The sequence below is a fragment of the Pseudoalteromonas agarivorans genome (assembly GCF_024518735.1).
Lineage (GTDB): Bacteria > Pseudomonadota > Gammaproteobacteria > Enterobacterales > Alteromonadaceae > Pseudoalteromonas > Pseudoalteromonas atlantica.
This window is the reverse complement of record NZ_JANIGJ010000011.1, coordinates 1-115,343: the sequence shown is the minus strand read 5'-3', so window position 1 is coordinate 115,343 and position 115,343 is coordinate 1. Positions and strand designations below refer to the sequence as shown.

At 41.6% G+C, this 115,343-nt stretch carries 96 protein-coding genes and 1 pseudogene (1 of these 97 running past the window's edge); 65 read left to right on the top strand and 32 right to left on the bottom strand.

The window, feature by feature from the left end; translation table 11 throughout:
- Positions 1 to 44 carry the 3' end of a DNA helicase Rep gene (gene rep, locus NQT65_RS17310; RefSeq protein ID WP_004589303.1) on the top strand. It extends 1,975 nt beyond the left edge of the window, so only the last 44 of its 2,019 coding nucleotides appear in the window; the start codon falls outside the window, past its left edge; its stop codon occupies positions 42 to 44.
- Here the strand turns inward: rep and NQT65_RS17305 are convergent.
- The 3 genes from NQT65_RS17305 to elbB all read right to left on the bottom strand — a co-directional run bounded on the left by NQT65_RS17305 (position 37) and on the right by elbB (position 4,039).
- Positions 37 to 2,610, bottom strand: coding sequence for a diguanylate cyclase domain-containing protein (locus tag NQT65_RS17305; protein ID WP_256851652.1), 2,574 nt, complete (start codon positions 2,608 to 2,610; stop codon positions 37 to 39). The genes rep and NQT65_RS17305 overlap by 8 nt on opposite strands.
- Positions 2,611 to 2,792: 182 nt before the next feature.
- A complete protein-coding gene (locus tag NQT65_RS17300) occupies positions 2,793 to 3,188 on the bottom strand; it encodes a c-type cytochrome (RefSeq protein ID WP_004589305.1) in 396 nt (131 codons plus the stop codon).
- 203 nt (positions 3,189 to 3,391) lie between these two features.
- Complete coding sequence (gene elbB / locus NQT65_RS17295) at positions 3,392 to 4,039, bottom strand: isoprenoid biosynthesis glyoxalase ElbB (RefSeq protein ID WP_029773398.1); 648 nt, start codon at positions 4,037 to 4,039, stop codon at positions 3,392 to 3,394.
- A 524-nt stretch (positions 4,040 to 4,563) separates the two neighbouring features.
- On the opposite strand from elbB, the gene polA reads away from it, so the two are divergent.
- From polA to NQT65_RS17280, 3 genes are all read left to right on the top strand, one after another.
- Positions 4,564 to 7,293: a DNA polymerase I gene (polA, locus tag NQT65_RS17290; protein WP_126005620.1), complete on the top strand. Its 2,730-nt coding sequence runs from the start codon at positions 4,564 to 4,566 to the stop codon at positions 7,291 to 7,293.
- Between the two features lie 707 nt (positions 7,294 to 8,000).
- Positions 8,001 to 8,588, top strand: coding sequence for a YceI family protein (locus tag NQT65_RS17285; RefSeq protein ID WP_256851651.1), 588 nt, complete (start codon positions 8,001 to 8,003; stop codon positions 8,586 to 8,588).
- A complete protein-coding gene (locus NQT65_RS17280; protein WP_256851650.1) occupies positions 8,585 to 9,103 on the top strand; it encodes a DUF1285 domain-containing protein in 519 nt (172 codons plus the stop codon). The genes NQT65_RS17285 and NQT65_RS17280 overlap by 4 nt, the downstream gene beginning before the upstream one ends.
- A gap of 9 nt (positions 9,104 to 9,112) precedes the next feature.
- Here NQT65_RS17280 and yihA read toward each other — a convergent pair whose 3' ends face one another.
- A complete protein-coding gene (gene yihA, locus NQT65_RS17275) occupies positions 9,113 to 9,772 on the bottom strand; it encodes a ribosome biogenesis GTP-binding protein YihA/YsxC (protein ID WP_004589310.1) in 660 nt (219 codons plus the stop codon).
- Between the two features lie 280 nt (positions 9,773 to 10,052).
- On the opposite strand from yihA, the gene NQT65_RS17270 reads away from it, so the two are divergent.
- From NQT65_RS17270 to NQT65_RS17260, 3 genes are all read left to right on the top strand, one after another.
- Positions 10,053 to 10,685 carry a c-type cytochrome gene (locus tag NQT65_RS17270; RefSeq protein ID WP_004589311.1) on the top strand — a complete coding sequence of 211 codons (633 nt, stop codon included), beginning with the start codon at positions 10,053 to 10,055 and terminating at the stop codon, positions 10,683 to 10,685.
- A gap of 741 nt (positions 10,686 to 11,426) precedes the next feature.
- Positions 11,427 to 12,026, top strand: a complete 600-nt coding sequence (yihI, locus tag NQT65_RS17265; RefSeq protein WP_138685342.1) for a Der GTPase-activating protein YihI — start codon at positions 11,427 to 11,429, stop codon at positions 12,024 to 12,026.
- A 12-nt stretch (positions 12,027 to 12,038) separates the two neighbouring features.
- Entirely contained in the window at positions 12,039 to 12,554 is a 516-nt protein-coding gene (locus tag NQT65_RS17260; RefSeq protein ID WP_004589313.1) for a DUF2489 domain-containing protein, read from the top strand.
- Positions 12,555 to 12,662: 108 nt separating this feature from the next.
- On the opposite strand, the gene hemN is transcribed toward NQT65_RS17260, so the two are convergent.
- Entirely contained in the window at positions 12,663 to 14,036 is a 1,374-nt protein-coding gene (hemN, locus tag NQT65_RS17255) for an oxygen-independent coproporphyrinogen III oxidase (protein ID WP_256851649.1), read from the bottom strand.
- Between the two features lie 112 nt (positions 14,037 to 14,148).
- Positions 14,149 to 14,682 carry a ribosome biogenesis factor YjgA gene (gene yjgA / locus NQT65_RS17250; RefSeq protein WP_004589315.1) on the bottom strand — a complete coding sequence of 178 codons (534 nt, stop codon included), beginning with the start codon at positions 14,680 to 14,682 and terminating at the stop codon, positions 14,149 to 14,151.
- Between the two features lie 144 nt (positions 14,683 to 14,826).
- On the opposite strand from yjgA, the gene pmbA reads away from it, so the two are divergent.
- From pmbA to NQT65_RS17235, 3 genes are all read left to right on the top strand, one after another.
- Positions 14,827 to 16,176 (top strand): metalloprotease PmbA, encoded by a 1,350-nt coding sequence (gene pmbA, locus NQT65_RS17245; protein ID WP_004589316.1) that lies wholly within the window; start codon positions 14,827 to 14,829, stop codon positions 16,174 to 16,176.
- A 117-nt stretch (positions 16,177 to 16,293) separates the two neighbouring features.
- Entirely contained in the window at positions 16,294 to 16,776 is a 483-nt protein-coding gene (locus tag NQT65_RS17240; RefSeq protein WP_004589317.1) for a DciA family protein, read from the top strand.
- A gap of 250 nt (positions 16,777 to 17,026) precedes the next feature.
- Positions 17,027 to 19,102 carry a M13 family metallopeptidase gene (locus NQT65_RS17235; protein WP_138577683.1) on the top strand — a complete coding sequence of 692 codons (2,076 nt, stop codon included), beginning with the start codon at positions 17,027 to 17,029 and terminating at the stop codon, positions 19,100 to 19,102.
- 154 nt (positions 19,103 to 19,256) lie between these two features.
- Here the strand turns inward: NQT65_RS17235 and NQT65_RS17230 are convergent, their stop codons facing one another.
- The 4 genes from NQT65_RS17230 to NQT65_RS17215 all read right to left on the bottom strand — a co-directional run bounded on the left by NQT65_RS17230 (position 19,257) and on the right by NQT65_RS17215 (position 25,956).
- Entirely contained in the window at positions 19,257 to 20,324 is a 1,068-nt protein-coding gene (locus NQT65_RS17230) for a phosphotransferase enzyme family protein (RefSeq protein WP_256851648.1), read from the bottom strand.
- Positions 20,325 to 20,329: 5 nt separating this feature from the next.
- Positions 20,330 to 20,728, bottom strand: coding sequence for an 8-oxo-dGTP diphosphatase MutT (gene mutT / locus NQT65_RS17225; RefSeq protein ID WP_004589320.1), 399 nt, complete (start codon positions 20,726 to 20,728; stop codon positions 20,330 to 20,332).
- Between the two features lie 60 nt (positions 20,729 to 20,788).
- On the bottom strand, positions 20,789 to 23,497 hold the full coding sequence (secA, locus tag NQT65_RS17220; protein WP_256851647.1) for a preprotein translocase subunit SecA: 2,709 nt from the start codon (positions 23,495 to 23,497) through the stop codon (positions 20,789 to 20,791).
- 431 nt (positions 23,498 to 23,928) lie between these two features.
- A complete protein-coding gene (locus NQT65_RS17215) occupies positions 23,929 to 25,956 on the bottom strand; it encodes a methyl-accepting chemotaxis protein (RefSeq protein WP_029773386.1) in 2,028 nt (675 codons plus the stop codon).
- A 116-nt stretch (positions 25,957 to 26,072) separates the two neighbouring features.
- On the opposite strand from NQT65_RS17215, the gene NQT65_RS17210 reads away from it, so the two are divergent.
- On the top strand, positions 26,073 to 26,843 hold the full coding sequence (locus NQT65_RS17210) for a Rossmann-fold NAD(P)-binding domain-containing protein (protein ID WP_256851646.1): 771 nt from the start codon (positions 26,073 to 26,075) through the stop codon (positions 26,841 to 26,843).
- Here NQT65_RS17210 and hutH read toward each other — a convergent pair.
- From hutH to hutC, 3 genes are all read right to left on the bottom strand, one after another.
- Entirely contained in the window at positions 26,821 to 28,374 is a 1,554-nt protein-coding gene (hutH, locus tag NQT65_RS17205) for a histidine ammonia-lyase (protein WP_256851645.1), read from the bottom strand. The two genes, NQT65_RS17210 and hutH, sit on opposite strands and share 23 nt — an antisense overlap.
- A 2-nt stretch (positions 28,375 to 28,376) precedes the next feature.
- Positions 28,377 to 30,050: a urocanate hydratase gene (gene hutU / locus NQT65_RS17200; RefSeq protein WP_256851644.1), complete on the bottom strand. Its 1,674-nt coding sequence runs from the start codon at positions 30,048 to 30,050 to the stop codon at positions 28,377 to 28,379.
- A gap of 67 nt (positions 30,051 to 30,117) precedes the next feature.
- Positions 30,118 to 30,825, bottom strand: a complete 708-nt coding sequence (hutC, locus tag NQT65_RS17195; protein WP_256851643.1) for a histidine utilization transcriptional repressor HutC — start codon at positions 30,823 to 30,825, stop codon at positions 30,118 to 30,120.
- A 111-nt stretch (positions 30,826 to 30,936) separates the two neighbouring features.
- On the opposite strand from hutC, the gene hutI reads away from it, so the two are divergent.
- Both hutI and NQT65_RS17185 read left to right on the top strand, forming a co-directional pair.
- Positions 30,937 to 32,184 carry an imidazolonepropionase gene (hutI, locus tag NQT65_RS17190; RefSeq protein ID WP_256851642.1) on the top strand — a complete coding sequence of 416 codons (1,248 nt, stop codon included), beginning with the start codon at positions 30,937 to 30,939 and terminating at the stop codon, positions 32,182 to 32,184.
- A gap of 122 nt (positions 32,185 to 32,306) precedes the next feature.
- Complete coding sequence (locus NQT65_RS17185) at positions 32,307 to 33,971, top strand: GGDEF domain-containing phosphodiesterase (protein WP_138685405.1); 1,665 nt, start codon at positions 32,307 to 32,309, stop codon at positions 33,969 to 33,971.
- Between the two features lie 202 nt (positions 33,972 to 34,173).
- On the opposite strand, the gene NQT65_RS17180 is transcribed toward NQT65_RS17185, so the two are convergent.
- Together NQT65_RS17180 and rraA are read right to left on the bottom strand one after the other, a co-directional pair.
- Positions 34,174 to 35,220, bottom strand: a complete 1,047-nt coding sequence (locus NQT65_RS17180; RefSeq protein ID WP_256851660.1) for a formimidoylglutamase — start codon at positions 35,218 to 35,220, stop codon at positions 34,174 to 34,176.
- 77 nt (positions 35,221 to 35,297) lie between these two features.
- Positions 35,298 to 35,795 (bottom strand): ribonuclease E activity regulator RraA, encoded by a 498-nt coding sequence (gene rraA, locus NQT65_RS17175; RefSeq protein WP_004589330.1) that lies wholly within the window; start codon positions 35,793 to 35,795, stop codon positions 35,298 to 35,300.
- A 202-nt stretch (positions 35,796 to 35,997) separates the two neighbouring features.
- On the opposite strand from rraA, the gene NQT65_RS17170 reads away from it, so the two are divergent.
- From NQT65_RS17170 to NQT65_RS17160, 3 genes are all read left to right on the top strand, one after another.
- Positions 35,998 to 36,537 (top strand): phosphatase PAP2 family protein, encoded by a 540-nt coding sequence (locus NQT65_RS17170; RefSeq protein WP_024031314.1) that lies wholly within the window; start codon positions 35,998 to 36,000, stop codon positions 36,535 to 36,537.
- Entirely contained in the window at positions 36,534 to 37,571 is a 1,038-nt protein-coding gene (locus NQT65_RS17165) for an MJ1255/VC2487 family glycosyltransferase (RefSeq protein WP_256851641.1), read from the top strand. Before NQT65_RS17170 ends, NQT65_RS17165 begins: the two co-directional genes overlap by 4 nt.
- Before the next feature lie 89 nt (positions 37,572 to 37,660).
- Positions 37,661 to 39,541 carry a methyl-accepting chemotaxis protein gene (locus NQT65_RS17160; RefSeq protein WP_256851640.1) on the top strand — a complete coding sequence of 627 codons (1,881 nt, stop codon included), beginning with the start codon at positions 37,661 to 37,663 and terminating at the stop codon, positions 39,539 to 39,541.
- Positions 39,542 to 39,572: 31 nt separating this feature from the next.
- On the opposite strand, the gene NQT65_RS17155 is transcribed toward NQT65_RS17160, so the two are convergent.
- From NQT65_RS17155 to priA, 5 genes are all read right to left on the bottom strand, one after another.
- Positions 39,573 to 39,947 carry a gamma-butyrobetaine hydroxylase family protein gene (locus NQT65_RS17155; RefSeq protein ID WP_256851639.1) on the bottom strand — a complete coding sequence of 125 codons (375 nt, stop codon included), beginning with the start codon at positions 39,945 to 39,947 and terminating at the stop codon, positions 39,573 to 39,575.
- 62 nt (positions 39,948 to 40,009) lie between these two features.
- Positions 40,010 to 41,338, bottom strand: coding sequence for an ATP-dependent protease ATPase subunit HslU (gene hslU, locus NQT65_RS17150; RefSeq protein ID WP_004589335.1), 1,329 nt, complete (start codon positions 41,336 to 41,338; stop codon positions 40,010 to 40,012).
- Between the two features lie 11 nt (positions 41,339 to 41,349).
- Positions 41,350 to 41,868, bottom strand: coding sequence for an ATP-dependent protease subunit HslV (gene hslV, locus NQT65_RS17145; protein WP_004589336.1), 519 nt, complete (start codon positions 41,866 to 41,868; stop codon positions 41,350 to 41,352).
- 79 nt (positions 41,869 to 41,947) lie between these two features.
- On the bottom strand, positions 41,948 to 42,475 hold the full coding sequence (locus NQT65_RS17140) for an SPOR domain-containing protein (protein ID WP_004589337.1): 528 nt from the start codon (positions 42,473 to 42,475) through the stop codon (positions 41,948 to 41,950).
- Between the two features lie 11 nt (positions 42,476 to 42,486).
- Complete coding sequence (priA, locus tag NQT65_RS17135; protein WP_256851638.1) at positions 42,487 to 44,673, bottom strand: primosomal protein N'; 2,187 nt, start codon at positions 44,671 to 44,673, stop codon at positions 42,487 to 42,489.
- Between the two features lie 232 nt (positions 44,674 to 44,905).
- Between priA and rpmE the strand changes: the two genes are divergently transcribed.
- Together rpmE and NQT65_RS17125 are read left to right on the top strand one after the other, a co-directional pair.
- Positions 44,906 to 45,121, top strand: coding sequence for a 50S ribosomal protein L31 (rpmE, locus tag NQT65_RS17130; protein ID WP_004589339.1), 216 nt, complete (start codon positions 44,906 to 44,908; stop codon positions 45,119 to 45,121).
- Between the two features lie 520 nt (positions 45,122 to 45,641).
- Entirely contained in the window at positions 45,642 to 46,883 is a 1,242-nt protein-coding gene (locus tag NQT65_RS17125) for a malic enzyme-like NAD(P)-binding protein (protein ID WP_029771819.1), read from the top strand.
- A gap of 61 nt (positions 46,884 to 46,944) precedes the next feature.
- Here the strand turns inward: NQT65_RS17125 and metJ are convergent, their stop codons facing one another.
- Positions 46,945 to 47,265: a met regulon transcriptional regulator MetJ gene (gene metJ, locus NQT65_RS17120; RefSeq protein ID WP_004589341.1), complete on the bottom strand. Its 321-nt coding sequence runs from the start codon at positions 47,263 to 47,265 to the stop codon at positions 46,945 to 46,947.
- A 268-nt stretch (positions 47,266 to 47,533) separates the two neighbouring features.
- On the opposite strand from metJ, the gene metB reads away from it, so the two are divergent.
- Both metB and metL read left to right on the top strand, forming a co-directional pair.
- Positions 47,534 to 48,781, top strand: a complete 1,248-nt coding sequence (gene metB / locus NQT65_RS17115) for a cystathionine gamma-synthase (protein WP_096041057.1) — start codon at positions 47,534 to 47,536, stop codon at positions 48,779 to 48,781.
- 6 nt (positions 48,782 to 48,787) lie between these two features.
- Positions 48,788 to 51,133, top strand: coding sequence for a bifunctional aspartate kinase/homoserine dehydrogenase II (metL, locus tag NQT65_RS17110; RefSeq protein ID WP_256851637.1), 2,346 nt, complete (start codon positions 48,788 to 48,790; stop codon positions 51,131 to 51,133).
- 54 nt (positions 51,134 to 51,187) lie between these two features.
- Here metL and NQT65_RS17105 read toward each other — a convergent pair whose 3' ends face one another.
- Positions 51,188 to 53,704, bottom strand: coding sequence for a penicillin-binding protein 1A (locus NQT65_RS17105; protein ID WP_256851636.1), 2,517 nt, complete (start codon positions 53,702 to 53,704; stop codon positions 51,188 to 51,190).
- A 131-nt stretch (positions 53,705 to 53,835) separates the two neighbouring features.
- Between NQT65_RS17105 and NQT65_RS17100 the strand changes: the two genes are divergently transcribed.
- From NQT65_RS17100 to NQT65_RS17060, 9 genes are all read left to right on the top strand, one after another.
- The gene (locus tag NQT65_RS17100) at positions 53,836 to 54,915 is read left to right on the top strand and encodes a pilus assembly protein PilM (protein WP_004589345.1); all 1,080 of its coding nucleotides are present in this window, start codon (positions 53,836 to 53,838) and stop codon (positions 54,913 to 54,915) included.
- Complete coding sequence (locus NQT65_RS17095; RefSeq protein ID WP_024032531.1) at positions 54,903 to 55,475, top strand: PilN domain-containing protein; 573 nt, start codon at positions 54,903 to 54,905, stop codon at positions 55,473 to 55,475. The genes NQT65_RS17100 and NQT65_RS17095 overlap by 13 nt, the downstream gene beginning before the upstream one ends.
- Complete coding sequence (locus NQT65_RS17090; RefSeq protein WP_004589347.1) at positions 55,465 to 56,070, top strand: type IV pilus inner membrane component PilO; 606 nt, start codon at positions 55,465 to 55,467, stop codon at positions 56,068 to 56,070. The genes NQT65_RS17095 and NQT65_RS17090 overlap by 11 nt, the downstream gene beginning before the upstream one ends.
- Positions 56,067 to 56,603, top strand: a complete 537-nt coding sequence (locus NQT65_RS17085) for a pilus assembly protein PilP (protein WP_024032530.1) — start codon at positions 56,067 to 56,069, stop codon at positions 56,601 to 56,603. The genes NQT65_RS17090 and NQT65_RS17085 overlap by 4 nt, the downstream gene beginning before the upstream one ends.
- On the top strand, positions 56,590 to 58,680 hold the full coding sequence (locus NQT65_RS17080) for a type IV pilus secretin PilQ (protein WP_138685358.1): 2,091 nt from the start codon (positions 56,590 to 56,592) through the stop codon (positions 58,678 to 58,680). The genes NQT65_RS17085 and NQT65_RS17080 overlap by 14 nt, the downstream gene beginning before the upstream one ends.
- Positions 58,681 to 58,864: 184 nt before the next feature.
- Complete coding sequence (aroK, locus tag NQT65_RS17075; RefSeq protein ID WP_004589350.1) at positions 58,865 to 59,383, top strand: shikimate kinase AroK; 519 nt, start codon at positions 58,865 to 58,867, stop codon at positions 59,381 to 59,383.
- Positions 59,384 to 59,411: 28 nt separating this feature from the next.
- Complete coding sequence (gene aroB, locus NQT65_RS17070; protein ID WP_024032528.1) at positions 59,412 to 60,482, top strand: 3-dehydroquinate synthase; 1,071 nt, start codon at positions 59,412 to 59,414, stop codon at positions 60,480 to 60,482.
- Positions 60,482 to 61,861 carry an AAA family ATPase gene (locus NQT65_RS17065; RefSeq protein ID WP_256851635.1) on the top strand — a complete coding sequence of 460 codons (1,380 nt, stop codon included), beginning with the start codon at positions 60,482 to 60,484 and terminating at the stop codon, positions 61,859 to 61,861. Before aroB ends, NQT65_RS17065 begins: the two co-directional genes overlap by 1 nt.
- Positions 61,862 to 61,914: 53 nt before the next feature.
- Entirely contained in the window at positions 61,915 to 62,781 is an 867-nt protein-coding gene (locus NQT65_RS17060) for a Dam family site-specific DNA-(adenine-N6)-methyltransferase (protein WP_256846167.1), read from the top strand.
- Here the strand turns inward: NQT65_RS17060 and NQT65_RS17055 are convergent.
- Together NQT65_RS17055 and NQT65_RS17050 are read right to left on the bottom strand one after the other, a co-directional pair.
- A complete protein-coding gene (locus NQT65_RS17055) occupies positions 62,729 to 62,914 on the bottom strand; it encodes a DUF2970 domain-containing protein (RefSeq protein ID WP_024032525.1) in 186 nt (61 codons plus the stop codon). The two genes, NQT65_RS17060 and NQT65_RS17055, sit on opposite strands and share 53 nt — an antisense overlap.
- A gap of 3 nt (positions 62,915 to 62,917) precedes the next feature.
- On the bottom strand, positions 62,918 to 63,214 hold the full coding sequence (locus NQT65_RS17050; protein ID WP_029771857.1) for a hypothetical protein: 297 nt from the start codon (positions 63,212 to 63,214) through the stop codon (positions 62,918 to 62,920).
- A gap of 427 nt (positions 63,215 to 63,641) precedes the next feature.
- Here NQT65_RS17050 and rpe point away from each other — a divergent pair, with 427 nt between their 5' ends.
- From rpe to trpS, 3 genes are read left to right on the top strand one after another with little or no spacing between them, the layout of a single operon-like run.
- Positions 63,642 to 64,325, top strand: coding sequence for a ribulose-phosphate 3-epimerase (rpe, locus tag NQT65_RS17045; RefSeq protein ID WP_029771856.1), 684 nt, complete (start codon positions 63,642 to 63,644; stop codon positions 64,323 to 64,325).
- On the top strand, positions 64,325 to 64,990 hold the full coding sequence (locus NQT65_RS17040) for a phosphoglycolate phosphatase (protein ID WP_256851634.1): 666 nt from the start codon (positions 64,325 to 64,327) through the stop codon (positions 64,988 to 64,990). The genes rpe and NQT65_RS17040 overlap by 1 nt, the downstream gene beginning before the upstream one ends.
- A gap of 36 nt (positions 64,991 to 65,026) precedes the next feature.
- The gene (gene trpS, locus NQT65_RS17035) at positions 65,027 to 66,031 is read left to right on the top strand and encodes a tryptophan--tRNA ligase (protein ID WP_256851633.1); all 1,005 of its coding nucleotides are present in this window, start codon (positions 65,027 to 65,029) and stop codon (positions 66,029 to 66,031) included.
- Positions 66,032 to 66,118: 87 nt separating this feature from the next.
- On the opposite strand, the gene uvrA is transcribed toward trpS, so the two are convergent.
- A complete protein-coding gene (uvrA, locus tag NQT65_RS17030) occupies positions 66,119 to 68,938 on the bottom strand; it encodes an excinuclease ABC subunit UvrA (RefSeq protein ID WP_126008706.1) in 2,820 nt (939 codons plus the stop codon).
- Positions 68,939 to 69,101: 163 nt separating this feature from the next.
- On the opposite strand from uvrA, the gene NQT65_RS17025 reads away from it, so the two are divergent.
- Complete coding sequence (locus tag NQT65_RS17025) at positions 69,102 to 70,469, top strand: MFS transporter (protein WP_024032520.1); 1,368 nt, start codon at positions 69,102 to 69,104, stop codon at positions 70,467 to 70,469.
- Between the two features lie 20 nt (positions 70,470 to 70,489).
- A complete protein-coding gene (gene ssb / locus NQT65_RS17020; protein WP_256851632.1) occupies positions 70,490 to 71,194 on the top strand; it encodes a single-stranded DNA-binding protein in 705 nt (234 codons plus the stop codon).
- Between the two features lie 121 nt (positions 71,195 to 71,315).
- On the opposite strand, the gene NQT65_RS17015 is transcribed toward ssb, so the two are convergent.
- From NQT65_RS17015 to NQT65_RS17000, 4 genes and pseudogenes are all read right to left on the bottom strand, one after another.
- Positions 71,316 to 71,726, bottom strand: coding sequence for a hypothetical protein (locus tag NQT65_RS17015; RefSeq protein WP_029773082.1), 411 nt, complete (start codon positions 71,724 to 71,726; stop codon positions 71,316 to 71,318).
- A gap of 64 nt (positions 71,727 to 71,790) precedes the next feature.
- Positions 71,791 to 72,325 (bottom strand): annotated as a pseudogene (locus tag NQT65_RS17010) (redoxin domain-containing protein).
- Between the two features lie 11 nt (positions 72,326 to 72,336).
- A complete protein-coding gene (locus NQT65_RS17005; RefSeq protein WP_256851631.1) occupies positions 72,337 to 73,476 on the bottom strand; it encodes an MFS transporter in 1,140 nt (379 codons plus the stop codon).
- Positions 73,477 to 73,545: 69 nt separating this feature from the next.
- Complete coding sequence (locus NQT65_RS17000) at positions 73,546 to 74,718, bottom strand: MFS transporter (protein WP_256851630.1); 1,173 nt, start codon at positions 74,716 to 74,718, stop codon at positions 73,546 to 73,548.
- Between the two features lie 138 nt (positions 74,719 to 74,856).
- Between NQT65_RS17000 and NQT65_RS16995 the strand changes: the two genes are divergently transcribed.
- From NQT65_RS16995 to NQT65_RS16970, 6 genes are all read left to right on the top strand, one after another.
- Entirely contained in the window at positions 74,857 to 75,768 is a 912-nt protein-coding gene (locus tag NQT65_RS16995; protein WP_256851629.1) for a LysR family transcriptional regulator, read from the top strand.
- Between the two features lie 170 nt (positions 75,769 to 75,938).
- On the top strand, positions 75,939 to 78,665 hold the full coding sequence (locus tag NQT65_RS16990; protein WP_256851628.1) for a response regulator: 2,727 nt from the start codon (positions 75,939 to 75,941) through the stop codon (positions 78,663 to 78,665).
- A gap of 169 nt (positions 78,666 to 78,834) precedes the next feature.
- Entirely contained in the window at positions 78,835 to 79,557 is a 723-nt protein-coding gene (arsH, locus tag NQT65_RS16985; RefSeq protein WP_024032512.1) for an arsenical resistance protein ArsH, read from the top strand.
- A 9-nt stretch (positions 79,558 to 79,566) separates the two neighbouring features.
- Positions 79,567 to 80,583 carry an ACR3 family arsenite efflux transporter gene (gene arsB / locus NQT65_RS16980; protein ID WP_256851627.1) on the top strand — a complete coding sequence of 339 codons (1,017 nt, stop codon included), beginning with the start codon at positions 79,567 to 79,569 and terminating at the stop codon, positions 80,581 to 80,583.
- 9 nt (positions 80,584 to 80,592) lie between these two features.
- Positions 80,593 to 81,009: an arsenate reductase (glutaredoxin) gene (gene arsC / locus NQT65_RS16975; RefSeq protein WP_256851626.1), complete on the top strand. Its 417-nt coding sequence runs from the start codon at positions 80,593 to 80,595 to the stop codon at positions 81,007 to 81,009.
- 145 nt (positions 81,010 to 81,154) lie between these two features.
- Positions 81,155 to 82,828, top strand: a complete 1,674-nt coding sequence (locus NQT65_RS16970) for an EAL domain-containing protein (protein ID WP_256851625.1) — start codon at positions 81,155 to 81,157, stop codon at positions 82,826 to 82,828.
- 138 nt (positions 82,829 to 82,966) lie between these two features.
- Here the strand turns inward: NQT65_RS16970 and NQT65_RS16965 are convergent, their stop codons facing one another.
- A complete protein-coding gene (locus NQT65_RS16965; protein WP_138685373.1) occupies positions 82,967 to 83,875 on the bottom strand; it encodes a 1-aminocyclopropane-1-carboxylate deaminase/D-cysteine desulfhydrase in 909 nt (302 codons plus the stop codon).
- 77 nt (positions 83,876 to 83,952) lie between these two features.
- On the opposite strand from NQT65_RS16965, the gene NQT65_RS16960 reads away from it, so the two are divergent.
- The 25 genes from NQT65_RS16960 (at position 83,953) to tldD (ending at position 113,212) form a co-directional block, all read left to right on the top strand.
- Positions 83,953 to 84,885 carry a hypothetical protein gene (locus NQT65_RS16960; protein WP_054982911.1) on the top strand — a complete coding sequence of 311 codons (933 nt, stop codon included), beginning with the start codon at positions 83,953 to 83,955 and terminating at the stop codon, positions 84,883 to 84,885.
- A complete protein-coding gene (locus NQT65_RS16955; protein ID WP_256851624.1) occupies positions 84,882 to 85,481 on the top strand; it encodes a PilN domain-containing protein in 600 nt (199 codons plus the stop codon). Before NQT65_RS16960 ends, NQT65_RS16955 begins: the two co-directional genes overlap by 4 nt.
- A complete protein-coding gene (locus NQT65_RS16950) occupies positions 85,478 to 86,158 on the top strand; it encodes a hypothetical protein (protein WP_024032505.1) in 681 nt (226 codons plus the stop codon). Before NQT65_RS16955 ends, NQT65_RS16950 begins: the two co-directional genes overlap by 4 nt.
- Positions 86,136 to 86,459 carry a hypothetical protein gene (locus NQT65_RS16945; protein ID WP_064386227.1) on the top strand — a complete coding sequence of 108 codons (324 nt, stop codon included), beginning with the start codon at positions 86,136 to 86,138 and terminating at the stop codon, positions 86,457 to 86,459. Before NQT65_RS16950 ends, NQT65_RS16945 begins: the two co-directional genes overlap by 23 nt.
- Positions 86,443 to 88,101, top strand: a complete 1,659-nt coding sequence (gene mshL, locus NQT65_RS16940; protein WP_256851623.1) for a pilus (MSHA type) biogenesis protein MshL — start codon at positions 86,443 to 86,445, stop codon at positions 88,099 to 88,101. Before NQT65_RS16945 ends, mshL begins: the two co-directional genes overlap by 17 nt.
- A 2-nt stretch (positions 88,102 to 88,103) precedes the next feature.
- On the top strand, positions 88,104 to 89,006 hold the full coding sequence (locus tag NQT65_RS16935) for an ExeA family protein (protein WP_126005692.1): 903 nt from the start codon (positions 88,104 to 88,106) through the stop codon (positions 89,004 to 89,006).
- Positions 89,003 to 90,193: a tetratricopeptide repeat protein gene (locus NQT65_RS16930; RefSeq protein WP_256851622.1), complete on the top strand. Its 1,191-nt coding sequence runs from the start codon at positions 89,003 to 89,005 to the stop codon at positions 90,191 to 90,193. The genes NQT65_RS16935 and NQT65_RS16930 overlap by 4 nt, the downstream gene beginning before the upstream one ends.
- Positions 90,190 to 91,917: a GspE/PulE family protein gene (locus tag NQT65_RS16925; protein ID WP_256851621.1), complete on the top strand. Its 1,728-nt coding sequence runs from the start codon at positions 90,190 to 90,192 to the stop codon at positions 91,915 to 91,917. The genes NQT65_RS16930 and NQT65_RS16925 overlap by 4 nt, the downstream gene beginning before the upstream one ends.
- A complete protein-coding gene (locus NQT65_RS16920; protein ID WP_096041080.1) occupies positions 91,904 to 93,121 on the top strand; it encodes a type II secretion system F family protein in 1,218 nt (405 codons plus the stop codon). Before NQT65_RS16925 ends, NQT65_RS16920 begins: the two co-directional genes overlap by 14 nt.
- A 5-nt stretch (positions 93,122 to 93,126) precedes the next feature.
- Complete coding sequence (locus tag NQT65_RS16915) at positions 93,127 to 93,711, top strand: agglutinin biogenesis protein MshB (RefSeq protein WP_126005698.1); 585 nt, start codon at positions 93,127 to 93,129, stop codon at positions 93,709 to 93,711.
- Between the two features lie 22 nt (positions 93,712 to 93,733).
- The gene (locus NQT65_RS16910) at positions 93,734 to 94,261 is read left to right on the top strand and encodes a prepilin-type N-terminal cleavage/methylation domain-containing protein (protein WP_126005700.1); all 528 of its coding nucleotides are present in this window, start codon (positions 93,734 to 93,736) and stop codon (positions 94,259 to 94,261) included.
- Positions 94,262 to 94,270: 9 nt separating this feature from the next.
- Positions 94,271 to 94,762: a type IV pilin protein gene (locus NQT65_RS16905; RefSeq protein ID WP_121636902.1), complete on the top strand. Its 492-nt coding sequence runs from the start codon at positions 94,271 to 94,273 to the stop codon at positions 94,760 to 94,762.
- Positions 94,749 to 95,291, top strand: a complete 543-nt coding sequence (locus NQT65_RS16900; protein ID WP_256851620.1) for a type IV pilus modification PilV family protein — start codon at positions 94,749 to 94,751, stop codon at positions 95,289 to 95,291. The genes NQT65_RS16905 and NQT65_RS16900 overlap by 14 nt, the downstream gene beginning before the upstream one ends.
- Entirely contained in the window at positions 95,291 to 96,130 is an 840-nt protein-coding gene (locus tag NQT65_RS16895; protein ID WP_256851619.1) for a PulJ/GspJ family protein, read from the top strand. The genes NQT65_RS16900 and NQT65_RS16895 overlap by 1 nt, the downstream gene beginning before the upstream one ends.
- A complete protein-coding gene (locus NQT65_RS16890) occupies positions 96,120 to 96,605 on the top strand; it encodes an agglutinin biogenesis protein MshP (protein ID WP_256851618.1) in 486 nt (161 codons plus the stop codon). The genes NQT65_RS16895 and NQT65_RS16890 overlap by 11 nt, the downstream gene beginning before the upstream one ends.
- A 56-nt stretch (positions 96,606 to 96,661) precedes the next feature.
- On the top strand, positions 96,662 to 100,342 hold the full coding sequence (locus NQT65_RS16885) for an H-type lectin domain-containing protein (RefSeq protein WP_256851617.1): 3,681 nt from the start codon (positions 96,662 to 96,664) through the stop codon (positions 100,340 to 100,342).
- Positions 100,343 to 100,518: 176 nt separating this feature from the next.
- Positions 100,519 to 102,558, top strand: coding sequence for an SUMF1/EgtB/PvdO family nonheme iron enzyme (locus NQT65_RS16880; RefSeq protein ID WP_004585755.1), 2,040 nt, complete (start codon positions 100,519 to 100,521; stop codon positions 102,556 to 102,558).
- Between the two features lie 136 nt (positions 102,559 to 102,694).
- Positions 102,695 to 103,738, top strand: a complete 1,044-nt coding sequence (locus NQT65_RS16875) for a rod shape-determining protein (RefSeq protein ID WP_002958401.1) — start codon at positions 102,695 to 102,697, stop codon at positions 103,736 to 103,738.
- Positions 103,738 to 104,580: a rod shape-determining protein MreC gene (gene mreC, locus NQT65_RS16870; RefSeq protein WP_024032490.1), complete on the top strand. Its 843-nt coding sequence runs from the start codon at positions 103,738 to 103,740 to the stop codon at positions 104,578 to 104,580. Before NQT65_RS16875 ends, mreC begins: the two co-directional genes overlap by 1 nt.
- The gene (gene mreD, locus NQT65_RS16865) at positions 104,573 to 105,052 is read left to right on the top strand and encodes a rod shape-determining protein MreD (RefSeq protein WP_004585757.1); all 480 of its coding nucleotides are present in this window, start codon (positions 104,573 to 104,575) and stop codon (positions 105,050 to 105,052) included. Before mreC ends, mreD begins: the two co-directional genes overlap by 8 nt.
- Complete coding sequence (locus NQT65_RS16860) at positions 105,052 to 105,621, top strand: Maf family protein (protein ID WP_256851616.1); 570 nt, start codon at positions 105,052 to 105,054, stop codon at positions 105,619 to 105,621. Before mreD ends, NQT65_RS16860 begins: the two co-directional genes overlap by 1 nt.
- A gap of 1 nt (position 105,622) precedes the next feature.
- The gene (gene rng / locus NQT65_RS16855) at positions 105,623 to 107,095 is read left to right on the top strand and encodes a ribonuclease G (protein WP_004585759.1); all 1,473 of its coding nucleotides are present in this window, start codon (positions 105,623 to 105,625) and stop codon (positions 107,093 to 107,095) included.
- Complete coding sequence (locus NQT65_RS16850; RefSeq protein ID WP_256851615.1) at positions 107,095 to 110,952, top strand: YhdP family protein; 3,858 nt, start codon at positions 107,095 to 107,097, stop codon at positions 110,950 to 110,952. Before rng ends, NQT65_RS16850 begins: the two co-directional genes overlap by 1 nt.
- Complete coding sequence (locus NQT65_RS16845) at positions 110,949 to 111,776, top strand: carbon-nitrogen hydrolase family protein (RefSeq protein ID WP_256851614.1); 828 nt, start codon at positions 110,949 to 110,951, stop codon at positions 111,774 to 111,776. The genes NQT65_RS16850 and NQT65_RS16845 overlap by 4 nt, the downstream gene beginning before the upstream one ends.
- The gene (tldD, locus tag NQT65_RS16840) at positions 111,773 to 113,212 is read left to right on the top strand and encodes a metalloprotease TldD (protein WP_024032486.1); all 1,440 of its coding nucleotides are present in this window, start codon (positions 111,773 to 111,775) and stop codon (positions 113,210 to 113,212) included. The genes NQT65_RS16845 and tldD overlap by 4 nt, the downstream gene beginning before the upstream one ends.
- A gap of 50 nt (positions 113,213 to 113,262) precedes the next feature.
- Here the strand turns inward: tldD and NQT65_RS16835 are convergent, their stop codons facing one another.
- Together NQT65_RS16835 and NQT65_RS16830 are read right to left on the bottom strand one after the other, a co-directional pair.
- Complete coding sequence (locus NQT65_RS16835) at positions 113,263 to 114,099, bottom strand: mechanosensitive ion channel family protein (RefSeq protein ID WP_055254579.1); 837 nt, start codon at positions 114,097 to 114,099, stop codon at positions 113,263 to 113,265.
- Between the two features lie 209 nt (positions 114,100 to 114,308).
- The gene (locus NQT65_RS16830; protein WP_249326125.1) at positions 114,309 to 114,884 is read right to left on the bottom strand and encodes a hypothetical protein; all 576 of its coding nucleotides are present in this window, start codon (positions 114,882 to 114,884) and stop codon (positions 114,309 to 114,311) included.
- Positions 114,885 to 115,343: the final 459 nt, after the last annotated feature.

Sequence of the window (115,343 nt, the reverse complement as noted above, 5' to 3'; positions counted from 1 at the left end):
CACGGGTCGCTAACTTAAGGGCAATGCTGAAAAAACCTAGTTAATAGACTGCGCAGCGTTGTTATTAGCCGCTACTAGCTCCGATAAGCCTTGCTGCTTAGCAACAAATAAGTTTAGTCCGTATTTATCAAGCAAGGCTCTAAAGTTGAGTATAGAAGGGCCTTTGGCAATGACTTTTATGCCTTTTAGCTGAGTGATTGCCAGTACACCTTGTAATTGTAAGTTAAAGCTTTCTTGTTGCAGTACGCGTTTACTAAAGGTTGAGCTAAGTAGTACATAATCGAAGGTAATGTCGGTCAGTGCATTTAGCTCACAGCGGTCTTTTGCAAAGTTATTTAAGCCAATGCTGTAGCCAAGCTGCGAGAGCTTTTTAAGGTTTTCTAGCTGAGTTGCACAGGCGTAACGTATTTCTTGGTCGTCAAACAATAAACACAGTTGGCTTTGCCCTTGCAGCTTACTTAATACCTCAGTAAATAAATTGAATTCAAGCGCTTCTAACAGTAACCCTGAGCATGGCAATAATACCATGGCTACATTTGCCGCTAAGGCATGGGCATAGGCGTGTTGTAATAGTTCTAATTCAACTTGTAGGTGTTGCTCTTTATCGGTTGCAAACTTTTTCAGCACTTCAAAACTGGTATAGCCTAATACAGGGTGTTCACCAAAGGCTTCAAACAGTGACTCTGATTGCTGTTGTTCATCAAGGTTTATAATATCTGCACTTCTAAAACTCATCGGGAGTGAATCAAGATGGTGCTGTGCTGGAGATTCTGCACTTGTTAGTGTTTGCGTTAATAACGGGTGGAACAGCTCATAGCGGTCGCGGCCCGCATTTTTAGCATAATACATAGCAGCATCGGCATCGCGAATAATTTCATCGGTATGCTGATAACTTGAATTTGAGTACGTTATACCAATACTTGCACCACTTTGAATGCAGGTACCTTTACTGCAAAATGGCTTTTTCATTATATTAATAATGCGATCAGCTACATCTTCTGCTTGTTGTAGCTCTGTTAAGTGGGTAAGCAAAATTACAAATTCATCACCACCAAGGCGAGCGAGTAAATCGTGTTCGCGAATGCAATGCGAAAATAAATCAGCCACACTTATTAAAAATTGATCGCCGGCATGGTGACCTAGTTGATCGTTTATATCTTTAAACTTATCTAAATCAATAAATAACACAGCAAAGTGATGATCAGGAAAACGATGGTAATGCTGCAGTGTTTTTTCTAACTGGGTTAAAAACAAGCTGCGATTAGGGAGGCCCGTTAGTGAGTCGTGATGCGCATCATGATAAAGCTGTTGCTCTACTTTTTTGCGCTCATCAATTTGCATTTGTAAATGTAGGTTAGCTTGCTGCAGCGCTTTTGTTTTTTCGTTAACTCGATACTCTAACTCTTGGTGGCTAGATTTAAGTGCTTGTGTGGCTAACTTTGTTTGTAAAACCGTGGCAATTTGGTGTGATACAAAAGTAATAAGCTCGCAGTCGTCTTTGCTAAAAATATGATTGTTATTATACGCTTGGCATGCAATTAAGCCGATAACCCCTTGCGATGTTTTAAGCGGTGCACCTAGCCAGCTGGTGGCCATTTGCTCCTCTGGTACTGGCTTATTTCGTTGTACATCACCACTTTCTAATAGCTCTTTGGCTCTACTAGGGTGTATAAGTTGGGTTTGCTCGCTGCTAATAACCAGTTCGCTATAACCTTTTGCAAACGGCCTCGGCTCGGTGTTGTCTTTAAATTCATCCACACAGTACGGGAAGCTAATCCAACCAGTCTCTTTGTTATAAAGTGCAATGTATAAGTTTTCTGCGTATGTAATGGTTTTTATTATTTGATGAATTTTTATATAGGCATCATCTAAGTTTTGCGCTTGCGTTGCCAACTCCGATATTTTAAACAAAATTTGTTGGCGTTGTAGTGCGCGTTTCCGTTGTTCAATTTCTAGGTTTAGCGCATCATTACTTTGTGTGAGCGCGCGGGTACGAATTTTTACTTCAGATTCGAGCAGCTCTCTTTTTTTAACTCGCTCTATGGCTGTGGCTAAGTATAAAGACATTACTTCGAGTAAATGCACTTGCTGGTTGCTGTAATCTTGGTGTTTATCGTAACTTTGCGCAGCAAGTACGCCAATAATGTTTTGCTCTTGATAAATAGGGACACCAACCCAGTACTCAGCAGGTGAGCCTAGTGCTTTAAATAAGCCGTTTTGTGCAGCGCTTTGCATCTCTTGTTTGGTAAAGCAGGTGGTTTTGCCAAGCTTATAAACGTAGCCTGTAGCGCCTTCTTCAAAACTATTATCTTGATTGAGGGCGACTGATATACCATCTTTTTCATCACAAAAATAAGAAAGTTCCAGGGCATGAGTATATTGATTAGCAAGCACCACGTAAAAGCTTTTACTAGGTAGGTATGCTTGTAAAATGTCATGGATAGCGGGGTAAAGTAAGGTTAATTCGGCAACAGAGCTTGCTTGCTCTGATAGCTGGATCAGGGCATTTTGTAAGTGATGAGATTGCTTATACTTTTCTAATAGCGCTTTAAGACGTTTATTTTGGTGCGCTAGTTTACTCGGTGCCGCGGGCTTATCTTCCGATGACATGAATCATATTATTTTATTATTGTATGTTTATTAAACGTATAATTTCACTTTTAGTTGCGATCGTCAAGTAACTAATGCCCTAAAACAGCAACTAAAAAGATTATTTTAGGAATAAAAAAAGGCCTATTATAAAAATAGGCCTTTTTAAATTAATCACCCTATTTATCAGGGGTTTAATTAAATTATTTAGATGTCATGAAATCAATAGCTGCGCTAATCTCATCATCAGAACAATCCATACATGTTCCTTTTGGCGGCATCGCATTAAAACCGTTGATAGCGTGATCAAGCAGTACATCTTTACCTTTAGCGATACGCGGTGCCCAGTCATCAGCTGATTTAGGTGCACCTAGTGCGCCAGTACCGTGACAGGCAAAACATGCGCCTTGGTACACTTGCTCACCAGAGCGAGGGCCAGTAGGAGCTGCGGCTGCAGCAGCTTTCTCGCCTTCAAGATAAACAGCGCCAACTGGTGCTAAACGTTTTTTAATCGCATCTTCAGTCATAGAGTTATCATATGGCTGTGCGTATGCGGTGGTTGCTAGCACTAATAATGCTGCAGCTGATAGTTTTTTCATTTTGCCTTGCTCACTTCGATTTGAACGTGATCAATCACGATTATAGATGACGGAAATTAAACCGATTATACCTTTGTGTAACAATTTATAAAACGCCCACTGGTGTTTTTATCGATAAAACTGGCTAATTTTTGCGTTAACGCAATAAAATTGCATGTTTCAGTTAACAAACATTTATAATCGGTGGCTTAGTAAATCACTATTTAAGCTAATGCTAGTACGTTTTTAACCAGTTTTTCGATCCCCGCATCGGCATCTAAAATAGACTGCGCCAGCATATAAGCAGGGGTGGTAACGAGTTTATTGTCCTCATCAATCACAATATCATCAACCGCACAGGCTGCGTGAGTAGAGCCTAGCTGGGTTAAAGCGCTTGCGGTCTGTTCATCATTACCTATGGTTAAAGTAGCATTGGGATATATAAACGGAATTAAAGCCGGCGCAATACACATGTAGCCAGCGGCTTTTTGTGCATTAGCAAATTGTTTACAGGCCTCTAATACTAAGTCGTTTATCTGCGCATCAGCGCCTTTAACGGCAAAATCACATAAGTTTTTAGCGGCGCCAAATCCCCCTGGTACTATTAACGCATCAAATTCAGATGCCTTTAATTCGCTTAATGATTTTATATCACCACGGGCAATGCGTGCTGCCTCAGTGAGTACATTACGGTTGCTTGGCATTTCTTCACCGGTGAGGTGATTAATAGTGTGAAGTTGTTCTATATCAGGAGCAAAACATTGATATGCAGCACCGTTTTTAGCTATGTGCAGCAGTGTTAATACTGCTTCGTTTATTTCACTGCCATCGTACACACCACAGCCGGCTAATATTACAGCTATCTTTTTCATGCTTTTGTGCTCCTTAAGTATTTTAAATAAGTCGTTTGGATGAAGTTTAACACGGGCCAAAACACACACTAAAATAATTTTTCAGTTTAAAAAGTATTCGCAGTGCAAGTTGTATTGCGGTTTATGCCATTTTTGCCAGTGCGCTTGTAAAAAAAATTATAAAGGATCGCTATGATCTTTGATCCATTATGCTAGAATACTCCTCCGGTTATTTAAATGGATACAAATAACTAAAGTGACTAACAGCGGATGTATCAGTTAGAAAACCTTTTTCCACATTGGTTTTAAAATAATAAAAAAAGAACCTCGTATTATCTTTTTTAAACAAAACAAGCAGTTATTTATTTTTCTAAGCATTTTATTATGCATTGGAGGAATAGCTCGTGGCTGTTATCTACAAAGTTATCCACAGGTTGCTCCGCAATAATTATGGCTACTAAGCGTAATTCACTGTCGTTTTATTCACAACCTTATGGCATGCTTGTAATAATATTACTTTTTTGTATTTAGGATCCAAATTCACCATGGCTCAGATCCCCGAAAACCCGCTAATTTTAGTTGATGGCTCTTCATATTTATTTCGTGCTTATCATTCTCCACCGCATTTAACCAACTCTAAAGGTGAAGCAACTGGCGCTATTTATGGCGTGGTAAACATGCTTAAAAGTTTGATCAAACAATATGATCCGAGCCACATGGTGGTGGTGTTTGATGCCAAAGGCAAAACGTTCAGAAACGACATGTATAGCGAGTATAAAGCTAACCGTCCGCCTATGCCTGACGATTTACGAACGCAAATAGCGCCACTGCACAGTATTATTAAAGCGATGGGCTTTCCGCTAATTAGTATTGAAGGGGTTGAAGCAGATGATGTTATTGGTACGTTTTCACGAATAGCGACTGAGCAAAAGCGCCATGTATTGGTTTCTACTGGCGATAAAGACATGGCTCAGCTAGTTAACGAGCATGTTACGCTAATAAATACCATGACCGACAGCATTTCAGATCCTCAAACCGTTGTTGAAAAATTTGGCGTGGGTCCTGAGCTAATCATCGACTATTTAGCGCTAATGGGTGATAAGGTTGACAACATCCCAGGTGTTGAAGGCTGTGGACCTAAAACAGCTGTTAAATGGCTACAAAAATATGGATCGCTTCAAGGTGTAATTGATAATGCTGGCGATATTAAAGGCAAGATTGGTGAGAAGCTTGCAAATGCCCTTGATCATTTACCACTTAGTTATGAACTTGCCACCATTAAATGTGATGTTGAGGTAGAGTCAGACCTAGATACCTTTAAAGTACAAGAGCCAAATAAAGATGAGCTTATTGCACTGTATGGTGAGTGTGAGTTCCGCCGTTGGTTAGCTGAGCTGCTTGATAACCCAAAAGATGCAGAAAAAGCGCTCCCTACTGAGGCAAATGAACTGCCAAAAGTAGAAGATGCACATTACGAAACTATCTTAACCGAATCACAATTTGATACGCTTATTGAGCAGCTAAATAGCGCTGAGTTATTTGCCTTTGATACCGAAACAACCAGCCTTGATTACATGCAAGCGCAGTTAGTAGGTATGAGCTTTGCTGTAAAAGCAGGCGAAGCTGCTTACTTACCAATTGCACACGACTACCCGGGTGCACCAGAGCAATTAAGCCTTGAATATGTAATGCAAAAGCTTGGGCCAATCCTCGCCGATGCTAACAAAGCTAAAGTAGGGCAAAACCTAAAATACGACAAGAGCGTACTGGCTAATGCAGGCTATGAGCTCAATGGCATTAAGTTTGATACTATGCTTGAGTCGTACGTATTTAATAGCGTGGGCACTCGCCATGACATGGATTCATTAGCGCTTAAATACTTAGGCCATAAAAACATTAGCTTTGAAGATATAGCCGGCAAAGGGAAAAAGCAGCTTACCTTTAATCAAATTGAGCTTGAGCAAGCTGCGCCTTATGCAGCAGAAGATGCCGATATTACACTGCGTTTACACCAAGTACTTTGGCCAAAATTAGAAGCTGATGAGAAGTTAAAGTCAGTATTTGAAACAATAGAAATGCCATTAGTGAATGTTATTTCTGATATTGAACGTACTGGCGTAGCAATTGATAGCAATATGCTGGCGGCACACAGCCAGCGTTTAGGCGAGCGTTTACTTGAGCTTGAAAAAGAAGCGTTTGAGATAGCTGGCGAACCATTTAACCTAAGCTCGCCAAAGCAGCTGCAAGTACTTTTATTTGAAAAACTTGAGCTGCCAGTCATTAAAAAAACACCTAAGGGCGCGCCTTCAACGGCTGAAGAAGTGCTACAAGAACTTGCCCATGACTACCCATTACCTAAGGTGATTATTGAGCACCGTGGTTTATCTAAGCTTAAATCAACCTACACTGATAAATTACCATTGATGGTTAATGAGAAAACACAGCGCGTGCATACTTCTTATCATCAAGCTGTTACGGCCACAGGGCGTTTGAGTTCTACCGATCCTAACTTACAAAATATCCCTATTCGTTCTGAAGAAGGACGTCGTATACGTGAGGCATTTGTAGCGGCAAAAGGCTATAAAATTGTGGCTGCCGATTACAGTCAAATTGAGCTGCGTATTATGGCGCATTTATCGCAAGACAAAGGGCTACTAAATGCCTTTGCTAATGGGTTAGATGTACACAGCGCAACCGCTGCTGAGGTATTTGGGGTTGAGCTAGAGGATGTAACCACAGATATGCGTCGTAAAGCTAAAGCAGTAAACTTTGGGTTAATTTACGGCATGTCAGCCTTTGGTTTAGCGCGTCAGCTTGATGTACCACGCCACGAAGCGCAGCACTACATAGATAAATACTTTGAGCGTTTCCCTGGGGTACTTGAGTACATGGAAACAACCCGCGAAAAAGCGGCTGAGAACGGGTATGTAGAAACTATTTTTGGGCGTCGTTTACACTTACCAGAAATTAATGCACGTAATGGAGCTCGCCGTAAAGGCGCCGAACGCGCAGCAATCAATGCACCGATGCAAGGTACAGCCGCTGATATTATTAAAAAAGCAATGTTGAGCGTGCATAGCTGGGTTAATCAACAAGCTCCCAATACCATTAAGTTACTTATGCAAGTACACGATGAATTGGTGTTTGAGATTAAAACCGATTGTGCGCAAGCATATACAAAGCAGATTTGTGAGCTAATGTCGCAAGCAGCTAGCTTAGATGTCCCTTTAATTGTAGAAGCTGACGAAGGTGAAAACTGGGAACAAGCCCACTAACCTAAAACATGCTTACATTTCAAAAGCGCCGCAAGGCGCTTTTTTATTGCCTCTAAATAACTCACTCAATTAAGCGAATCGATATAAGTATTTCTACGCGTAAACAAAGTTTAGTTAAAAGTAGGTTAATTTAAGCAACTATTTGTATTAAATAGTTATATGTTCGTCAATTCGAACTGTTTTGGCGGAATATCATTGTATTTTTATGCGCGCTTTTGCTAAAGTGCGCGCGTCCTCATCCTGTAGGACATCCTGTTGATGATGCATCTGAAAAGGTGCAACAAATTGATAGCTTCTCCCCAGTTTGCTATATCGGCCTGCTTGTTTTAAGCAGGCTGCTTTTTCTTCCTCATTAGATTGCCCTTTAAAGCTAAATAGCACCTCAAAGCGCTTTTTTACTATTCACACTTTATGCTCATTTATACTTATTATTTTTTGTGCCATACCTTGCGCGCCCTCAAACGGGTATCTGTATAAAGCAGTTATAAAAACGTAGGTAAGTAAAGCTATCTCACGCAATTATTAGCGTGGATGTAGCGGTATGCACATAAAAAGCATCAGTTATAGGCTGCTATATCGTTATTAATTTTTTAATAACAGTACGGGCTAAGTAATTTAGCACCGTCTTTAATTTGAGGTGGTTTGCCCCTATCTCAGGTGATAGTATCGAAAGCGTTATTATTCTCATTTTATTTTAGGAGTGCGTTATGTTTAAAACGTTAGCCATTATCGGTTTATCGTTATCAAGTGTTGCTTTGTCTAATGCCGCTCATGCAGATTGGCAGCTAGTCAATGACAAGAGCCAATTAAGTTTTGTTTCTATCAAAAAAGACTCGATTGCTGAGGCACATCATTTTACTAACCTAGAAGGAACACTTTCAGACAGTGGTGCTTTTAGTGTAAATATAGACTTAACCTCTGCAGAAACACTGATCCCTATTCGCAATGAACGTTTAACTCAATTCGTATTTGAAGCGGCTAAGTTTCCTCATGCAGTTTTAACCGCGGATTTAAAAAAGCAATTAAGTAATATTAAAAAACCGGGCCAGCATGTATTAAAAGAGGTTGATGCGCAGCTTGATTTTCATGGTAATAAAAAGCCATTAAAAATAAATGTACTTGTTAGCAGTGCCGAAAATGGCGATATAAGCGTGTCGTCGTTTACGCCTGTGATTGTAAATAGCCAAGACTTTGGTGTGACCGAAGGCGTTAAAAAGCTACAGCAATTAGCTGGTTTACCTGCAGTTGCTACAGCCGTACCAGTTACTTTTGCGCTAACACTTAAAAAACAGTGATCTCGTTAACGGCGCTTAGTAAGCAATTAAGCGAGCCTAGCAAACCGTTTGATAGTTGGCAGCCTACCCAGTGTGGTGAGCTGCCGATTATGATTAACGAGCATGGGCAGTGGTTTTACGATGGCAGCGAAATTACTCGCCCCGCGATGGTAAAACTGTTTGCCAGTGTTTTATGCAAAGAAGGTGAGCAGTTTTATTTAAAAACACCCATCGAAAAAATAGCGATAGAGGTGCAAGATGCGCCTTTCGTTATCGTAAGCTGGCATATTGAAAGCTCAGCGCAAGGGCAGGTTATGTGTTGTGTAGATAATTTAGCACGGCAATGGTTAATCAGTGCTGAGCAGCCTCTTTATATAAAAAACTATAAAAATGCAGCGGTGCCATATTTGCAATTACCTTATGGGTGTAGCGCGCGGGTATCACGAAGTGTGTTTTATCAGTGGGCTGAAATAGCCGACGCAGATGAGCGCGGCTATTTTATCAAATCAGCAGGGGGAAAGTTTTATCTTTCGTAGGTGCTTATTTTAAGCGTCTGAGCTGTCTTCATCACTCTGCGGTGGTGCAACAGCCACAATTGGCCCTAAATACCACTCATCTAGCTTTTTAGCGACTTCCGGTAAACCAGTTCCCTTAAGTGATGAAAAAGCGTGTACAGTGATATCACCGTCTAGTTCACTTAATTCACGGCGTACTTGCAGTACTTGTGCTTTACGTGCACCTTGCTTGAGCTTATCGGCTTTAGTTAAAAGCGCCAATACCGGGATTTCGCTGCCAATAGCCCAGTTAATTAAATCTTTGTCTAAATCTTTTAATGGGTGGCGAATATCCATTAATATAACAATACCTTTTAAACTTTGACGTTTTTGTAGGTACTCACCCAGTGACTTTTGCCACTTCTTTTTCATTTCAATAGGTACTTTAGCAAAACCATAACCGGGTAAGTCGATTAAGCGCATATCGTCTACTTCACCTAACTCGAAGGTGTTGATTAACTGCGTACGACCTGGCGTTTTACTGGTACGAGCAAGTTTTTGATCTGTCAGTGCATTAAGAGCACTTGACTTACCTGCATTAGAGCGACCTGCAAACGCGACTTCAATTCCCGTATCAGCAGGTAATTTAGTGATGTCTGGCGCGCTTGTTACAAAAGACGCAGTATTATATTTGATACGAGATTTGAGCACAGGCTCTCCTAAAAACGTAAAAGTTAATCTTATTGAGCTAAATTCACTCAGGGCGCGTATTTTATACTATAAAGGATGTATTAAAAAGCGTATTTAAACACCTAAAAACTCTATAAATGGCACTATTAAAGCTGCTTAAAGGTTAATCTAGGTCAAAACCCTATAAATTATAAGCTTAATATGAGTAGAAAACGTGCCAGAGAATTTTTTATCGTGTAGAATACATGAATTACAACATCCATATTGTAGATGATACAGGGTCGGAAACAGAGAATTCACCATGAAAAAAATAGCACTATCTTTAACAATATTGCTTGGTGCGTTGTCAGCAAGCAACGCAACAGCATTTGATGGCGATGTAAACGCAGGTAAAGAAAAATCAGCAACGTGTGCGGCTTGTCACGGCCCAGACGGTAATGCACCGGTTAATATTTACCCTAAACTTGCAGGCCAGCACCCAGATTACATCCTTAAACAACTTAAGGATTTAAAATTAGGTATGACTTCAGGCGGTAAAGAAGGCCGTATGGATCCTGTAATGAGCGCGATGGCTATGCCACTTAGCGAACAAGACATGAAAGACCTATCTGCTTATTTTTCTTCATTGAACATGACTGAAGGCGCCACCCCTAAAGACGTGGTTGAAGTTGGTCAAATGCTTTACAAAGCAGGCGATGCTGAACGTGGTATTCCAGCTTGTGCGGCGTGTCATGGTCCGCGAGGCAATGGTTCGTCTCTTGCTAAGTTTCCTAAAATTTCTTTTCAGCACCCAGAGTACATTAAAGCTCAGCTAGAGAAGTTTCGTGATGGAACCCGTAAAAACGACCATAACGGTATGATGCAAGATATAGCGAAAAAGCTAACTGATAAAGATATTGAAGTACTATCTCAATACTTAGGTGGCTTACACTAAAGTCGTATTTATTTAGTATTAGCTAGTGTAATACTATGTAATATGATTAAAAAGCAGCTTGCGCTGCTTTTTTTGTGTCCACATTTTAACGATATCACCCTTTAGTTTGTGAGATATTTGCCATGCTCTTTTGTAAGAAATAACTTATTTTAAAAATATTTTTACAGTTAAGTTTTTGTTTATAATAAGCTTTTTGTTTTTTACATGTGCTCTGTGTAAGAAAAATTATATAAACCAGTTGTAACAAAAATATTAACGGGTAAATTAACCACTGTCGCAAAACAACAATAACAACATGGATTATGCTAAAGGAAAATGGCGCGACACGACTGAATAGCACATTGAAGGTGCTACAAAAGGAAATAACAAGAAAGCGTCAGGATGACCGTAAATAATAAAATCTCAAGGAAGTTTAATAATAAAAACAAAATGGAATGTAACAAGGAAGGTTAAAATAATAACAATACGGACTGATAATAATAAAAATAATAAAGACTAAAAAAAGTCGAAGGGAGAAGTGTCCAGATAATGGCGCTCAGATTAGTAGGCGGTAGAGATGTTTTCTCTACCGCCTTTTTATTTGTCCTGTTACAATACCCACCGTTTAGCAATAAGCTAATGCGCTAATTCAACGAGCAACCCAAGCTTTAATGCGCAAATCGAATTCTTCTGGCTAGGCCAGCACTGCGATGCTCATGTTATGTGCCTCGCTCAAAACCTCTTAAGTGAGATGATCAAGATATGAGTAGAAAGAAAAAATCACGCAAAATTCCTTCAAACGGCCCTGTTCGTTTAAGCCAAGATAAGCTTAAAGAAATGCGTGCGTTAAAAGAGCAACGAGTTAAAAAGCCAAAGGGTGCTAAGCCTGGTTCTCGTAATGCACCTGAGCTATTAGATAGCGATACTAAAAAAGCAAACTCAGCGCCAAAAGATAAGCGCGTCGGCAGTAAAAAAGCCGTGCCTTTAGTGGCTAGTGCACCACAGCCGCAAGTAGAAATGAAGCGTAACTTAAAGCCAACAGTTGAGCTTAAAAAGGTGACAGAGCCAGAGCTTACGCCTGAGCAAGAGCTAGAAGCGCTTGAAAACGATGAGCGTTTACTTAAGCTCGTTGAGCGCCATGAGCAAGGTGAAATGCTGACGGGTAAAGATGCGAAGTACTTTAATAGCCGTATTGCTCGCCACCAAGTACTTTGTAAGTTACTAGGTATCGAAGATGAAGACGAAGACGATTTTGAAGATGATTTTGAAGATAACTTCGAAAGCGACGGTAACTCAGATTTCGATAAGTACCTTTCAGATGATTTAGCCAATGAGTGGCTAGATGATGATGACGACAAATAGTAAGGGCGCTTAATGAGTACCGCAGTGATTGTAGCCTTGTTTGTAGGTGCTGTTATTATTGCTGGCTTAGCATTTTATGCAGGTCAGTTGCTCTATAAGCTTAACGCGCAAAAAAAGTTAATTGCGCAAAAGCAAGCAGAGCAACAGCAAAAGCTTAAGCAGTCGCGCTTAAAGCGTAACGCTAAACTTGCAGATAGCATTCATCTAATTGCTCGCGCAATGGCTGAAGAGCAATGTGAGTACTCTGAAGGCTGTTTACGGATTTGGGTTTTAATGTCTCAGTACGCTTTTGAAGATGAGCGAGATTTAACGCTAGCGTACCCAGGCATTTATAAAATGTATAACGTTGTGAAAGAAATGCCGACTCACGATGCACGCAAAAAATACTCTAAAAAAGAGATTTTTAAGCAAGATACAGCACGTTGGCGAGCTGAAGAAAACTTTAGTGATGAGATTAAAGCCGATTGCGACAAAATCATTGTTGAGTTTAAAGCTGCGCCGGGCAGCGAAAACATCGTATTTAATTAAACCCGATAGAAAATACCAAAAAGCAGACTCAGGTCTGCTTTTTTTATGCCTGCTTATCGACACACTTTTACCACCTCAAACGTGATAAGCGAATTGGTATAGCACTAATTAAATCACACGTGAGAAACGGGTTTTACTTATTTGCTTTTGTAAGTGAGCATCAAAGCACATACATATAATACGAATAAATAGATTACCGCGAGGCGTGACGCGTATTACCTTATCGTTTATATGCACCATGTCATCGTCTATTAAAGGCTTTAGCGCCAACAGCGCATCCGCAAAATACTCATTAAAATGTATAGAATGCTTTTTCGCAAATGCGTGTGTATCTAATTCAAACTGGCAAATAAGTGATTTAATAGCCTCTGCGCGTATTACATCATCGTGCGTTAAATGCATTCCTTTATGTATAGCACTGCCGGCTTGCGTTTCTATTTCGTGATAATAATGCTTAAGCACTTTTTGGTTTTGTAAAATGGCGGTGCCAATTTGCGAAATAGACGAGACCCCTAAACCTAATAAGTCGCAATTACCGTGAGTGGTATAGCCCTGAAAGTTGCGATGTAACTGCCCTTTATTTTGCGCGACTGCAAGTTCGTTGTCGGCTTTTGCAAAATGATCCATACCAATAAACTGATAGCCTGCAGAGGTCATTTGCGCCAAGGTGTTTTTAAACATGGTTAGCTTGTCGTGGGCACTGGGTAAGTCAGCCTCTTTTATTTTACGTTGCGCTGCAAAGCGCTCTGGTAAATGTGCGTAATTAAATACAGAGACTCTATCTGGGCTTAAGGCAATTAATTGCGCTATTGTTTTTTCAAAGCTTTGGGGTGTTTGTTTAGGTAGGCCATAAATCATATCTGCATTTATAGACTTAAAGCCAAGCTCGCGGGCTTGAGTTATCAGTGCTTTAACGGTATCGACTTGCTGTGTGCGGTTAACCGCTTGTTGTACTTCATCGTTAAAATCTTGAATACCAAAGGATACGCGGTTAAAGCCTAAAACCCGTAAGTGTATAAGCATATCTTTAGCAAGGGAGCGTGGGTCTATTTCAATGCCTCGCTCAGTGTTGCGGGTAAAGTGAAAGTGCTGCTCTAATAAGTTAATTAAGCGCGTCATTTGCTTTACAGTTAAAAAGGTTGGCGTACCACCCCCTAAATGCAATTGCTCCACTGTGAAGTGTTTAAATAAAGTGGCATGCGCTGCTATTTCTTTTGTTAAGTAATCTAAATATACATCGGCTTTAGACTGATGGCGTGTGATCACCTTGTTACATCCGCAGTAATAGCAAAGCTCACTGCAAAATGGGATATGAATATATAAAGAAAGTGAGCGACTAGAGGATGATTTTATAGCGCTAACAAGGTCTTGTTGCTGATACCCCTCGCTTAAAGATAAAGCGGTAGGGTAGGAGGTATAGCGCGGCCCTGACACGTTATACTTATTTATAAGAGTTTGATCCCATTTTGGAAGCTTTATCATAACGCGCACCTTATGTATTAATGAGGTGTTGAGTATAAAAAGCTTTTAAGGGTGGGGTTTTGATCTACAACAAAAAAGGTGCCTAAGCACCTTTTTAAAATAGTATTTTTTGTTAATACGTTATGTTGTGGGCATCTTTTAAGTATTGAAACAATTCTTTATAACCCTTGCCTGGCTTTTCAGCTTTAACTTCTTTAGCGGCGTTGCGTACCAATTGGCGCATTTTTTGGCGCTCAAGGGTTGGGTATTGCTCAATAGTTTCGTTAATTAAATCATCGCCTTGCTCAATTAAGTCGGTACGTAATTGCTCAATTTTTTTAATTAAAACCTCAGCTTGGTTATTTTTATTAAGCATTACGTCAATAATGGCTTTAATTTCTTCAACGTTTTCTACTGTGCGTAGCGTTTTAGCAATGTAATTTAAGTGGCGGCGGTACGCATCGCTTTTATTACTGATTTTATCAGCAACTACCATGGCTGCTTTCAAATCGTCATTGAGTGGTAAGCGTTCGCGTTGCTTTTTCCCCATTTTAGCAATTTCAGAACCTAACTGATGAAACTCTTGCGCGTCGCGCTTTAGTTCACTTTTTGATACGTAAATAATTTCTTCTTCAATTTCAGCAGGCTTGCCTTTTTTCTTCGCCATGGGGTGCTCTTAAGTAAAAATAACTTTTGCCATTATACGCGATTCTTTTAGTGATTAATATTAGCTGATGTGGTGCAGTGAGTGTGTTAGCATTTAAAGATAAGAAATGCGTGCAATATTGCCTTAAGGCTCAGGACTTAATTTATGAAAAGCCAACAACACGATCCAATTTATTCTCAAATCTCTCAAGTAAAAGATGCCGTAGCTGAAGTGCTCGAGCATGCTAAAAAATTGGGTGCCACTGCCGCAGAAGCTGCTATGTCTAGTACATCGGGTTTATCGGTAAGCACACGCATGGGTGAAGTAGAAACCATAGAGTTTAACCAAGATGGTGGTTTAGGTATCAGTGTTTATGTAGGGAATAATAAAGGCTCGGCGTCTACTGCTGATCTAAACCCAAAAACACTGCGCACGGTAGTAGAAAAAGCCATTGATATTGCCAAATTTACCTCAGACGACCCTTTTAATGGTATTGCCGATAAAGAATTACTCGAGTTTGCCCCTAAGGACCTTGATTTATATCACCCGTGGGATGTAAGCCCTGAGCAAGGTATTGAGCTATGTCACGCTGCAGAGCAAGCCGCTTTAAATGCTGATGAGCGTATTGTTAATTCAGATGGTGCAAGTTTTTCATCGCACCAAGGCTTACGTGTGTATGGCAATAGCCATGGTTTAATTGCTGGTTTTCCACGTACGCGCCACAGCATTAGCACTATGGTAATAGGCAAAGAAGGCGAGCACATGCAGCGCGACTCTGCTTATACTGTTGCGCGCGATCAGGGCGGACTTAACGACGCCGCTGCGGTAGGCCTAGAAGCCGCCACCGAAACATTGGCTAAACTAAATAGCCAAAAGCTGGGTACTATGAAAGTCCCTGTTATTTTTAGAGCCGATATTGCCAACTCATTGTTTGGCCATTTAGTGTCGGCAATTGGCGGCGGGGCGCTTTATCGTAAATCGAGCTTTTTACTCGACAGCCTAGGCACCCAGGTATTTAGTAAGAACGTTAATATTGCTGAGCGTCCTCACATATTAAAAGGATTAGCGTCGTCGCCTTTTGATAGCGAAGGGGTAAAAACGATTGACCGTGAAATTATTCAAGGCGGTGAGCTGCAAACGTACTTATTAGCAAGTTATGCAGCGCGTAAACTAAATATGGCTCCAACAGGCCATGCAGGCGGTATTCATAACTGGTTAGTTGAGCAAACGCACAACGATTTATCGGCTTTATTAAAAACCATGGGAACAGGCTTATTAGTTACCGAGCTGATGGGGCAAGGCGTAAACACCGTTACGGGTGACTACTCGCGTGGAGCAGCTGGTTTTTGGGTAGAAAACGGTGAAATTCAGTACCCTGTTAGTGAAATTACCATTGCCGGAAATTTAAAAGACATGTTTAAAGGTATTTCGGCCATAGGGGGGGATATTGAGCGCAGAGGCGGCATTCAAACCGGCTCAGTACTTATAGAGCAAATGCAAATAGCAGGCGCTTAATAGCAATTAGCAATAATACTTAATTAAGCGAATTGGTATAATATAAAAGCACATATTTAAGCCGAGCATTTAAACGCTTGGCTTAAACGTGCTTTATTTAAATTTTTGAGGTGTTGAATGGCTAAAGATAGGTACGCACCAAAACCCCTGACTGACATTATGGCCGGCCTTAATAATCGCTTATCGGCCTATGCAGGTAAAAGCCAAGCGCTTGATAAGCAACAGGTGTTGCTCAAAGAGTTTTTAGGCCCAAAGCTTGCTGAAAAATGCCGTGTGAGTAATTACCGCGATGGCACGTTGATGATTGAAGCTGTATCGGCGGCAATTGCCCTTAAACTTAATTATTTGAAAATGGATATGCAGTCGCATTTTAGAGCGGCAGGCATGGCAGAGCTCGGACAAATTAAAATTGTTGCAAACCCTCAAGCAACAGCGCGCTTAAGCCCAACTGCAGATAAACCCGGCCCCGCAGGTAAAGCACCTGGCAATTCAAGAAAAATGAGCCAGCAAACTTCAGATTACCTTAATGCCATTGCCGCATCAGCGCCCCCTTCGCTGAAAGAAAAGCTAGAGCGCCTTGCTCGCCATGGTAAAAAATAACTCCCAAAAGCGCGACTATGGTTGTTGGTAGGGCTATTTTGTTACCTCGTCTCATAGAAAATACTTTGTTACATATTCTATTTTATTGTTTCTTTAATGGGGTTTATCATACAAATTCGGCGTGTTGTTTTAACCGCCTAAATATTAATTTCATTAAGTGAAAGCATCGCAGGGCGCTTTTATTTTTTCTCTGGCATGCAATAGTTTAATGAAATAGATATTTTATTCTTTACTAACAAACGGAATAATTATGAAAAAAGTAACTATTACCGCTGCAAGTATCGCACTTGCACTGGGCCTAGTAGGTTGCGGTGAAAAACAACAAGAAACGCAAGTGGCCGACACCGCTGCCGTTACAGCACCTGCAGAAAAAACGCTTGAGCTAGGTGTAAACCTTGCCAATATGGATGAGTCGGTTCGTGCACAAGATGACTTTTATTACCATGTGAATGGACAGTGGCTTGCTAAAACAGAGATCCCTGGCGATAAGTCGAACTACGGCTCGTTTACACAGTTATACGACGAGTCGCAAAAAGCGATGAAAACAGCGCTTGAAAGTGCCGCTAATAATAGCAGTGCTAAAAAAGGCAGCGATGAGTACAAAATTGGCGCTTTTTACAAAAGCTACATGGATAAAGATACACGTGATGAGTTAGGTATTACACCTTTACAACCTTCACTTAATACCATTGATAGCCTTGATTCAAAAGCTGATCTTGCTCCTTTAATGGCTAAAATTCAGCAGCAAGGTGCTAGCTTACCATTTGGCTGGTTTGTAAATAACGATGCTAAAAATTCAAGTGAATACGCGTTGTACTTATCGCAATCTGGACTTGGCTTACCTGATCGTGACTATTACTTAAAAGATGATGAAAAATTTACTAAAATTCGCGCATCTTACGAGCAATACATAACCGATATTTTAGCTAAATCAGGCGTTGAAAATGCCGCTGATGCCGCGAAAAACGTTATCGCATTTGAAAGCGCTTTAGCTGAGGCGCAATGGAGTAGAGTACAAAGCCGTGATGCAACTAAGTCATACAATAAAATGACCGTAGCTGAGGCAAACAAGCTAACAGGCGACTTTGATTTAGCTGCATTTTTCAAAAGTGCTGGGGTAGATACCTCAGACATTATTGTACGTCAGCCAAGCTACTTAGAAGGGTTTGCTGATGTGTACAAAGAAACAGATTTAGCAACGTGGAAAAACTACTTAAAGTTTCATTTTGTAAGTGGTTACGCGCAGTTACTGAGCACTGACTTAGTTGATCTTAAATTTGATTTTTACAGCACCACATTACGCGGCGTAAAAGAGCAAGCGCCACTTTGGAAAAAAGCGGTTGATGCATCTAACAGCGTACTTGGCGAAATTTTAGGTAAAGTATACGTAAAAGATAACTTCCCGCCAGAAGCAAAAGCACGCATGGAAGAGCTGGTAGATAACGTTATTAAAGGTTACGGCGTTGCTATTGAAAACCTTGAGTGGATGAGCCCTGAAACCAAGCTTGCAGCCCAAGAAAAGCTAAACAAATTTACCCCAAAAATTGGCTACCCAGATAAGTGGAAAGACTACTCACAGCTGAGCATTAACCCTGATGAATTAGTGGGTAACTACATACGTTACAGCCAGTGGGCTTATAGCGACATGATTGCTAAATTAGGCAAGCCAGTGGACCGCTCTGAGTGGCACATGACGCCGCAAACAGTGAATGCTTACTACAATCCAGTAAATAACGAAATTGTATTCCCAGCTGCTATTTTACAGCCACCGTTCTTTAATTTAGAAGCCGATGACGCTGTAAACTACGGTGCAATTGGCGCAGTAATTGGCCACGAGCTAGGCCACGGTTTTGACGACCAAGGAGCTAAATACGATGGTGACGGTAACTTACGTAATTGGTGGAGTGAGTCTGACCTTAAACAGTTTGAAGAGCGTACCGGCGCGTTAGTAGCGCAATACAACGAATATAAACCGTTTGAAGATGCGGGTGTTAACGGCGAGCTTACGCTTGGCGAAAACATTGGCGACCTAGGTGGTTTAACGGTGGCTTATAAGGCGTATCAATTATCGTTAGGTGAGAACAAAGCGCCTGTTATTGATGGCTACACCGGCGATCAGCGTTTCTTTATGGGTTGGTCACAAATTTGGCGTCGTAAGTACCGCGATGAAGAGCTACGTAACCGCTTAATGACAGACCCGCATTCACCAAGTCACTACCGTGTTATCGGTATCTTGTCGAACATGCCTGAATTTTACCAAGCGTTTGACGTAAAAGAAGGCGACAAAATGTATATCAAACCAGAAGACCGCGTAAAAATTTGGTAATTGATAGCCTGTTAGTTAACTTGAATCTGGTTAAGAGATAAATTACCCAGCTTTTAGGTTAGAAAATAAAAGCCAGTAAGTGTTTAGCTTGCTGGCTTTTTTATATTTAAATACTGAGTACTAATACCAATGCGCAATAATACTTAATTTAGGGTTACTGCATGAGTGTTTTATGCATCCAGCTTTGATTGCTTAAAATATTTTTATACAAAGCCAGCTGGTTTTGCGCACGTTCTAAATTATGTTCTGCATGGGTGGTTTTAAAGTACACGTCGTTATTTAAGTAATCAGTTAAAAACCGCACACTGAGCATTAGCGGCATAACTTTAGCGCCAAGTAGCAAACTTGCTTGTTCTTTGTTGCTAATAGACGATTTAAGGGGGGCAAGGTAGCCTTTAACAAGCGCAGTAAATACCTCTTTGCGAATAACCACTTTATCCAGATTAATTGAATCCTCTGCCTCAGCGCAGCAAAATGTGCGCACCATGTCTCCAAAGTCATATAATAAAAAGCCTGCCATACACGTATCCAAATCGATAACTGCTTTAGCTTTATATGTATTGCTGCAATACAGCATATTATTTATTTTAGTGTCGTTGTGGCACACTCGGGTGGGCAAATCGGCTGTTACGTCAGCGAGTTCTTTTACTAAATGCTGTTGTGCAATGCAGTAGTCAATGTCGTTTTTACACTGCTGGAGCCGCTCTTTAGTGGCGGTGCTAATAGATGTATTAAGTTGCTCAAAGCGCATAGCTAAGTTATGAAAGTCAGTAATAACAGGGTAGAGACTTGATGCGTCAAAATCGAGCAAGGCATGTGTAAAGGTGCCAAATGCAAATGCGGCTTGCTGTGCGTGATGGGGCTCTGTAACCACATCTTCGCTAATACTTTGGCTAATAAAATTAAGCACGCGATAGTACGCGTTGTTAATTGTAATAAGGTATTCACCTTGGCAAGTACTTATATGCTTAACAATGTCGAGCGGGTAAGTATTTGCTTGTTGTTTAGCGCTTAGGTGCTGCTCAATTAACTGGGCGTTATTGACCAGTTGTGCTGGGTTTTTAAATACATGAGTATTGAGCTTTTGAACAACAAATTGCTGCGCAGCATTAGTTAACAGCCACGTGGTGTTTATATGTCCGCTGCCTAAAGAGCTCACCTGAGTAAGCTCAGGGTTTAGCGCTAATAGCTCACTTAATTTATTTTGTATTGCTGTATTCATGTGCTTTAGGCGTATCGCGCTTGTATTTTTTCGATAATCTCAGCGTTAGCAGCAGGGAACTCATAGTTACTAAGCTCATTAATAGCGACCCATTCACTTGGTTGCCCTTCGGCGCCATGTGCTTCACCGCTAAAGTTACTCACAACGTGAATATCAAGTTTTACACATTTATCGCCATAGTCATGTTCAATCACCATAAGTTGGCTAGAGCTATGAATGGTAATGCCAACTTCTTCACTTAGCTCACGCTTAAGTGCAGCAAATACGCTCTCGCCAGCTTCTACTTTCCCGCCTGGAAATTCCCATAAGCCACCTTGATGTTGCTCATCAGCACGCTTGCAGATAAAGATGGCGTTATTTTTTTTTATTACGCCTACCGCTACATTTACAATTTTTGTTGTCATGTTTTTTCTCCATAAAAAAAGCGACGCTAGCGTCGCTTTTTAATTACATACAATGCGTCGTTACTTTAATTTACCACAACATTGCTTAAACTTTTGTCCTGAGCCACACGGACACGGATCGTTACGGCCAACTTTAGGCGCTGTTCTTGCCATTACAGTTGCGCTTTGAGGTGCTTCACCGCCTACATGTTCAGCTTCTTCGTGTTGGTACTCGCGAGGGGCACTTTCACTTTTACGGTGTTGCTCTTCTACTTTTTCAACATCTTCTTCGGCACGAACTTGTACTTTACTTAAAATGCCCACTACATCAACTTTTAAGTTTTCAAGCATTTCGGTGAATAGCTCAAACGACTCGCGCTTGTATTCTTGCTTAGGATTCTTTTGTGCATAGCCACGTAAGTGAATACCTTGGCGTAAATGATCCATTGCAGCAAGGTGATCTTTCCAGTGCTGATCAAGACTTTGAAGCATAATCGCTTTTTCAAACTGACGTAGTACAGAGTCGCCAACTTGCTCTTCTTTTTGCTTGTAAGCTTGCTCAACCGCTTGCTCAATACGCTCACGAAGTTTTTCTTCGTATAGTTTATTGTCATCAGCTAACCACTGCGTGATAGGCAGCTCAATCAGGAAGTCTTGTTTTAAGCGCTCTTCAAGGCCTGGGATATCCCACATTTCAGCAAGGCTTTGTGGTGCAATGTATTGATCAATAACACCGGCAAGTACGTCACCACGGATTGCTGTAATGGTTTCTGAAATATCGCCTTCTTCAAGCAGCTCGTTACGTTGAGAGTAAACAACACGACGTTGATCGTTTGCTACATCATCGTACTCAAGCAATTGTTTACGTACATCAAAGTTACGTGCTTCTACTTTACGCTGAGCGTTTTCAATTGCACGGTTAACCCAAGGGTGCTCAATGGCTTCGCCGCGTTGCATGCCTAGTTTACGCATCATGTTAGTCATGCGCTCGCCGGCAAATATACGCATTAGCGCATCATCCATCGATAAGTAAAAACGGCTAGAGCCGGCATCACCCTGACGACCAGCACGGCCACGTAATTGGTTATCTATACGGCGCGATTCATGACGCTCAGTACCAATAATGTGTAAACCGCCAGCGTCAATTACTGCATCGTGGCGAATTTTCCACGCCGCTTTAATTTCAGCAATTTGCTCATCTGATGGGTTTTCTAGTTTTTCAACTTCGCTGTTCCAGTTACCACCAAGCACAATATCGGTACCGCGACCGGCCATGTTGGTTGCAATTGTTACAGTACCTGGTAAACCAGCATCCGATACGATGTCAGCTTCTTGCGCGTGGAATTTAGCATTAAGTACGTTGTGCTTAATTTTTTCTTTGCGTAAAAACTGCGATAAATACTCAGAGCTTTCAATCGAAATAGTACCTACAAGCACAGGCTGTCCGCGCTCTTGGCAATCTTTAATATCGGCTAAAATAGCTTCGTATTTTTCTTCTTGTGTTAGGTAAACTAAATCGGCGCGATCATCACGGATCATCGGCTTATTAGTTGGCATAACAACCGTGTCTAGGCCGTAAATAGATTGAAACTCAAATGCCTCAGTATCGGCTGTACCTGTCATACCGGCTAAGGTTTCGTATAAACGGAAGTAGTTTTGGAACGTGATTGAAGCCAGTGTTTGGTTTTCGTTTTGAATTTTTACACCTTCTTTAGCTTCAACAGCTTGGTGTAAACCTTCAGACCAACGACGACCTTCCATTGAGCGTCCTGTGTGCTCATCGATAATAATGACTTCGTTTTCTTTAACAACGTAATCAACATCTTTTTGATAAAGCTTGTGGGCACGAAGTGCGGCATACACATGGCTCAGTAAGGTAATGCTACCGGCTGAGTAAAGCGAGTCGCCTTCTTCAATCAAGCCACGTTCAGTAAGTAGGTCTTCTACTTTAATTTGACCGCGCTCAGTTAAATGAACTTGCTTAGACTTTTCGTCGATTGTGTAATCGCCATCACCTTCAATGCCTTCTTCGTCTTCTTTTTCTTGAAGTTCTAAAAGCGGTACAATTTTATTGATTTCGATGTATAGCTCAGAGCTATCTTCAGCTGGGCCTGAGATAATAAGTGGTGTACGCGCTTCATCAATTAAGATTGAATCCACTTCATCCACTACCGCATAAAACAGTGGGCGTTGTACACGCTCATCAATGCTAAATGCCATGTTGTCACGTAGGTAGTCAAAACCAAACTCGTTATTAGTACCGTAAGTAATATCGGCACTGTAAGCTTGTTTTTTCTGTTGTGGCATCATGCCTGGTACGTTACAGCCCACAGTTAGGCCTAAGAACTCAAATAACTCGCGGTTTGTTTCAGCATCACGTTTAGCAAGGTAGTCGTTCACGGTAATTACGTGCACGCCTTTGCCTGTTAAGCCATTTAAGTAGGCTGGAAGTGTGGCTGTGAGGGTTTTACCTTCACCGGTACGCATTTCTGCAATACGACCTTGATGTAAAACCATGCCGCCTAATAGCTGTACGTCAAAGTGACGCATGCCATTTACACGCTTTGACGCTTCGCGTACCACAGCAAATGCTTCTGGTAGAATGTCGTCAAGGCTTTGTCCGTTATCGTAACGTTCTCTAAACTCAGCTGTCTTAGCTCTTAAATCTTCATCAGAAAGCGCTTCTAATTGCGTTTCTAGCGCATTAATTAGCGCGACCGTCTTTCTTAGGTTTTTAATAGTGCGGTCATTGCGACTACCAAAAATCTTGGTAAATAAATTAGATATCATGATAAAACCGTTACAATGTATTCTTTGTTAACCGAGTGTCGGCTAACCCATTTTTTACAATTGGTAATTAATATGTACTTTTACATAACCTGTAGAACATATTAATTAGCAATTTTGTATTAAAGAGCCTCAAAGCACTGTTTAATACGTGTGCTACTATACCAGACTCTGCCAAACAACAAACTATCTCAACTAAAAGATGTGTATTAAAAACAGAAAAATTTGATCTGATGCGTAAAAACCACTTTAACTGATTTAATTACGCTAAAAAATAGCAGCAAGTTGTGAAGATATGGTGTTAAAAAATTTAAAAACAAGAGTGCTAGGGCATGCGGGCCTTGGGTGATTGAAATTCATTCAATCCACAAAGCTCAACACGCCCTAGGTGGGTAAATTTTATACTTAGTTACCCACCTTATTACGCTGTGTATTTAAAGCTTAAACTGATTAACCGTTTTGTTTAAGGCAACAGCAAGGTCGCTTAAATCGCGCGCTTCATCTGCTAAAATGTGTGCGTGATCAGCTGTGCTGTTTACTAAGCCATTAATTGCTGCAAGGCTGGTATTAATGTCCTCTGCGACAACGGTTTGTTGCTCAGTTGAAGTGGCAATTTGGTGGCTTTGGTCTTGCACTTTAGTTACCGACTGAGCAATGTTTTGTAATGAACTTAGCACTTCTTTTGTTTGCGATACTGAGCCTTCAGTTTGCTCTTGCCCTTGTAGCATCATTACCGACGCTTGTTGGGCAATTTGCTGTAAGCGAGAAATCATATTACGAATATCGTCTGTTGATTCTTGCGTACGGCTTGCCAGTGAACGTACTTCATCAGCAACTACCGCAAAACCACGGCCATGCTCACCTGCACGCGCAGCTTCAATGGCGGCATTTAGAGCAAGTAAGTTAGTTTGATCGGCAATGGAGTTAATTACATCCACTAATGCACCAATGTTATTACTTTCTTGCTCAAGCCCTGCTACCACTTTAGACGCTTCACCTATGTGTAGCGCAAGTTCGGTCATCACACGTTGTGCTTGAGTTGAGCGGTCAGCCCCTTCGGCAGTAATGGCTTGTACTTCTTCGGCGGCGCTGTTGGTATGCTGCGCGTTACGCGATATTTCAAGTACAGTGCTGGCCATTTCGGTCACGGCGGCACTTACGCTGTCTACTTGTTGTTTTTCTTGCTGTATTTCGGTGTTGGTTTGAGCAGACACGTTTTTAAGTTGCGCTGCGGCATTGGTCAACTGCTCAGCTTGTGCGGCTGTTTCTAACATCATGGCGCGCAGCTTATCGATGAATGTATTCATGTGATTGGCAAGCTGGCCGACCTCATCCTGGCTGGTAATATTAATCTTTTGGGTTAAATCGCCTTCGCCCGATGCAATATCACGCATTATGTTAGTTAAGGTGGTAATAGGCTGCGAGATCATGTGGGTTGCCCATAATATCATCGCTAGAATGATCACTAAAATAATCACCACTGCGGTGGTTGTGGTGGTAACCGCCTCATTAACGGGGGCTTCAATCATGCTGGTTGGGATCAGTATACCTACATACCAATCTAGGTAAGGTTGCTCTAGTTGTAAGCGATGATACACCACATAATACTCTTCTCCTTTTAAGGTCACCAATTGGCTGCCTTCGAGGTTATTACGCATTTGTGCGTTAAGCTCTGTAAAGCCTGAAGTATTATTAAACTGGCTTTCAAGGCCATCTAGCCCTTCTTTACCTTTAGGGCCTTCGTCGGTGTTAGACAGCTTATGGCCGGTAGCATTTGAAAAGTGTACAACCTTTTGATTGCCATCGAGTAAAAAGCCATAGCCTTGGCCGTTAAAGCGAATACCTTCAACCATATCGTTGATTTTATTAAGCTGTAAATCAACGCCGCCCATACCAATAAGTTTACGCTGTGCGTTGTATACCGGCTGTTGTACAACTGCTGAGGCAACCCCAGTGGTTAAATCGACCGATATAGGGCCTACGTAAAGTTTATTAATTTGCAGGGCTTCTTGCCACCAACCACGTTTATAGGCGTAGTAAGGTTGGCCATTGTAATGGCTGGTACGCTCGTTTTCTTTAAAGTATTCACCGGTGGTTGCTGATGCGAAAAACGCCGACAGTACATTTTCGTCATTTGAGCTAATGCGTACAAAGTCTTGATTAACTTCGTTGTAGCCGGGGGCGTTTTTAATCGGCTGGTCGCGAGTATCCCAATTTTCAAAAAAATTAACTAAATGCGGGTTATTAACAAACGTAGAAACCAGCTTGCCATACTTTGCAAAGTAGCTTTGCATTGAAAGTTGTTCGCTTTGTAGGTAGCTTTGAGCTTCGCGCTCAATGTTTACTCTGGAAAGGTTAGCGATGTGATTTACAAAAAATGTTGAAGCAATAATTAGCAAAATGGTGATGGTGCCACCAATCAATAATAATATTTTCTTCCGTAATGATAAATTATTTAGCATAAGTGCACGTATTATTGTTTTTTAGTAGGTTGTATCTAATCATATCTTACTTTAAATCTCTATGAAGTTAGATAAAAAGCACTAATTATGCGTTTAAAATGAAGGGTTATGCAAAAATGGAAACAAAAGCTAATAAATTAGTAGTATTAGGCGCAGGCTGGTTGGGTCATACTTTGTGCCTACAAGCTAAACAGGCGGGTTGGCAGGTACAAGGTACGCATAGAAGTGATGAGCACACAGACGATTTTCAGCGTCAATTTGTCTTGATTGATGGGCAACTAATACACCAAATAGATTTACACGATGCTTACTGGGTGTGTGCAATCCCCCCACGAAGCAGACACAGTGAAAGTAACTACCCAGAAACACTAAGCGCTGCACTTTCACTTTCTAAACAATTAAATGCAAAGGGCTTTATTTTGTGCTCATCTACCGGTGTGTACGACCAAGAGCCAGGTATTTACACTGAAAGCAGTGAAATAAGTTGTACCAATGAGCGACAAATAAAACTGTACGATAGCGAAGAAATGGTGCTTGAGCAAGATGGTAAAGTACTGCGTTTAGCAGGGTTATTAGGACCTAACCGCGAGCCAGGGCGTTTTGTTGCTGGGAAAGAATTAAATTCATCGAGCCAGCAGGTGGTTAATATGGTGCATCAACAAGATGTGATAAACGCCATTTTTGCGGTAATAGAAAACTATAATTCGGCGCAAAATATTTATAACGTGGTAAATCCATCGCACCCAACTAAAGCGAATTATTATGCACAAAAGTGTGCAGAGCATGGCGGCGAAATGCCAACCTTTACCAGTAATGAAAGTGCTGAGCGCAAAGTACTTGGCTCAGCAATTGAGGCGTTAGGTTTTAGCTATCAGCATGGAATTTAAAATGCGATGGTAGTGGGTTGTGGTGAATAAAGTCGCACAATGCCCCTTGTGCTAAAAGCGTATTGGTTGCCTCTATATCGGGGGCAAAGTAGCGGTCTTTATCGTAGTAACTTACATGCTCGCGCAGCAGAGCTTTTGCTTTTTCTACTTGCGGTGAAGGTTTAAGTGGGGCTCTAAACTCAAGCCCTTGAGCAGCTCCAAGCCATTCAATTGCTAATACCTCGCGGGTGTTATTGGCCATTTCCTTTAAGCGCCTTGCTGCAAAGGTTGCCATAGAGACATGATCTTCTTGATTTGCTGATGTTGGCAGGCTGTCTACCGAGGCGGGATGCGCAAGCGATTTGTTCTCGGAGGCAAGCGCAGCCGCGGTTACTTGGGCAATCATAAAACCTGAGTTAACTCCGCCGTTTTCAACTAAAAAAGGTGGCAGTGTAGAGAGGTTTGAATCAATAAGTAGCGCGATTCTTCGCTCTGCCAGCGCGCCTATTTCGGCAATCGCAATGGCTAAGTTATCAGCTGCCATGGCAACGGGCTCTGCATGAAAGTTACCACCGGATATAATATCGCCCACATCGGCAAATACCAGCGGGTTATCGGTAACGCCGTTTGATTCACATAACAACACCTCTGCGGCGTGGCGTATTTGTGTTAAACACGCGCCGAGTACCTGAGGTTGGCAGCGAAGGCAGTAAGGGTCTTGCACTTTTTCGCAGTTTACGTGAGATTGGCTAATTTGTGATTCAGTACTAAGTAGCTCTCTAAATACACTGGCCGTATCAATTTGCCCGCGTTGCCCCCGTATTTCGTGAATGCGTGCATCAAAGGGCGCACGGCTACCCATTGCGGCTTCTATGCTGATAGAGCCTATAACACAGCTTTGTGCATATAAATCTTCTGCTTTGAAAAGCCCTTGTAACGCAAACGCGGTAGAGGCTTGTGTACCATTTAACAGTGCCAGCCCTTCTTTTGCGCCTAATGTAAGAGGTGAAAGGTTGGCAATTTTTAGCCCTTGCTCTGCACTTATAATTTCACCTTTGTGGCGCATGTTGCCTTCACCTAATAGTGGAAGGCACATATGAGCAAGAGGTGCTAAATCGCCCGAAGCACCCACAGACCCTTTTTGTGGTACGCACGGGTACACTTCACTGCACAGTAGTTGCATAAAAAATGCGATCACCTCTAGGCGTATCCCTGAGTAGCCCCGAGACAAAGAGTTTACTTTTAAGGTCATCATTAGTCTTACAGTGCTGTCGTCCATGAACTCCCCAATACCGGCAGCATGCGAAAGCACAATACTGCGCTGCAGTAGCTCAAGCTCGTCATCTGCTATTTTTGTATTGGCTAATAAGCCAAAGCCGGTGTTAATACCGTACACCGTTTGGCGTTTGTTTATTACGTTTTGAACAGTTTGTGCACTGGCCGCTATTTGTGTACTGGCGCCATCGACTAAGTTAAGTGTGACAGCAGAGTCATTAATTTTTCTTAGGGTGCTTAAATCTAACTGCCCTGGTGTGAGAGTGTGTGAAATCATGACTATTCCTTGTTTAGCATAGGGAGATCTAGGTGGTGCTCTTGCGCGCAATTTTTAGCGATGTCGTAGCCTGCATCAGCATGGCGCATAACGCCGGTAGCAGGGTCGTTCCAAAGCACACGAGCAATGCGTTGCGCGGCTTGTTCACTACCATCAGCAACAATAACCACGCCTGCGTGCTGGCTAAAGCCCATGCCCACTCCGCCGCCATGGTGCAGCGACACCCACGTTGCGCCACCCGCAGTATTAAGCAAAGCATTAAGTAACGGCCAATCAGAAACGGCGTCTGAGCCATCTTGCATACTTTCGGTTTCGCGGTTGGGGCTTGCTACAGAGCCAGAGTCGAGATGATCACGACCAATTACAACCGGCGCTTTAAGCTCGCCATTTTTAACCATGTCGTTAAAGGCCAGTGCAAGGCGGGCTCGGTTTTTTAAACCAACCCAGCATATGCGCGCTGGCAAACCCTGAAATTGAATGCGCTCACGCGCCATATCAAGCCAGTTATGTAAGTGGGTATCTTCTGCGATAAGCTCTTTCACTTTTGCATCGGTTTTATAAATGTCTTCGGGGTCGCCCGAAAGCGCAACCCATCTAAATGGGCCAATTCCTTCACAAAATAGCGGACGGATATAAGCAGGCACAAAGCCCGGAAAATCAAACGCGTTGGTAACGCCTTCTTCAAATGCCATTTGGCGAATGTTATTGCCATAGTCGGTAGTGGCAGCTCCGGCTTTTTGAAGTGCTAGCATGGCGTTTACTTGCACTGCCATAGATTGCTTAGCGGCTTTAACCACTGTCTGTGGGTTTTGTTCACGCATTTTTGCTGCGTGTTGCATGCTCCAACCTTGCGGTAGGTAGCCGTTGAGTGGGTCGTGCGCTGAGGTTTGGTCGGTCACTATATCAGGGGTAATATTGCTGTTTGCCAGTGCAGTAAAAATATCGGCAGCATTACCTAATAAGCCTACCGATAATGCCTTACCTTTAATGCAAGCATCGGTAACTAGCTCAAGCGCGTGCTCAAGTGTCGTGGCTTTTACATCAACGTAGCCGGTTTTAATTCGAAAATCGATACGGGTTTCGTCGCATTCCACAACTAATGCGCTAAAGCCTGCCATCGTCGCGGCGAGTGGTTGTGCGCCTCCCATACCGCCAAGGCCTGCTGTTAAAACCCATTTACCTTTTGCATTACCGCCAAAGTGTTGCTTTGCCATTGCTACAAAGGTTTCGTAAGTGCCTTGCACTATGCCTTGTGAGCCAATATAAATCCAAGAGCCCGCGGTCATTTGCCCATACATCATTAAGCCTTTTTTATCGAGCTCATTGAAGTGCTCCCAATTTGCCCAATGTGGCACCAAGTTAGAATTAGCAATGAGAACGCGCGGCGCGTTTCCGTGGGTTTTAAATACGCCCACGGGCTTACCCGATTGCACAAGCAGGGTTTCGTCGTTTTCGAGCCTATCAAGGGTTTCAATTATTTTATCAAAGCTTGGCCAGTCTCTTGCCGCACGGCCAATACCGCCATATACCACTAACGCGTGAGGGTGCTCTGCCACATCAGGGTCTAAATTGTTCATTAACATGCGTTTAGCGGCTTCTGTTTGCCAACTTTTAGCGCTAATTTTATCGCCATGAGGCGCGCGGATTTCTCGCTGTGTGTCGAGCCGGTTGTTCATGAATTTCTCCTGTTGTATATACAAGGTGGTCAGCTACAAAAAAACGCCCTTGAGCGTTACGTTGTTATTATTTTTTAAATGTTAAGTGCCCGCCCAAACGGTATTTACTGCCCGGTGATACTAAGCGAGCAAAGCTTACTATGCCTTTTGTAGACCAAGTACGACGAATAACCTGTAAGCAGGGTTCTTCGTTATACAGGTTAAGCCATTGGCACATTTGCGAGTTGGGCATAACCGCTTCTACTGTGTGGCGCGCTTGTGTGAGCGGCGCTACGCTCGATAAGTATTCATGCGGGGTGAGGGCGCTAAAGTCTTGTTGTAAATAACCCGCGGCTAAAGCTGGGTTTACAAATCGCTCTTCAACTTGCAGTGGTTTGTCGTTCTCATTGTGTACAAGCACACTGCGATACACCACGCTATCTACTTCAACGCCAAGCGCAATGGCTATGGGTGCTACCGCATTGATTGATTCAAGCATTTGCACACTACAGCTGTATTGCCCGTTACGTTCTTTTACTTCATCGGCTATGTTTTTAATTTCAAGTAGTGACGACTGCGATTTAAAACTGGCTACAAACGTACCTAACCCTTGGCTGCGCGTTAAAATACCGGCATCTGTTAATTCGCTCAGTGCACGTCGTGCGGTCATACGGCTTACAGAAAATTGGCTGCTAAGCTCGTTTTCTGAGGGGACACGTTGGTTTTCTTGCCATGCGCCATTTTTTATTTTATCGACAATAAATTGTTTTATTTGTGCAAATTTAGGTGTGGTCATTACTATTATTAGCTGTACTTAAAATAAACTATTAAATAAAGATGGCATAATTATCTTGTATATACAAGGTGTATTGTTAGACTGTATTTTAAGCACGTTAGGGAGCTAAGTATGCAAAATAAAACAACGGGTTACGCCTTAGAAGATCTCGACTTATTATTAACTGATGCCAACATAGCAACCATGGATAGCACAATAGATGCACCTTATGGGGCTATAGAAAATGCGGCACTGGCGATTAAAAACGGCGAAATTGTATGGTTAGGTGAGCAATCAAACTTACCCAGTTTTGATGCCTTTGCTACTCCTACATTAAGTATTAAAGGGCAATGGTTAACGCCTGGGCTTATTGATTGCCATACACATTTAATATTTGCAGGCTCCCGAGCTGAGGAATTTGAGCAGCGCTTACAAGGTGTAAGCTATGAACAAATAGCTGCACAAGGTGGCGGTATAGCCAGTACCGTTAAGGCCACTCGCGCGGCAGATCATGAGCAGTTATTTGTTGATGCAAAAGATCGCTTAAACACTTTACTTGCCGAGGGCGTAACGACTGCTGAGATAAAGTCGGGATACGGGCTTGATGTTGAAAACGAAATAAAAATTTTAGAAGTGGCGCGTTTGCTTAATGAGCATCATCCTATTGATATTAAAACCACGTTTTTAGGTGCACATGCGCTACCCCCTGAATACAAAGGCCGTGCAGATGAATACATAGATTTAGTATGTACGCAGATGCTTGAGCAGGTAGTAGCTAATAACCTTGCCGATGCTGTGGATGTATTTTGTGAAAATGTAGGCTTTAGTCTTGCACAAACAAAACAAGTGTTTGATGCAGCTACAAAACATAACTTGCCGGTAAAATGCCATGCTGAGCAGCTTTCTAATCAGCAGGGCGCACAGCTGGTGGCTGAGTATAAAGGCCTTTCAGCTGATCATATTGAGTACCTTGATGAAAACGGCGTAAAAGCCATGGCAGAGGTTGGCACTGTGGCTGTTTTATTACCTGGGGCTTTTTATTTTTTACGAGAAACACAGCTTCCTCCCATCGATTTGCTGCAAAAATACAATGTGCCTATTGCTATTGCCAGTGACTTTAACCCAGGCACCTCGCCTTTATGTTCTGTGCATTTAATGATGAACATGGCATGTACTTTATTTAGGCTCACCCCTGAGCAGGCCCTTGCGGGAGTAACCCGCAATGCAGCGCAGGCACTAGGTTTAAAAGACAGAGGCGTGCTAAAGGTTGGAGCAAGGGCTGATATTGCGCACTGGCAAATAAGTCACCCTGCACAATTAAGTTACCAATTTGGCGTAAATAAACTGTTAAATCTATGGATTTTGGGTAGAATTAATTAGTTTGTATTATTTTTGTCCATATTTAACATGCTTTTATTAAATTTTATTGCTAATGGAGTGGCGTAAGCTTGAGTATTTTGACTGACAGTAACTTTCCAATATTTTTTAGCGGCGCGCTGTTAATGGCGATGGTCGCTACGTTATTTGCGGTTAAAAATACCAGTATTAAATTTAGTTACTTATGTACAGGCGCTGTCGGTTTAGCCATTTTAAGCAGCGGGGCTGCTTGGTTAGCAATATTGCTCGCTTTTGGTTTTTGCTTTCATTTATGGCAAGCGTTTGAGCGTAATAGTTGGAGCATGATTATCACAAGCGCCGTTTCAGGGTTGCTATTTGTGGTGTTGTTTTCAGCGCATTTACTCATGGACGTGCCCCTATTTTGGGTGGTGGTGGCTATTATTCTGCTAGCGGTTGTAGGGCTAATGAGCGAGGAAGAAGAGCCCAAAGTTGAAGATTCGCATAACATTAATGAGCCTGAACCGTACCAAGATGACTCTCCTCTTGCTGCATTTGCAGATAAACAGCAGTTACGCCAGGGTTATTACAGCTGGAGTAAAGAAAAACAGCTAGAAGCAGCACTGGTGATTATTCGTCTAGAAGGGTTTGAGCAAGTTAATCAGCACATAGGCAGAGATTTTGGTGATTTGTTGTTGGCACAATCGGCCAACAGAATAAAAGACTTACTAAATAACGACAATGTGATTGACTTAGGTGGCCAAGAAAAATTGGCGCATTTAGGCGGTCTTAACTTTGCCTTTATTTGCAGCTTAGCTGTGCACAAACATAGCCATGAACACATCATTGAGCAAATTATTGGCGCAACACTTAAACCGTTTAACGTTGCTAATTGTACCGTAGAGGTAAAAGCAAGGGCGAGTTACGTTAATTGCGATGAGCAAGACGCTAACTTTGATAACTTAGTATCGTGTGCATACTTAGCCCTTGATAGTCAGCCTAAAAAAGCTGTGGTTGTGTACCATCAACAAATGATGGTTGAGCAACTTGAGCAGCAAGCCCGTTTAAAAGAGCTGGCTAATATTGATTTTGTAAGCGAGCTTGAACTTTATTTTCAGCCTATTATTCGCAATGACGACGGCCAAATTGAGTTTTTAGAACTTCTGTTGCGTTGGCAGCACCCTCAACAAGGTATCTTATCTGCCCACCGGTTTATTGATGATATTCATATTGCGGGTTTAGCTTACCCACTGGCTAAGTTTGTTATAGAGCGGGCCGCAGAGCTTGCCATGGCACTTCGCATAGAGGGGATTGCTATACCGCTGAGCATTAACTTATTTGGCCCCGAAATGCTTAACGAAGAGTTTGTTGAGTTTGTAGATAGCGTGGTGAGTGAGCACAACTTACAACACGGAGATTTAATTGTTGAATGCCCGCTGCATATATTCACAGATTTAGATAATAAGGGCCGTGCGATGATTGCCCGATTAAATAATATAGGTTTAAAGATATGCGTTGATGGGCTAGGCGATAACCCCATTGTTCTTTCTAAGCTGCCAAATCTAGCTGTTGAATACATTAAGGTGGCACCATCGCTTACTGCAGATTTTAGCAATCAAAATAATATTCGCAGCCTAGTAGGCGGTATGGTTGAAATGCATAACCAACAAAATACCAAGGTTATTTTTGAGGGCGTTGAAACCTTAGACCAATTAAAATTTGTAAAAAGTTTAAAAGCGCACGCAGCACAAGGTTATTATTTTGGCCACCCGTTAAGCAGCATTGGCTTAATGAGTTGGCTAAAGCAGTGGCAGGCTCACCAGACACAATAAGTTATGCCAAGCTGCAATAATTATTTTGTAAGGGAAATTCAGCAATTCGCTGCGATAGAATTACTCACTTATAAGCGTATAGCGTGCAAAAGTGAGTTATACACCTGCCAATAGTAAGCTCAATTAACTCACCATTTTTAGCTAAGTCAGTAACGTAATTCAGCGGCCTTAAAAATACAGCGGTTAATTAAGCTAATTACAATTAACGCGTTTTTGCATGTAAGTAGGCATTAACTAATGCACTAATAATTTGCCCACAGCTTTGCATACCTGCTGTTAACCCAGCGGGGTGATTTAGCGGTGCAGCTTCACACAAATGTAGGTAGCGGGCAGTGCTGTGTTTTGCTGTTAAATACACATAATGCTCAGCATCACTAACGCTAAAGCCGCAGCATGTATACGCGCTGGCCGGTAAAAATGAAATGCTGTCTAAGTCGAGTTCAATACCAAGTGGCGCTTTATTAAACGCTGCTAAGGCGTGCTGTACGGCGTCGGTTAGTGATATTTCTCGGCGTACATTAATAGCTTGATAGCTGTGATAACTACATTGTTTTTGTGCGATTAAGTCAAAAATGGCTTGGTTATTTTTTTGCTCATGCAGGCCAATAATATGATATTGCTGCAATGCATTTTTCTTCAAGGCATAGCTAAAGCCATTGCCGCTGTGGCGACCTTCGCAAGGCCGTAAATCTGCATGGGGATCAAAATTTATAGCGTTAACTGAAGCCCCACTATGTTTGCTTAAAGCACTGAGTATGCCAAAGCTATTATTGTGCCCACCGCCAATAATAATAGGCACAAGGCCCGCATTAAATATAAGCGTTAATACCACCTCTACTCGCTCATCTATCGTTGCGCATAGTTTGCGTAATTGAGCCAGCTCTTCAGCATGCTGGTTATTTAAGCCTTGCGCTTGCACCATTACATCATCAACGTCAATTTCGCCTAACAGCAATACCTGCTGGGTCGCGTTAAACGGGTTAACTGGTTGGTTCAAAAAGTATTGTAAAAAAGCGGGCCAAGCTTGATGTGAGCCGCCATTGCCTAAATTAGCGCGAGGGCCTATATCTTCACATATACCAATTAATACGTAGCGAATACCAAATTGCGCTGCATCGTTAAGGGCTTGTTGTACATTTACATGGGTGTCTAATAGGGCAACAGACTGCCAGTTTTTTGTTTCGTTAACGCGTGTGGAGCAGTAGGGTTTAACGGCGTTTTCATCATACACTTTTAAGGTAGGGTGCACTGTGTTGAATCCGTATTGAGCAGCAAAAATTATTCGTGGTGGCGTAAGCAGTGCTCTGTTGAGCACTGCTTGTTACTTTATTCTTCGATAACTTCTAGTTCAAGTTCTTCTGCTGATAATACAATGCCAGTACTATCTGCATAGATAAAATCGTCATCAAAAAACGACACACCAGCAAAGTTAACGCCAATGCCATCTTCACCAGCGCCTTCGCTGTCGGCGGCAACAGGAATTGATGCAATCGCTTGAATACCTAAATCAATTTCTTCTAACTCATCTACATGACGCACAGCACCAAATACAATAATGCCGTTCCAGTTGTTATCAAGCGCAAGCTCTGCAAGTTCAATGTCGATAAGGGCGCGTCGTGTTGAGCCACCACCATCGATAAGTAGTACTTGATCAGTACCGTCTTGTGAGAGTATTTCACGGATCAGTTCATTATTTTCAAAACATTTAACCGTTTTAATTCGGCCGCCAAACGTGTGTCGACCACCAAAGTTGATGAACATCGGTTCAAGCACGTCAACCACATCGGCAAAAAAGTCACATAAGTCAGAAGTGCTGTAATCCATTATTTTATCCTCAAAGGGTACATAAGTTACCCTCAGTATACCCTCCTTATATGCAATAACAACGACTTAATAGCAGTAAATTTATTCAAAAAATGCCGAAATTAGAAATGGCAACAATAGTGTCTTAAAAGCGTCACTCAATTGTTATTTTCTGCCACTAAGCTTTAACTATGGTTAGATATTGTGCAGCTAAGGGTAAATAATGAACGACAATAACGTGCTTAAAAAAATGGCTCAAATGGATGAACAACTCTTTTTAACTCTGTTTAATTATAATTCACCCAAATGGCTGAAAACGGCTGCGCTTGGTTTATCTAAAAGTGGTAATGGTGGTTTATATTTACTTATGTGTGGCGCCATTTGGTGGCTAAGTACCAATGAGCAGCATCAGTTATTGCCAATATCAGTGTTACTGGGGTTTGCAATTGAAAGGCCTATTTATTTTTTAGCAAAACGTAGCTTTGGCCGAATCCGCCCCTGTGATTGCTTAGTCAGTAATGCGTATATTGTGCCTAGTGACAAATTTAGTTTGCCTTCGGGACACAGTGCAGCAGCATTTTTAGTTGCGGTAATATTGAGTCACTTTTTTGCAGAGTATGCGTGGCTTTGGTTTAGTTGGGCATCGGGGGTGGCGGTTTCTCGCGTAGTATTGGGCGTACATTTTCCGGCAGATATAATAATAGGCGCCGTTATTGGCAGTTCATGCGGTTTATTTGCGCTAGCTTTGGTGGTGCCTGTATGAAGATATTATACGGCATACAAGGCACAGGTAATGGTCACATTACGCGCGCCCGTGTTATGGCAAGTTGCTTTAAAAAGTTAGGTATAGATGTAGATTACGTTTTTTCAGGGCGCCCTGAAAAAGACTACTTTGATATGCAGGACTTTGCTGATTACAAAACGTTTCGGGGGTTATCGTTTAGCACTAAAAACGGCCAAGTAAAAAGCTATCAAACATTAAAAAATGCCCGAGTGTGTAAGTTAGTTAACGATATAAAATCATTTAATGTAAAAAAATACGATTTTGTCTTAAATGACTTTGAGCCTATTTCAGCTTGGGCTGCAAAGCGCGCAGGCGTGCCTGTAGTTGGTATTAGTCACCAAGCGGCTTTTTTATCTAATAGTGTGCCTATGTTTGGCCGTGGTTTATTTAGAAAGTCTCTTATTAAGCACTACGCGCCAGCAAGCACCTATTTAGGCGTACATTGGCAGCCCTTTGCAGATAATATTATACCGCCCTTTATTGCAAACCATAACCATGGCAATCCTGTCGCCGTTATGAATAAAGTGCTGGTGTATTTACCCTTTGAAAACCTCGACAACATTATTGATTATTTAAAGGACTTCCCAGAAAAAGAGTTTTACTGTTACCACCCGCACGCGCAGGATAAATCCCTTGGGCATATTCATTTGCGCACTCCTTCACGAGCGGGGTTTTTAAACGACTTAGCAAATACCAGTGGCGTAATTGGTAATGCAGGCTTTGAGCTGGCAAGTGAGGCCTTAAAGCTTGGGAAAAAATTATTACTTAAACCTCTTGATGGTCAGTTTGAACAAGATGCAAATGCACAAACATTGCGGGCGATGAAAATGGCCCATGTAATGAACTATTTAAACCCGCAAGCGCTGGATGATTGGAATAGTGCCCCGCAAAACAAACAAATTAATTTTCCCAGTGATCCTGCCCCTTTGGTTAAATGGCTACTTAATAAACAGTGGCATGACACTCACTCATTGCATAAAGATTTATGGGGTAATGTTAATCTAAAAGCATGAGTTATATGTATAAAAAGTTAATAAAAAGTTCAATATAAAGCGCCAGAACGTACTACACTATTAGTGCATATTAAATATAGGTGTTTTCAATGAATTTTTTACAAAACTTAACCATTAAAAGGCGTTTGCAACTTAATGCAGTGGTAGTCGGTCTGGCAATGGTCATTTTGTTGTGTGTGATAATTTATGAGTCACGCGTAACACTCAATCTGAATAAAACAATTCAGCTTGCAGAAGAGCTCAACGTACATGCACTAGAGCTTAGAAAGCATGAAAAAAACTTTCTTTTTTACAAGCAGCAGGAAGCACTTACATCATTTGATAAGGATTTTAAACAGCTAAGCACTAAAATCAAAAAGCTGCAGGAGGTAATGCAACAGCAGGGCATTACCACAGCGCAAATTGAGCATTTTCATACGCTTATTACTAACTACAACAACAATTTTTCAGAGGTTGTTAGGTTACAGCAACAGATAGGTTTAAACCCTAAAGATGGGTTATATGGCAAGCTCAGAAATGCAGTGCACGAAGTTGAGGTGCTATTAAAAGAGCAAGATAATTTTGAGCTTTTATCGGCAATGCTACAGCTGCGACGCGCTGAGAAAGATTTTATGCTGCGCTTTGATGCAAAATACTTAACTCGCTTTAACGAACTTATTAGTACGTTTAAACAAAAAATTACCCAAGCTGATTTACAAAGTAGTTATAAGTCGCAAATAAACCCTTTAATAGATACGTATCAAAGCGCTTTTCAAAATCTTGTAAAGGCACAAACGCAATTAGGGCTAGATTTAGACTCAGGTGCACTAGGCGTTATGCGTATTAACGTAGAAAAAAGCGATCAGGTTGTTGGTCAAATTGTTGAGTCAACTAAGCTGGAAGTTGAGAAAAGCGTTGACCAAGCGCAGTTTATCGCCATCGTTGTATTTGTTATTTCGGGGATTATAGTGTTGGCGTTGGTGTACTTTACTAGCCACTCAATTATTGTGCCTATTGAGCGGGTGTATCACACCATAAACGACATACGCCGTAATAACGATTTAAGCGTAATGATAGAGCAAACAGGTAATGATGAAGTTACCATTATGACCTCGGACTTTAATAGTTTAATAGGCGATTTTAAAAACCTCATAAACGAAGTAAATACCGCGCTTAATACGTTAAATGTGGCAACAGAGCACTTATCTGAAAGTACCTCTGCAACAAGTTCAGGCATGCAAGAGCAGTTACACGAAGCGGATATGGTTGCCACTGCGGCTACGCAAATGCAGGCAACGATTCAAGATATTTCTCATAATACCGAAGCTGCCGCTAAAAAAGCAGAGTCAACCAACTTAAGCGCGCAGCAAGGGCGTAATGAAGTAGACTCTACGGTTAAGCACATACGCGATTTATCTTCGTCGTTAGGTAACGCATCAAGTGTGGTATCGCAACTTGAAAAAGACGGTGAAACCATAGGCTCTGTGCTCGATGTGATCAGAGGCATTGCAGAGCAAACCAATTTACTCGCATTGAATGCTGCGATAGAAGCCGCTCGTGCTGGTGAGCAAGGGCGAGGCTTTGCTGTTGTGGCGGATGAAGTACGCTCGCTTGCGCAACGTACACAAGAGTCTACCAGTGAAATTGAAGGCATTATTAATACGCTTCAGCAGCGCACGCAAGAGGTAGTAAGTATTATGCATCAATGTCGCTCGCAAGGTGATGAAAGTGCTTCACAAGCTATTAAAGCGGGTGATTTACTCGGCGCTATTACCGAAGATGTGCAAACCATAATGGAGATGAGCACTCAAATTGCCGTTGCTATTGATGAGCAAAGTCAGGTGGCATCAGAGGTGAACAAAAATGTAGTACGCATTAGAGACATTGCCCAAGATGCCTCAGAGCATGCAGTTAATAATGCGCAAACCAGTGAAGAAGTCTCTGAACAAGCACGCGTATTATTTGCCGCTATTGATAAATTTAAAGTGTAATACAGTGTAGCGTTTAAAAAGCCAATAAGGTTTAGGGAACAAACTTTATTGGTACGCTATCTTTGTTTTGTTCGTGCTCGCCAAGACGCGCTTGGTATTTATCCCACAAGGTTTCGTGCTGCGCTTGTAGTGTTTCAAAGTAGCTCCAGCTAAATAGCCCGCTGTTATGACCATCATCAAAGTCTAATCTCAGTGCGTAATGCCCCACCGGTACAATCTTTTTTATTCCAACATGTTGTTTATTAAGTACCAACTTCATTGGCTCTGCACCATGACCTTGCACTTCGGCCGAGGGAGAGTGAACGCGTAAAAACTCGCAGCTAAATACAGCCATACTGTCATCATCAAAGTAAACATCTAGGTTTTTACTCACGCTATGATAATGCACTTTTGTTACGTGTTTCATTTTATATGTCCCATTAAAAAGCCCCCAATATGGAGGCTTTTAGTATAGTATTTTTGCCTACCTTATAAAATAAAGCGGCTTAAATCTTCATCTTCAACTAATGCGCCTAAATGTTTTTCTACATAAGCGGCATCAATAGTAAGGGTAGAGCCTGCTTGTTCAGACGCATCGTATGAAATTTCTTCCATTAGCTTTTCCATTACCGTATGTAAGCGACGAGCACCAATGTTTTCGGTTTTCTCGTTTACCTGCCAAGCGGCTTTAGCAATGCGCTCTATTGCATCATCGTTAAACTCAACATTTACTTGCTCAGTTTTAAGCAATTCACGTTGCTGCTCAGTAAGTGAAGCATGTGGCTCGGTAAGAATTCGTTTAAAGTCATTAGCACTTAGTGCTTCAAGCTCTACACGAATAGGTAAACGACCTTGTAGCTCAGGGATCATGTCTGATGGTTTAGCCATTTGGAACGCACCTGATGCAATAAATAGCATGTGGTCGGTTTTCACCATACCGTGCTTAGTATTAACGGTTGAGCCTTCAATTAGTGGAAGTAGGTCGCGTTGTACACCTTCACGGCTAACATCTGGGCCTGACGAATCGCCACGCTTACAAATTTTGTCTATTTCATCTATAAACACAATGCCGTTTTGCTCTACTGCAAAAATAGCCTGCTCTTTTAGCTCTTCAGGATTAACTAATTTAGCGGCTTCTTCTTCGGTTAATAACTTAAAGGCTTCTTTAATTTTTAACTTACGCTTAGTACGTTTGTCGCCACCCATGTTTTGGAACATGCTTTGCAGCTGGTTGGTCATATCTTCCATACCAGGAGGCGCCATAATCTCTACATTTGGCTGTGCTTGCGCTAGATCTATTTCTATTTCTTTATCATCAAGCTGACCTTCGCGTAATTTTTTACGGAATGTTTGACGAGTAGATGAGTTGTCATCGCGCTGTGTTTCACCGTATTGATCTTTAGCCGGTGGTAAAAGTGCATCTAAAATACGCTCTTCTGCTGCTTCTTCTGCGCGGTGTTTAAACTTTTTAGTTTGTTGCTCGCGGGTCATTTTAATTGATACATCAACTAAATCGCGAATGATAGTCTCTACTTCTTTACCAACATAACCCACTTCAGTAAATTTAGTCGCCTCTACTTTAATAAAAGGCGCATTAGCGAGTTTAGCTAAACGGCGGGCAATTTCAGTTTTACCGACACCGGTTGGGCCAATCATTAAAATGTTTTTCGGGGTTACTTCGCTGCGTAAGTCATCGTTTAGTTGCATACGGCGCCAGCGATTACGCAGGGCAATAGCCACGGCTTTTTTAGCATTAGCTTGACCAATAATATGCTGATCTAACTCGTGTACAATTTCTCTTGGGGTCATAGCAGACATAATGGGTCCTATTATAATTCTTCGATTGTTTGGAAGTTGTTGGTAAATACACAGATGTTGCCAGCAATGGTCAGGCTTTTTTCTACGATATCGCGAGCGCTTAAATCGGTGTTTTCTAATAGGGCAGTGGCTGCTGATTGAGCAAAGTTACCACCGCTACCAATGGCAATTAAATCGTTTTCTGGCTGCACTACATCACCATTACCGGTGATAATTAGTGAAGCAGTTTCATCTGCAACCGCAAGGAGTGCCTCAAGCTTGCGTAAAGCTCTGTCGCTACGCCAGTCTTTGGCCATTTCTACAGCGGCTTTAGTGAGGTTACCTTGGTGCATTTCTAGTTTGCTTTCAAAGCGTTCGAAAAGGGTAAAGGCATCAGCAGTACCGCCGGCAAAACCAGCAATTACTTTGCCATTATAAAGGCGTCGAACTTTACGGGCGTTGCCCTTCATTACGGTATTACCAAGTGAAACTTGGCCGTCGCCACCAATTACTACTTTATTGTCGCGGCGTACACTTACGATAGTGGTCATGTTATTCCTCATCATCAAGCTGCGGGGGCAGCTTGTAAAAAACGATTATGATGAGGTTATATGGGTGAATGGACTAATTTCAAGTCCAGCCCCAAATTCCGCAGCTAACAACATGCACTCGTTTGAGTTTGTTTTTGTCGCTTTCGGCTTGGCGCTTTGTTTTATAAGGGCCTAAACGCACTTTATACCAAACACCATTAGTACCTGTGGTCTTTTTAATTTCAGAAATTAAGCCCGCAAAGGCAATTTTAGCTTTGAGGGTTTCGGCTTGTGCGTGTGTTCTAAACGACCCACACTGCATAACATAGGGGCCTTTTTGCTCAATTTCTCTTACTTCAACTTGGATCTCGTGCTCTTTAATTTCTTCAATGAACTTAGGAGCGCGAGGTTTAGCTATTTCTACTTTTTCAGCTGTTTTAGGGTGCGCCTGCTGCTCAACAAGCTCAGGGTCGGCGTTATTTTTAATAAACCATAAGCCGTAAGCAAAGCCGCCTACAAGCAAAACAGTAATAACAACTAAAAGTATAGGAAATGGTTTTTTAGCAGGGGCTTGCTTGGTGTTTTTTCTACCCGCTGGTTTTTTATTAATATAATCGTGCTGTGCCATTTGGCTTTAACCTAAATCATGTCTATAGGGTCAACATCAAGGCTCCAGCGCACTTTTTGTGCAAGTTTGCTGGTGCTTAAATAGTCGACCATTTGCGCAAGATACTGATGCAATACTTTGCGGTCTTGCGCTTGAATATGCAATTGAAACCGGTACATACCCGCCACTCTTTCTAGTGGGGCAGGGATTGGACCGAGCAATTGTATACCAGATACACCGTTAACAGGAACCAAATCCGTCAAAAAATCGACAACGAGCTTAATACTGTGCCCTTGTGCTCTAACTATAGCCATATTGGTAATGGGTGGAAGATCGGCATCATCACGCTCACTTAAAGCAAAACGGGCAAAATCTTGGTAGCCATTATTTACTAAGTCTTGCAATAAAGGGTGTTCAGGAAAGTGGGTTTGCAGTAATACTTGGCCTGGCTCACCAGAGCGACCCGCGCGCCCAGCAACTTGAGTTACCAGCTGGGCTAAATGCTCTGTGGCTCTAAAATCGCATGAGTACAAGCCACTATCTACATCTAATATAAGCACTAAGCTAACATCGGCAAAATGATGACCTTTAGCCAACATTTGTGTGCCCACTAAAATACGCGCCCCGCCTTTGTTTATCTCCTCTAAGGCTTTTTCTAAGCTCCCTTTACGGCGGGTTGAATCGCGGTCGATGCGGGTTACGGGTGTATCGGGGAATTCACTCGATAAAAATTCTTCAATTTGTTCGGTGCCTTTACCGTTTGGAAAAATTTGTGTGCTACCGCAATCAGGACACTGGTGAGGTACTGGGTGTTGCTCTCCACAGTGGTGGCAAATCATTTGGCCAATGGCTTTATGAAAAGTTGCGCTGGTGCTGCAGCGATTACACTCACTCAGCCACCCGCATTCGTGACAAATTAGTGTAGGAGAAAAGCCACGACGATTTAAAAACACCATAACTTGCTTACCACGGTTTAAATGTTGGCGCATAGTGGCAAGACTTGCGTGTGCAATACCCGCTTGGTCGGGCTGGCCTTTCATATCGAGCAACATAAACTGATTATCGGTCGCAGTTTGTGCACGCTCTGTAAGGCTTAAAAGTTGGTATTTGTTGTTTATAGCTTTGTGCAGTGTTTCGAGCGCAGGGGTGGCACTGCCTAAAATAAGCGGTATTTTGTGCTGAAATGCCCGATAAGCGGCTAAATCGCGTGCGTGGTAGCGTAAGGTATCTTGCTGTTTAAATGATGAGTCATGCTCTTCATCAACCACTATCATTCCTAACTTTAAAAAAGGTAGAAAAATACTCGAACGGGTACCTATTACTATTGCGCAGCTGCCTTTTTCGCAAAAACGCCATGTTTGCAAGCGTTCGTTATCGGTTAGGGCTGAGTGCCATAGCATAATTGGCGTATCGGGAAAGCGACGACGAAATCGGTTAACAGTTTGTGGCGTTAAGCCTATTTCAGGCACCAATACTAAGGCTTGCTCGCCACGTTTAAGGACTTCTTCTAGGCATTGTAAATACACTTCGGTTTTACCACTGCCTGTTACACCTTCTAATAAAAAGCTCTTAAAGCCAACACTTTGATTTATTGTAGTGCATGCTACGGCTTGCTCTTTATTAAGTACTGGCTTGGTGCCGACTGTGGGCGCAACGCTTTGCCATTGATTATCATGCTCAATGCTTTGGGTTATAAGCTCTTTATCTATTAGGGCATCTATTGTTTTTTTACTAAAGCCGAGCGCTTTTAGCTCGGTTACCGACGACTTACCCGATTGTGCGAGTTGCTTTAGTAAATTTAACTGAGTTTTTGCTTTTAATGATGGAACCTTTGCGCCTTTTTCGGTAAGGCTAACCATGTTAATGCTAGTTTTATCTGGGTTTTCACCTTGGCGAAGTGCACCTGGCAGTGCAATGTGTATGGTTTCGCCGAGCGGATAGCAATAATAGCGTGCAGTAAAGCTAAGCAGTTCTAAATGCTGTGATGATAAAATAGGGGTTTGGTCAATAACCTCAGTAACCGCTTTAATTTTGTTCTCTGGCACGTCGGTATGTGTTTTAAGAGCAAGAACAACCGCTACTTTCTTTTGATTGCCAAAGGGTACTAAAACACGCATCCCTGGCATAATAGGCGCCGAGGGCGAGATGAGTTGTTCATCTATTTTATAATCAAAGGTGCGTGGTAACGGAACTTTAATAGCAACTTCAACAAAACGCATAACAACTCATGTGATAAAGGGTAATAGCTTAATGTACTAAAAATAAGGCTAAAAACCTACATACAAATGGATGCGGTAGCGCTGGTTGGTTACTTTTTTGGCAAAAAGCGTAATTAAAGCTTGTGCGGGGCAAGCTAGTTGGATAAAATCCGCGGCCTATAAATTTGTTTTAACGACGTATGGTGCCAGACTTCGGGTTTGGAGAGCGATGCGGCCTTAACTAGAGGTTCCTATGAAAGAAGGTATTCACCCTAAGTACGAAGCAATTTCTGCAACATGTTCATGCGGAAACAAATTCGAAACTCGTTCTACTCTTTGTAAAGACATTCACCTAGACGTATGTTCTGCGTGTCACCCGTTTTACACTGGTAAGCAAAAGATTTTAGACACTGGCGGCCGTGTTGATCGCTTCAACAAGCGCTTCGGTGCACTTAGCAGCAAGAAGTAATTATTGCTGTTTAGTAAAAAAAGCACCTTCGGGTGCTTTTTTTGTGCCTAAAATTCATCACTTTTACTGAAAAACCACCGATTATTGCCGTACTACGTGTGCATAACTATTTCCTGTTCTTATTCTGAATATGCATAAACCTTTGCAGACAAACTCACAATTCTTCTCTATATTTTTTATACGTTAATTTTTAACCAAGCTGCTAAAAGTGCTTATCGTGGCGATATTTGTTTTTAACGGTGATAAACGCGCCATATTGGTGCATTTTACTCTTTTAATATTCTGCTATTTTACAAAAATATTGGCAGGGCAAAATGAACCTCAAAAAGCACTTTTTGAATGAATTTTTATTTGTTTAATATTGATAACTTTTAGCGAAGTTGCTGATAAATCACTTAAAATTAACGGATATAGCATATAACAGGATAGACCTGATATTGCTTGGAATTTAAAAATAATAAGAGTATCTTAGCCCCATACTCCCTCTCACTTAACTTAAATTGCAGGATACCATCGCGTTATGTCAGATTTTCGTGAACAAGCATTACACTACCACTCTCACCCCGTTCCAGGCAAAATCAGCATTGAGCTAACAAAACCGGCCGAAACGGTGCAAGATTTAGCATTAGCATACAGCCCCGGTGTTGCAGAGCCTGTGCGCGAAATTGCAGCAGACCCAGCCAATGCATATAAATATACCGGTAAAGGTAATATGGTTGCGGTGATCAGTAATGGTACGGCAATTTTAGGTTTGGGTAATTTAGGGCCATTAGCCTCTAAACCTGTTATGGAAGGTAAGGCGCTTTTATTTAAACGTTTTGCTGGCCTAGATTCTATTGATATTGAAGTTAAGCATCGCACCACCGAAGACTTTATAAATACAGTGGCTAATATTGCCGATACGTTTGGTGGTATTAACTTAGAAGATATTAAAGCGCCAGAGTGTTTTGAAATTGAAAAAGCACTTATTGAGCGTTGCAGTATTCCGGTTTTTCATGATGACCAACACGGTACCGCTATTGTAACTGCGGCAGGTATGCTTAACGCTTTAGAAGTGCAGGGCAAATCAATAGAAGATGCCATTATTGTATGTTTAGGTGCAGGCGCTGCAGCGGTTGCTTGTATGGAGCTGTTAATTAAGTGTGGTGCACTGCGCGAACATATTTATATGCTAGACCGCAAAGGGGTTATTCATACTCGCCGCGATGACTTAAACGAATACAAACAGCTTTTTGCTAACAATACAGATAAGCGTACTCTACAAGATGTAATTGCTGATGCTGATGTGTTTGTAGGTGTATCGGGTCCTAACTTACTTGCACCTGAAGATCTAAAACTAATGGCCGATAAGCCAGTGGTGTTTGCATGTTCAAACCCAGATCCTGAAATTGCACCTGAGCTTGCGCACAGTGCACGTAAAGACTTAATTATGGCAACGGGGCGTTCTGATTTCCCTAACCAAGTTAATAATGTTTTATGTTTCCCGTTTATTTTCCGTGGTGCACTTGATGTACGTGCAAGCGCAATTAACGATGAAATGAAAATAGCCGCTGTTGAAGCTATTCGTAGTATTGCTAAAGAGCCAGTGCCTGAGCAAGTATTAAAAGCAGCGGGTGTAGAAAAGCTCGAATTTGGTGCAGACTACATTATTCCTAAACCGATGGACCCGCGTTTATTACCACGTATAGCCAAGGCGGTTGCTATTGCTGCTGTTGAATCGGGCGTGGCACAAATTGACTTACCGGAAAATTATATGGCGTAATCTATAGCGCTTAAACAAAAAAACCTCAGCATGCTGAGGTTTTTTTGTTTAAAAAGACGTTTTATTCTTCGTCTAAAATAGGCACTTCTAAACCCATTTCTTGCATTATTTTTTTAACTTCTTCAGGTACTTTTTCTGCGTTATCTTTACGTAGGTCATCATCATTAGGTAATGGCTGGCCTGTAAAGGCATGCAAAAACGCTTCGCATAGTAACTCGCTGTTTGTTGCATGACGCAGGTTGTTTATTTGACGACGTGTACGCTCATCAGTTAATACTTTTAATACATTTAGCGGGATCGAAACGGTGATCTTTTTAACTTGCTCTGATTTTTTCCCGTGTTCTGCGTATGGGTGAATATACTCACCATTCCATTTAGCCATAAGATGTATCGTTGCCTCAGATTATTAATTTCTCACACGGCGTAAAAAGCGTGTAAATATGCGTGAAATTCTATCGTTTTAAAAAAGATAGTCAAATAATAGATAGCAATCTATCTTAATAAGCTGGCTGTAATAGTAAATACAGCTTTCTTGAAGTTTTACGCGCCTGTTATTTTTAGCCATCTAGAGCTTTAAAAGCTTTGACTTATTATAATGGATAACTTACTCTTTTAGACGTCTAAACATCCAAATTAATCAGGTGACGAATATGAGCGAAAAAAACAAAGCAACCATTGCTGTACGAAATGGGGTTGATGCCGATAAACATCATGGCGCCGTTGTACCGCCAATTTATTTATCGACGACTTATTCGTTTGCCGATTTTGATACTAAGCGCGCATACGACTATGGACGCAGTGGTAATCCTAATCGCGATATTTTAGCTGACACTCTAGCAGAGCTTGAAGGTGGCGCACGCGGAATTATTACTGCTACGGGCATGGCAGCAGTGCACTTAGCCACACAGTTATTAAATAACGATGATACATTGGTTATTCCTCACGATTGTTATGGCGGCAGCTACCGTTTATTTACGTCGTTAGAAAAGCGCGGCTTGCTTAAACTTAAAGTGCTTGATTTAACTAAACCAGAAAGCTTAGAACAAATTTTAACCATTAAACCTAAATTAATTTGGATAGAAACACCAAGCAACCCTGTGCTGCGCCTAACGGATATTAAAGCCGTGACGGATATAGCAAAACAGTGCGGTGCATTAGTGGCCGCCGATAACACCTTTTTATCACCGGCATTACAAAACCCCATTAAGTTTGGCGTAGATATTGTTGTGCACTCAACCACTAAATATATAAACGGCCATTCTGATGTTGTAGGCGGTGCAGTTGTTGCTGCAACACAAGAGCTTGGTGATGAGCTTGCTTGGTGGGCCAATAACATTGGTATTACCGGCGCACCATTTGATAGCTATTTAACGTTACGTGGTTTACGTACTTTAAATGTGCGTTTAAAACAGCACCAAGAAAATGCCCTGGCAATTGCTAAATACCTAGAAAGCTCTGAGTATGTTAGCCAAGTTTACTACCCAGGCCTTGAATCGCATCCTCAACATACGCTTGCTAAAGCCCAACAGCTTGGGTTTGGTGGTATGGTTAGTTTTGATATTAAAGGCGATGTGAATGATGCTGCGGCGTTTTTAACAAGCCTTAAAGAATTTAGCTTAGCAGAATCGTTAGGTGGGGTTGAGAGTTTAATTTGTCATCCTGCGACCATGACTCACGCAGGTATGGAAGCTCAAGCACGTTTAGAGGCGGGTGTGGGCGATACGCTAATTCGTATTTCGGTCGGTATTGAAGATATAGAAGACCTACTGGCTGATTTTGAACGTGTATTTAACTTAGTTAAACCTGGTCAAAATAAAAATGTAGGGCGTGTTGGCAAAGCTGCAGGCAATGCCAATGGTGATGTAAAGCAGCAGGCTGCTCATCCAGCTTTGTGGTGATTGAGTATGGTAAAAAGTGTACATAAATTTGGCGGCTCGAGCTTAAGCTCGGGCGAGCGCTATCAAAGTGTGGCAAAAATAATTATTGGCCACACACAGCCTGGCGATTGCGTGGTTGTATCTGCTGCGGGTAAAACCACCGATACATTGGTATCGCTGTGGCAAAGTTATCAACAACAAGATAAGCAAGCCGTTGCTGATATTTTGCTGCAATTGAGTAATCACCAAACAGCATTAATTGAAGAGTTATTAAAAGCCGATGCTAAACACACGGCTTTAGCTGTGTTAGCGCAAGAGCTAAGTGATGTAGCGGAGCAAGCCAGCAAGCAGCAGTTGCAAGAGGCGGCCTTACTGGCGCATGGTGAGCTGTGGTCTGCGCGATTATTGGCAGCCTATTTAACGCAATTAAACATTCAAGCGTGTGCTCATGATGCTAGAGCGCTGTTTAGTGTAACAAGCGGGGAGCTTTTGCATGCGCAAAACAAACAGCAATGCAGCCAAGTTATTGATGCAAATAAAATTAACGTAGTAACAGGGTTTATCGCAGCAAGTGCTGATGGTAAAACAGTTACGCTTGGGCGCAATGGCAGTGATTACAGCGCCACCTTATTAGCCAATTATTGCGATGCACAAAATGTATGTATTTGGACTGATACGCCAGGGGTATTTAGTGCCGACCCACGTAAAGTTGAAAAGGCGATTAAGTACAACAAGGTGTGCCGTGAACAAGCTAACTTATTAGCTCGATTGGGTAACCCGGTTTTACATGCTAAAACGCTTTCGCCTTTAAAAAACAGTAATATTAAACTGGCTGTACGTAGTAGTTTTGATGTGCAAACTGCCCCTACCGATATTGTAAAACAAGGCAAAGCTAAGCAAAAACGTTTTATTACTACATTACAAAACGTTGATTTACTACTCGTTGAAGGCCTTAACGCGGGAGAAGTGGCGCATGTTAGCCAGCTTATTCAGCACAGCCTTCATCATTTTATACACAACGGCGATACATACTTAGTTGTGCCCGCGGGTGCAACGCATCAAGTAGTGAGTTATTTCGCTGGGCGAGCAAATATAAGCGAGTCTAATTTAAATGGCTGCGCGGTGGTTGCGCCTACGCAAGATGTTTACACATTAAGTACATTAGCGGCTGAGGTTTTAAATCAGCAAAGTATTCACCCTCGTTTTATTCATCAAGATACAGGCTATACATTGCTGTTAACAGATCAGTTAATAGAAAGCGATGTACTTAGTTTATTGCACGAAAAATTAATTAATAAAGGTCAAGAAGTTGCTCTGGTTGTGGCTGGCTTAGGTAATGTAGGCGATGAATTTTTAAGCCAGCTAGATGCTCAATTTAAGCGTTTGTCGGGCGATTATAGTATTAAGCTAGTTGGGTTAATTCGCTCGCAACATATGCTATTTAATGCCTCGGGTATTACACTCGGACAGTGGAAAAAACAATGGCAGCATAATGCCGTTGCTTATGAGCAGGCGGATTTATTAAGTGCATTAAACGAACTTGATTACGAGCACAAAGTTGTTGTTGATATAACGGCAAGCGAGCAATTTAGCCAATTATACACCGACTTTGTAGAGCGAGACTGCCATTTAATAAGTGCTAACAAGTACGCAGGCACTGCTGCATCTAATTGGTATAACGCGCTGCGCCAAAGTATTAGCGAGCGTAACTTGCATTGGCGCTACAACACCAGTGTTGGGGCAGGATTGCCAATTAACTTTGCGTTGGCCGATTTACAAAATAGTGGCGATAAAATTACCCGTATTGAAGGTGTTTTCTCGGGCACACTCTCGTGGCTATGCAGTAAGTACGATGGCAGTGTGGCATTTTCTGACCTTGTTCTTGAAGCGCAAAAAATGGGCTTTACAGAGCCTGATCCTCGCGAGGATTTATCGGGCCGCGATATGCAACGTAAATTGCTGATACTTGCGCGCGAGCTTGGCATTGAATTAGATTTAAATGATATAAGCTTACAAGCATTAATGCCTGATGAGCTAGCCCAAGGTTCATGGGATGACTTTTTAGCGAATAAAGATAAGCTAAATGCCTTTATTAAACACCATGCCGATGCGGCAAATGCGCAAGATGCTGTACTTAGGTATACCGGTTTATTGGCATTAGAGCAGGGTAAAGTATCGGCGAAGGTAGGTATAACTTACGCGCCTAAAGGGGACGCCTTAGCTAACTTAACACCAGGCGATAATATCTTTGTTATTAATAGCCAGTGGTACAACGAAAACGCCTTAGTAATACAAGGCCCTGGGGCAGGCAAAGAAGTGACCGCCGCGGGAGTGCACTCTGATTTATATTGGTTAGTTAAAAACCTAAAATAGCGCAGCAAATATTAATAGTAAAACGGCAGCTTGTGTAAGCTGCCGTTTTTGTTTTTAGAATAGCTCTTCTTCTGTTTTTGTATCTTCTTCAAAAATATCAGTTGGCTGAGACAGCACATATTTTGTAGGCGCAGTGCCTTTTTCAAAATATTCAAAGCGACTGGTGTAGTCGTTTTTATGACTTAACAAACCTGTTTTTAAATCGATACGAATTGAAACTAGCCCTTCAGGAGGCTCTATTGGCGCTTCTGGTGTGCCCTCAAGCGCCACTTTCATAAAATCAACCCAGGCAGGCTGTGCCGTTTTGGCGCCCGATTCAGCGCCAGAGATTTGGCTGCTATCTAGGTTGTTATTATAGGTGGAGCGCCCTAACGAGTTACCTGGGTTGTCAAAACCAACCCATACAGACGTTACTACATTGCGGTTAAAGCCGCTAAACCAAGTATCAACAGAGTCATTGGTTGTGCCTGTTTTACCCGATAGATCGCGTCTATCTAATGCTTGCGCACGCCAGCCTGTCCCGCTCCAGCCTGTTTTATGGGTCCAGCTACCGCCACCCCATACTGCGCTGTGCATTGCTTCAGCAATTAAAAAAGCATTTTGCTTTGAAATAACACGCGGTGCACAACGTGCTTGCGTGGCTGTATCATCTGTTATGTCGGTATCTAGGTTATTGTTGGCAAAGCTATCCATTGCTTGAGAGACGGGTAATAGCTCGTCTTCATCGCAAGCAAGAGCCGGGTTTGCTTTAAATAGTACATTGCCATAGGCATCTTGAATTTCAGATATAAAGTAAGGTTCAATTAAGTGACCGCCATTAGCAAATGCGCTCATGCCGCGAGCAAGCTCTAATGGCGTGATTGATGCACTCCCTAATGCTAACGATTCACTGCGGTTAATATCAGCATCTTTAAAACCAAACTTAAGCAAGTGATCGGCGGTGCGTTGTAACCCTACACCGCGAAGTAAGCGCACAGAAATAACGTTTTTAGATTGTGCAAGTGCACGGCGAATACGTATAGGGCCATTATAAACTGCTGGGCTGTTTTTTGGTCGCCACGCTACACCTAAACTTTTATCCCACTGGTTTATTGGCGCATCGTTTAAAATAGAGGCTAATGTATAGCCATTTTCGAGCGCAGCAGAATAAATAAAGGGTTTAATATTAGAGCCAACTTGGCGTTTAGCTTGTACCGCTCGGTTGTATTGGCTTTGCTCAAAACTGTAACCGCCTACTATAGCTTTAATACGACCATCTTGTGGGTCGAGTGAAACAAGTGCACTGGCAGCTTCTGGTATTTGGCTTAGTAGGTAAGTGTCGTCGTTATTTTTACGCAGCCATATTTGCATGCCAGGGGTAAGAATGTCAGTAGCAGCTTTAGGGGCAAAACTTTGGCGGTAGCGAGTAATGTATTTGCGCGCCCATTTTAAATTATCCCAATCAAGTGTGGTGCGCTGGCCATTTTTTAAAATAACGTCAGCGGTTTTCTCTGCCACATTTAACACCACGCCAGCATGCAAATCAGCTATTTCTTTAACAGGTTTTAGCTTTTCTATAATTTGCTGCTCACTTAAGGCGGGCTGTGTTTCTGGATCCCATAACACGTCTACAGGCCCACGAAAGCCATGACGCATATCGTAGTTATGTAAATTATTAACTAAAGCTGCTTGCGCAGCCTTTTGAACTTTAGACTCCACTGAGGTAAATATCTTAAAGCCAGAGTTATATGCTTTTTCTACACCGTAGCGCTCAACCATCTCAGCACGAACCATCTCAGAGATATAAGGGGCGTAAAGGTCTATCTCAGCACCGTGAAAATAAGCAGTGATAGGCTGGTTAGCCGCCTCGTTGTATTGCTGTTGCGTAATATAGTTTTCAGTAAGCAAGCGACCAAGCACTACATTACGGCGTGCTTTAGCTCTAATTGGGTTACGAATTGGGTTAAGCGCCGAAGGGGCTTTAGGTAAGCCGGCAATCATTGCCATTTGTGCAAGAGTGAGGTCTTTTAGCTCTTTACCATAGTAAACTTGAGCAGCAGCACCAATACCAAATGCACGATTACCTAGTTCTATTTTATTAAGATACAGCTCAAGAATTTCGTCTTTTGTTAATACACTTTCAATATGTAGAGCTATAAAAATCTCTTTAACTTTACGAATATACGCTTTTTCTCGTGTTAAAAAGAAGTTACGAGCAAGCTGCATAGTAATGGTACTCGCGCCTTGTTTTTTCTCACCTGTTGAAATTAACACAATAGCAGAACGGACAATACCAATAGGGTCTATACCAATATGGTCATAAAAACGGTTGTCTTCTGTTGCTAAAAAAGCATCAATTAAAGGCTGGGGAATTTCGTCTATAGTGACGGGGATGCGGCGTTTTTCACCAAATTGATTAATTAAGAGTCCATCTTTTGTAAAGACTTGCATAGGGGTTTGTAATTGCACGTCTTTTAAAACTTGCACACTGGGGATATCAGGTTTAACGTAATAATAAAGGCTGATTAAAGTGATCAGACCAAATAACGTGCAAATGATAAAAAATTGTAATGTTCGTTTTAATAAAATCACTTATATTTCCCTAAATGGACTCCCAATTGCGAGTTTAGACTGCTAGTATATATTGATTAAAAAATGAATAATATTTTTTACTAAAAAAATTATAACTTGTTTATTATTAAAACAAAGGTCAAGTTGCAAACATGCTAAGTCAACTATTTCAAAAGCCATCCACTGCGATGGTCGGAATTGATATCGGATCGCACTCTATCAAAGCAGTGCTTTTAAGTGAAATTGAAACGGGATTTCGACTAGAAGCACTTGCAATTGAACCTATGCCAAAAGGCGCAATGAGCGAGCGCTCTATTCAGGATATTGAAGCAATTGGTAACATAATTACAAAATTAAAAAGAAAACTACCAAAATCTTTAAAATCAGCGGCAGTGGCTGTATCAGGGCAAACCGTTATCACTAAAGTTATTTTTATGGATGTTTCATTAAGTGACGCTGAATTAGAGTCGCAAATTGAAATAGAAGCTGACAGCTTAATACCTTACCCCCTTGATGAAGTGAGCTTAGATTTTGAAAAGCTCTCTACCAACGAAGCCGACCCGAGTAAAATGAATGTGTTGTTATCTGCTGCACGTACAGAAAGTGTTGAAGCCCGTGTGGGCGCACTTGAGGCGGCAAACTTAACCGCTAAAGTGGTTGATGTTGAAAGCTATGCGTTAAGTAGAGCAATGGATGTGTATTATCAGCAATTGCCAAGTGACGCCTTTAACAAGTGTGTTGCGGTGGTAGATATTGGCGCTGTTTTAATGTTGGTGAGTGTTGTTCAAGCAGGTGAAACAATTTATACCCGTGACCAAGTGTTTGGTGGCGACCAATACACTAACAGCATTGTGTCTTACTATAACAAAGGCTTTGATGAGGCTGAAATAGGAAAAACAACGGGTGACTTACCCCCTAATTATACTTTTGAAGTGCTGGCACCGTTTCAAACATCATTATTGCAACAAGTGCGCCGTGCGGTACAAATGTTTTTAACAACCACAGGTAAAGATCAAGTAGATTATATTGTGCTAACTGGCGGTACATCGATGATTGACGGTTTAGATAGGTTGTTAATTGAAGAGCTCGGTATTCATGCTGTGGTTGCTGAACCATTTGCAAATATGGAAGTTTCGCCAAAAGTAGACAGAAATGTAATGCAGCGAAATAGAACGCAGTTTGCAATTGCTACTGGTTTGGCATTAAGGAGCTTTTCATCATGCCACATATAAATCTACTGCCGTGGCGAGAGCTACAGCGTGAAGAATCAAAAAAGAAATTTATAACAATTTTAGTTGCGGTTGTTATAGGCTGTTTTGCAAGTATGTACTTACTTAGCTCTTTTTACGCGGGTTTAAAAGATGGCCAAAATTTAAAAAATAATTATTTAAGTTCAGAAATAAGCATGCTTGATAAAAAAATCAGTGAAATTAGAAATCTTGATAAGCGAAAAGAAAATTTACAACAACGTATGCGATTAATTGAAGAGCTACAAAGCAGCCGTAATTTAGGTACTCAAATTATGGATGAAGTAGCTAAAATTGTTCCTCAAGGCGTGTATTTAACTAAGCTTGAGCGCCGCGGCAGTCAAATACATGTGCTAGGGCGCAGTGAATCAAACAATCGTTTATCTACTATGCTGCGTCAGGTGCAAGGCTCATATTTATTAGAAAGACCTACCATGCAAGGCATTGTGGCAGGCGATCAAACATCACGGTTACTCAGTGATTTTAATATGGAGTTTTACGTAAAACCATTTGATGAAATTGGTGAGGTAAGTGATGAACCTTGATTTAAAAGCCTTAAATGAAATAGATTGGAATGAAATTGAGCTCGACAACATTGGCGAGTGGCCCGTTGCGGTAAAAGCAATTTGTTGCTTATTTATAGCCGGTTTAGTGTTGTTTTTTAGTTACAGCCTATTGGTATCTGATGAAATAGACAGCTATCACAGCGCGGTAGCTAAAGAAGTAGAGCTGCGCAGTACCTACAGAACAAAGTATGCCGTAGCCAGTAAGCTTGATATATACCGCCAGCAAATGGTTGAAATGGAAGATAAGTTTTCACAACTACTAAAGCGATTACCTACCTCAAATGAAACCCCAGGCCTGTTAGACGATTTATCTTATGTAGGTACTACTAGCGGTTTAACATTTTTGAAAATTGGCTGGTTACCTGAAGTCGAAAAAGAGTTTTATACTGAGCTGCCAATTAAAATTGAAGTAATAGGCACTTACCATGAATTTGGAGAATTTGTAGGAAAAGTAGCCCAATTACCACGAATTGTAAGTTTACATGACTTTTCGATTGTATCATCTGGCGAAAAGCAACTAACATTCAGTGTGGTAGCAAAAACATATCGTTATGAAGAAGGGGTTAAAAAGTGAGATTAGTCCCTTTATTATCATTGTCTGTTTTATTGTTGGCAGGTTGTAACGACGATACGTCGGAGCAAAAAGAATTTATTGACCAAGTTAAGGCCAGCACCACGCCTAAAGTTGAGGAAATACCTGAATTAACGCAGTTTGAACATTTTGAATATAATGCATCGCAGTTACGTAGTCCTTTTGTGGCTCCGCAGCCTGAAATTATTCAAAATAAGCTAACGCAAATTAAAAATTGTTTACACCCTGACCCTGATAGAGTGAGAGAGCCACTAGAAAAGTATCCGCTCGATAACCTATCAATGAAAGGTACATTAGGCTCTAACGGGCAAATGTGGGCACTGATCACCGCAGCGGATGAAACGCTGCATAGGGTAACGGTAAATAATTACTTAGGGACGTATGACGGTAAAGTTAAGTCTGTAAGTAGTGATTATGTAGAACTAGTTGAATTAATCCCTGATGGGTCGGGTTGTTGGAAAGAGCGGCTGACTAAATTGGAAATGTTAGAGGCGGCAAATAATGGCGCAAATTAATAATAAAAAAGGTAAAACACACATGCATAAGGATGTACTTTGGCATCATCGTTTTCAAACGGTGTTATTTGTCATATTGGCTCTTTTTGTTGCAAAAACAGCCAGTGCAGCGCCGCTACTTTATGATGTACGTTATAACCCCTTGCTAAAAGGCGAGACAGAGTTACAACTTGTATTTGACGAAGAGCTAACACAACAACCTAAAATTCAAGTACACAACACACCAGCGCGCATAGAAATGCTATTTGATGGTGCAGAACTAGAACAGGGTCTTGAAAATGTGCCGGTCGATCACGCAGGTATTAACAGTGTAAGCAGCGTACTGACAGAGCAAGGCTTAAAAGTTACGGTAAATTTAGAGCGTTTAAAAATATACGAAACACAAGTTAATAATAACTTAGTGTCGTTGCGCGTATCTGATAACCCGCTTACTGAGCAAGCTTCTGATGAAAGCAGCAATAGTTATGATGCCTCAAGCGCTTATATTAATCGGATTCAATCTATTGATTTTCGCCGTGGTGAAAAAGGCGAAGCAAAAGTTTTAGTATTTTTACAAGACACGCAAGCTGCAATAGAAGTACATGAAAGTGGTGGAAAAATAATTGCAGAGTTTCATCACACAGATATTTTAGACGACTTACTGTATGAATTAGATGTGCTAGATTTTGGTACTGTAGTAAGTAGCATTGAAACCTTTAAAGAAGATAGCTTAAGCCGTGTAGTTATTGAGCCTAATGCTGCTTTTACCTTTACCTACCAGCAAATAGATAACATTTTAACGTTAACGATTGAAAAAGATGAAACGCAAAATGCCTATTTAGATGGCGGCAAGGAATATCAAGGTCGTCCAATGACCTTAAACTTCCAAGATATTTCGGTTAGAGCTGTACTGCAAATCATAGCGGGTTATAACGAGTTTAACTTAGTAACGAGTGACTCAGTAACCGGCAATATTACGCTTCGTTTAGATGGCGTTCCATGGGATCAGGCTTTAGATGTTGTACTACGTATTAAAGGCCTTGATAAGCGTATGGATGGCTCTATATTGATGGTTGCGCCAGCTGAAGAGCTCGCCGCTCGTGAAGCTAAAGATTTACTAGCAAAACAAAAGGTCGAGGATTTAGAGCCGCTTTACAGTGAGTATATTCGTTTAAACTACGCTAAAGCTGAAGATTTTGCGGATTTACTGAAAACCGACACTAACAGCATCATTTCTGCCCGAGGCAGTGTATCGGTTGACCAGCGTACCAATACATTACTTATTAAAGATTCAGCGAAGAGCATTGAGAGCATTCGCCGTATGATTGAAACACTCGATATCCCAGTACAACAGGTTATTATTGAATCACGTATGGTAACGGTGCGCGATAACGTCACAGAAGATTTAGGCGTGCGTTGGGGATTTAGTGATCAACAAGATAGTGATGGTATCTCTGGCTCGCTTGAAGGAGCTGAGTCTATCTCAAATGGCATTATTCCTGATTTATCAGACCGTCTTAATGTAAACCTACCTATTACTAACCCTGCGGCAAGTATTGGTTTACACATAGCTAAGTTGGCTAATGGCACTTTAATTGATTTAGAGCTAAGTGCTTTAGAGGAAGAAAATAAGGCTGAGATTATCGCAAGTCCGCGGATTACTGCAGCTAATCAGCAAAAAGCACGTATTGAGCAAGGTACTGAAATCCCCTATACCGAATCAGCCTCAAGTGGTGCTACTACTGTAAGCTTTAAAAAAGCGGTATTGAGCCTTGAGGTTACACCGCATATAACGCCTGATAACAAAGTTATTTTAGACTTAGTTATTACACAAGATACTCGTGGCGAAACGGTTCAAACTGGAACAGGTGAAGCGGTTTCGATAGACACTCAACAAATTGAAACACAAGTGCTGGTTGATAACGGCCAAACCGTTGTGCTGGGTGGTATTTTTCAGCAGCAAATAATTAATACCACAAATAAAGTACCTGTACTTGGTGATATTCCATATGTTGGACGCTTATTTAAGAGCACCAGCGAGTTTAATGAGAAACGTGAATTACTTATTTTCGTGACACCGAAAATACAAATAGACTAAAATTTAGTGGTTTTATGTTCGTCAACGAGTGTTTATTGATAATAATTGCTCGTTATATGGCTTTTTATTGTAATAGACTTGAAATACCCGGCCAATTACTGAGATAATCCCCTCCTTAATTTTGGGGCCAGGTCGTTAGGCGGGGTTTTATTTCAAATTTTAGAGTTCGTTTGTACTAAAAGATATGGCTGAGAAACGTAATATATTTCTAGTTGGCCCCATGGGGGCTGGCAAAAGCACGATTGGTCGTCACATCGCTGACCAATTACACCTTGAATTTGTCGATTCTGATCAAGAAATCGAACGCCGTACCGGTGCAGATATTGCCTGGGTGTTTGATCTTGAGGGTGAAGAAGGCTTTAGACTTCGTGAAGAATCTGTTATTGGCGACTTAACCGAAATGCAAGGTATTGTACTTGCAACCGGTGGTGGTTCAGTAATGAGTAAAGAAGTTCGAAACAAGCTTTCGGCTCGTGGTATCGTTGTATACCTAGAGACACCTATAGAAAAGCAAGTTGCACGCACGCAACGCGACAAGCGTCGCCCATTACTGCAAACTGAAGAAGCACCTCGTAATGTACTAGAGCGCTTAGCAGAAGAACGCGAGCCACTATACAAAGAAGTTGCCGATTTTGTTGTACGCACCGATGAGCAAAGCGCTAAAGTTGTTGCTAACCAAATCATCGAGAAATTAGATTTTTAAAAACCAATAATAAAGGAAATAACAAAGCATGCTTGAATTAACTGTTAATTTGGACGAGCGAAGTTATCCTATTTTTATTGGTCAATCTGCACTTCAAGATAATGGCCGCCTTGTTCACCACATTGGTGATTGTCGGCCTATCATTATCACTAACGACACAGTTGCGCCTTTATATTTACAAGGACTGCTTGATTCGTTAGCTGATCTAGACCCTCTTTCTTTTGTCATTCCCGATGGTGAGCAATACAAGTCGCTTGAATGGTTTGAGAAAATATCTGCTTTTTTATTGCAAAATAATTGCGGCCGAGACACATGCTTAATTGCACTAGGTGGCGGCGTTATTGGCGATTTAACAGGTTTTGTTGCTGCATGTTATCAGCGCGGTGTACCGTTTATTCAAATTCCGACCACGGTACTATCACAAGTTGACTCCTCTGTAGGGGGCAAAACAGCGGTAAATCACCCACTGGGTAAAAACATGATTGGGGCGTTTTATCAGCCGCAAGCGGTTTTTATTGATACTAATTCACTTCACACTTTACCGGCGCGCGAATTTGCAGCGGGTATGGCCGAAGTTATTAAGTATGGTTTAATTTACGATACCGAGCTATTTGCTTTTATTGAGCAAAATGTAGAAAAGCTACAGCAACTAGATGAAGCAAGTTTGCAGCATATTATTTATAGATGTTGTGAAATTAAAGCGCTTATCGTGGCGCAAGATGAAAAAGAAAATGGCCTTCGTGCATTACTCAACTTAGGGCATACCTTTGCGCATGCAATTGAAGCGCAAATGGGATACGGTGTATGGCTACATGGCGAGGCTGTTGCTACCGGAATGGTACTTGCTGCTAAATTAGCGCATACACGCGGTGATTTATCGCAAACTGAGGTAGATAGAATTGTAACGCTACTCAAGCTTTATAATTTACCGACTGAGATCCCAAGTGAAATGACTGCTGAGCAGTTTTTAATGCATATGCGTAAAGACAAAAAAAATAAAAAAGGCACTATCCGCTTTATTTTACCTACTCAATTTGGTCAATGCGCATTGGTAGATGACGTATCAGACGACCAAGTTAGAGCGTTAATCGAGCAATAATGCAGGCGCAAATTTTACCAAGCCGTGCGGCGTTGGTGGATAGAATCGCTCTGCAATTTGAATACGGGCAAAACTTAATTGTATTACTAGGCACCTCTGGCCTAGGCAAAAGTTATATGCTCGAAACCTTCATCACCGACAAATACAACAGTTTTAATAAAGCATTTGTACAAGTAAGTGCCAGTGTAAATGATGTATCACTGATGAGTGATATATTAGAGCAAAGCTTTAACTCTCCGCTGATTGACCACGATTTATCGTTAAGTGAAAACTTTTACCAATTGTTGCAGCAGCAGCCGTGTGAGGCTTGTTTGTGGGTGCTCGATAATGCAAGGCACTTATCTGAAGAGCTATTACAGGAGTTAGAGTTACTTGCCAAAAACAGCCCTATAACGCTTTATATCATGCTAGCTTCGCAATCAAAGCTAGCTATTAATAATGCCGTTAAAATTTACTTAGAGCCTTTATCTGCACATGAATCTAAACAGCTAATGAGCTGGTATTTTCCTAATTTACCGTACGATGAAGACCCCGTATTTAGTGCATTTTTAAATGAAGCGAAAGGCAACCCCAGCTTATTATTAGCATGGCAACCAACGGAGCATGTGGCTGATATTGTAAAAAAAGATAAAGTGTCGTGGCGAGTACACTTAATCTCGTTGTTAATTATAATTATGCTACTTATCATTGGGTTGCTGTATAAAAATGATATGACCCAGTGGTGGCAAACGTACTATCAAAATCAACAAAGCCAGGACATAGATACCGCTATTCCTGCTTCTAAAATTACCGCTATTCCAAGCGCGTATAAAGAAGTCAGTAATGCTAATTCTGATATTTCAAAAGCGGATTTGCCGTTAGAGCCGGTCAGCGATAAATCACAAGAGAATGTAGCGCCTCATAAAAACGATGTGCCGGCGATAATGCAAAGCCTAACGCGTGAGGCTCAACAAAGCGCTCAAAGTGAGCAAAGTGAGCAAAGCGAGGCGTTACCACAAAGCTTAAACACTCCTGAGACTATTGAGCCAATTGAAAGTGGCGATAAAGAAAGCCCGCAGCCTAAAACCTCAAATAACGTATCAGATAACGCTTGGTATTTAGCTCAGCCAGATAATAATACAACTGTGCAGCTGCTAGCCGTTACACAGGAAAAAATCACCCGTGAGTTTATTATTGAACATAATTTAAGCCAGCGCGCTAAGGTATATCAAACTAAGCGAAATAATAAAGTGTGGTGGGTGGTTACTATTGGCAGTTATGCATCACTCGCTGATGCTAAAAGTGCGTTGTCTGCCTTGTCGAGTGCGCTTAGAAAGAACAAGCCTTTTTATAAAAAAATCAGCAAAATAAAACAAGAAATTGCACGACTTGATCAGTAAACTGACTCACTTTAGTGTAAAATCGCGCTACAGCAGATTGAAGTTAAGAACCAATGCAACAAAAGAGTAGAGCCTTCCTTAAATGGGCTGGCGGTAAATACAGCCTAGTTGAAGATATTAATGCACGTTTATCTCAAGCCAGCAAACACGCTGAAACCTTGGTAGAACCTTTTGTAGGTGCAGGCTCGGTATTTTTAAATAGTAATTTTAAGCACTATTTACTCAACGACATCAATGCTGATTTAATTAACTTATACAAAGAGCTCAAGCGCTCGCCTGATGAGTTTATTAGTGACTCTAAAAAACTATTTGTTGATTTAAATAACCACCCAGACGCTTACTACGAATACCGTGTACAGTTTAATAAAAGCAGTGATGTGTATGAGCGCGCAATGCTCTTTTTATACATGAATCGCCATGGTTACAATGGGCTGTGTAGGTATAATCTCAAAGGCATTTTTAACGTGCCATTTGGTAAATATAAAAAGCCTTATTTTCCAGAAAAAGAAATGTACTTTTTTGCCGAAAAAGCACAAAAAGCCACATTTACCTGCCTAAGCTACGATGATGTATTTAAGCTTGTGCCAAACAATGCGGTTATTTATTGCGATCCGCCTTATGTGCCGCTAAGTAAAACAGCGTCGTTTACCTCTTATGCTAAAGGCGGGTTTAATTTAGACGATCAAGCAAACTTGGCAAACTTAGCCGAGCAAGCCGCGTTTGAAAACAATACCCCAGTGCTTATATCTAACCACGATACCGTATGGACGCGAAAAATTTATAGCCAAGCTACACTTGGTAAAATTCAGGTAAAACGTACTATCAGCCCTAAAGGTGGATCACGCAACAAGGTCGACGAGTTAATGGCTATGTATTTAGCACCCAAGCAACCACTGCATAAATTGTCACTACAAAAATAACAAAAAACAGCACAGCTAAAGCAATAATAAAAAGAGGGGAGTGTTGTTGGAAGTCGGCTTGGCGTTTGTGCTCTGATTGCACACCAAAAAATGCTGCTAGCACACTTTGCAACGCGCTAATAAAGTGCAGCATTATTTAAAATAGAGGTTTTATTGAAGGCGTATTCTTAGCGTCTTCTGAGCTAGTTAATAGCTCTAATAAATCTAAATAATGAAACTGCGCACTGCGGCTATCGCCTGTTAGCCACGAAAACCACGATGAGTCTTCTTCTACTTTCGCACACGTTAAGGTGTTTGAAGCGTTTTTACTACTTGCCTGATGCTGACAATTGCTAACTAAGCTTAAATCTTGCTCAGAACTTGGCGCAAAACTAAATGCCCCAATAAATAACAATGCCGACGCAATTAAGATCCCTGTTTTAAATGCACGCATAATATTAGCCTAAAATTAAGTTACTCCTTTAATAATAACAAAAGCTGTATAAATAACAAACTAATATTTATCTGTAATAGCTAAGGCCCGTTGAAACTTGCGAGTTAAAGTGTGTTCTCAAGCTAAGAGTTTTTAAAGCGCGCCCCGAAGTTTGTAATCGAGTGGGCACAATAACTGCTCTTGCGTTAATCTAATAGCTTACATCATGTAAGCAAAGCTTGTGCATCCTACTCACGGCCTTCCCAAAAATTAAACATGCTGCCCAAAACTCAACCACTAAAGCTCAACACGCCCTAAAGCTTTTTATAAATAAATACTTATATATTTAAATCGATATTTTTAGTTATGCCTAATTTACAGTGTATTACTTGGGAAACCTCAGCATTTACGGTACATTAAGGCATATTTTACTGATTGACGGATTACTATGTTAAACCCTGAACAAAAATACTTAATTGCGCCTTCTATTTTGTCAGCCGATTTTGCAAAATTAGGCGAAGATGTGGATAAAGTACTCGCTGCAGGCGCTGATGTAGTACATTTTGATGTCATGGACAATCACTACGTGCCTAACCTCACTATTGGGCCTATGGTGTGTAAAGCGCTTAGAGATTACGGTGTAACAGCCCCTATAGATGTGCACCTAATGGTAAAACCAGTCGACAGTATAATTCCTTTGTTTGCAGAGGCCGGCGCATCAATAATTACTTTTCACCCTGAGGCCAGCGAGCATATAGACCGCACCATACAGCTCATTAAAGACCATGGTTGTAAAGCAGGCTTAGTATTTAACCCTGCCACTAGCCTTAGCTACCTCGATCACGTTATTGATAAGCTAGATACTATTTTATTAATGTCGGTAAACCCAGGCTTTGGCGGCCAAAGTTTTATTCCCCACACCCTTGAAAAACTAGCTCAAGCTAAGCAGCGTATAGTTGCGTCGGGTCGTGATATTCGCCTAGAAGTAGATGGTGGTATTAAGGTTGATAACATAGCGGCAGCAGCGCAAGCAGGTGCCGATATGTTTGTAGCAGGGTCTGCTATTTTTAATGAGCCTGATTACAAGGTTGTTATTGATCAAATGCGTGAGCAGTTAGGAAACGTAAAGTAATGAAATATGATGTAGCTTTGTTCGACCTTGACGGCACACTTGTTGATAGCGTTTACGATTTATACCTAGCAGTAAACTTAACACTGAGTGATTTAGCGTTTCCTATTGTTAGCCAAAGCTTGGTTGAAAGCTGGATAGGCAACGGTATTGAAACCCTAGTCCAGCGTGCACTCAGCGGCGATATGCAAATTAGCGAACATTTAGATGAAGCGCTTAGTGCAAAAGCCATTGCCTTATTTTACCAACATTATGAGCAGCTAGTGGGCAAGTATAGTGTGTTGTATCAGCATGTAGAAACAGGGCTCAGTGCTTTGCGGGGCATGCCAAAAGCACTTGTTACTAATAAGGCGCGCCTATTTACCGAGCTACTACTTGATAAGCTTTCCCTTACCAGTCACTTTGAAGTGATAGTGTGTGGAGACGATATGGCTAAAAAGCCTTCACCAGCGCCTTTATTGTATGCATGTAACAAGCTGAATGTTGAGCCGAGTAAGGCTATTATGATTGGCGATTCAAAAAGCGATATATTGGCAGCACATGCCGCTAAAATTGATGTAATAGCGGTGGATTATGGTTATAACCAAGGCGAAAATCTTGAGGATTATAATCCACAGTACCTATGCGATAACTTCTTAGATATAATACCAACACTAACACAGCGTTAAAATTTTTAATTAACTAAACAACACTAAAGGAAAATCATGAGTAAACCAGTAGTTTTAAGTGGCATTCAGCCAACCGGTGGTATGACAATAGGCAACTATGTTGGCGCTATTAACCAGTGGCTAAAGCTACAGGAAGACCACGAAAGTTTCTTTATGCTTGTTGATTTACACGCGATTACTGTTCGCCAAGAGCCTGAACTTCTTCGCTCTCGCGTATTAGATGGTATAGCGTTATACGCGGCATGTGGCATAGACCCTGAAAAATCGGCCTTATTTGTACAGTCGCAAGTGCCAGAACACGCGCAGTTAGCATGGGTGCTAAATTGTTATGCGCAAATGGGCGAGCTTAACCGCATGACCCAGTTTAAAGACAAGTCATCTAAGCATGCTAACAATGTAAACGTAGGTTTATTTTCGTACCCAGTATTGCAAGCAGCGGATATTTTATTATACCAAGCTGACCAAGTACCGGTAGGGGATGACCAAAAGCAGCACTTAGAGTTAACGCGTGATATAGCTACACGCTTTAATAATTTATACGGTGACGTATTTAAGTTACCAGAGCCATATATTCCCGAATTTGGCGCACGCGTAATGAGCCTTCAAGATCCGCTCAAAAAAATGTCTAAGTCTGATGAAAACCCTAATGGCTACATCATGCTATTAGATGAGCCTAAAAAGATTGAGAAAAAGCTTAAAAAAGCAGTAACCGATTCAGACGAGCAAGCGCGTATTTACTTTGACCGTACTGAAAAGCCAGGCGTTTCTAATTTACTTACTTTATTAAGCGTAGCCACTAAGCGCTCAATTGAAGACTTAGTGCCAGAGTATGAAGGTAAAATGTATGGCCACCTGAAAAAAGACACAGCCGATGCAGTTGTTAGCATGATTGAGCCAATCCAAGCACGTTTTAAAGAGATCAGAGAAGATCAAAACCTACTTGATAGCATCATGAAATCAGGCGCAGAAAAAGCCAGTGTACGTGCAGAAAAAACTCTTAAATCGGTTTACGATGCACTAGGGTTTATTCCTCGTACATAAATTGCTTTACTAGTATAAGCAAATAAAAATGCCGCTAAATTTAGCGGCATTTTTGTAACTTTTAATGAATACTTTTTATTATCTATCTTAAAGCAATGGCTTTAGGTAATGCCCAGTATGCGAGCGTTCACATTCGGCTACTTCTTCAGGCGTGCCTGCAATGAGTATTTCACCGCCCCCAGCGCCCCCTTCAGGGCCTAAATCAACCACCCAGTCTGCGGTTTTAACCACATCTAAGTTATGCTCAATTACCACAATGGTATTACCATGATCGCGCAGGCGATGTAATACCACAAGTAGTTGTTCAATATCGGCAAAGTGAAGGCCGGTTGTTGGCTCATCAAGTATATACAATGTTTTACCTGTATCGCGTTTAGAAAGCTCACGAGCCAGTTTTACACGTTGTGCTTCACCACCAGAGAGCGTGGTAGCAGCTTGCCCTAGGCGAATATACGATAAACCAACGTCCATTAGCGTTTTAAGTTTACGCGCTATTGCAGGTATTTTATCAAAGTAGTCGTGCGCGTCTTCAACGGTCATTTCGAGCACTTGGTGAATGTTTTTACCTTTGTATTGTACTTCTAAGGTTTCGCGGTTATAGCGCGCGCCCTTACATACATCACACGGTACATATACATCAGGTAAAAAGTGCATTTCTACTTTAATTACACCATCCCCTTGACAGGCTTCACAGCGTCCACCTTTAACGTTAAAGCTAAAGCGACCTACTTTATAGCCGCGAGAGCGGGCTTCTTGTGTCCCTGCAAATAACTCACGAATACCGGTAAAAATACCTGTGTAGGTTGCAGGATTTGAGCGCGGTGTACGACCAATTGGGCTTTGGTCAATATCAATCACTTTGTCAAAATGATCAAGGCCACTAATTGACTTGTAAGGCGCGGCTTCTGCTGTGGTCGCGCCGTTAAGCTCGGTATGCGCAAGCTTAAAGAGTGTATCGTTAATGAGCGTTGATTTACCTGAGCCTGATACCCCTGTAATACAGGTTAATAAGCCAAATGGAATTTTTAAGTCTACATTTTTTAGGTTATTCCCTGTGGCACCAAATAGCTCAAGCCATTTTTCGCTGGTTGGGTTACGCTCTTGTGGCACTTCTATTTTGCGCACGCCTGATAAAAACTGGCCCGTTACCGAGTCTTTAGTGGCTAAAATATCGTCACGTGTACCTTGTGCAATAATATGGCCGCCGTGTACACCCGCACCTGGGCCAATATCAATAATGTGATCGGCTGCGCGAATGGCATCTTCATCATGCTCAACAACAATAACGGTATTACCTAAGTCGCGTAAATGTACCAATGTTTGTAATAAACGGTCGTTATCGCGCTGGTGTAAACCAATTGATGGTTCATCCAGTACGTACATTACGCCTACAAGGCCTGCACCTATTTGGCTGGCTAAACGAATACGCTGGGCTTCACCACCGGAGAGGGTATCGGCACTGCGCTCAAGCGATAAGTAATTAAGCCCTACATTAATTAAAAACGATAAGCGGTCGCGAATTTCTTTCAGGATTTTTTCAGCTATTTGGGCTTTTTGGCCTGTTAGTGATAGCCCTTCAAAAAAGTCCATCGCTTCGCCAATACTCATAGTTGTAATAGCAGGTAGGTTTGTTTGACCTATAAATACGTGGCGTGCTTCTTGGCGTAAACGCGAGCCATGACAACTAGGGCACGCTTGGCTAGTTTGATATTTAGCGAGCTCTTCACGCACTGAGTTTGACTCAGTTTCGCGATAGCGACGGTTCATGTTGTTTAACACGCCTTCAAACTCGTGGTTGCGTGTTATTAAATCGCCTCTGTCGTTACGGTAGTTAAAGGCTATTTTTGTTTGACCTGAGCCTTCTAAAATAATTTTTTGCGATTCTTTAGCCAGCTTTTCAAATGGCACATCTAAATCAAAGTTATAGTGCTCGGCGACCGCCTGTAGCATTTGAAAATAATAAAAGCTGCGTTTATCCCATCCTTTAATAGCACCACCGGCAAGGCTGAGCTCTGGGTTATGTACCACACGGTTGGGATCAAAGTATTGGCGCACGCCTAAACCATCACAGCTTTGACACGCACCGGCAGGGTTATTAAACGAAAATAAGCGCGGTTCTAATTCGGTCATTGCGTAGCCACAGGTAGGGCAGGCAAAATTTGCCGAGAACAGCATTTCTTCTATCGTGCTGTCGTCCATGTAGGCTACATTTGCCACACCGCCAGACATCTCTAGTGCGGTTTCGAACGACTCTGCTAAACGCTGCTGTTGGCCATCTTTTACTTTAAAGCGGTCAACAACCACTTCAATAGTGTGTTTTTTATGAAGCTCAAGTGTTGGCGGATCTGATAAGTCGCATACTTCGCCGTCTATACGAGCGCGAATGTAGCCTTGGCTTGCAAGTTGCTCAAGTAATTTAACGTGCTCACCTTTACGATCTTTAACCACTGGCGCTAAAAGCATCAGCTTAGTGCCCTCTGGCAGTGCTAAAACGGTATCAACCATTTGGCTAATTGTTTGTGCTGCAAGTGGTAAGTCGTGGGTTGGGCATCGTGGTTCGCCCACGCGGGCAAACATTAAACGCAAGTAATCGTATATTTCGGTAATGGTACCCACTGTTGAGCGAGGATTGTGCGATGTAGATTTTTGCTCAATAGAAATGGCGGGAGAGAGGCCTTCAATATGATCAACGTCGGGCTTTTCCATTAACGATAAAAATTGCCTTGCGTAGGCAGAAAGTGACTCAACATAACGACGCTGTCCTTCTGCATATAAAGTATCAAATGCCAGTGATGACTTTCCCGAACCAGATAGGCCTGTGATAACAATTAATTTATCACGTGGGATGGTTAGGCTGATGTCTTTTAAATTGTGCGTACGGGCGCCTCGGACTTCAATGTTTTCCATGCTATCTCGTTTATTACCAAAATTATTTGTCCAGTATCGCATAATACGAAACATTATTAATCAATGATCAACGAAAAAATCCTTACTTATAGGCGATTAATTATTGCCAAGCTTGTGGTAGAATCCCAGCCTAAATTTTTCATATCGTAAGAATACGCAGATAATGACCGCATCTTCACTTAATTCACGAGAAAAGCGCGCCGCTGTATCGCTGGCGAGTGTGTTTGCATTTAGAATGCTCGGCTTGTTTATGCTGATGCCTGTATTGGCTATTTATGGCCAATCGCTTGATGGTTTTTCGCCTATGTGGATAGGATTTGCTATTGGCGCGTATGGCTTAACGCAAGCGGTACTGCAAATTCCTATGGGGCGTTTGTCAGATAAAATAGGCCGTAAAAAAGTAATTGTTGGTGGCTTAGTTGTGTTTGCGTTGGGCTCTGTTATTGCAGCCCTTGCTGAATCTATTCAAATGGTTACAGTGGGCCGTGCATTGCAAGGTATGGGCGCTATAGCCAGTGCGCTGCTTGCTTTTGCCAGCGACCTAAGCCGCGACGAACAGCGCCCTAAAGTAATGGCCGTAATTGGTATGAGTATAGGCATGAGCTTTGCTTTTGCTATGTTACTTGGGCCTATTGTTGCCGCGTCGTGGGGTGTAGCGGGGGTATTTTGGTTAACAGCAATACTTGCCGTGTTCGGTATTGGTATTATTTTATTTTTAGTGCCCAACGCAGTAAACAAAGCGCCCAAAGGCGATACCTTGGCAAGCTTTAGTGATATTAAAAAGCTTATTAAGCATCCGCAATTATCGCGCTTAAATGCAGGCGTATTACTGCTACATTTAACGCTAACCACTATTTTTGTGGTGCTACCCAGCCAACTAATAAAAGATGGCTTAGTGGCAAACCACCATTGGTATTTATATATTCCGGTATTGCTGTTAGCGTTTATTTTAATGGTCCCTATTATGATTATTGCCATTAAAAAAGAAAAAGAAAAACAAGCGTTTATTGGCTCAGTAGCACTGCTTTCTATTAGTATGTTTGCTATGTCTATTTGGGTGAATAGCGTGGTTGGCATTGCCATTTGTATGTTGCTTTATTTTGTAGCATTTAATTTTTTAGAAGCCACTATGCCTGCGCTTGTATCGCGTATTGCGCCCGCTAGCCAAAAAGGTTCGGCAATGGGTGGGTATTCGTCTAGCCAGTTTTTGGGGGCTTTTTTAGGTGGTATTTTAGGGGGTTATGTTGCCCAAACTACAAGTACGCAAGCTGTGTTTGCGGCAGCGGCACTTGTTGGGTTAATATGGCTTATTATTGCGTGGAAAATGCAAGTCCCACCGAAAAGTAAAGTTATTAGTTTAATGACCAATTTAAGTTCTGAAGAGCAAGCTCAAGCACTTGCTTCTCAGCTAGTTGCTTTACCTGGCGTAATAGAAGCAACAGTAGTACGCGACGAAAGCCGCAGCTATTTAAAGATTAATGATAAAGAATTTGACCTAGACCAAGCACGAAAAGTAGCTGGTTTAATCTAACGTTTATAGGAGATGGTTCCATGGCACGCGGTGTGAACAAAGTAATTTTGGTTGGTAATTTAGGACAAGATCCTGAAGTTCGTTACATGCCTAATGGCAATGGTGTAGCAAATATTACCTTAGCAACGTCAGACAGCTATAAAGACAAAAACACTGGCCAAATGGTTGATAAAACTGAATGGCACCGTGTAGTATTTTTTGGCAAGCTAGCTGAAATTGTTGGTGAGTACTGCCGTAAAGGCTCGCAAATTTACGTTGAAGGTAAACTTCAAACACGTAAATGGACCGACCAACAAGGCCAAGAAAAATACACAACAGAAATCGTTGTTGATGGCTTTACGGGTCAAATGCAAATGCTAGGCGCTCGCGGTGGCGATCAGCAAGGTGGTGGTTATCAAGGTAATCAAGGCGGCCAACAAGGTGGCGGTTACCAAAATAATCAACAAGGCGGTGGCTATGGTCAAAACAACCAAGCTCAAAACAGCCAGCAAGGTGGTTATGTACCACAGCAACAAGCTGCACCAGCACAACGCCCAGCTGCAGCACCTGCTCCACAGCAAAATAACCAATACCAACAATCAAACAACAGTGGCTTTGCTCCTGGGCAAAGTAATGCGCCACAGCAGCAAGGTGGTTTTGCACCTAAGCCGCAAAACGCCCCTCAGGGCGGTGCATCAAATCCTATGGAACCAACAATAGATTTTGATGACGACATTCCGTTCTAACCAAAGACAAAACGTCAAATGTTGAAAAATAATATTAAAAGCCGCTATTAAGCGGCTTTTTTGTAACTACACGTTTTAGTACAAAAGGCGCTGTTTCTATCTACCATTTAACACTTTAAAGTCACTCAAAACGTGCTATTAGCGCCTTTTTATAGGCTAAAAATTGTATGGCACATATAACTAAAAAGCAGCCTGAGTAAGTGACTAACTGAGCAATTGGCTCGGGGCGAACAAAATATTCATGTAACAGTGCCCCAATTAACGTACCCGCCAATAAAACATATGCAACATAGGTAAACAGTGCTTTTTGCTTTTCATTTTTAATAAACAAAAGAGCAAGCATCATTAAACCCACTACCAACTCCAGTAAACCAACGCTATACATATAAATTTTAGCGTTAACGGGCAGTACCTGCGCAAAGTAGCTAAAGGTTTTAACGCTTACTTGCGCTGCTAATAACTTTGGCAGGGCAAACTTAAACATAAAAAGCGCGCTGGCTAAATTTAAAAGGTTACTAAATAAATTCTTCATGAAAGCTTATTGCCTTAATAAAGCAGCCGTAAGGTAATAAACGCCACGACTGCAATTTAAATGGTTACACAACAGTGCCGCGAATAGGGTAGTTATTTTGCTCTTTAATAAACTTTAAGCCTCTTACAACCACGTCTAATTCAGGGCGTAAATACGGGGCATTAGAAATATTTACAGCTTGCAATATCCCTTGCTCATTTACGACAAATATCGCGGGCTCTGCAAAGTTGTGGTCGGTTTCTTGCTCAGAGCGAGGTGAGGAAATATACAGCCCAAGTTGTTTCATTTGCTGCTGTGTTAAACCATAAGCTATAAGGAAAGCTAACCGAGAGCGTGTCCATGCATTGTGTTAGCTGTGCGCGGTTATCTGCAGAAACAGCACAAACGCTTACGCCAAGTTCCTTTAATGCGGGTAATTGCGCTTCTAGTAAATTTAAGTAACGCATACAAAGCGGGCAGTGCTTGCCTCTGTATACCACGAGCATTTGCCACTCGGCGCCACCGTGCGGCTTACTTAGATCTGCGGTTGTCCCATCGAGCAAGTGTGCAGTAACTGTTGGAAATGAATTACCGGCTATTAATTTAAATGACTCTGACATAAAAACCTCTTTTATACTGATTGTGAATGATTTTTTTTAACAAATAAGTACAGCGCAGTGAGTGCACATAAGCTGATACAGCTAATAAAAATATTGCGAGTGCCTCCGGGGATATATTCAACAAACGATGTTAAAAATTGCCCAGAAAAAACAGCCATTGTGAAATAAGATAGGTTACGACCGCGAACAGAGGCTGCGCTACGCTCTACGGTCATATGGTTTAATAGTGGGATGCTAAAACCAAAGCCAATACCGCTAAACACAGCGCCTATTACCAATAACGCTGTACCCGTTTGTAAAAAGAAAGCAAATGATGCCCCATAGCCTATAAATGCCAGCGCAAGTACTTTTTGCTCGCCCATTTTTTTAGTTAACTGAGGCATAAAATGTGCCCCAACAACAGCCACTAACGAAATGAAAGAGAGTAAAAACCCTACTTGTTCTTCATTATAATTTTGCGCATGCATTGTGCTGGGTAGTAAAACAATTGCGCTAAAAAACGTGACCATTGCAAGCACAGCCAGCGAATACACATGCTTAAGAGACAAGCCATTATTTGATATTACGTGCTCTTGTGTTGCTTGTGCCTCTTGTGCTTGAGGGTGATTACGCGGCACAAAAAGTAGCAACATGGCTAAAAATACCCAAGAAATAAGGTAGAACGATAATGGTAAAGCCCAATGCTGCACAGCAAGTAAGCCACCTATAAATAGAAATATAACGCCACCTAGCTCTATTGCCATGCCTTGCTTAGCAAGCATGCCTAGGCGCGCTTTACCAAAGTACCACTGTGATATTAAAACGGTACATCCGGCCATAACAATTGAGGTAACACCGCCAAGTAAAATACGGTTAGCAAAAACCAACAGCGGCCCTTGTAACCAATACACGCTTGCACCTAAAAAGCCGTATAAAAATAAGCCAATAATTAATGAACAGTAAGCGCCATATTTATCAATTAATTTACCTGCAATAGGCGCAAATATAACAGCTCCTAAAGCCGGTAAGGTCACTAAAAATACCGCACTGTCAGCAACATTTAGGGCTGTTGATATACTGATTAAACCAGGTGCAACCAATGCACCCACCATGATTGTTAAGCAAGCTATACACAGCAAAGTGTAGCTTCCTGCGTTATTGAGTTTATTCATAAGTATTCTCTGTTTTTAAATGGGGCAACTAAAGGGTACTTACGCTTAGTTGCAAGGAGTTAATGGCGGTTATTTTTTTGCAAGAGAGTTAAAAGCAGCGCTGATGGTAATTAACATTACACTAAGGACGACTACGCCAGGCCACTGGTACAAAGCAAAGGCTTTCACACCAATAATTGAGCCAAAGGCGCCGCCTAAGTAGTAGCCGAGCATGTAAACAGCATTAATACGGCTTTGTGCGCTTGGGTCTATGCTAAATACGCGGACTTGATTGGCTACTTGTGCGCTAAAAATAGCGAAGTCGATTAAAATAATACCGATAATTAGGGCTATTAGGTTTCCTAAAAAAACGCCTGTAATAGCAAAACCAATTGCGGCAAGTGTGAGTACTATCATGACTAATTTTTTAGAGCCCAGCGCATTGACCCACTTACCCGAAGACTTAGCCCCTATTACGCCAGCTAATGCAATGATGCCAAATAATCCGGCCTCTTGGGCACTGTAGTTAAAAGGTGCATCACTGACATAAATAGCTAAAGTAGCCCATAGTACATTAAAAGCAGCAAACCAAAGCGCGCCAGTTAAAGTAAACACTTGTAGTGGTTTGTGCAGTTTAAATAACGCCACTGTACTTTTAAGTAGCGGCCAGTAACGTAAGCTAGTTTGTGGTTTATTTAGGGGTAAAAAGAGCCTAAGTAGTACACCAAATAGCGCAGCTAATATTGCAGACATAACAAATACGCCACGCCAACCAAAGTGTTCTCCTACAAAACCGCTTAACGTGCGTGAAAGTAAAATACCAATGGTTAGACCCATCATTAAGGTGCCCAATGTCGCCCCTTTATTTTCAGCAGATACAAGTGATGCCGCAAAAGGGATTAATTGCTGGGTAATGTTGGCACTTACCCCTATTAAAAATACCGACATTAATAACAGCGGTAAGTTAGGTGTAAATACGGCAAAACTACACGCAATAACCAGTAAGCCCGATAAAATGCTTATTAAGCGACGACGCGCAATAGAATCCCCCAGCGGCGAAATAAACAATAGGGCAAAAGCGTAACCAAATTGAGTAAATGCGGGAATGCTACCAAGTTGTGAATCCGTTAAATTAAACTCGTTACCAATCAGGGGTAAAATTGGCTGGCTGTAATATAGGTTTGCAGCGGTTGCTGCAATGGCGGTTGTCATCAACAATAAAATAAAGCGACTTAACGAGGCGCTTTGCGTTACCCGGGTCATTTTGCTCTCCAACATTAAAAGGTAGGCGAACGATAGAGGGAGATGCTTGATGTTAGAAATGTTTAAATTTGATGGAATCTATACAAATAACGTATAGTTGTTGTTATACCTCTCACACAGAGCAAATTTGAGTAGTACATGGATATAAAAATATTAAAAAGTTTTATTGCAGTGGCTAAGCACTTGAGCTTTTCCGAAGCGGCTCAAGAGCTACATACTGTTCAACCCGCTATAAGTCGCCATATTTCTTCGTTAGAAGAGCAGCTAGGTGTTAGCTTGTTTATCCGTAACTCTCGGGAAGTGTCGATCACGCAAGCGGGAGAGCAGTTAGTTAAAGATGCCACGGCAATTTTAGCGCTTACAGAGCGGGCTAAAAATAAGGTTAAACTGGTCGATAGCGGGCAGTTAGGCTCGCTGAGTATTGCGTATTTAAGCTCTGCGTGTTTAACATTTTTGGCCAAATTAATCCGAACGTATAAGTCGCAGTTTCCTAATGTTCACGTTACCTTGCTAGAAATGACCGCGACCGAGCAAATAGAGGCCCTTAAAAACGAACGGGTAGATATCGCGTTTTCTCGGCCGTTACCAAGCACCATAGCCGATGAGTTTATAAGTGAAACTATGTACGTTGACCGACTCGTAGCGGTGGTCAACAAAAATCATCCCTTTGCATCGGTGCAAACTATTGATATGAAAACCCTTAAAAATGAGCCGTTTATTCTTTTTAATCGCGACGAAGCCTTAGGGTTGTTTGATGAAATTATTACTCGTTGCAAGCGCGCTGGCTTTTCACCTAACATTATTAGTCAGCCAAGGCATATGCAAACCTTAGTAACAGAGGTTGCCGCTGGTTTAGGGTTAGCTATAGCGCCTTATTGTGTAAGTAAATTATATAGCGAGGGGTGCCATTTTATAGAGTTAGAAAAGGTCGACACACAAATTTATTTGCAGCTGCAATACAAGCAAATTAACAGCAGTGCTACCACGCAAGCGTTTGTAGAAATGGCACTTAATGCCCAAGCAGAAATTCAGCTTAGCATGCGTAATTGAGTTGGCTTTATAAAAGCGCTTTTAGCTAACTTATGCGCCGCAATAATTAGCGAGGCGTAAATGCGAAAAAACGCAAATACACCTTTGTAATTTACATCTCATTTAATTGATTTGTAACTAATTAACATCTACTCTAGTGGTACTAATCACTTCAAGCAACTATGAGAAACATGAAAGCCATTATTTTATTTTTATTTCTTGTTTTTCAATTTGCCAGTTTGCCGGTAAGCGCTCAACCGGATTCTAAAATTACCAATGTCTTATTTATCAATTCTACCAACCAACATATGCCTTGGCATAAAAGTGTTGAAGAGGGCTTAAATAGCGAGCTATCAACACGAACTTTTGACTATGAGCTTTTTGTTGAAAACATTGATGTAGGGCGCTTTGATGAGGCCACTCAAACGCAATTAATGAGCGACTACCTTAAGCAAAAATATAAAAATAAGCGCATAGATATAATTGTCACGCAATCCCCCTCAGCTGCCACGTTAATATCGCAATTGAATGATTTTTTTACTAGCACACCAAAAATTTATTTAGAACCTGGCGAACAGTTTAGGCTACCGGCAAACACTAATAATGCCTCAATGCAGGCTAAGTTAGACTACAAGCAAGCAACCGCCAGCGCGGTTAATTTAATGAAACCTAAAAAGCTCATAGTCATCTTAGATACTAAAAATGAAATAGGTATAAACTTTTATACGGGGCTGTTTAATATTATCAGCCAAGATTTTTCGTATTTAGAAGTTGAGCAATGGTTTGATCTTCCTGCTGCAGAACTGATGACAAAAGTAAAAAATGCGCCTTCAGACGCTATTATTTTATTTACCCCTATATTTAGAAATTACGAAAATAAGTCGATTAGCCCGTATCAGCTCGTCAGCTTACTCGCTCAGCACAGTAACGCCCCCATTTTTAGCTACTGGGAAGTTTTGTTGGGCTCAGGTGTAGTGGGTGGTTATGTTTTATCAGGTGAGAAAATAGGTAAACGCGTGGGTGAAGCTATTATTTCTTACAGTGAAAATAACGTGTTACCTACTATAAGCGATGAAAAATTAAGTGTTCATAAATACGATTGGCGACAGCTAAAAAAATATAATGTTGCCCCGCAAAGCCTGCCAGAAAAATCGATTATTGCTTATTACAAGCCGAGTTACTTTGAACAAAATAAAGTGTTAATTTACAGCGCCGCCATTACTATTTTTGTATTGAGCGCTTTTTTAGTGTTTGTATTACGATTAAACCGCCGCCGCATTCAGCTTGTAAACGCGCTTGATGAAGAAAAGCTACGACTTGAATCGCGTGTAGAGCAACGCACTAAAGAGCTATTACAAGCTAAAGAAGAAGCAGAGCAACTTACCTCGTCAAAATCTGAATTTTTAGCCAATATGAGTCACGAGATCAGAACCCCAATGAGTGGCATTATAGGGCTGACAAATATTTTATTGGGCAAAAACTTACCTGAAGAAGATAAACAATATTTAGAAAAAATAAAGTACTCGTCAGATCAATTGCTTGTGGTTATTAATGACATTTTAGATTTTTCAAAAATCGAGTCAGGAAATATCAAACTCGAGGCCTTTGCATTTTCGTTAAACGCGGTTGTCGATTATATAACGACCACATTTGAAAATAGGGCGCGGAGTAAAGGTATTGCGTTTGAGATTAATATTAGCGATAACGTTAAACATAACTTAGTTGGCGATGTGGTGCGTATAAACCAAGTATTAATTAACTTGTGCTCTAACGCGATTAAGTTTACCTCTAATGGAGCTGTTTCGGTGCAAATAGACGCAGAAGAAGCCCCCCATGACACCAAAAGTACTGTTTTACGCTTTAGTGTTAAAGATACCGGCATAGGTATTGATGAAAAAAGCTTACCTAACTTGTTTGAATCATTTACTCAGGCCGACAGCTCTACAACCCGAAAATACGGGGGAACGGGGTTAGGCTTAGCCATTAGTAAACGTTTATGCCAAGCAATGGGTGGCGATATTTCTGTAAGCAGCACGCAAGGTGAAGGCAGTGAGTTTATTGCTACCATAAACGTTGAGGTAAACACCCAAGCATTAATAGAAGACAGCCCACAGTTATCATTTGCTGAACCATTTGATGTATTACTAATAGATGATAACGAAGATGATTTAAGCTTAATTAAAAGTCAGCTTAGTGCAATGGGGCTGCGTTGTACACCTTGCACGCAGGCAAGTGATGCAATAGAGATAATTAAAAAAAATATAAACACTTATAAAATTATTATTGTTGATTGTGAAATGCCGACCATGAGCAGTGAAACGTTTTTTACTCGCATTTACAACGTAAACCCACAGCTTTGCAACAATATAATTGTACTTACAGCAAGCAAAAACGACGCAATTTACGACATAGCTAAAAAAATAAACATTAAAACTATTTTGCATAAGCCTGTGCTTACCAGCGTGTTATTTGAAGCGATGAAAAGCAAAGTGGTTAGCCCTTCTACAAGTAATACCCATAAACCTGCCACCGAAAAGCCACTGCAAGGGGTAAAAATACTCGTTGTGGAAGATAACGCCATAAACAGGTTAATTGTATCCGATATATTAGCCGCCAGTGGGGCGCAGGTGCACGTAGTAGAAAATGGTTTAGAATGCATACAAACCGTAAAATTAGAAACGTTTGATATTATTTTAATGGATATTCATATGCCCATTATGGACGGTGTAGAAGCGACTAAAGTAATACGCAGTGACAGCAATACTGCGCTTGCCTCTATGCCTATCATTGCGTTAACTGCAAACGTAATGAAAGATGATATTACTCACTACCTATCTATTGGTATGAATGCACATGTTGCTAAACCAATAAAAGCTAAAACATTACGAGATACAATACTTAATTGCTTAAATAAATAAACTTATCAATTACCTACCTTTAATAGCAGGCTTTAACACCTGCAACGTTAAAAAACCAAACGTAAAATTTATATAAATAGGGTTTGACTCACACCTTTTAATATGTGAAATTTCATATATTCGTTTTTTCATATATTTAGTTCACTATAAAACTACAAGGTTAAGGATTATGAGTAAATCAATTGAACACGAGCTACCTAATTTAGAACTTTCACAAAGCACTCCTCCTACCGTTAAGGATTTCACGCTAACGTTTTCATCTCATAAACCTAAAATCTTATTGTTATACGGGTCGCTAAGAGCTCGCTCATATAGCAAGTTAGTTATAGAAGAAAGTGCACGCTTGCTAACCCACTTTGGTGCTGAGGTTAAAATATTTAACCCTGAAGGTTTACCCATAACAGATAGTGAAGATGAGACGCACCCTAAGGTGCAAGAGCTACGTGATTTAATGCTCTGGTCTGAAGGGCAAGTATGGTGCTCGCCGGAGCGACACGGTGCTATGACGAGTGTATTTAAAAACCAGATTGATTGGGTTCCATTAAACCTGGGTGGCGTAAGACCTACACAAGGAAAAACGCTGGCTGTGCTGCAGGTTTGTGGTGGTTCGCAGTCATTTAATGTGGTTAATCAGTTACGCGTATTAGGGCGCTGGATGCGCATGGTAACAATACCTAATCAGTCATCGGTGCCTAAAGCGTTTTTAGAATTTGAAGAAAATGGCCGAATGAAGCCTTCCGCTTTTTACAATCGAATTGTGGATGTAATGGAAGAGCTCGTAAAATTTACCTTATTAATGCGCGACCAAAAAGATTACTTTGTTGATAGATACTCTGAGCGAGTAGAAACAGCAGAGCAGCTCAGTAAACGCGTAAATCAAAAAGACATTTAGGAGGTTACTGTGGGGTTATTTGAGCGCTTTTTATCGGTGTGGGTTGCGCTGGCAATCGCGGTAGGGATTGTCGCCGGTTACACCGTACCCGATGTATTTAGTGTTGTTGCAAGCTTAGAATATGCACATGTAAATATTGTTATCGCTGTACTCATTTGGTTTATGATTTACCCAATGATGGTGCAAATTGACTTCTCTTCTATTAAAGATGTAGGCAAAAAGCCTAAAGGCTTAGTACTGACAGTCGTTATCAACTGGCTCATAAAACCTTTTACCATGGCCTTACTAGGGTGGCTATTTTTTAAAGGCATTTTTGCAGACTTTGTTGACCCACAAACGGCAACAGAATACATAGCCGGTATGATTTTATTAGGAGTAGCACCATGTACTGCAATGGTGTTTGTGTGGAGTCAATTAACAAAAGGCGATGCTAATTACACGTTAGTGCAGGTATCTATCAACGATATTATTATGATTTTTGCCTTTGCGCCCATCGCAGGTTTATTACTAGGGGTAACAGACATAACGGTACCGTGGGACACGTTATTACTCTCGGTGCTTTTGTATGTACTTATTCCATTAATAGCAGGCGCTATTACCCGCAAAAAGTTAGATAAAGGTGAAGATCACACACGGTTAAATCACTTTTTAAAGGTAATGAAACCGTATTCTATAATTGGCTTACTGGCAACGGTGGCACTTTTATTTGGTTTTCAGTCTCAAACATTAATAGATAACCCAGAAGCCATTGTATTGATTGCTATTCCGCTGCTTATTCAAACGTACGGTATTTTTGCAATAGCCTATATAGCCGCAAAAAAAATGGGCCTAGCTCATAATATTGCAGCTCCAGCTTGCATGATTGCAACTTCTAACTTTTTTGAACTTGCTGTTGCCGTAGCCATCTCATTATTTGGTTTACACTCTGGTGCTGCGCTTGCCACCGTTGTGGGCGTTCTTGTTGAAGTACCTGTTATGCTTAGCTTAGTTTATTTTGCTAATAAAACGCGTCATTGGTTTAACTAGGAGAGTGTCATGGTCGTTATTCATCATAATCCTGATTGTGGTACATCGCGCAATGTATTGCAGATTATTAAAGCCGCTGGCTATAACCCCACGGTTATTGAATACCTTAAAGAGGGCTGGACAAAACCTCAATTGTTAGCATTATTTGCCGCAGCAAACTTAACACCAAAAACAGCGTTGAGAGTGAGTAAATCGCCTGCTGAAGAGCTAGGCTTGTTAAATGAAAATGTAACAGATGAAGCTATTTTAGAGGCCATGCTTAAGCACCCTATATTGGTTAATAGACCTGTAGTGTGCACCGAAAAAGGGGTTAAGCTATGTCGCCCTAGTGAGCAAGTTTTAACGTTGTTAGCGCAATGGCCTAAAGGCGAGCTATACAAAGAAGACGGCGAAATGATATTAAACGCGCAGGGCGAGCAACCCTAAAAGTAATAAACTATTTGCCAAAACCCCGTTTACACGGGGTTTTTTTGTTTAGCAAAATTATAAACATTTAAACTTGCTTTGCCTGCTTGTGCTAATGACTATTTTGAACAACACTTTAAATAGTCGCGTTGCCACAGAGAGCACTATGCATAAAGCCTTAATAAAAATTGCTGAGCAAAAAAAAATAATTTACTTAACCAGTTTCACGCTGGTGGTAATTATTTTTAATGTGCTTTTAAATGATACGCTCCATAAAAAAATTCATAAAAATGGTCAGCAGTTAACACAGCAAATTTTTGAGCTGCAAATTAATGCCAATGCCGATAAAGAAATAGTGCAGGCATTGGTGCAAAGTAAGGGCTTTATGCTGGCTGCACACTCCAATGCCGAACACTTCAAATACTTAGTTGATATACAGCACGATGTATTTAGCTATAAAACGCTCAGCATAAGTTTATACCACTGGCCTGCCTGGGTGGAGCAAGCTTACTTATTTTTACTATTAAATATCATTATATTAGGTGCCACTAGCTGGTGGGTTAGATGGTGGAAAGTATTAGTAACAAAACCGGCAGCGAACCTGCCATTGCCTTACAGCAAAACTAAAGCTGCAAAAAAACTTTCTACGCAAATCACCACATTAAACTGCGAAGTAAAGTCTATGTACGGTGTTAGTGCAGCGCGACATAGCTTATTTGCCATAGTGAAATGTGATTGTGTGTTTGATGAACATACCGATACCCAAGCAAGCTTTAAGGTATTGATAGCAAAATATTTTAAAGAGCTTCCTGCAGTATCAGTTAATGTATTTGATGCTAACAACCTTGCTATTACTTTAAATAATATCCCCGTAGCAAAGCTAGATACATACAGTGAAAGCCTACACGAATGCGTTTATCAAATTTGTAAGCGTTATCGAAGCACAGTAACGCGTAAAAACATAAAGGTTGGTCTGTGCGATTATCGATATGCTGCTGAGCAACCCGTTATTTTTAAACTCGCTAAGTCGGCCTTAGTATTTTCAGAAAAAAGCTTAATTCAGCACTGGCATAGGCTCGCGTTACAGCACGAGCAAGGGAACTTAATTTCAAGTAAGCAGGTTATTGAAAATATTAAAAAGAATAAATTTATCTTGTTCTTTCAACCGTTATTTATGATCACCAGCGGCGATATTGTACAACATGAAGTGCTAATAAGAATTAGGCAGCAACCGCACGGTTTATTAGCTGCGCGTTACTTTATTAATCAAGACTTTAACAATCACCAAGCATTTGAGTTAGATAAAGCGGTGCTACTTCAAGTTAAAAAGCTTATTTTAGCTGAGCCCAGTGCTCTAACGGTGAGCGTTAATTTGCATATAAGTAATTGGTTTAACGAGCAGTTTTGGAGCTGGTTTGTCACTAATATGAAAGATTTTACGACAAAGCGAAAGTTACAGTTTGAAATTAGCGAAGCAGACTTTATTAAGTACCAAGCGCAACTAGCAGGCGCCTTTGAAAAACTGACAGCCCTACAAAGTTTGCTGGTGATTGATAATGTACAGAATGTGGAGCACATTAACCAAATTGCTTCTCAAAAATTAGTTAGCGGTATAAAACTAGGGTATCCGCTTGTTCATAATGTGGATGAAAAAACACAACAGCAAAAACAAGTTAAAAACATTGTGGCGCAAAGCAAGTTGCTCAATATACCTGTGTACGCGGTGGGTGTAGAAACCCAAAAAGAGCTACTTATGTTGGCTAAACTAGGCGTAGTTGCCGCACAAGGTTTTTACTTTTCTGAGCCCTTGCAGGAATACACGCATGCCACGTTTTACTAAGGCCAGTTAATCCTTTTAAGCTAAGTACAGCCAAAAGGGCCACTCTAGCAGCGGTTGTAGAGCTCACTAGGTTACACACTACACCGTGGTTAAACTGGCCCTAAGTAAGCATGTTTTAATACCCAGAGGTTAATAGCCTTAGATAAGGCCTCGATATTTTAGCCCATTGAGCCCCTGTAAACCGCCTGTATGAATCGCCATTATATGACTACCAGCAGCAAAGTAATCTTGCTCGATAAGTTGCCATAGTGCATACATCATTTTACCGCTGTATATAGGTTCAAGAGGTAAGTTATGTTGCTGTTGCATGCGTTGGCAAAACTGCCATAAGTCATTACTAAATTTGCCATAACCGCCATCATGAAACTCAGTAAGTAGCTGCCAATTGGATTGCTGAGCTGCTTTTTTACTGAGTGCTGTAATTTCTTTGTTCAAGTACTCGGCTTGTTTTAATACCGCAATTCCTAACAGCTGTGTGGCCTCATAGCTACCTTCAATTAAGCCTGCTAGTGTTCCTCCACTCCCGGTGGGGCATACTAAGTAATCATGCTTTGGTAAGCTTTTAGCAAGCTCAGCACACCCAGGCAGGGCGTATGTATTACTTCCACCTTCTGGAATTATATAGGCTTGTGTAAAGCGTGCTTGCAAATGGGCTAAATAATCTGGGTCATGGCGCTGCTTATATTCAATACGAGTAACCGCATGTAAATCCATAGCACACTGTTTAGCAAATTGCAGGGTGGGGTTTTGAGTATCTAAGTGTGGCCCTCTAATTATGGCGTGGGTTTTTATATTAAATAGTTTACCCGCCCCAGCACAGGCGTGAACATGATTAGAAAAAGCCCCCCCAAAGGTGAGTAGTTGTGTTTTATTAAGGGCTTGCATTTGCTGTAAATTATATTTTAGCTTACGCCATTTATTACCACTTATTAGCGGGTGAAGTAAGTCATCTCTTTTTATACTTAACCGTATGTTTCTCTTTTTTAGACAGTCGCTATCTATTTGTTGTATTGGGCTTTCTTTTTCAATATTAAATAAGTTAAGCATTATTTCTCGCGTTTAAACTTGCAAACTAAAAAACTTGTACGACACTTAATTAATCTCTTATTAACAATAGTAGCTATATGAAAAAAAAGCTGTTTTCGTTGTTATCTTGGTTAAATCGCAGTTTAGACTCAAGCACAGCGATTGGTATTGCTACTTATGCAGATACAGTAAACGCGGTGTGTTTAAAAAAAAATCAAGGGCAGTGGTACGTACATAACTCACACAGTGTGAATGTAGAGGACCAAACGGATTATACAGTCGCTATTGCAACTTGCACAAATGAAGTTTGCGCTGAGGTGTGCCCTGTAAATTTAGTGGTTCCTCATTATTTTTATCAAATAGTGCAAATGGATAAACCCATGCTGAGTGACGAAGAGATCATTCAATCCTTACCTTGGACAACAAAAGACTTAGTTGATATTCCACCAGAGAACATTGTTGCCGACTTTATCGATTACCCCATTATTCAGCCTATGCAAAGCAGTAAAATGAATGTGTTTATTACTAATAAACTACAGTTGCTGCCTTTTATTGATAGCTTTTCAAAAATAAAGCCTGTGCTCAGAGCAATGACCTCGGAAGAAATGATTTTAGTGACCTTGTTTGGCGAAGATAAAAGCGCGCACATGCTTATAGTGCAACATGCAGGGCATGAGCCGCGTATTTTAATTATTCGTGATGGTCAGCTTTTATTAGCTAGGCGTTTAAACGGGTTTTTAGGCATTTCAGATAAAGAGCGCACACACGGTTTGGTTGAAGCCTTAGGGCTTGAGATCCAACGATCAATGGATTTTTTTGAAAGCCAACTAAAACAGCCTCCTATCAGAAGCATTCAGCTGCATTGCGATGATTTATCGTCTTTGACGTTAAGGGCAGGTCTTGCAGAATTTTTGCAAGTAAAGGTTGTTGATTTTAAACCTAATATAGATTTAGCACAGGATCTCGAACCCAGCTTTTATTACGCATTAGGCGCAGCGTATCAATTAACCGATCCGGATTCAGTGCTATGAAAACACGGATTAATTTTTACCAAAAAGCCATTAGGGTTAGGCGCGACCCCGTGCCCTTTAAAGGAATGCTGTTGCTGTGGCTAGGTACATTGCTAGTGGTTGCATTAACTTGGTTGTTTTATTTGTACGAAGAGCACAATAGCCAGCAATTACTTACACAAAGCCAAGCTTATCTAAAGCAAACGCAGCAGCAATTAAACGTGGTAAAGCAGCGATTAGCTGATAAACAAAATAAATCGCATTTGATAGATGAGCTAAAAGTACTGCAACAAGAAATTTTGCATAAACAGCAGGTGTTTGATTATTTAGAAAACACATCCATGCACACGAAAACGGATTATGCCGATGTAATGCGCGATTTGGCAGCGTACCACGAGCCGCAAATTTGGCTTGATCAGATAAAATTTGAAGGCCAAAAAGTAATGCTCAAAGGACGTACTCAGCAAGCCAAATTTTTACCTATTTGGCTTGCTAATCTCAAGCAATCGAGCTTTTTTAAAGGGAAGGAGTTTTCAGTGCTGGAGCTGTCGAGCAGTGATGGCTTGAGCGAGTTTAATGTGGCTACAGAGCTTAGTTCAAGTGAGGTAACACAATGAATGAGCAAAATGAAAATAAAGGCTGGCCATTATTTGTTAAATACCAAGCACAATTTGCGGCGTTACAGCAGCGGGAAAAGTATTCTGTGCTGTTTGTTGGCTTATTTCTTATTGTTTATTTAGGTTTATGGTTTGTGGTTTTTCCACAGCAAGATGCAGTAAATAGTTTACGCGTGGAACAAAATACATTGTGGCAAAAACTCAATCAAAATGAAGCACAGCTCTCTATGCTTACTCAGGCATTAGAGCATGACTACACTAAAGTACTCAGAAATCAGGTAGGGCAAACCCAGCGCGAGCTAGAAGATATAAATAATAAGTTAAGCACGTTTAGCCAAGGCTTTATTTCAGCAAACAAAGTACCTGCTGTATTAAAGGATTTATTAGTAAATACCCCCGATGTGCAAGTGGTTGGCTTTAGAGTAAACCCAGCAAAAGCAATTGATGTAGAAAAGCTCGGTGAGCACGATACGCAAACCTTGTTTTTCGAACACCAAATGGTGGTTACTTTGCAGGGGCGTTATTTTAGCTTACAGCAGTATTTAGAAGGCCTTAAAGCTAGCCAACAAAAGTTGTTAATACAGCAGTTTAACTATCAGGTGCAAACATACCCTAATGCAGAGTTAACATTACAAATAGCAACGGTGAGTGCCAATGAAAAATTTATCGCTTTATAGTTTATGTGTATGTTGCGTGTGTTTTTTCTCTGTTAGTTCAGCTGAAATACTGCGCGATCCTACTCAGCCAAGCAATGCACCAATACTAAAAGGCGCTGCAGTTAGCAATACAGCGCTGTCGTTACAGTCAATTATTAAAACCGAAAAGCAATACAAAGCGATTATTTCTAAGCAGGTGTATAAGCCAGGAGATGTAATAGGTGAATTTCGGGTGCTAACAATAAACGCCAATTCAGTGCTGTTAGCGAATGATGATAAGCAAATAAAATTAGAATTATACGACTATGAAATTAAAAAATAATATAACAAAGCCATGGCTTGCGCTTATTTTAATACCGCCTTTTTTAACGGCGTGCCATAGTTTTAAGCCCGGAAAAGAGATTCAGCCACACATAGCACAAGAGCTTGCTCCTATAAGCAATAATGCTAAAAGTGTTGCCCCGGTAGAGGTGAGTAGCGCGCTTACACAAAGCTTACTTTCATCACTTAATAGCGAGCAAAGTTTAACAAATGAGTTAGCTGTAAAGCGTTTTGATGTAGCCGCAAAAGAGGTAGAAATAAGCTCATTTTTTAATGGATTAACTGCTGATACTCCATACAGCGTGGCAGTACACCCAAAGGTGAGCGGAGTTATTTCTTTAAATTTAAAAAACGTCACGTTTGAAGAAGTTATAGCTGTTATTAAACGCATGTACCCGTTAGATATTGTCCAAGAAGGTCGTATTGTGCAGGTGTTACCTGCGGTCATGCGCACAGAAACTATACCGGTTAATTATTTAATGATGCAGCGCCATGGGCAATCAACGGTAAGTGTTGTTGCTGGTGGAGTGAGCCAGTTTTCACAAAACAACTCAAGTTCAAATTCAAGCTCAAACAGTAGTAATAATTCGAGCCAAAATAATCAGTTTGGCAGCGATAATCAAAATACCGAGCTAAATGGCTCTCGCATCCAAACAATTAACCAAAACGACTTTTGGAAGGAGCTTGAGCTTGCTCTTAAATCGCTTATTGGTTCAAACGATGGTCGTTATGTGGTTGCCAGCCCACAGGCAAGCTTGGTTACGGTTAATGCATTACCAAGTGAAATAAACCAGTTAAAAGACTTTTTACGTCAAAGCCAAGAAAACCTTCAGCGACAAGTTATTCTTGAGGCTAAAATTGTCGAAATAACCTTAAAAGATGAATACCAACAAGGGGTTAACTGGGAGCGGATTTCTAGAGGGTTAGAAGGCGGGGTGTCGTTTGCAACAACAGCAGGCAGCATAGGTAATTCTATTTCAGCTACTTTAGGAGGAGTCTCCTCGTTAACGATTGAAAAAGGCGACTTTAGTGGCGTAATTAGTTTGCTTGAAACGCAGGGCGACCTGCAAATGCTTTCTAACCCGCGTGTAACTGCAACAAACAATCAAAAAGCCGTGATTAAAGTGGGGCAAGATGAGTACTTTGTTACTAACGTTTCGAGCACAACAGTAACGGGCACTTCAACGACTACGTCACCAGAAATAGATTTAACTCCGTTTTTTTCGGGAATTGCCTTAGATGTCACACCACAAATCGATAAATATGGCTCAGTTATTTTGCACGTTCACCCATCGGTAACTGAAACAGAAGAGCAGCTCAAGGTGATTACATTAGATGATCAGCGTTTTGAGTTGCCGCTTGCACAAAGCAATATTCGTGAATCTGATACGGTGATCCGCGCTCAAAGTGGTGAAATAGTCGTAATTGGTGGGTTAATGCAAACCACCACAGAAGATGAAGAATCGAAAACACCTATTTTGGGCGATGTGCCAATATTAGGTAATTTATTTAAAAGTATTAGTAAGCGCCAAGAGAAAAAAGAGCTCGTTATTTTAATCAAGCCAACGGTGGTGATGCCCGACACCTGGAAAAAGCAACAGGCCCATAGCCGCGCGTTGTTAAATACATGGTATGAGAACTAACTATGTATTTGAGCTTTTTTAATTTAAGTGAAATGCCTTTCACCTTAACCCCAAACACCGAGTTTTTTTGTGCACTTGAGCCGCACCACGAAGCGATGCAAGTACTTACCACAGCGCTAGAAATGGGGGAGGGATTTATAAAAGTAACAGGAGAAGTAGGGACAGGCAAAACCTTACTATGCAGAAAACTTTTAAATCAAATTGAAGAAGACTACTTTGTGGCTTATTTACCTAATTCTTATTTAAGCCCTGAAGAATTACGTTGGGCTATTGCTGTAGAACTTGGCATGGAGGTAGATAAAAGCCTAGATCAGCAATCGTTAAGTCAGCAAATAAACCATTACTTACTAGAGCTGCAAGAAGATAACGAACGGGTTGTACTACTGATAGATGAAGCGCAGTGCCTGAGTTGGGATACTCTTGAAGCGCTTCGGTTATTTACAAACCTAGAAACCGAAACCGAAAAGCTTATTCAGGTGGTGCTATTTGGCCAACCTGAATTAGATGAAAAACTTGCTAATAGTAAAGTGAGGCAACTACGCCAGCGTATCAGCTTTTCCTACTCATTGCGTGCAATGACCGCCGGTGAAGTTATTTATTATATTAATCACCGTTTACAGGTGGCAGGCTTTAATCAGCCACCACTATTTACGAATCGTTTAGGGTTAAAAATAGCGCGTGCGAGTCGAGGAATTCCCCGTTTGGTCAATATTTTATGCCATAAAGTTTTACTGCAGGCATACGGTGAAGGCCTTAATAAAGTAACACCGCGCCATATACATCTTGCCATTGCAGACACCGAAGATTGCAAAAAGCACCATGCTAACCATTACTGGGCTTACAGCTTATTAGCTATTAGTGTTTTTGTTATTGCAATTATGTGGGTATGGAGGCAATGGTTATGAGTGTTATTAATAACATGCTAAAAAATATCGACCAGCGCCAAACTGCACAGCGTAATCAGCAAAGTGGCGGGGTCGCTATTCCCCCTGTACGCGACTACCACGATGTATTATTTAAAGTGCTGAGTGTTTTATTAGCGATTGTACTAATTTTTACAGCCTACCTTTATTTACCTTTTGCACAGGCACCACAAGCGAGTAGCGACACGGCTGAAAAAGCATATGCGGTTAATAATAACAGCCAGCCGATTGAAATTGCCCAAGCTAAAATTACCCCTATAATTAAGCCCTTAAAACAATTAAGCGAAGAAAACACTGGCGCTAAAGCAGCTCATATTAATGCAGATACGCAAAAAGAGCTGGGGCAGGTACAAAGCAATAACGCATTGCCTGATCAGGCAAAAGACGAAGTAATACAGCAACACGCTGCAGACAAAGCCGCGCTACTGAGCAAAAAAGCAAGCCCCACAGAAGCAAACGCTAAAGTAGCCACTAGCACAGAAATAAATGCCCCAGTTGAAGCAAAAAGCAGTGCACCAGTAAAAAGCATTACACAGGCTGAGCAGCCGCCCGCTGAAAATAAATTAGTAAAAACTGCCAGTGTTAAGCAAACCAAAGCCCAGCGTATAGCAGTGCAATTAAAGCGTGCTAAACAAGCGTTGGAATTTGCTTTATATGATGATGCGATTAACGATTTAACCGCTATTTTACAAACACAACCTGAGCATATAGAAGCGCGTAATTTACTCGCGGCAACGTATTTTCAGCAACAAGATGTACTTATGGCTCAGCAGTTATTAGTTGCTGGCATAAAAATAAACCCTGAGGTTGTGCAGTGGCGTGTAATGCTCAGTAAAATTTTAATTATGCAACAAGAGTACGAAGGCGTGCTTAAACTGCTTATAGCCGAACTTGAGCCGCAAGCAAACTTGGAGTTTTGGGTATTAAAAGGCACTGCAGCACAAAATGCGCAGCAACATCAAATAGCGCTTGCGAGTTTTACACAGCTTACACAGCTTCAGCCTCAGCAGGCTAAATGGTGGCTGGCGTTAGCTACTTCAAAAGATGCGTTAGGGGAGTTTGCTGATGCAAAGCACCTTTATAAAGTTGCCCTAGATTTAGGCGGTTTAAATGCCGCAATGACGCAACATGCACTACAGCGCTTAGTCGCATTGAAGGAGGCTGTATGAGACCCAGTTTAAAAATGCGTTTAGGGGACTTACTCGTTCATGAGCAAATGATCACCGAAGCACAGCTAAGTGAAGCACTTAATGTGCAAGCTGCGTCAGGGCGAAAGTTAGGGGCTACATTAATTGCGCTTGAGTTTATAAGTGAGCCGCAATTATTGCGCTTTTTAGCCCAACAATTACAAATACCGTTTTTAGATATTTCGCAGCGCAAAATATCTTCAGATGTATCTAAATTACTTTCAGAGGTTTATGCCAGACGCTACCGAGCATTAGTAATAGAAGATAACGGGGATTCTGTGTTAGTCGGAATGAGTGACCCCGCTGATTTGAGAGCGTTGGATCAGTTAGCGCCAATGCTAGCCCCTAAGCGAATTGAGCTTGCTGTTGTGCAAGAAAGCCAGCTTATGGCAGCGTTTGATAATGTGTACCGCCGAACAGAAGAGATTACTAACTTTGCTGAAAAGCTACACGAAGAATACGAAGACGTAGAAGAGTTTGACCTTAATTCCTTAGCAGATGAAACCTCTGACGCCACCGTAGTAAAACTACTGCAATCTATATTTGAAGATGCAGTACAAGTACGTGCCTCAGATATCCACATAGAACCCGATGAAAGGCTATTACGCATTCGCCAACGAGTTGATGGTGTATTGCAAGAGCACACATTAAACCAAGTAAAAATAGCCTCTGCTTTAGTACTTAGGCTAAAACTTATGTCGGGGTTAGATATATCGGAGAAGCGTTTACCGCAAGACGGCCGTTTTAATATAAAAGTGCACGCGCACAGCATTGATGTACGTTTATCGACAATGCCAGTGCAATATGGCGAGTCAGTTGTGATGCGGTTGCTCGACCAATCTGCAGGGCTTTTATCGTTAGAAGAAACGGGCATGCCGGTGCATATTTTAAAACGCCTGCGCAGCATTATAAAACGCCCTCATGGCATGGTGTTAGTGACGGGGCCTACCGGTTCAGGAAAAACGACCACCTTGTATGGCGCTTTAAGTGAGCTTAATCAACAAGAAAGTAAAATTATTACCGTAGAAGATCCGGTTGAATACCGCATTGGACGGGTAAACCAGGTGCAAATAAACAACAAAATAGGCTTAAGTTTTGCCAGTGTATTAAGAACCACGTTACGCCAAGACCCCGATATTATTATGGTTGGCGAAATGCGTGACCAAGAAACCGTTGATATAGGCCTAAGGGCTGCATTAACAGGCCATTTAGTACTTTCTACGTTACATACCAACGATGCCATATCAAGCGCAATGCGCTTAATTGATATGGGAGCACCCGCTTATCTAGTTGCAAGCTCACTACGCGCTATTATTGCTCAGCGCTTAGTTAGGCGTATTTGCAATGAATGTAAAACACCGTATCACCCAGATAAACAAGAACAAAGCTGGCTTACCTATTTAGGCGAAGATATTAGCAGCACACAGTTTTGGCGAGGCCAAGGCTGCACAGCATGTAGCCATAGCGGCTACAAAGGCAGGGTGGGGATTTTTGAGCTGTTAGAAATGAACGACGCTATGATGGATGCCCTGCGTATTAACGACACGCAGCGTTTTGCCGAAGCGGCTAAAAATAGCGCTAATTTTGCACCGCTTTCTTATATGGCTTTAACGTATGCAAAGCAAGGCATTACCTCGTTAGATGAGGTATTTAAAGTGGCTGAATATGTACCTGAAGTGGTAGGTGATGACGATGCAGCTTTATAGTTACAAAGCCAAAGACGCAAAAGGTGCGCTGGTTAAAGGGCGTGTTGAGGCAAATAATGAGGCCGGTGTTGCCGATAGCTTATTAAAGCGCCAGTACATACCTATTTCAATTTCGTTAGTTGAAACAAAAAACAATATAAAGTTATTCGATAACCTATTTAGCGAAAAAATAACCCTTGATGACATGATCATGTTTTCACGGCAAATGTATTCTTTACTTAAAGCCGGGATCCCCATTATTAGGGCAATGATAGGGCTTGCTGATACCACGCAAAATAAAGAGTTTAAAAGTGTATTGCTTGAGGTAACACGCCAGCTCGAACAAGGCCGTGAACTATCTAGTGCGTTAGCTATACATAACAAGGTGTTTAGCCGCTTAACTATTTCTATGGTTAAAGTCGGAGAAGGCTCGGGACGATTAGAAGATGCATTTTATCAGCTGGCTATTTACTTTGAAAAAGAGCAAGAGACTCGTAAGCGCATAAAAGCCGCTATGCGTTACCCCACTTTTGTTATTTTGGCACTTTTAGTTGCGATGATCATATTAAATATTTTTGTGATCCCAACCTTTGCCAGCATGTTCGAAAAGTTTGATGCAGAGCTGCCTTTAATGACTCAGATCCTCATTGGCACCAGTAACTTTTTTGTCAATTATTGGTGGCTGCTAGCGCTAATGTTAGTGGGGGGAGTCGTTGCATGGCGTCGGTATTTAAATACGTCGGCTGGGCGCTTTAAGTGGGATCACCACAAACTCAAAATTCCATTTGTAGGCGATATTTTAAAACGCACCTTACTTGGCCGTTATAGCCAAAGTTTAGCCATGGTGCTGCGCTCGGGCGTCCCTATGACGACAGGGCTGTCGTTAACGGCCCATGCAGTTGATAACAGCTACATGGAAAAAGCCATCATCACCATGCGTCAAGATATCGAAAAAGGTGACAGCTTGTTGCGGGCTTCGCGAAGTAGCGAGCTATTTTCACAGTTGGTACTGCAAATGGTGGCAGTGGGTGAAGAAACCGGTCGCGTAGATGAGTTATTACAAGAAGCGGCTGATTTTTATGAACGAGAAGTCGATTACGATTTACGCAGTTTAACCGCAAAAATAGAGCCCATTTTGACGGTGTTTGTTGCCATTATGGTGCTTATTTTAGCACTCGGTATTTTTATGCCGATGTGGAACATGATGTCGGCTATTAAAGGGTAGCCATTGTGACTAACTGTCGTGTTCGTGCAACAGGTTTTTCGTTATTTGAGCTCGTTTTAGTAGTTGTTTTACTGGCAGTTATTATGGCTTTTGCTATACCTCAATACATAGGCATTAAAAATCAGGCACACAATGCGAGTGTGGATGTGGTGGCTGGTGGGTTTGCCTCTGCGGTGTTGATGGTCAAAGGTCAGTGGGAATTATCGGGGCGTCCAAAGGGCGTTAATAATACAACACATATTAATTACGGAGGTGTCATTGTTGGTGTCGATGGAGAGAGAGGCACACCAACGGGTGATAAAACGACTAATACTGATACGCGGGCCAGCGCAATGACTGCACTGCAATGCCAAAAAGTATTAAGTGTAATTTTACAAGATGCGCCTACAAGCACATTAAGTACCGAGGTTTCTATAATAACCAAGGTGAGTTATTTAGTGCGTTATAACACTAAAAACAACCAGTGTATTTATTATTTAACTCATAATTTAAACACCAATAACCTACCTACCGATGGCGCCGTTATGGCTAAAAAAGTAGGGTTTTCGTACTTTCCAACAACAGGCAAAGTGCAAATTTTTAAAAACTAAGTAATTATAAAGAGGCTTACTTATGAAAACGCAGTCATTAAAACAACCAATGAATAAGCAAGCAGGTTTTACGCTTGTTGAACTAATAATTGTAATTGTAATTTTAGGTATTTTAGCGGTGACCGCTGCCCCTCGTTTTTTAAACCTGCAGGGTGATGCTAACGCTTCTACACTCGAAGGTTTACAAGGCTCAATTCGCAGTGGTATGAATATCGTAAATGGTAAATCTATTATCGCAAGTGACCACAAAAAAGCGAGTGCAACGGTTACTGTTGATACCGGCGATGCAGTATCTACAGTGTATGGCTACCCTGCAGCGACAGAAGCAGCTTTTGAAGCTTTTTTAGATGTAGAATTTGCATCTGATGATTCTGCAGATTTTAACCTTGTAGCAGTTGCTGCTGATGAAAAAGCAATTATTTTCCCTAATAGCTACGTGCAAACTGATGATTGCCGTATTGAGTATACACAAGCAGCAGATGCAAACGACGGCACACCGCCTGTGTCTGTGACGCCTCCTACTGTTACGCTTATTACGAGTGGGTGTTAATTTACATAAATGAATAGCAGTAGTAATCAACGATTGCGTGGCTTCACACTGGTTGAATTAATTATTACTTTAGTTATTTTGGGCATACTGTCGGTAACGGCAGTGCCCAAGTTGCTAGGAAGTTCAACAGAGCAAGCATACTCATACAGAGATAGGGTATTAAACGCCCTACGCACAGTACAATTACGCGCGATGCAAAATACTGCAACAAGCAGCTGCCATAAACTGTATATTTCACCTACCTTGGTTGCGGGGCCAGAGCCAGAAACCTGTACTGGCGGCCCAAGTACCAATAATAGCGAGTATTTAGTTGTTGCTATCAATACCGAGCGCAGCGACGTACGATTTAATGCCTTGGATAGCAATGCTAATGTGTTTACGCAAATTAACTTTGACCCACTTGGGCGAGCAGATCAAAATTGCACAGTACAATGTAAAATTGACCTGGGTCTAGCCGCGGTGTGCATTAGCGGTGAAGGGCTTATTTATGCCTGCCCCTAAAATACAATCAGGTTTTACCTTAATTGAGCTGATTATTGGCATTGTAATGTTTGCTATTGCGCTAAGTATTATTACAGCGCTTATAGCACCTCAAGCAAAGCAAAGTGCCAAGCCTATTGTCGCACTCAGGGCCTCAGAGCTTGGGCAAGCATTAATGAACGAAATATTAGCTAAATCATTTGATGAACATAGCGAGCGCACGCCACCATTTAGGCGCTGTTCCGAAACAAGCTTAGGGGCCCAGCCTTGTAGTACTCATTCTGAGCTTGGTGCTGATAGCGGTGAAGCACGGGCTGATTTTAACGATGTTGATGATTATATTGCGCTCACAGGGCAGCCTATTAGTGATAGTTTAGGGAATACATTAGCGCAATACAGCGACTTTTCACTGGTTGTGAACGTGCAATACGACAGCGACCTAAACGAGGCAACCAATAACGATGGCGTTGCCTTTAAACGAATTACCATTGAAGTAACCTCACCCTTGGGGCAAGTGTACGGCTTTAGTGCATATAAAGGTAATTACTAATGAATAGAGCAAAGCAAAAGCGTGGCTTTACCTTAGTTGAGCTATTACTCGTTATGGTAATTATTGGCATTTTAGCCGTAGCGTCATTTTCGTTTATTAGCGCTGGATTTAATATTTACAGCCAAGGTGTGAAACGCCAAGAAGCGGTGGCGCAAAGTCGCTTTGTTTTAACCCGATTAAGTAAAGAGCTTCGCCATGCAACCCCTAACTCACTGCGCTTAAATTGCGACAACGCCAGCAATGGATCGTGTAGCACGCAGCAATGTTTAGAATTTACGCCGTTTTTATCTGCCACTCATTATACCGATTACTTACCCACTAGCGCCCCTTTTGAGATTACCGCCGTGAATTTTGCGCTTAATAATTTAACTGAGCCACAAATAAACGATTGGGCAAGTATTTATCCATTAAATAGCAGCGATATATACGATGAAAGTCAAAATAAGCGCCTACAAGTTAGCGGCTACAGCGCCGTTACAAGTGAGCTAGATACATGGCAATTTAGCAAAGCATTTGCTCAAGAGTCACCGAGTAAGCGCCTTTATTTATTAGATCAGCCAATTAGCTTTTGTGTAGAAGGTAATTCACTGTACCGCTATAGCAACTACGGCTTTACTACAAACCAATTAAACGCCGCCAGCTTACAGGTTAGCTCGGGCGTTAAACGCGATTTAATGAGTAATTATATTGCCAATAACTTAACGAGCAGAGCCTTTTTTACGTTAAGTGAGATTTCGCTACAGCGCAGCGCGGTTGTTAATGTGTTTGCGCAAATGGGGTTTAACGACACCGAACAAATAAGTATTAGCCATGAGGTGCATGTGCCTAATGTCCCTTAATATAAAAAACATCAGTTTTGCTAAAAAGCAGCAGGGTAATTTGCTCATAATTACGTTGGTGATCATTGTCACTTTGCTGGCACTAGGGCTGGCGCTTTCTAAAGTGTTATCGGGTGCGGCGCAGCAAAATACCATTGAGTATTACGGCGCGCGCGCTTACATGGCAGCCCAAAGCGGATTAGAAACCGGCTTAAGCGAAATTTTTGCACTAAATAGCACTGCGCAAACATGCAGTGCAGTAACCACCAGTAGGAATTTTAGCACCCTCTATCTAGCCAATTGTGAAGTTGAACTGAGCTGTAGTGAATACATAGCCTTACCCGATAGCAGCACCCGCTCTGGCACCGTTAATATTTACTACTTACAAAGCTCTGCAACGTGCGCCGCCAATGATTGTGCTGCCGGTGCAGCATGTCAAAAGGAATATTGGCAAACCCAACGTACTCTAAGTGTGGAGGCTAAAACATTACCATGAGCAAATATACCCTCTGTATTTTATGTTTAATAAGTTTGCTACTAAGCCGATGCGCTATGGCTGTACCGCCTAAAATTGAAGGGCGATTTATAGAGCTACAAGACACGTACACTTCACCCATATGGACAAAAATAAATTTTCAGCAGCAATACATAACCCCTCCTGCGGTATTTATGTTGTCCACTAATCAAGGCGGTAACCCCGCTATAGTGAGAATACGCAATGTAACAACCACAGGGTTTGAAGCATTGCCACTTGAGCCCTCAGGAGAAGATGGTGAGCATATAACCATGGGCGCGCACTATTTAGCGGTAGAATATGGAGTGCATGAATTTCCTGATGGGACCATTATGGAAGTGGGAAACACCGACTTACGCCTTGAGCTACAATACGGTGATAAGTCGGGGTTTGCCCCCATCACACCTAAAGGTTACAAATCACTGACTTTTAATAAACCATTTGCCTTAAGGCCTAACTTTTTCCATTCGTTACAAACACTAAATAGTTTAGATAGTAACCCGCCGTCTCAAGCGCTTGTGCCTTTTTTAACCATTGCAGTGCAAAGTGGTTCCTTATCTACAAGCGGGGTAAATATAGCGTTAGAGGCCTCAGAAACCGCATTAGGTGTTATTCAAACTGAAACGGTGGCCTACATGGCTGTAGAGCCTGGCAGTAATCGCACCTTTACCGATGACAATGGGGTAGAAGTGTCGTGGGAGACCTTTTTTACAGGATTCGAAGTTGATGGTTGGAATGATGGGTGTAACTACTTTAATTTTAACAATAACTTTAGTGAGGCACCGCTGGTGGTGGCAAGTAAAAATTCCCGACTTGAAGAAGACGGTGGGTGGCTGCGCAGCTGTAATTTAAGAGCGGATCGGTTAGGGCTGGTGGTTGATGAAGACCGTGATGGCGACAGAGAGCGTAACCACGTAAAAGAAGAAGCCTCTATATTAGCCATGACCAGTACGTTTGTATTTAATGGCGATATTTTAGATTGCGATACTTTATTTCCTGGCGCTATTTCTACCTACAATGATGGACAAGTGCAGCTTGTTCAAGGTGTGGAAATAACCGATAGCAATGCACAATTTATTACCACCACTAATTTAATATCAACTGCACTCACCAACCCACCTTTGTGTAATGGCCAAGGCTGTGTAGCCACTGGGTATAACTCCCTTGAGCCAAATCAAGCTGCGCAAGTACCCACGGTCACAAACGATGGAAGCTCCACCGGAGATGTGCCTGTATCGTTAGCTGGTGATTATTTTTATGACGAACTAGCACTTAACTTATTGGAAGATGAGTACAAGGTAACAGCGCCCACCCGTATCTTTTTAAAAGATACATCGTCGCTAATTTCTAGCGCATTTTTGAACATAGGCAAAACGAATATTGCGGTTGAGGAAGGAGCGTATTTAGCTATATATGTCGATGGGGATGTTGCCATTGCGGCCGATGCAAATATTGCTGCATACATTGTCGCAACGGGGGAGGTAAGAATTGCCCAAAATGTCACATACCAGGGCTCTATAACCGCTGCAACACAAGTAATAACCGAGGGCAGCTCTACGTTTGATGCGTTAACAGTGCCAGAGAGTATTCCTGGATTTTGCGGTATTTTTACGCCGGTTTTGCTTGATCACTACCGCATATCATTAAGTGATAACCAAGGCTTAACCTGCCAAGCAAAAGAAATGACATTAACCGCCTGTGCAAACGATGCATGTGATTTACTGTATGATGAGCCTTCCGCACTTGACCTGTCTCCAGATAACAGTGGCCAGCAAAGCTGGGTAAGCGGTGAAAATATTACCTTTACAGGCTCTGCCACCGTAGCGCTTGCAAAGCGTACCACAGGGACAGTCACACTTGGCTATAATACCGCCGACCCATCTGCACCGCTGCGTTGTTATATTAATGGTAATAACGTAGGGCTGGGCGGGTGCAAAGTGGTTTTTTCTGATGCAGGGTTTATTTTTAATAACGACACAGCCAATACAGCGAGTATCCCCACTCAATTATCTGGTAAACCCTCTAGCGAGGGTTTTAATGCCGCCGAGCTATCCATTCAAGCGGTTAAAACAAATACCACAACAGGCGTATGCGAAGCCGCATTCCCTGCAGGTGGCCAAGTTGATTTAGATTTAGCTTATACCTGCAGTGCCGGCGCTGCGTGTTCAGATCCAATACAACTTAGTAATAATGCGAATACGTATAGCGTGCAGCAAGCATATCAAACTTTTTCGCTCACCTTCGATCAAGACTCAAAAGCCCCTATTGCTATTAACTACCCTGATGCCGCTAAATTAAGTTTAAATGCACGGGCAACAATTGTATTAGACCCAGTAACTAATTTATCAGTAAGCTTAACCGGCAGCTCTAACGAATATGTAGTTAAGCCCTTTGGGTTAGCGATGCAAGTTGCAAGTGACGGCTATGCCCAAACAGCAAACGATAGTTTATTTAGATTAACGGGTGAGTCATTTGATTTAAAAATGAATGCAGTACAGTGGCGCGCAGGGCAAGACAATAACAACGATGGAATACCTGATAACTATAGCGCTATTCATAGCAATCCCATTGCCAAACACTTCATTAGCGAGTCTCCTTTAGTAACACAGAGCTTAGTATTACCCAGCTCTGGTAATGAGGGGCAAATTGAAGCGCTAAGTACCCTTGCTTTTACTGATACAGGAAGCTTGAGTGAGTCCATATCGCAGTACGCTTATGACCAAGTGGGTATTATAAACGTGTTTGCGGGTTTACAAGATGGCGATTATTTTGGTGTGGGCGATGTAAAAGGGCAGCTAAACAACGTAGGGCGGTTTGCTCCATCGCACTATCAAGTATTAGGTGTTCAAGCTGCTGCGCAATGTACACAGTTAGGCAGTAATTTAACCTATTTAGATCAGCCCTTTGAGCTTGGTTTTACGGTACAAGCACTTAATCATAACAACCAGCTAATGGCTAATTACAAACAAGGCTTTGAAAAAGCCCAAGTACAAATAAATGCCGAAAACAATCAAGCTGGTAATTATGTACCAGCAACCACGCTAACCAGCAGGTTAGCCAATATAAGCAGCAATAGTTGGAACACCCTAGCCGATGGACAATGGCAAATGAGCGACAGCACTGCCATGTTAACGCGCTTGGCTATAAATAACCCCGACGGCCCATTTACTATGGTTAACCTTATGGCCACCGTCACTAATACAGAAGGCGCTACGTTAATTGATGCCAACGATGAGCCGAGTACGCAAGCAAGCTGCAGCACTGATTGCAATAGTGTGCGTTTAAACGATGTGCCAATAGACTTTCGCTTTGGACGCTTAGTGCTAGGCAACAATGCCGGCTCAGATTTAGACTCATTACGTGTGCCTATGCAGGCTCAGTACTTTGATGGAACAGGCTTTGTATTAAATACCGAAGATAACTGCAGTGTATTTGAGCATCCGCAGTTATCCCAAATATCGCCTTCAACGCCAATATTAAGCTATGAGTATGGTGCAGGCGCAGCGGGTTCATTAGAGGCAGGCAGCTACCCTACAAACAATGCTATTTATGCAATACCAAATGGCAGTGGTACATTTACATTAGAATACGAAACAGAAAATTGGTTAAAGTGGGATTGGCTTGGTGATAATTCACAGCAAGATCCCCATGCTATTTTGCAATTTGGTCGCTTTAGAGGAAATGATCGGGTTATTTACTGGCGTGAAACAAGAGAATAGTTGTAAACTAAGATAATAATTGAACAAAGCTTGTGTTTTGTGCTTCAAGTACATAGCATAAGGCATTGGGTGTATTGATTTTTGATGGTTGAAAAATGTTCAGCTTTCAAAAGTGAGTACACTCTAATAAACAATAATAACGACCAAATAATTGCCGCTTTTTGGGACTGGAATATATGCGAATTGCTCCTTTATCTCTGTTAATTTCCGCTAGTTTGTTAGCTAGTAGTGCATTTGCACAAGACACAGCAACAGTAACCGGAATTGAATCAGAGATTAGTATTAAACAAACAGAATACGATAACTCGACACAAATACTTGAAAAACACTTAAAAGAAGAAAGTCAGTTACAAAACCAACTTGAACTACTTCGTTCTCGCTCTACAGAGCTAGATAAAGAGAAAAACCAAGCACTTGATGCGATGAACGAAATGTATCGCCGCTTAATTGACGATCCTACGCTTGATATTAGTGCTGCCCAATCGCGCTATCAAAAAGCCGTGGTTGATCATAAGCAAAATAAAGACGACATCTCAATGCAGTTGGCGGCAATTGCATCTCATCGTAAAGATATAGAGCAAATTCGTGTTGCAAAACATACGCTTTTAAACACCTTAGAAAGCTTAAAAGAGCAATTAACTACAGCCCGAGTCGAGCGTTTACGTAATGAGTTTACCCGCGAAGGTACACTGGAAGTAAACCACACAATTAACTGTAAGCGTACCGAAACGCTCGCAGCCTGTGAGCAACGCGGCCAGCAAATGGGTTTACAAAAAGCCACTAAGCGCTTTGTTGATCAAATATTTGCTAATTTAACAGAAGAGCGAATTGTTGAACCAAAACGCAACATGGCAGGCGCGCAAGTACAAATTTTAAGTAGCCATGTAGTTAACAGTGCATTTAGCGGACAAGGCAATTACAACGTTAACTTAAGCGTAACCATGCGCGGCGAAGTAAACAGCAGCCGCCTATGTAACTTATTAAACGTAGATAACCGTTATTGTTCTGAATATGGCTCGCCGCTCGCGACAGCGTATCAGCCTGGTTACGGTACAACCTACTCTGATAGTCAGTTAACATTCAGCAACGCCGCGGATAATACCGACACTGTGTCTGTATCGCGAATGAACAATCAGCCAGTGCGCGATTACTCAGTGAAAGCTGCACCTACAAAAAAAAACTATCCATCAATTATAAATAAAGAGAAAAATCAGCAAGTTGAGCTGACTTTACGTTCAAATGTTTACGATGATGAAGTGTTTATTGATGGGGTGAGCTTTGGCTCTACGCGTTTAGTTACGCGTTTACCGCGTGGTGTGCATAACGTAGAAATACGTAAATTAGGTTATAAGCCTTACAAAGTAAGAGTTGATTTAACTAAAGCACAGACTATTCATGCTAACTTAGTAAAAAAGTCTGAGTCGATTGCTGCACCGGCTTACACTCGCGAGCAACCAAAACCTGTAAGTCGTACAGCAAGCACTAATCGCTCTGCTGATGTACAAAATAATGTTGTAGTTGTGCCCGCCGGTAAATTTAAGATGGGCGATATTAACGGCAATGGTTTAGCAAATGAACGCCCGGTTATTGAAAAAGTGATAGCCAGCTCATTTGCAATGCAAACCAAAGAGGTTACCGTAGGTGCCTACGAAGCGTTTGTAGCAAGTACTGGGTATAAAACACAAGCAGAGCAAAGCAAAGGGTGTGCTTATTATTTAAATGGCGAACCCGTATGGGAAGCTAATTTAAACTGGCGTAACCCAGGTTTTGAACAAAGCAGCGATTTTCCTGCTGTGTGTTTAACATTTAACGACGCGAAAGCGTACGCCGAATGGCTCTCTGGCGAAACCGGGCAGCAGTACCGTTTACCTAATGAAGTTGAATGGGAATACGCCGCTCGCGCAGGTACAGAAACAGAATACCCTTGGGGTAACGAAATAGGTAAAAATTTAGCTAACTGTGGTTGGTGTGGTAGCGAATGGTCAAACAAACGTGCAGCACCGGTGGGTTCTTTTTCTCCTAACGCATTTGGATTATACGACACCGTAGGCAATGTGTGGGAATGGACAGCTAAAGAATCAGGCGAATCTGATGTTGCAGTAAGAGGCGGGGCGTGGAACTTTGCACCAAGCCTTGCACGTGCTTCAACACGATTAATTTTAGCGCCAGATTTTAGATCTAACTACATTGGCTTTCGCTTAGTCCGCGAACGATAGCATTTAACCAAGGAAGCCTAGCTTCCTTTTTTCACAAATTAACAAAGGTAGTTGCGCTTTATATTGCTCATCTAATTAGGCATGTTAAAGTGAGTGCAGCTAACATAAGAACGTATTTCAAAGGTCATCCAGCCTCATGTTTAAAAAACTCCGTGGTATTTTTTCAAACGATCTATCGATCGACTTGGGTACAGCCAATACCCTTATCTATGTAAAAGAAGAAGGTATTGTACTTAACGAACCTTCAGTTGTAGCTATTCGTCAAGAACGCGCTGGTGGACCTAAAAGTGTTGCTTCTGTGGGTACAGAAGCAAAACAAATGCTAGGGCGTACACCGGGTAATATTAAAGCGATTCGCCCAATGAAAGATGGCGTAATAGCCGACTTTTATGTAACCGAAAAAATGTTACAACACTTTATAAAACAAGTGCACAACAATAACTTTATGCGCCCAAGCCCGCGTGTACTTATTTGTGTACCGTGTGGTGCAACCCAAGTAGAAAAGCGTGCAATCCGCGAATCAGCAATGGGTGCCGGCGCGCGCGAAGTGTACCTAATTGAAGAGCCAATGGCCGCAGCAATTGGTGCTGGGCTACCAGTATCAGAAGCAACTGGTTCTATGGTTGTTGATATTGGTGGTGGTACTACCGAAGTTGCTATTATTTCACTAAACGGTGTTGTTTACTCATCGTCTGTGCGTATTGGTGGCGATAAATTTGATGAAGCCATTATTAATTATGTACGCCGTAACTTTGGTAGCCTAATTGGTGAAGCAACGGCTGAAAATATTAAACATCAAATTGGCTCTGCTTTTAAAACTGACGAACCAATTGAAATTGAAGTACGCGGTCGTAACTTAGCCGAAGGTGTTCCTCGCTCATTTACACTTAACTCGCACGAAATTTTAGAAGCACTCCAAGAGCCGCTAATGGGCATTGTAAGTGCGGTAATGGTTGCACTTGAGCAGTCGCCACCTGAGCTTGCATCAGATATTTCAGCTCACGGTATGGTGCTGACTGGCGGTGGTGCACTATTAAAAGATTTAGATCGTTTATTAATGGAAGAAACAGGCATTCCTGTGGTTGTTGCCGATGATCCACTTACGTGTGTAGCACGTGGCGGCGGTAAAGCACTTGAAATGATTGATGTTCATGGTGGTGACGTTTTTAGCTACGATTAATGAAATTACTGTTTGGACAAACCATCTCTTTGCAACTGCGACTTTTTGTCGCAGTGCTTTTGAGCATAGTGCTCATTGCGGGCGATAAGTTTACACAAGGCGGTACGGTTGTACGTACAAGCCTCAATACACTTGTCAGCCCATTAATTTACGTTGCCAACCTACCTTACGAAATATTTAGCTTAGGTGCTAAAAGCCTGCATACCCGCGATCAGTTACTGAGCGAAAACGAAGCGCTGAAAAAAAAGCAAATGCTACAAAGCGAGCAATTGCAGCAATACCAATTTTTAGCCCGCGAAAACCAAAAGCTACGCGCTTTACTTGGCTCATCGGCTAAGCAATCTAATCGTAAAAAAATAGCCCAAGTACTTTCTGTACATTCAAACCCTTATAGTCATCAAGTGGTTATTAACCGCGGTACCACCGACGGCCTGAGCGAAGGCCAAGCGGTAATTGATGAAATGGGGGTTGTTGGCCAATTAACAAAAGTAGGCTCTACCACATCGCGCGTGCTACTAATGACCGACACAACTCATGCTACGCCGGTACGTATACTACGAAACGACGTACGCACGGTAGTTGAAGGCATAGGTAAAATTAACGTTGTTAAGCTTTCGCATGTACCTCATAGCCTTGATGTGCGCATTGGCGATGTACTCGTGACCTCGGGGCTTGGCGGTACGTTTCCTGAAGGTTATCCGGTGGCCGTTGTCACCGAAATAAACCGCGATGAAGGGCGCCCATTTGCTCAAGTATTTGCAGAGCCTATTGCACAGCTAGACCGTATTCGTTTGTTGGTTATTTTATGGCGCAATCAACAGGAGCAAATCAGCGATGATTAATCGTTATTCATTGTTAATTGCCCTAAGCATCTTTTTTGCTTTAATTATGGCATTAATGCCACTGCCTTTTTCATTTGAGCCCTTCAGACCTGATTGGGTGTTACTGGTATTAATGTACTGGTCACTGGCAGTGCCGCATAGATTAAATATTGGTACCGCGTGGGTTGTTGGCCTACTCATGGACTTAGCCTTAGGCTCGCCATTAGGGGTTAACTCACTCACGTATTCTATTTGTATATTTGTGACCGCAAGTAACTTTCAAAAAATACGTAACTTTTCGCTTTGGCAGCAAAGCTTATTAGTGGGCTTATTTTTAACCTTGTATCACTTAATGCAATTTTGGTTAAATCACTTTTTATTAGGTGTTTATTTTAATCCACAATACCTGTGGCCAGTGGCGACCGGTATGGTCAGCTGGTTTTGGGTCTTTTTACTTCTTCGCAAATACCGTAGACATTTTAGGATCAGGTAATGACAACCGCAGTATATTTGGCATCAGCCTCCCCGCGACGTAAAGAGTTGTTGAGTCAGTTAGGCATTGAGTTTGAACAATTTAGTGTAGATGCAGATGAAACCCCACTTGCAAACGAGCAGCCTCATGCATTGGTTGAGCGCTTAGCTCGCTTAAAAGCGCAAACAGGCGTAGCGCTTGGTTACACAGACCGTCCAGTGCTTGGTAGCGATACTGTGGTTGTTATTGATAACGAATCATTGGGTAAACCACGCGATAAAAACGATTTCATAACAACACTTAAACGTTTATCTGGTAATACACATCAAGTGCTTACTGCCGTTGCTTTTGCTACACAAACAGATGTACTAAGTTGTGTAGTGAGTACCGATGTGACCTTTAAAACCCTCAGCGATGAAGAAATAAATAGCTATTGGAAGTCAAACGAGCCACAAGATAAAGCCGGTGGTTATGGCATTCAAGGCTTAGGTGGTCGCTTTGTTACACACATTGCGGGTAGCTATTTTGCTGTTGTAGGCTTACCTTTATACGAGACCGAACAATTATTACAAGCATTCTTAAGAAGGTAACATGAGTACAGAATTACTAATAAATGTCACGCCAAGTGAAAGCCGTGTTGCCCTAATCGAAAACGGTGTATTACAAGAAATTCAACTAGAGCGTATAGGCAACCTAGGTATTGTAGGCAATATTTATTTAGGAAAAATAAGCCGCGTACTGCCAGGCATGCAAGCTGCTTTTGTTGATATAGGCCTAGAAAAAGCCGCTTTTTTACATGCATCAGACATAGTCAATAGTGCCTCAATAGTTGAGGGTGTAGACGACGAGCCAATAAAAAAAGTACAAGACATACGTGAGCTAGTACGCCAAGGGCAATACATTATGGTGCAAGTGGTTAAAGACCCACTAGGCACTAAAGGAGCAAGGCTTACTACCGATATCACTATACCTTCGCGCTATTTAGTGTTTATGCCAGACGCTACGCATGTAGGTGTTAGTCAGCGTATTGAAACCGAAGAAGAGCGTGCGCGACTTAAAAAAATAGTGGCAGAATACGGCGACGATAATGGCAGTTTTATTGTTCGTACAGCGGCAGAGGGCGCTAGCGAAGCGGAGCTAAGACACGATGCTGAATTTTTACGAAAACTGTGGCAAAAAATTGTATCACGTCGTAAAAAAACCAATAAAGCCAGTATATTACACGAAGACTTAACGCTTGCATTTAGAACCCTGCGCGACTACGTAGGTGAAGATATGGAGCGCATTAGAGTTGACTCTAAGCTAACCTATCAAGAACTAAAGCTGTTTACTGAGGAGTTTGTGCCTTTGCTTTCGCAGGCACTAGAGTACTACCCAGGTGAGCGCCCAATTTTTGACTTATTTGACGTTGAAACCGAAATTCAAAAAGCATTGCATCGTAAAGTCACGCTTAAGTCGGGCGGTTATTTAATTATCGACCAAACCGAAGCGATGACCACAGTTGATGTGAATACAGGTGCATTTGTAGGGCATCGTAATTTAGAAGAAACCATTTTTAATACCAATGTGGAAGCCACATCAGCCATTGCTAGGCAGCTACGCCTGCGTAACTTAGGCGGTATTATTATTATCGATTTTATCGATATGATCAGCGAAGATCATAAACGCAGAGTATTACATTCACTAGAGTCAGCACTATCTAAAGACCGTGCAAAAGCCAACATAAACGGCTTAAGCGCATTAGGCTTAGTAGAAATGACCCGTAAGCGCACCCGCGAAAGCCTTGAGCATATTTTGTGTGATGTATGTCCGGCTTGCTCTGGACGCGGCTCACAAAAAACAGTCGAAACCGTATGCTATGAAATACTGCGCGAAATAGTGCGCGTTAATCGTGCCTACGATGCCGATAAATTCATGGTGTATGCGGCACCTGCTGTAAGTGAAGCCTTACTCAATGATGAGTATCATAACCTTGCCGAACTTGAACTATTTATTGGTAAGCAGGTCAATATTCAAACAGAGAGCCTATACAGCCAAGAGCAGTTTGATGTGGTAATGATGTAATGAAAACGAAAGCGGTCTGTTTTTTTTGTTTTAGAAAGTTATGGCAAACCTGCGCCATAATTTTAGTATTACTGGCCGTGATTGTTTCTATTTTAAAGTACACCTTACCTTATGCAAACGACTACAAAGGCGATATAGAAACCTACCTGCACGATAAATTTGCCATTAGTCTTTCTATAGGGGCAATCTCTGCCAGTTGGGATGGCGCCGGCCCAGCCTTGGTATTAGAAGATCTCTCTTTTAAGGATAACGAAACTGCGCCTATATCGCTCACTATTGCCAAAACAAGCCTAGAGCTTAACCTATGGGAGAGCATTAAAGCCTTTCAGTTAAAGTCTAATTACTTTGTTATTAATGGCTTTCATACCAGTGTAAATATTCAAAATTTATTTAATAACACTAATAACGATGATGTCTCGTTTGAACAAAAAGAGTTAATTGAAGAGCTGTTTTTGGGAGATACTGGGCATTTTGCTATTGAAAATTCGAGTATTAATTTTATTTTAGAAGATGGTAGAGAGCGCAAACTATTACTCGAAAACATAGTATGGCAAAACCAAGATGAACAGCATTTAGGAAGCGGCAGCCTCGCCTTGCCCGGCATTAGTGTGGGTAGCTTTGACGCACGTATCGCACTTAGTGGCAAAACTATAGAGCAAATAGCGGGTGACATTTACGTTCAAGCAAATAGCGTAGATGTGTCTAATTGGTTGGCGCAATATATTAATACTGAAAAACAACAGCTTTACACAGACATAAACTTAAAGTCTTGGCTTAAGCTCGAAAATGGTTTTATCAGCGATGTAAAAATGCAGTGGTTACCTAGCTTTGTGCACTGGCAAAACAACCAACAAGCTAAACAAGTAAGCTTAAGCGAAGGGGGGTTTCATTTATTTCCTGAGGCAAACGCTTGGCACTTAAAAAGCACGGGCCTAACATTTAGTAATAACGACACAACCTGGCCAAGTCTAGAATTTGAGGCAAACTTAGGTAAGCAAAATAAAGTGTGGCTGCAGCAGGTTGATCTTTCTTTACTGAGTAACTTGGCGTCGTTAACTAATTTTGAAGCATTACAGCCACTTTTAAACCGCAAACCAAGTGGTTTTATCGATCAAGCCTACCTAGAACTTAATCCAGATGAGCAATGGCAGTTATGGTTTTCAGCTAATAATATTGGCTGGCAAGAAGTGTCTGGTATTCCTGCAGCGCAGGCGCTTAGAGTCTCGGGGCTTATAAATCAGCAGCGCGGGCGAGTGCAGCTATTTGGCGAAAACGGGACTTTAATAACCGGCGACAGCTTTAGTAAAAATATTGATTACAACCAAATTAATATCGATCTGGATTTAGCAAAAACAGATAATTACTGGAATGTAAGCAGTAATAATATTTGGTTTGATAATAACGAAGTTACCATAGCGGCTGAGCTAAATGTAAGCCTTAGCGACGATCCTCGGTTAGATCTATACGCAGAAGCCTATGCAGAGGATGCCACAGTAGCTGGGCACTACTTTCCGTTAAAGGCAATGAGCCCTCAACTTGTAAGCTACTTAAACGGTGCAATAAAAGGGGGCGAAGTAGCTAAGGCGCAAGTATTATTTGCTGGCCCGCTTTCAGGTTTTCCTTTCACCGATGGCAGCGGCCAATTTGATGTACTCGCGCAAATAGATAATGCAACATACGCGTTTGACCCCAATTGGCCGGCAGTAACTAACGCCAATGTGCAGTTGCACTTTGCCAACGAGCGAATGGATATTTACAGCCAGCAAGGCCAGTTAGTTAATTTAGAAGTAGGCGATAGCGTGCAAGTGAGTATTGCCGATTTAATGCACGCTGATGAACTCATTGTACAAATAGATAAACGCGCGCAAATGGAAAAACTGCATGACTTTTTTGCAGCCACCCCCATTGCAAACCCACTGGCTAATATTTTTGAAGTGGTGCAAGGTAAAGGTCAAGCCGATGCAAGCGTAACACTTTTGATTGGCTCTAAATTTAAAGGTGGAGCCAGTGTAAGCGGCAAAGTAAAACTAAACGATTTGCCTGTTTATATTGCAGCCCCAGGCATTGCGCTTGAAAAACTAAGCGGCGAGCTCAGCTTTGAAAACGATACAATTAGCATGCAAAATGCCAGCGCTACATGGTTGGGTATGCCGCTTAGCATTAACTATAATAGTGCAAGCGAAGCACAGCAGTACACCGCTAATATTGATATAACGGCGTTACTAAATGCAGATACCCTAACAACCCAGGCGCAAGGTGTACTGAAAGGGTACCTGAGTGGGCAAAGTGAAGTTGATATAGGCCTTGCACTTAATTTTACCGAGCAAGGCTTTAATTACCGCGCTCAGGTTAGCTCAGAGCTACTAGGGTTAACGAGCACGCTACCAGCGCCCTATGGCAAAACAAGTGAACAGGTTTGGCCGTTAACGGGCATAGTGCAAGGCGATGATATTTCAAATCTTATTACGGCTAATGCTAATCAGCAGCTATATTTTAATGCGATTTTAGAAAACGGTCAGCCGCAATTTAGTAATATGCATATTGTACTTGGTGAACAAGATTTAGGGCTAAATCAAAAAGATTTAAGCGTTAATATTAACCTTGAACAAACGCAACTAGAAGCATGGTTTGAATTAATAGACCAAATAATTAAAGCCGCTCAAGCTAAGCCAGACCAGCAGTCTGAGGGTATTATGCCGCCATTAAATGAAGTGGTTGCGCATATTGACAAAGTTAATGCTAGCGACATTATTTTTAACGATTTTGAAATGCGCTTAGCGCCCCAGCAAAACGACTTATATTTAAAGCTTAATGCCAAAGAGCTGCGTGCTGACGTGTTTATTCCTAGCTCTCAGCCAAGCCAGCCGATACGTATAAATAGCGATTACTTAAGACTCAACTTTGCACCTAAAGTAGAAGAAGATCTTGAGATCACCGATGTACTGCCAGAGCAAAACCTAGCGTGGCTTAACACAGTACCAGCCATTGAATTTGAATGTGCAGATTGTAAAGTGGCAAGTTATCAGCTTGATAAAGTGAGCGCTTCGCTGGTCGGGGAAGGCGACAAGCTCAGTATTTCTGAGCTTGTGGTTGATAAGGGCGACCATATTTTACGTACCAAAGGGCAATGGCAAGGTGGCTTTACGCAATTTAATGGTGAACTTAAAAGTGACGATATAGGCGCGCTATTTGATGAGTTTGATATCACCACCGCTATAAAAGACTCAAAAGCCGATATTAACTACAACCTTGCTTGGCAAGGCGCCCCGTATGACTTTGATATACCTAGTTTGGGCGGTGAAGTTAAGTGGGATTTAGGCGAAGGCCACATTGCTGAAATAAGTGATGGTGGGGCACGTGTATTTTCGTTACTTAGCCTTGACTCGCTAGTGCGTAAATTAAAACTCGATTTTAGAGATGTATTTTCAAAAGGCTTTTTTTACAACAGCTTAAAAGGCTCTATGCAGCTAGATAAAGGTATAGCCTACACAAAAAATACCAAAATGGATGGCGTGCCAGCCGATTTAACGATTAACGGCTATGCTAATTTAAACACCCTTGAAATAGATTACGATTTAGCTGTGGCACCACAAGTAACATCTAGTATTCCGGTTATTGTGGCTTGGATGGTTAATCCCGTCACAGGGCTTGCCGCTTTAGCGCTTGATAAGGTTATTCACTCAGCAAGGGTGATCTCCGAAATTAACTTTAAAGTAACCGGCAAAATGAATGACCCTGTGGTACAAGAGCTTGAGCGTAAAAGTAAAGAAGTTACCTTACCGCAAGCTGCGCAAAATCAGCCGCAAGCGGCCAGTACACTCACACTTAAAGATGCCGCGGTAACAGCAACACAATGAGTACGCTAAACGCCAATATAATTGCTTTGCAAATGTGCTCAGGCACCAACCCCGACGAAAACATGGCAACCCTTGGCAAGGCGTTAAATAAACTCCCCGCAGCCAGGCCAATGCTTGTATGTTTACCCGAGGCGTTTTTAGTATTTAGTAAAAGTGGCCATGATACGCTAGCGGTTGCTAAACGTATTACACACTATAAGCAGCAATTAAGTGCATTGTGTAAAAAGCATAATATTTGGTTAAATGCGGGCACCATCCCTGAGCCACACAAAAATAATAAATACTTTGCGGCCTCGCACTTATTTAATAGCCAAGGTGAATGCGTAGCCACGTACAATAAAATGCATTTATTTGATGTTGATGTGGCCGATAAAACCGCCAGCTATCGAGAGTCAGACTTTACTCAGGCAGGCGATGATGTGGTGGTTGTTGCTACACCGTTTGGTAAAATTGGCTTAACAGTATGTTATGATTTGCGCTTTAGTGGATTATTTAGTGCACTTGCGCGCCAAGGGGCTGAAATAATTTTAGTGCCCAGTGCTTTTACACTCCCTACAGGGCAAGCACATTGGCAACCCTTATTAAAAGCACGCGCAATAGAAACGCAGTGTTACGTTATTGCAGCTGCGCAGTATGGAACACATCAAAATGGCCGTCAAACATACGGCCACAGTATTATTATTTCACCATGGGGCGAGCAAATAGCAACGCTTGAGAGTGGGGTAGGGTTTATAAGCGGTTACGCCGACCTAAACCAGTTAAATAAAATTAGAAGAGATATGCCCGTGCAATCTCATCAACGATTTAGAGAGCATTTATTATGAATTCGGTTGAACAGCATTTATTACACGACAGCCAGCTAAATCGAGAAGAACTCGAAAAAACGCTTGGGTATATTCATCAGCATAAAGTGGATTACGCCGATTTATACTTTCAATCAAGCCATCATGAGTCATGGGTGCTTGAAGACGGCTTAGTAAAAGAAGGCTCTTACAATGTTGAGCGCGGAGTAGGTGTACGTGCCGTTAGTGGTGAAAAAACAGGGTTTTCTTACTCTGATGCCATTAACCTTGAAGCGTTAAACAAAGCCGCAACGGCGGCTCGTAGCATTGCCGATGCAGGCGAAGATAAAACCATTAAAGTATTTAGCGATGTAAAAGCAAAAGAGCAATTTGCCCCGCATCAGCCAATATCAAGCATGAGTGACAGCGATAAAGTGAGTTTATTGCGTGAGCTTGAAAACTACATACGCGAACTCGCCCCTGATGCTGAGCAAGTAATTAGTTCAATGTCGGCTGTATACGAAGAGGTATTAATTGCTGCGAGCGATGGCACGTTTGCTACCGATATACGCCCGCTTATTCGTTTAAACTGCTCCGTTTTACTTGAAAAAAATGGCCGCCGTGAGCGCGGTGGTGCAGGGGGCGGCGCACGCTTAGATTATGGTTACTTTAAAGAGCTAGTTGAAGGCAAGCCGCGCTGGATGGGCTTTGCCGAAGAAGCAGTACGCCAAGCTAAAGTAAACCTAGAGGCAATTGATGCCCCGGCTGGCACAATGGAAGTTGTGTTAGGCAATGGCTGGCCTGGCGTGTTGCTACACGAAGCGGTAGGCCATGGCCTTGAAGGCGACTTTAACCGTAAAGGGGCTTCGGCATTTAGCGGTAAAGTGGGACAAAAAGTAGCGTCTGAGCTGTGTACAGTAGTTGATGATGGCACCATGGCCGATCGCCGTGGTTCACTTAACGTTGACGATGAAGGCACACCTGCAGCTTATAACGTACTTATCGAAAACGGTATTTTAAAAGGTTACATGCAAGATAAGCTCAATGCGCGTTTAATGGGTGTAAACCCAACGGGTAATGCACGTCGTGAGTCGTATGCGCATTTACCTATGCCGCGTATGACCAACACCTACATGTTAGGGGGCGAGCATAGCCAAGCTGATATTATAAGCTCAGTTAAAAAAGGGGTATTTGCACCAAACTTTGGTGGCGGCCAAGTAGATATTACTTCAGGTAAGTTTGTATTTAGCGCATCAGAGGCGTATTTAATTGAAAACGGTAAAATTACCCAGCCAATTAAAGGTGCAACACTGATTGGCAATGGCCCAGAGGTGATGCAGCATATCTCTATGGTAGGCAACGATTTAGCCCTTGATAAAGGCGTAGGTGTCTGCGGTAAAGATGGCCAAAGCGTTCCTGTAGGGGTAGGTCAACCAAGCCTTAAAATAGACCAACTTACAGTAGGTGGCACCGCATAAAACAATAAAGTGCGAAGCAATTCGCGCTTTATAGGTTACCAATGCGAGGTTTACGCCTCGCTTTGCTCTTCTTTGTTCTTCTTCGCCTGTTCGTACCACAAAGCCATAAAACACTCAGTTAATTTATGCTCTATTTCAAGCGCTTTGTTGGTTGGGCAAAATAGCGTAAAGCTTGCTTTAAACTCACCAAGCTCTGTAGTGCCAAAGTGAATAACCGGTGCCGGACCTGAAATTTTGGCATCGAGTTTACGCTCTATCATCGAATTATAACGTGTTGCTACATCGTGAAACTCTTCGCAGTACAGTTTTGCCTGATTGACTAATTCGTCATGAATAACATAAGGGTTAAAGCTCTCTCTGCGTACAATAGTAAAATGATGAGTAACAAAGCGTTTTACATAATTAAGGTTTTTAATTGAGCTGGTGATCAGCTTATTATTTGGAATATAAATTGTTTTGCGCGAAAACTGATAGGTGTGCATGTCTATTTCATGCATGGTGGTTTTTACCCAGTCTGTTTCGGCTACTTCGCCAAAATAGTCACCTACTTGTATCCAATCACCTACTCTAAATGGGCGGGTGGTTACTAGGTAAAAAAAGCCTATAACGCATTGTATAAACTCGCGTGTTGCAAGCACTATAGCTACTGCAAACGCAGCAATAGACAGCGCAAAATTTTGTATTTCGGTCGACCACACAAATAGCAGCGACAGCACCATAACAAAATTAATAAAGTGCTTAATGTTATGAGTGATGTAACGAATGTCTTTTTCTTTTTTTTCTGCGCGGTTTCTTGCTAGTTTATCAACCAGTACTTTAAGCACAAATGCAATGGCAAGCACGAGCACAGAAACTAAAAAAGGGTGCATGAGTATGTCTTTAATCATAACTTCCAAATACGAGTAGCAATAGGCACGCTAAGTATATTGAGTAATCAAACCAATTAGCAAATTTAAGCTACATAAAATCACTTATACCAATTGTGTTAAGTTATGAGCCATTTATAGCAATAGGTGAATAGCGTTATAACCCTGTTAGTGCTTTATTTTGCACGCTAGAATGGCTAATACTTAATTAAACCGGTATTACTTAGCAGCTAGGCTGTTTGCTCTGTAATAGAGGCTTGCGCGTATTTTTGGCAAAACAATACAAGCTCAATAGCAGCGATAAAAATAAGCGTGTAACCTAGGGTTTCTATGCCTTCCTCAATAATATTTTTAACGACCCGAACGTATTGTTCTCCCATAACTGAGTGCCAAAACTCGCCCTTGCCCATCATTCTCGAAAAAGCGAGTAAGGTCACTAAGCCAGATAGACAAATACCATAGCTCGGTGTTTGCGCATAGGCTTTTAACGAGCTGTAAATAAAGCCTCGTTGGGCTTTTAAGTAAAGTAGTACGCTCCCTAACAGCGTATATACAATTGCTTGCCATGCGCCATCAAACACATACATATCTAGGTAGGTGTCAAATTCTCTAACAAACATAGCAGCCGACAATGCAGCCAGTAACAGCGCGGCTATTTTAAGATCAGAGTGAATACGTGAGGCGTAGAAAAACAGCATACAACTTAAAAACGTTAAAATATCTTGCATGTGTTCGGTTAGTGTTTCTTCACTGTAAAGTGCATTTTGCTGTAAATCAAAACCTTCAAGCTGAATTAAAAAAGCCACACCTGCTAAGCATAATAAGTAAATAAAAGATCGCAGTAAAAACATACAAAAGCTCAAATAGAAAACAATGCGCGGCAGTTTAATTATAAAAATAGCTAAAAGCCAAAACATTATAGAAACTTTTTATATATTTATCGGTCTAAGTTTTTTGCTGTTAAATTAATGGGTTATATTTTTACCTTATGTATTTATGATGTGTTTTTTGTAATAAGTTGAGTTAATTAGTTGTGCTGCATAGGGTTAAATGCGTAAAGCATAAAAAAGCCCTTACTAAAACATTGTAAGGGCTTTTAACGTTATAAGCAGAATAGGCTTAGCGCATTGTCTGGGCGTACTGTTACATTTAAAATCTGAAGAAAGTCTGGAAAGCTACGTTTTACATAACCTAGAATGCTTTTTCAGAAAAAGTGAAAAATTGCAAAGAAATTTGGACTTTTCTGAGGTCTGGAAAATGGTTTT

Coding starts and splice junctions, on each gene's coding strand:
- NQT65_RS17090 (WP_004589347.1), top strand. CDS start 55,465: ATGAACCTTGATTTAAAAGCCTTAAATGAAATAGATTGGAATGAAATT.
- NQT65_RS17305 (WP_256851652.1), bottom strand. CDS start 2,610: ATGTCATCGGAAGATAAGCCCGCGGCACCGAGTAAACTAGCGCACCAA.
- metJ (WP_004589341.1), bottom strand. CDS start 47,265: ATGGCTAAATGGAATGGTGAGTATATTCACCCATACGCAGAACACGGG.
- NQT65_RS16960 (WP_054982911.1), top strand. CDS start 83,953: ATGAAAAAAAAGCTGTTTTCGTTGTTATCTTGGTTAAATCGCAGTTTA.
- NQT65_RS17055 (WP_024032525.1), bottom strand. CDS start 62,914: ATGCTGCACTTTATTAGCGCGTTGCAAAGTGTGCTAGCAGCATTTTTT.
- NQT65_RS16965 (WP_138685373.1), bottom strand. CDS start 83,875: ATGCTTAACTTATTTAATATTGAAAAAGAAAGCCCAATACAACAAATA.
- yjgA (WP_004589315.1), bottom strand. CDS start 14,682: ATGGCGAAGAAAAAAGGCAAGCCTGCTGAAATTGAAGAAGAAATTATT.
- NQT65_RS16905 (WP_121636902.1), top strand. CDS start 94,271: ATGAATAGCAGTAGTAATCAACGATTGCGTGGCTTCACACTGGTTGAA.
- NQT65_RS17015 (WP_029773082.1), bottom strand. CDS start 71,726: ATGAAGAATTTATTTAGTAACCTTTTAAATTTAGCCAGCGCGCTTTTT.
- hemN (WP_256851649.1), bottom strand. CDS start 14,036: ATGATAAAGCTTCCAAAATGGGATCAAACTCTTATAAATAAGTATAAC.
- mutT (WP_004589320.1), bottom strand. CDS start 20,728: ATGACAACAAAAATTGTAAATGTAGCGGTAGGCGTAATAAAAAAAAAT.
- NQT65_RS17185 (WP_138685405.1), top strand. CDS start 32,307: ATGGCGATGGTCGCTACGTTATTTGCGGTTAAAAATACCAGTATTAAA.
- NQT65_RS16945 (WP_064386227.1), top strand. CDS start 86,136: ATGAAAAATTTATCGCTTTATAGTTTATGTGTATGTTGCGTGTGTTTT.
- NQT65_RS16890 (WP_256851618.1), top strand. CDS start 96,120: ATGTCCCTTAATATAAAAAACATCAGTTTTGCTAAAAAGCAGCAGGGT.
- aroB (WP_024032528.1), top strand. CDS start 59,412: ATGCTTGAATTAACTGTTAATTTGGACGAGCGAAGTTATCCTATTTTT.
- mreC (WP_024032490.1), top strand. CDS start 103,738: ATGAAATTACTGTTTGGACAAACCATCTCTTTGCAACTGCGACTTTTT.
- hutI (WP_256851642.1), top strand. CDS start 30,937: ATGCAAAATAAAACAACGGGTTACGCCTTAGAAGATCTCGACTTATTA.
- rpmE (WP_004589339.1), top strand. CDS start 44,906: ATGAAAGAAGGTATTCACCCTAAGTACGAAGCAATTTCTGCAACATGT.
- priA (WP_256851638.1), bottom strand. CDS start 44,673: ATGCGTTTTGTTGAAGTTGCTATTAAAGTTCCGTTACCACGCACCTTT.
- hslU (WP_004589335.1), bottom strand. CDS start 41,338: ATGTCTGCTATGACCCCAAGAGAAATTGTACACGAGTTAGATCAGCAT.
- NQT65_RS17000 (WP_256851630.1), bottom strand. CDS start 74,718: ATGACCCGGGTAACGCAAAGCGCCTCGTTAAGTCGCTTTATTTTATTG.
- NQT65_RS17005 (WP_256851631.1), bottom strand. CDS start 73,476: ATGAATAAACTCAATAACGCAGGAAGCTACACTTTGCTGTGTATAGCT.
- NQT65_RS17080 (WP_138685358.1), top strand. CDS start 56,590: ATGGCGCAAATTAATAATAAAAAAGGTAAAACACACATGCATAAGGAT.
- NQT65_RS17165 (WP_256851641.1), top strand. CDS start 36,534: ATGAAGATATTATACGGCATACAAGGCACAGGTAATGGTCACATTACG.
- hutU (WP_256851644.1), bottom strand. CDS start 30,050: ATGAACAACCGGCTCGACACACAGCGAGAAATCCGCGCGCCTCATGGC.
- NQT65_RS16900 (WP_256851620.1), top strand. CDS start 94,749: ATGCCTGCCCCTAAAATACAATCAGGTTTTACCTTAATTGAGCTGATT.
- NQT65_RS17095 (WP_024032531.1), top strand. CDS start 54,903: ATGCCACATATAAATCTACTGCCGTGGCGAGAGCTACAGCGTGAAGAA.
- NQT65_RS17040 (WP_256851634.1), top strand. CDS start 64,325: ATGAAATATGATGTAGCTTTGTTCGACCTTGACGGCACACTTGTTGAT.
- pmbA (WP_004589316.1), top strand. CDS start 14,827: ATGAAAAGCCAACAACACGATCCAATTTATTCTCAAATCTCTCAAGTA.
- NQT65_RS17155 (WP_256851639.1), bottom strand. CDS start 39,947: ATGAAACACGTAACAAAAGTGCATTATCATAGCGTGAGTAAAAACCTA.
- NQT65_RS17210 (WP_256851646.1), top strand. CDS start 26,073: ATGGAAACAAAAGCTAATAAATTAGTAGTATTAGGCGCAGGCTGGTTG.
- NQT65_RS17260 (WP_004589313.1), top strand. CDS start 12,039: ATGAGTACCGCAGTGATTGTAGCCTTGTTTGTAGGTGCTGTTATTATT.
- NQT65_RS17240 (WP_004589317.1), top strand. CDS start 16,294: ATGGCTAAAGATAGGTACGCACCAAAACCCCTGACTGACATTATGGCC.
- NQT65_RS17140 (WP_004589337.1), bottom strand. CDS start 42,475: ATGGCACAGCACGATTATATTAATAAAAAACCAGCGGGTAGAAAAAAC.
- NQT65_RS16935 (WP_126005692.1), top strand. CDS start 88,104: ATGTATTTGAGCTTTTTTAATTTAAGTGAAATGCCTTTCACCTTAACC.
- ssb (WP_256851632.1), top strand. CDS start 70,490: ATGGCACGCGGTGTGAACAAAGTAATTTTGGTTGGTAATTTAGGACAA.
- NQT65_RS16955 (WP_256851624.1), top strand. CDS start 84,882: ATGAAAACACGGATTAATTTTTACCAAAAAGCCATTAGGGTTAGGCGC.
- NQT65_RS17125 (WP_029771819.1), top strand. CDS start 45,642: ATGTCAGATTTTCGTGAACAAGCATTACACTACCACTCTCACCCCGTT.
- NQT65_RS17060 (WP_256846167.1), top strand. CDS start 61,915: ATGCAACAAAAGAGTAGAGCCTTCCTTAAATGGGCTGGCGGTAAATAC.
- NQT65_RS16930 (WP_256851622.1), top strand. CDS start 89,003: ATGAGTGTTATTAATAACATGCTAAAAAATATCGACCAGCGCCAAACT.
- arsH (WP_024032512.1), top strand. CDS start 78,835: ATGAGTAAATCAATTGAACACGAGCTACCTAATTTAGAACTTTCACAA.
- metB (WP_096041057.1), top strand. CDS start 47,534: ATGAGCGAAAAAAACAAAGCAACCATTGCTGTACGAAATGGGGTTGAT.
- NQT65_RS16970 (WP_256851625.1), top strand. CDS start 81,155: ATGCATAAAGCCTTAATAAAAATTGCTGAGCAAAAAAAAATAATTTAC.
- hutH (WP_256851645.1), bottom strand. CDS start 28,374: ATGATTTCACACACTCTCACACCAGGGCAGTTAGATTTAAGCACCCTA.
- NQT65_RS17215 (WP_029773386.1), bottom strand. CDS start 25,956: ATGCTAAATAATTTATCATTACGGAAGAAAATATTATTATTGATTGGT.
- NQT65_RS17235 (WP_138577683.1), top strand. CDS start 17,027: ATGAAAAAAGTAACTATTACCGCTGCAAGTATCGCACTTGCACTGGGC.
- NQT65_RS17025 (WP_024032520.1), top strand. CDS start 69,102: ATGACCGCATCTTCACTTAATTCACGAGAAAAGCGCGCCGCTGTATCG.
- secA (WP_256851647.1), bottom strand. CDS start 23,497: ATGATATCTAATTTATTTACCAAGATTTTTGGTAGTCGCAATGACCGC.
- NQT65_RS16835 (WP_055254579.1), bottom strand. CDS start 114,099: ATGATTAAAGACATACTCATGCACCCTTTTTTAGTTTCTGTGCTCGTG.
- NQT65_RS16910 (WP_126005700.1), top strand. CDS start 93,734: ATGAAAACGCAGTCATTAAAACAACCAATGAATAAGCAAGCAGGTTTT.
- metL (WP_256851637.1), top strand. CDS start 48,788: ATGGTAAAAAGTGTACATAAATTTGGCGGCTCGAGCTTAAGCTCGGGC.
- NQT65_RS16990 (WP_256851628.1), top strand. CDS start 75,939: ATGAAAGCCATTATTTTATTTTTATTTCTTGTTTTTCAATTTGCCAGT.
- mreD (WP_004585757.1), top strand. CDS start 104,573: ATGATTAATCGTTATTCATTGTTAATTGCCCTAAGCATCTTTTTTGCT.
- NQT65_RS16895 (WP_256851619.1), top strand. CDS start 95,291: ATGAATAGAGCAAAGCAAAAGCGTGGCTTTACCTTAGTTGAGCTATTA.
- NQT65_RS16880 (WP_004585755.1), top strand. CDS start 100,519: ATGCGAATTGCTCCTTTATCTCTGTTAATTTCCGCTAGTTTGTTAGCT.
- NQT65_RS16860 (WP_256851616.1), top strand. CDS start 105,052: ATGACAACCGCAGTATATTTGGCATCAGCCTCCCCGCGACGTAAAGAG.
- NQT65_RS16950 (WP_024032505.1), top strand. CDS start 85,478: ATGAATGAGCAAAATGAAAATAAAGGCTGGCCATTATTTGTTAAATAC.
- NQT65_RS16925 (WP_256851621.1), top strand. CDS start 90,190: ATGAGACCCAGTTTAAAAATGCGTTTAGGGGACTTACTCGTTCATGAG.
- mshL (WP_256851623.1), top strand. CDS start 86,443: ATGAAATTAAAAAATAATATAACAAAGCCATGGCTTGCGCTTATTTTA.
- aroK (WP_004589350.1), top strand. CDS start 58,865: ATGGCTGAGAAACGTAATATATTTCTAGTTGGCCCCATGGGGGCTGGC.
- NQT65_RS16995 (WP_256851629.1), top strand. CDS start 74,857: ATGGATATAAAAATATTAAAAAGTTTTATTGCAGTGGCTAAGCACTTG.
- yihI (WP_138685342.1), top strand. CDS start 11,427: ATGAGTAGAAAGAAAAAATCACGCAAAATTCCTTCAAACGGCCCTGTT.
- rpe (WP_029771856.1), top strand. CDS start 63,642: ATGTTAAACCCTGAACAAAAATACTTAATTGCGCCTTCTATTTTGTCA.
- NQT65_RS17170 (WP_024031314.1), top strand. CDS start 35,998: ATGAACGACAATAACGTGCTTAAAAAAATGGCTCAAATGGATGAACAA.
- NQT65_RS16845 (WP_256851614.1), top strand. CDS start 110,949: ATGAGTACGCTAAACGCCAATATAATTGCTTTGCAAATGTGCTCAGGC.
- NQT65_RS17230 (WP_256851648.1), bottom strand. CDS start 20,324: ATGAATACAGCAATACAAAATAAATTAAGTGAGCTATTAGCGCTAAAC.
- NQT65_RS17300 (WP_004589305.1), bottom strand. CDS start 3,188: ATGAAAAAACTATCAGCTGCAGCATTATTAGTGCTAGCAACCACCGCA.
- NQT65_RS16875 (WP_002958401.1), top strand. CDS start 102,695: ATGTTTAAAAAACTCCGTGGTATTTTTTCAAACGATCTATCGATCGAC.
- NQT65_RS17050 (WP_029771857.1), bottom strand. CDS start 63,214: ATGCGTGCATTTAAAACAGGGATCTTAATTGCGTCGGCATTGTTATTT.
- elbB (WP_029773398.1), bottom strand. CDS start 4,039: ATGAAAAAGATAGCTGTAATATTAGCCGGCTGTGGTGTGTACGATGGC.
- NQT65_RS17270 (WP_004589311.1), top strand. CDS start 10,053: ATGAAAAAAATAGCACTATCTTTAACAATATTGCTTGGTGCGTTGTCA.
- hslV (WP_004589336.1), bottom strand. CDS start 41,868: ATGACCACTATCGTAAGTGTACGCCGCGACAATAAAGTAGTAATTGGT.
- polA (WP_126005620.1), top strand. CDS start 4,564: ATGGCTCAGATCCCCGAAAACCCGCTAATTTTAGTTGATGGCTCTTCA.
- rraA (WP_004589330.1), bottom strand. CDS start 35,795: ATGGATTACAGCACTTCTGACTTATGTGACTTTTTTGCCGATGTGGTT.
- uvrA (WP_126008706.1), bottom strand. CDS start 68,938: ATGGAAAACATTGAAGTCCGAGGCGCCCGTACGCACAATTTAAAAGAC.
- NQT65_RS17065 (WP_256851635.1), top strand. CDS start 60,482: ATGCAGGCGCAAATTTTACCAAGCCGTGCGGCGTTGGTGGATAGAATC.
- NQT65_RS17160 (WP_256851640.1), top strand. CDS start 37,661: ATGAATTTTTTACAAAACTTAACCATTAAAAGGCGTTTGCAACTTAAT.
- arsC (WP_256851626.1), top strand. CDS start 80,593: ATGGTCGTTATTCATCATAATCCTGATTGTGGTACATCGCGCAATGTA.
- NQT65_RS16850 (WP_256851615.1), top strand. CDS start 107,095: ATGAAAACGAAAGCGGTCTGTTTTTTTTGTTTTAGAAAGTTATGGCAA.
- NQT65_RS16885 (WP_256851617.1), top strand. CDS start 96,662: ATGGCTGTACCGCCTAAAATTGAAGGGCGATTTATAGAGCTACAAGAC.
- rng (WP_004585759.1), top strand. CDS start 105,623: ATGAGTACAGAATTACTAATAAATGTCACGCCAAGTGAAAGCCGTGTT.
- hutC (WP_256851643.1), bottom strand. CDS start 30,825: ATGACCACACCTAAATTTGCACAAATAAAACAATTTATTGTCGATAAA.
- tldD (WP_024032486.1), top strand. CDS start 111,773: ATGAATTCGGTTGAACAGCATTTATTACACGACAGCCAGCTAAATCGA.
- NQT65_RS17100 (WP_004589345.1), top strand. CDS start 53,836: ATGCTAAGTCAACTATTTCAAAAGCCATCCACTGCGATGGTCGGAATT.
- trpS (WP_256851633.1), top strand. CDS start 65,027: ATGAGTAAACCAGTAGTTTTAAGTGGCATTCAGCCAACCGGTGGTATG.
- NQT65_RS16920 (WP_096041080.1), top strand. CDS start 91,904: ATGCAGCTTTATAGTTACAAAGCCAAAGACGCAAAAGGTGCGCTGGTT.
- NQT65_RS17285 (WP_256851651.1), top strand. CDS start 8,001: ATGTTTAAAACGTTAGCCATTATCGGTTTATCGTTATCAAGTGTTGCT.